Below are 111,305 nucleotides of genomic sequence, written 5' to 3' on the forward strand. Positions count from 1 at the left end.
CGAAGGCTCCATGGGCGGCACCGTCCGCACCCTGACCCGCAAGCCCGACCTGGATGCCTTCGGCGCCGCCTTCGAGGCCTCGGCCTCCACCACCCGCGACGGCGGCAACGGCTGGGGCGGCAAGGCCATGCTCAACGTCCCGCTGCTCAAGGACAAACTCGCCGCGCGCGTCGCCGTCACCGACGAATCGCTCTCCGGCTGGATCGACGAGATCCGCAAAGACGGCAGCAGAGGCCGCAGCGACATCAACGAGCAACGGGTCAAGACCGAGCGCATCAAGCTGCGCTTCACCCCCACCGAACGCTGGGACATGGACCTGGCCTACTGGAAATACGACTCCGACGCCCCCGGCGGCGGCAACGGCGCGCTCGACAACCGCACCACCAATTCCTTCTACGCCAACACCGACACCTGGGACGTGGTCAGCTTCGCCACCAGCTACGCCTTCGACGGCTCGCAGCTGTTCTACTCCTACGCCGACGCGGACCTGACCTATGCCAACGACGGCATGCTCAATCCGACGACGACCTACGTGAGCAACATCCAGATCGGCGTACGCACCCACGAACTGCGCTGGTCCTCGACCGGCGAGCACACGTTGGACTGGACCGTGGGCTACTACCTGCGCAAGGCCGACCGCCACGACCGCTCCAGCGTCGGCGGCGTGCCGCCCAGCCGCTCGGTGCAGTTCAACGACGCCTACGCGCTGTTCGGCGAGACCACGCTGAAGCTGCCCAACCCGGCCTGGTCGCTGACCGCGGGCCTGCGCTATTTCAAGGACGACGTGGATGCCGAATCGGTAGCCGACGGCCGCACCTCAACCCTGGATGCGAAGTTCGACAGCTGGAACCCGCGCCTGGCGCTGTCGTTCAAGCCCAATGCGGACAGCACCCTCTATGCCAGCGTCGCCCGCGGCTTCCGCTCCGGACAGCTGCAACCGATCACCTCCATCCTGCTGGCCGAGGCCAATGGCGTCGAGCTGCCGGCGACCATCGCCCCGGACAGCATCCTGACCTATGAGCTGGGCGCCAAGTCGCTGCTGGCCGACGGCAGGCTGATGCTGGAAGGCGCGCTGTTCTACAGCGACTGGAAGGACGTGGCGGTACGCGTGCCGATCACGAGCAGCATCAACGGCCTGACCAACTCCAAGGGCACCAAGAACAAGGGCGTGGAGGCGAACCTGATCTACACGCCCAACGCCTCGTGGATGCTGCAGGTGGGCGGCAGCCTGATCGATGCGACCTACGCCGAGGACGTCAAGGACACGCCGCTGCACAAGGGTACGCCGGTGTACAACGTGCCCAAGTCCAGTTTCAGTGCCTCGGCGGCCTACAACTGGCCGGTAGGCGACACGCTCAAGGGCATCGCCCGGGTGGGTGTGGTGCATGACGCGCGGCGCGAGACGGCATTGACGGCCGGAACGCCGGGCGACGCGGTCACCTCGGCCAATGCCCGCATCGGCCTGGAGTCGCCCAGCGGCTGGTCCGGCTACCTGTACGGCGAGAACCTGACCGACGACAACGGCGCGCTCAACGCACGCACCGCCCTGGGCGTCGCCAACCGCCTGCGTCCGCGCACCTTCGGCATCGTGCTGCGCTACGACTACTGATCCACACAGGCCGGGCATGCGTTACCGCTGCCCGGCCATCCCTGGAGAGACACGAATGATCAGGAACATGCTGAAACTGGCCATGCTCGCGACCGCGTCCATCGCGGTTCCGGCCATCGCCGCCGGAAGCGACGACCAGTGGCTGGAACAACCCCACGGCGAACAGGCCCTGGCCTGGGCACGCCAAGCGACGCAGTCGTCCACCACCGCGCTGCGCGGCCTGCCAGCCTATGCCAGCGTCAGGAAGGAGCTCGATGCGCTGCTGAAGGCACGCCCGGCCGAGCCGGACGTGGTGCTGCTGGGCGCGCGCGCCCTGCGCTTCCTCAAGGACGCAGCCCATCCCCACGGCCTGCTGCAGACCACCGGCCGCGACGCGGAAGGTGCGCCGTTGCCGGACTGGACGACCGTGCTGGACGTGGCGCGCCTGCGCGACGAAGAAGGCATCGCCTTCGAACTGCAGGCCTACGATCTGGGCAACAGTTGCCTGGCGGAAACCGCGCGTTGCCTGCTGCGCCTGTCGCCGGGCGGCGGCGACGAGGTCGAGATCCGCGAATTCGACCTCGGGCAGAAGCGCTTCGTCGCCGACGGCTTCCGCGTTCCGCGTTCGCGCGCCTTCGTCCAATGGATGGGACGCGACACGCTGCTGGTGGAAACCACGGCCGACGGACGTCCGCGTACCGCCGCCGGCTGGCCGGCGCAGGTCGCGCTGTGGAAGCGGGGACAAGCGCTGTCGCAGGCCCGGGCCGTATACGAAGGCGACGCCCGCGACGCCATCGTGCAGCTGTCGGCGAGCCACGGCGCAACCGCGCCGCGTGGCGTCATCACCCGCGCCATCGACTACTCCACGTTCGAGATCCACGTCGTCGAGGCCGACGGCCGACGGCACCAGTTGCCGCTGCCGCGCGACCTTGCGCCGATGGGCGCCATCGACGTCACCGATTCGCACGTCATCGTGCAGCTGGGCAGCGCGGCGGATATCGACGGCAAACGCTACGAAGCGGAAACCGTGCTGGCCTATCGCCTGGACGACAGCGCGCGCAACCGCGCCAGCGTGATCTTCGCCCCCGGCGCCGGCGAGTTCGTCAACGGCAAGGCGGATGTGGCATCGGTCGGCGGCAAGGTCGCCCTGGTCAGCAACCGCAACCTGCGCCAGCGCCTGCTGCTGGCCGCGCCGGAGGGTGATGGCTGGAAAACCCGCGAGGTATTCCAGGCCGAACCCGGCGACACCATCGGCGTCCGCGGTGGCGGCGAACTCATCGTCACCACCGATGGTTTCACCACGCCACGCCGCCAGGAACTGTATCGCGACGGGCGCCCCCCGCTCCTGCTGGCCCGCGACCCGGTGATGTACGACGGCGACGACTACGTGACCGAGATCGGCAGCGCCACCTCCAGGGACGGCACGCCGGTGGACTATTTCCTGCTGCGCCCAAAGCACCTGTCCGACGCCCCGCAACCGCTGCTGGTCACCGGTTATGCGGCCTTCGCCACCTCGTTCCGGCCAGGCCACTTCGGCTACATCGTCGGCGGCCCCGCCTTCAGGCTGTGGCTGGACCGCGGCGGTTCGCTGGTCATCCCCGCCGCGCGCGGCGGCAATGAGCGCGGCGAGGCCTGGCACCGTGCGGCCATGCGCGGGCAGCGCCAGAACTCCTACGACGACTTCATCGCCGTCATCGAGAAACTGCAGCACAGCGGCTACACCTCGCCCGGGCATACCGGGATCTTCGGTTCGTCCAACGGCGGCCTGCTCGCCGCCACCCTCGGGATCCAGCGTCCGGACCTGTTCAATGCGGTGATCAGCGACGTGCCGCTGACCGACCTGATCCGCATGCGCTACATGGGCATGGGCGCGGCGTGGATGAACGAGTATGGCAATCCGGATGACCCCGCCGAAGCCAAGGCCATGCTGGCCTATTCGCCCTACCAGAACGTGCGCGACGGAGTCTCCTATCCGCCGTTCCTGGTGACCATTTCCACCGAGGACAACCGGGTGGGCCCGGGGCATGCCCGCAAACTGGCCGCGCGGCTGCAGTCGGTCGGCGCCAGAGCCTACTTCCTGGAGGACGAGGAAGGCGGGCATGGCGTGAGCGATGCCCTGCGCAACCCCGACCTCATGGCGATGCGCATGGGGTTCCTGATCGACCGCCTGATGCTGCGGCACTAACAGGAATTCCAGGCGGCACGCGCATTGCGTGCCGCCTGGAACGGACCGGTTCCCGTATCGCCTACAACCGCACCAGCAGGTGCTTGGCCACGGCACCATGCAGCCTGCCGATGGCACGCGCCAGGTGCAACGTGCCGAACAGCAGCACCAGGCCCGCCACGACCGACACCGGCCACAGCCAGAAGCCGTCGGCCACGTTCACGCCATCGATCCAGACACCGACCGGCTGGTCGAACAGCACGTCGGCCACCGGTGCGAACACCAGCGCCAGCGATGTCGAGAGCAGGGTCGTGGCGATGCTGAAGTAGGCCACGCCCAGCGGCAGCATCAGTACGAAGTACAGCATCGTCAGCCAGGTGCGGCCGTCGGTGAACATCGTGCCGATCCGCGCCAGCCAGCCCTGGCTCCTGTCGGTATACGCCGGCCGGCGCGGCATGCGCACGCCCAGCAGCGCCTCGATGATGCGGCCCTCCACCAGCGACAGCACCCGCACCGAGCCCAGGAACAGCAGCAGCACGGGGATGCCGACGATCAGGATCAGCAGCGACACCGAGAGCGACAGCCCCGTCACCACCCAGGTGAAGAAGAAAACGCCGGTGACCAGCGACAGCAGCATGTAGAACAGCGCGCCATAGGTGTGCGGGTCCAGCACCACGCCGAAGAAACGCGCCACCGTCGAGCGCGGCTTCGCCGTTGCCGCCGCCGCGGCGGTCGCGGTGGCGACGCCTGCCGCCACCGGCGGCAACGGCGCCGGCCCGCGCCCGGGCAGCGGCGTGCGCAGCGCGCGGTTCACCGTCACCTCGGTCTCGCGGTAGATCTCGGCCACTTCCTCCGGTGCGCCGTAGCTGCCGGCGACGCCGGCGATCACTTCGGCCTCGCCCCTGCCCGGTTGTTCGGCCAGTTCCGAGCGCAGGTATTCCTCCGCGTCGTACAGCGCGTCCTGGATCATCGCCGGGTCCGCACCGGCCAAGGCCGCGCGCAACTGCTCCAGATACTCGGGAATCGTGGTCGGCAGCGGTCGTGCGTTGTTCTCGTTGTTCATCGTTCGACTCCCTCCAGTACGGACTCCAGCGAGTCACGGGTGGCGTTCCAGGCGGCGATCCACTGCGTCAGCACGGCGCGGCCCTCGTCATTGATGCGGTAGTAGCGCCGTGGCGGCCCGGCCACCGACGGCTCCACATGGCTTTCCAGCAGGCCGGCGCCTTCCAGGTTGCGCAGCACCGGATACAGGGCGCTCTGCTTGCCGCTGAGCACACCGTCGCCGGTGCGCTCCAGCTCCTTGGCGATCAGGTAGCCGTACAGCGGCTCCCGCGCCTTGGCCAACACCGCCAGCAACGCCAGCGAAACCGTGCCGGCGCTGAGCTCCTTCTGGAATTTGCGCAATTGGGCTTCGAAGTCGCCCATGCCCTTGCTCCTGCCAACTAGCCTGAAGCCAACACTATTACTCACTTCGCTATAGCGGATGTGCCGGTAGTCACCCCACTCCCGGCACGGTCTGGCGGTGGCACCGGGCGATCCCGCAGAATCGGCCCACACCCGACCACGGAACGCGCCCGATGACGCTACGCCCGACCCTGCTGGCCCTGGCCCTGATGCTGTCTCCGCTGCCGGCGCTGGCCGCCGATGCGCCGGCCAAGTACCGCAGCGTGCAGGAAATCCTCGCCGCCTCGCCGGACAGCGACTGGCACGTTCCAGCCGCCGACAACCTGCTGTACATGGACCTGGAAGCCGGTCGCGTCATCATCGAGCTGGCGCCGGAATTCGCGCCCGAGCACGCCGGCAACATCCGCACGCTGGCGCGCGAGGGCTTCTGGAACGGCACCAGCATCTACCGTTCGCAGGACAATTTCGTGGTCCAGTTCGGCGACGTCGATGGCGACGACCCGGCCAAGGCGCGGCCGCTGGGCAGCGCCAGGACCCATCTGCCGGCCGAATTCCAGCGCGCGTCGCGCGGGCTGTCCTTCACTCCGCTGCCCGACCGCGACGGCTGGGCCGCGCAGACCGGCTTCGTCGGTGATTTCGCCGTGGCCAGCGACGGCGAGCACACCTGGCTGGCGCACTGCTACGGCGCGGTCGGCGCCGGCCGCAACAACGACGAGGACAGCAGCATCGGCGCCGAGCTGTACGTGGTCACCGGCCAGTCGCCGCGCCAGCTCGACCGCAACATCACCCTGGTCGGCCGTGTGCTCAAGGGCATGGAGCTGCTCAGCGCGATCAGGCGCGGGCCTGAGCCGATGGGCTTCTACGAGGACGCCGCGCAGCGCACGCCGATCAGATCGATCCGCCTGGCCAGCGACGTGCCCGCCGACCAGCGCACGCCGCTGCGGGTGCTGCGCCCCGATTCCAGGACCTTCGCCGATGCGGTGGAAGCCCGCCGCAACCGCCGCGACGACTTCTACAAGCGTCCGGCAGGCCACATCGACCTGTGCAACATTCCGCTGCCGGTGCGCTGAGCAGGCCCGCGTGCGCTGACGGCAGGCCGCCGCCAGCGCATGCCTTCATGATGGCCGCCTAGCGCTGGCTCACCGCCACGCTGCCCAGGATCAGGCCGCCGGCGATCAGCATCTGCACGGTCACCGGCTCGCCGAGGAACAGCCACGCGAACAGCGCGCCGAACAGCGGGATCAGGTAGGTGACGGTGGCCGCGCGCGAAGGCCCGACGCGGCCGATCAAGCGGTAGAACACCAGGAACGCCAGGCCCGTGCAGAGGATGCCCAGGGCGACGGCGCTGGCCCAGGACGTCGCGGGCACCGGCTGCCGCGGCCAGTGGCTCAACGCCATCGGCAGCATCCACAACGAGGCGCAGCCCAGCGTGGCCGCTGCCGCCGCGGCCGGCGGCAGGCCGCTCATGTGCCGGCGGACCAGGTTGGCGCCCAGCCCGTAGAGCAGCGCCGCCACCGTACCGGCCACCACCGCCGCGCCGATCGCCAGCCCGGAGACCTTCGCCGTGGCCAGCACCACCACGCCGGAAAAGCCGACCAGCAGGGCGAACGCGCGGCGCGGGCCGATCTTCTCACCGAAGAACAGGAAGCCGATCAGCGCGGCGAACAGCACCGTCATCGCGTTGCAGATCGCACCGATCGCCGCCGGCGCGCGCTCCGCCGCCCAGGCGAACAGCACGAACGGCAGCGCCGAATTGATCAGGCCGATGGGCGCCAGCCACAGCCAGCGCCGCGCCGGAAACTGCGCACGCGCGCGCCACAGGAAGGGCATCAGTACCAGGGCGCCGAGCAGCAGGCGCACTTCCACCAGCGCGTACGGCCCGAAGTCCGGCACCGCGATGCGCATGAACAGGAAGGACGAGCCCCACACCATGCCCAGGCCCAGCAACTCCAGCGGTGTGGACCAGTCGCGCGAGGCCTGCGCCGGCGGCGCGCCGCTCATCGTGCGTCTCCTGTCGATACCACGCTCATTCCCGCACGCACCCCGCACGCCATGGACATCCCTCCGCAAATGGAACGCAAGCATCCGCCCAACCGGGCGCGCTGACAAACAGCGCGGCGGCATTCATCGCGTTTCACGCCCCCTTGCCCGCCGACTGCCCAGGCTGGACGCCCCTTCCCACGGAGATCGCCATGTCCCTGCTGCGCATCCGCATCACCGGCAGCGCCGACGACGCCCTGGCCGTGGGCGACCTGCTGCACGGCCTGGAGGGCATCGAGCACGTCGAGGAAACCGACGACCTGATGTCGCACATGGACGACGAGGATTCCAGTTCGGCCGGCCTGTCCGACGACATCGGCCCGGGCATCCACGAACTGGAGGTCGAAGTCGGCAACGACGCCACCGCACGGAAGGTGCGGCAGGCCGTGGAACTGTTGGCGCGCGAGCGCGGGCTGGTGATCGAGTACGAGCACGACGAAGGCTGAGCCGCACGGCGCTCGACGCGGCGGCCGGCAGCGGCGAAGCATCACGCGGGCGGCTTGATCCAGGTCAAGACGGTATGGCCGGTGGCGGCGCACATTCGCCTGTCCGCACACCGGTACAGGAGATCGCCGCGATGACCGACCACTGGCTCGACACCCTCATCACCGCCACGCCGCAGCAAGGCTTCGAACTCGCCGTCCTGCTGAGCCGCCGCGGCGTCAAGTACACGCAGCCGGACCTGTCCATCCTGCAGAAACTGCGCCCGGAATACGCCGATTCCGCCGACGGGCTCACCGCCGCCTCGCAGGTCGTGGCCATCAACTTCCAGACGGTGGCCGCGGCCAACAACTACTGGCGGCCTTATGCCCTGTAGGAGCGCACCTTGGTGCGCGATGGGCTTCACCGGGAAAGTCCCATCGCGCACCAAGGTGCGCTCCTACAGGCGATCAGTCGCGCCTGCGCCGCCGGCGCCACAGCTTCAGCCCGCCCCACAGCAGCACGCCACCGACCAGCAGCAGCGGCAGCAGCCCGGCGAAGATGCGGATCAGGTAGGCCAGGCTGGTGGTGAAGATGTCGCCGAACTCGCCCAGCGCGCGGCCGATCTCGCTGCGGTTGCGCTGGCTGCTGGTCGAATCCAGCTGGATCGTCACCTTCTGCGTATCGATGCGCCGGTGTTGCTGGGCGGCATCGCGGTCGGCCTGCTCCAGCCCGGCCTCGATCTCGGACAGGCGCTGGGAAATGGTCAGCAGGTCGGCCACCGCCAGATCCCTGCGCTGCTGGTAGTCGCCCAGCCGCGCATGTTCGTTCTTCAAACGCGCCTGGGTCAGGCGCGTGTCGGCCACCTGCTGCGCGAGGTCCTCGGCGCGGGTGTCGCGCCGGGTCACTTCGCCCTTCTCGCTGGCCAGGGCGATGATCGGCTCCACGCCCTTCGGCGCGATGCGCACCTCGATCGAGCCGGAGGCGGTATCGCCGCCGCTCTGCGACAGCTGCAGCACCGCGCAGTCGCCGAACCTGCCGTCCTGGCAGGCCTGCGCCACGGCCTTCAACCGCGGCGCGATCTGCTCGCCGGGCAGGCGCAGCTGCACTGTGTGCTCATAGGCCAGAAACGCGCCTTCCGGCGAAGCCATCGCAACGTCGGCTGCGACGCCCGCGATGCGCGCGTCGTGTTTGGCACAGCCCGCCGCCAGCATCAGCGCGAGCAACATGCCCAGCGTCGCACAGGACCGGTGCAGCGCAGCCATCATCGGCTGGCCCCGTCATAGCGCCTGACTTCCAGCGCATCCAGGTCGATGGCCGGCACGCAGCGCAGGTTGATCGCCACGGTCGGCTCGCCGCTGCGCGGGTCCACCGCTTCGCTGAACGGGGCCACGCCGCAGACGCGGCAATGGTGATGATCGATGTGACCGGAATTGAAGCGGTAGCTTTCCAGTCCAGCCGGATCGCTCTTCAGCTCGAAACCGCTGCGCGGGCCGAACCACAGCAGCGAACCGCGTCGCCGGCAGATCGAGCAGTTGCAGGACAACGCGCTGGCGACCGGTTCGGCCGATTCGAACGCGAACGCGATGCGCCCGCAGTGACAGCTGCCTTCGTAATGCATCGCACGACCTCCAGGGCACGGGCGGCCATGGTAAGCCAATGGCATGGGCGCCCGCCCGGCGGCTGCCCTATGCTCCTGCTTTCCCTCCGCAACAGGTATCCCAATGCGCAAGCACCTGCTCGCCGCCGCCCTGCTCGCCAGCCTGGCCGGCTGCCAGAACAGCGACGCCCCGACCGCCCCGTCCACCGCCGCCGGGCAGGCCGGCCAGAGCCAGGCCGACGCGCAGTTCGCCGAACTGTCGAAGAAGGCACTCGATACCTGGATGCAGCTGTCCCCGGTCGGCGCCACCCAGATCGGCGACCACCGTTACGACAGCGAACTCGACGACCTCAGCGCCGCCGGCCAGCACAAGAGCCTGGACGCCAGCAAGGCGCTGCTCGCCGAACTGGACAAGATCGATGTCAGCAAGCTCGGCCGCGAGAACCAGGTGGACGCCGCGATCCTGCGCAACCAGCTGCAGTCCGACATCTGGAGCAACGAAAGCCTGCAGTCGTGGCAATGGGATCCGCAGGTCTACAACGGCCTGGCCGGCAGCGCCATCTACGGCCTGATGGCGCGCGAATTCGCGCCGCTGCCCGAGCGCCTGAAATCGGCCACCGCGCGCATCGAGAAGATCCCGCAGCTCTTCGCCGCCGCCCGCGCCAACCTCGACCCGGCACGCGTGCCGAAGATCCACGCCGAGACCGTTGCCAAGCAGAACAAGGGCATCCTCAGCCTGGTCGAGACCTTCATCACGCCCAACATCGGCCAGCTCGAAGCCGCCGACCAGCAGCGCCTGAAGACCGCCATCGACAACCTCGGCAAGGCCGTCGCCGAACAGCAGGAATGGCTGGACAAGACCCTGGTGCCCAATGCCAAGGGCGATTTCCGCATCGGCGCGGAAAAGTACGACCAGAAGCTGAAGTTCTCGCTCAACTCCTCGCTGTCGCGCGCGGAGATCGGCGAGCGCGCCCGCGCCGAACTGGCGCGCGTGCGCAAGGACATGTACGGCATCGCCCAGGTGGTGCTGAAGGACAAGCCGGGCGCACCGGAGATGCCGGCCGAGCCGAGCGATGCGCAGCAGCAGAAGGCCATCGAGGCGGCGCTGGAACTGGCCTATGCCGACAAGCCGGCGCGCGACAAGGTGGTGGAAGACGCCAAGGCCTCGCTGGCGCAGTCCACCGAGTTCGTGCGCACGCACGACCTGGTGACCCTGCCCGACGCGCCGGTGGACATCATCCTGATGCCGGAGTTCCAGCGTGGCGTGGCCGTGGCCTACTGCGATTCGCCGGGCCCGCTGGACAAGAACCTGAAGACCTTCTACGCGGTCTCGCCGATTCCGGATGACTGGAACGACAAGCAGGTCGACTCGTTCCTGCGCGAGTACAACAGCCGCATGATCCACCTGCTCTCCATCCACGAGGGCACGCCGGGCCATTACCTGGAAGGCTGGCACTCGGGCAAGTTCCCCTCCACCCTGCGCGCCGTGCTGCGCTCGGGCCTGTTCGCCGAAGGCTGGGCGGTCTATACCGAGCGCATGATGCAGGAACAGGGCTACCTGGATAACGACCCGCTGTTCCACCTGGTGCAGCTGAAGTTCTACCTGCGCACGATCGCCAACGCCATCCTCGACCAGGGCGTGCACGTGGACAACTGGAGCCGCGAGCAGGCCATGCAGCTGATGACCCACGACGCCTTCCAGCAGGAGAGCGAAGCGGCCGGCAAGTGGGTGCGCGCGCAGCTCACCTCGGCGCAGCTGCCGACCTATTTCGTCGGCGCGCAGGAACACTTCGACACCCGCAAGGCGGTGCAGGAGAAGCAGGGCGCCAACTTCAACCTGAAGGCCTACCACGACCAGATCCTGTCCTACGGCGCGCCGCCGGTACGCTTCGCCCGCCAGCTGATGCTGGACCAGCCGATCGAGTAATCACGCGGTTCGATGGATGCGCAAAGGCCCGGGATTCCCGGGCCTTTGCCGTTGCGCCGCCGGGAACCGGGAGGCCAGCGAGCATCGACGCCTTCACATCCAGCCGCAGGGACCCGATACTCCGGGCACGCAAGGGGGAAGGAAATGGGCGGCTTCAGCATCTGGCATTGGATCATCCTGCTTCTGGCATTGGGCATACCCACCGCCCTCGTGGGCCTGGCCATCCGGCTGGCAGTCCGCGCCTCGGGGAAATCCGCCCACGCCACCACACCAGCGCCCTCGATGCCGCCGCCCCCGTTCTCATCGACCGGAGCGCGACTGCAGGAACTGGCCACGTTGAAATCGCAGGGGCTGATCAGCGAGGCGGAGTACGAGCAGAAGCGCACCGCGCTGCTCGACGAGCTCTAGTCCCGCCAACCTGGGCCCGCCAGCGACGCGATGCGACGCCCATGGCATCCCATCGCCGCCACAGGGGAAGAAATGGACGGCTTCGATTTTCTGTTTTCGCTCTATTCGCTGCTGCTCGGCCTCGCCGTAGCGCATGTGATCACCGGTTTTGCCGACAGCTGGGTCGACCGCGCCAGGACGGCTCTCGGCACATCGACGATCCTGCTCGGCCTCCTCATCCTGTTGCGCGCTGCCGGGCAATGGACATCCTTCTGGGAAGGGCGCGGCGGCCTCGCGATGGACCCGTGGATGGTTCTGGTCTGCCTGGGGATGGCGTTGCCCTACATCTTCATCGGCCGCGTCATGTTCCCGCGGGCGGACGCCGGCTACACCGCCATCGACGATTACTACCTGGGAAACAGGCGTGCGCTGATGACCGCGCTGCTGATCCCGACATGCGTCAGCTTCGCCAGCAACCTCGCCGTGTCGGGGCTCGCGTTCCTGCAGGAGCCACTGTTCATCGCCATGAAGTACGTCCTGCCGCTGGCCATTCCCCTTGCCTTGATCTTCGCGGAACGCCAGCGCTGGCACCGTGCAGGCGTGGGGGTGCTGACCGCCTGCACGCTCGCCCTCATGTTCTGGACGTGAAGCGCGGGCCCGCCGTTCACCCATGCCGATGCCGAACCGGGGCATGATCCGCTCCAGGCACCCGTGTTCCACCTACACCCCGATGGAGGTCGCATGAAAGTGATGCTCGCTGCGCTGCTGTCCGCCGCCGCCCTTGCCGGCACGCCCACCTCCGCCGCGTCGCCGGCCGACTCGCCGCTGGTCGGTCACTGGGTGCTGGAGGTGGACAGCCTGCCGATGCCGCCCGAAGCACGCCCGAAAAGCGTCAGCCTCGCCTTCGCCGCCACGCCCGACGGCCGGTGGAACGAACGCGTCGAAATCGTCGACCAGAGCGACAAGACCCTGCATTCGGAGTCCACGCTGTCGCTGGACGGCACGCCCGGCCGCGCATCCGGCACCTACTGGGTCGATGTCCTCGCGGCCAAGATGCCGGCACCCGGCGTCCTGGTCATGCAGTTCGTCTACGAGGGCATCCCGCGCTCCACGCGCGTCTATTCGGTGAGCGAAGACGGGAAGGTCATGACCGAGACGGAAGCCTATTTCAAGGATGGAACGCCGATGCTGCGGACCGCCTACTTCAGGCGCGCGCCCGGCGGATCCTGAGGCCGCCGTCACCCCGCCGCTCCCGCGCATCCTGTGAAAACGGAGACGGAAGCCGGCCGCAGCATCCGCGCCGTCCCCCCCCATTCGCGCGACAGGAACGCACATGCACAATGCCCTGATCGTCCCGATGGCGGCCCATGTCGCCCTGGCTGCGGTCCTGTATGCCCTGCTTACCATCGCCCGGGCACCGGCGGTCTGGGGCATCGGCCGGCGTGCCGACGGCGGCAATCCCTGGGCCGAAGTCGAGCCGCGCATCAGCGCCAATCTTTCCAACCAGTTCGAATGGCCGCTGTTCTTCCACATCGCCTGCCTGGTTCTGCTGCAGTTCCCGGCGGACCCGACGGCGCTCGCGCTTGCCTGGATCTTCGTCGCCGGCCGCATCCTGCACAGCGCCGTCCAGATACTCACCCGCAACGTCCGCCTCCGGGGAATCGTCTTCACCCTCAACTTCCTCGCCGTGCTGGGCCTGTGGATCGAAGCACTGGGAAGGTTGTCGCGCTGATGCTGCATCCAGTGGGCAAGGCGGTAGCGGCGCTGCCCTGGTTCCAGCTTCCAGCAATGGAGTGTCCATGAAACGCCTGTGGACGATCATCGCCGTCGCCGACGTGGCGCGGAGCTTCGCGTGGTACCAGTCGCTCCTCGGACTGCCTGCTTCGCAACCCGCGCACGAGCATTTCGGCCAGCTCGTCGACGCCGACGGCACGGTGCTCCTGTGCCTGCACCGATGGCAGGCGCATGACCACCCCACGCTCGCCAGCCCGGCGCATGCCGAGCCCGGCAACGGCCTGCTGCTGTTCTTCCGCGTGGACGACTTCGACCAGGCCCTGCAACGCGCCCGACAACAGGTCCCGGCGCTGGCGCTCGCGCCCGGCCTGAATCCCGGCACGGGAACCCTGGAATTCGCCGTCCGCGATCCGGACGGCTACTACGTCATGATCAGCGCGCAGGATGCGGCCTGACACGTACAGGCGCAGGGTCATCACGCCATGGCGGACGATGGCCGCCATGCACTTCACTTTCCCGCCGCCGCGCAGCGGAAGGCGGCTCCCTTTCCAGCGTCCACTCCAGCGGTGCACCGCGACAGGAAACAGACCATGACCGCCGCCGATCCCTATACCGTCATCCACCAGACCCCCTCGGCGGAAACCTACCGGTATCTGCGCCAGGCGGCCGGACTCAGCCCCAAGACGCTGGAAGCCGCAGAACGCGGGCTGCCCAACACCCTGTTCGGCGTGCAGGTGCTGTGCCATGGACAGACCGTGGCCATGGGCCGCGTGATCGGCGATGGCGGCGCGTTCTACCAGGTCGTGGACATCGCCGTGCTGCCGGCGCACCAGGGCCGGGGCCTCGGCAAGAAGGTCATGGCCGAGATCGCCGCCTATATCGAACGGGAAGTGCCGCCTTCCGGCTATGTCAGCCTGATCGTCGACGGGCAGGCATTCCGGCTCTACGAGCAGTTCGGCTTCGCCCTCACCGCGCCGGCCAGCGTCGGCATGGGCATGAGGAAGCCCACCGCATCGGCCGGCAACTGAAACCTCACCGGCATTTCACGTGGTCGCCGCGCACCTGCAATAGGCTGGACAGACGGGAGGGAATCGACCATGCGCGACGATGAACAGGAAATCCGGCAACTGGTCGCCACCTGGCTCGCCGCCAGCCGCGACGGCGACGTGGACGCCGTGCTCGCGCTGGTCGCCGACGACGCGGTCTTCCTCACGCCCGGCAACCCGCCCATGCGCAAGGCCGATTTCGCCGCCGCCATGCGGGCGCAGTCCGGCGCCGGTGCACCCAGGGTCGAGGGTCGCAATGCGATACAGGAAATCCACGTGTCCGGCGACTGGGCTTTCCTCTGGCAGCAGTTGACCGTCACCCTCACGCTGCCGGACAGTGCCGCGGTTTCCCGCGAGGGCCACACGCTGACGATCCTCAACCGCCGGAATGGGCGCTGGGTGCTGGCACGCGACGCCAACCTGCTCGGCCCGGCCGCATGACGCTCACGATCGCGCGTATTGACGGCCCGCGGCCATCGGCGCTATTGATCGACACCCCCGAACGAGGCATGCGCGTGGAAACGATCGACTGGAGCGACTTCACCAAAGTGGAACTGCGCGTGGGCCGCGTGGTGGCCGCCGAGCCGTTCCCGAAAGCGCGCCGGCCGGCCTACATCCTGCAGGTGGATTTCGGCCCGGAGATCGGCGTGCGCAAGTCCAGTGCGCAGATCACCGACCTGTACTCGCCGGAGACACTGGTCGGCAAACAGGTGGTGGCCGTGGTGAATTTCCCGCCCAAACAGATCGGGCCGATCATGTCCGGATGCCTGGTCACCGGTTTCCACAACGCCGGGGGGCAGGTATCGCTGTGCGTCCCCGAGCATGAAGTCCCGCTCGGCACCCGGCTGCTGTAGCGGGCCACCCTCCTTCCCTGCGGAGCCCTTCCATGGACAGCGATTTCCTCTGCCGTTTCCTGCTGTGGTCGCTCGCCTTCAACTACGCCGTGCTGTTGATCTGGTTCATCGTCTTCCTGTCCGCGCGCGGCGCGCTGCGGCGGCTGCACGGCCACTGGTTCGCACTGCCGGACGCCACCTTCGATGCGATCCACTACAGCGGCATGGCCGTGTACAAGATCGGCATCCTGCTCTTCAATCTCGCGCCGCTGGTCGCGCTCTGCCTGGCGCGCAACGGCGGTTGACCCGCGACCTTCGCCGGCATCCGCCGGTTCCCCGACGAGGATTCCCATGACCCGCTCCACCACCGCCAAGAGCAGCCCGCGCAAAAGCACGGCCACGAAGAAGGCCGCCAGCACCTTCACCGCCGAAGAACAGGCCGCGATGAAGGCGCGGGCACAGGAACTGAAGGCCGAGGCGCGCGCCAACCGCAGCAGCGTCGAAGGCGAGGCCGACCTGCTGGCCCGCGTCGATGAAATGCCAGCGGCCGAGCGCGAGGTGGCGCGCCGCATCCACGCGCTGGTGATGGCCACCGCGCCCGGCCTGCAGCCCCGCACCTGGTACGGCATGCCGGCCTGGGCGAAGGATGGCAAGGTGCTGTGCTTCTTCCAGAGCGCGGGCAAGTTCAAGACACGCTATGCCACCTTCGGTTTCAGCGACCAGGCCAGGCTGGACGATGGCGGCCTGTGGCCCACGTCGTTCGCCATCCACCGCCTCGGCGACACGGAGGCCGCCTCGCTGGCCTCGCTGGTGCGCAGGGCGGTCGGTTGAGCCGCTCGAGCCGGAATCGGCAGTCCATCTCTCCCGCGGCGGGAGAACAACGCGAAGACAGCGACCAACGGGGACATCACATGGGCAAGGGGCGTCTGGAAGCATTCAGCGACGGTGTATTGGCGATCATCATCACCATCATGGTGCTGGAGATCAAAGCCCCGGAGGGCGCCACGCTGGTCGCGCTGAAACCACTGGTCCCCACGTTGTTGGCCTATGTGCTCAGCTTCGTCTACGTGGGCATCTACTGGAACAATCACCACCACCTGCTGCAGGCCTCCACCCGCGTTTCCGGCAGCGTGCTGTGGGCCAACCTGCACCTGCTGTTCTGGCTGTCGCTGCTGCCGTTCAGCACCCGCTGGATGGACGATTACCACAGCCAGGCACTGCCGAACGCAGCCTATGGCGTCGTGCTGCTGGCCGCCGCGCTGGCGTACTGGTTGCTGCAGCAGCGCATCATCGCCGCCGAAGGCGACAGCTCGGCACTGAAACAGATGCTGGCCGGGGACTGGAAAGGCAAGCTGTCCCCGGTGCTGTATCTGCTCGGCATCGGCCTGAGCTTCGTGCAGGTGCACCTGGCGCAGGCGACCTATGCACTGGTGGCGCTGCTCTGGCTGATCCCGGACCGCCGCATCGAACGTCGCCTCGGCTGAGTCGCCACGGCGCGCCGGCAGCGCCCAGCCGCTGCCCCCCCTGGCCTCCGGCGCATATCGAGCGCGCACAGCCTATGCTGTCGGGGTTTCAGCACGCGTGCGGCCACCCCGCCGTGCCGGTTTTCCCTCTGACGGAGTTCCACCATGTCTCTTTCGATGTACAGCGCCTCGGTTCCCGTTCTCAAGCAGATGCTCGGCGCCTTGTCCGGGGTGTTGGCCAAGGCCGAAGCCCATGCCGCCGAGAAACAGATCGACCCGGCCGCGCTGCTCGGAGCGCGTCTGTTCCCGGACATGTTCCCGCTGGTGCGCCAGGTGCAGATCGCGGCCGATTTCGCCAAGGGCATCAGTTCGCGCCTGGGCAATACCGAGGTGCCGTCCTGGCCGGACGACGCCGAGGCCGGCTTCGCCGAGCTGCAGGCGCTGATCGCCAAGGCGCTGGCGCACCTGGATTCCTTCACTCCCGAACAGTTCGAAGGCGGCGAATCGCGCGAGATCGTGCTGCGCGCCGGCACGCCGAAGGAGAAGAAGCTGCAGGGCAATGTGTACCTTCTGCAGTACGGCCTGCCACAGTTCTTCTTCCACGTGACCACCAGCTACGCGATCCTGCGCCACAACGGCGTGGAGATCGGCAAGCGCGATTACATGGGCAGCTACTGAGTCCGCCGACCCGGCCAGGTCCTGCCTGAAAGCCTCCGTCGGCGCTGCCATGGCGGAGGCTTTCCCTGGCGCTGGTCAACGGCCGCCGGCGCCACCTCAGTCTTCGGCCGCGACAAAGCCACCGGTCTGCCGCGCCCACAGCCGCGCGTACAGGCCACCGGCGTCGAGCAGCTGCGCGTGGGTGCCGGTCTCGACGATGCGGCCACGGTCCATCACCACCAGCCGGTCCATGCGCGCGATGGTGGACAGGCGGTGGGCGATGGCGATCACCGTCTTGCCGCCCATCAGTTCGTCCAGGCTGTCCTGGATCACCGCCTCCACCTCCGAATCCAGCGCCGAGGTCGCCTCGTCCAGCACCAGGATCGGCGCGTCCTTGAGCAGCACGCGGGCAATGGCGATGCGCTGGCGCTGGCCGCCGGAGAGCTTCACGCCGCGCTCGCCGACATGGGCGTCGTAGCCACTGCGGCCCGCGCTGTCGCGCAGTTCGGCGATGAAGTCGTCGGCGCGCGCCTTGGCCACGGCCGCGCGCAGCTGCTCCTCGCTGGCATCGGGGCGGCCGTAGAGCAGGTTGTCGCGGATCGAGCGGTGCAGCAGCGAAGTGTCCTGGGTGACCACGCCCACCTGCGCGCGCAGCGAGTCCTGCTGCACGGAGGCGATATCGACGCCATCGACGAGGATGCGGCCACGCTCCACGTCATGGAAGCGCAGCAGCAGGTTGACGAGGGTGGACTTGCCCGCGCCGGAGCGCCCGACCAGGCCGATCTTCTCGCCGGAGCGCACGTGCAGGTCCAGCCCTTCGATCACCCCGTGGTTCTTGCCGTAGTGGAAGGACACATCCTCGAAGCGGATGTCACCCGCCGACCGCGCCAGCGCCGGGGCGCCGGGCATGTCGTCCACCGTGGGCGGCAGCGAGATCGAGTTGATACCGTCGTGCACGGTGCCGATGTTCTCGAACAATGCCGACAGTTCCCACATGATCCACTGCGACATGCCCAGCATGCGCAGCACCAGCGCCACGGCAACGGCGACCGCGCCGGCGCTTACCGAACCGCCGTGCCACAGCCACAGGCCCAGCACCACCGCCGAAAACAGCAGCAGCATGTTCAGCGCATACAGCAGCGTGTAGATCCGCGTCGCCAGGCGCATCTGCGGATGCACCTTGTCCAGGAAGCCGGCCATCGCCTCGCGCGCGTAGGCCTGCTCGCGCCGCGAATGCGAGAACAGTTTGACCGTGGCGATATTGGTGTAGCTGTCGACGATGCGTCCGGTCATCTCCGAGCGTGCGTCGGCCTGTTCACGCGAAATGCGCTCCATGCGCGGAACGAAATGCCACATCAGCAGCGCATAGCCGACCAGCCAGGCCACGAACGGCAGCATCATCCGCCAGTCCGAGGCGCCGGCCACCGCCAGCGTGCCGATGAAGAACACCAGCACGTAGTTGCCGATATCGAACAGCTTGACGACCGTCTCGCGCACCGCCAGCGAGGTCTGCATCAGCTTGGTGGCGATGCGCCCGGCGAATTCGTCCTGGAAATAGCCCATCGACTGCCGCAGCAGATAGCGATGCACGCTCCAGCGGATCCGCATCGGAAAGTTGCCGAGCAGGGTCTGGTGCTGCACCAGCGAATTGACCAGCACCAGCAGCGGCAGCGCGACCAGCACCAGCAGGCCCATCCACAGCAGGCGCGTGCCTTCGACATCGAGGAAGGCGGCCGGCGTGGTGGTGCCAAGCCGGTCCACCAGCGAGCCGACATAGGCATAGAGCGCCAGCTCGGCCACGGCGATGCCGGCGGTGGTCAGCGCCATCAGCAGCAGCCATTTTTCAGCGCCGCGCGTGTAGTGCCGGCAGAACGCATACAGCCCGCGCGGCGGCTGCGCGGGCGGGTCGGGCGGGAACGGGTCGAGGCGGGATTCGAACCAACGGAACATGGAGGAGGACCAGCGGACGGACAATGCCGGGCATTGTCGCGTATGTGCGCCGGTCAGGTGGTAGCCGGGAGAACGAACCGCCGCCGGCCAGCGGCCACCCGCCCTGCATCCATCAGTAGGAGCGCACCTCTGTGCGCGATGGGGCTTTAACGGAAAGTCCGCTTTCGCGCACAGATGTGCGCTCCTACGGGTACGCGGCGCCCGCTATCGGCCAGGCGCCGCGGAGACCATCATTCCTTCACCGGTACCAGCAGCAGATCCTGGAAATCGAAGCTGAAGTCGGTCAGCGACGAGATCGCCTGCATGCGTACCTCGCGCACCTTGCCATCAGGGTCGAGGCTGAAGTTGACGAAGGCGTCGGCGTTGAGCGAGCGGTTGTCCCAGCGCACGACGAAGGTGTCGTGCTGCCAGTGCTCCATCGTGCCCTGCAGATCGGCAGTAGCACCGAAGCGCAGGCGCAGCCTGCCGCCCTTCTGCTCCACGGACACGTCGCCGTACCACGCATCGCGGTAGGCGCCGGCATAGCCGGACAGCGCCAGCGACGGACGGCTCTTCGCATCGCGCGCGGCCAGGTGCTTCTGCCAGCCTTCGTCGGCGTTGTCCTGCGCCTTGGCGACGCTGGCGGCGTAGGCGCCCACCCAGTCATGCACGGGGGCACCCAGCATCGCGTCGAGCACGCTCAGGGTGATGGCGTTGAACGCCGCGCCGGATTCCTGGTTGGTCAGCACCACCACGCCGAGGTTCTGGCCGGGCACCAGGGTCAGCCGCGAGACCTGCCCCGGCCAGCCGCCGGTGTGCCACACCAGCTTCTGCCCGCGGTAGTCGCTCAGGCTCCAGCCCTCGCCGTAGCCTGCGAAATTGGGTGTGGCGTCGGCCAGCTCCGGCACCGATGGCTTGCCCACCACCTGCGGGATCTGCATCTGCCACATCTGCTGTCGGGTCTTTTCCGAGAACAGCGGCGTGCCGTCGGCGAGCCGGCCTTCGGCCAGTTGCACGTTCATCCATTTGGCCAGGTCGTGCACACTGGAATAGATGCCGCCGGCGCCGGCATTGTTGGACCAGGTCAGCGGCGCCACCGGGCGCAGATCCTTGAAGTCGAACTTGGCATGGCCGATGGCCGGTTTGTCGCCGGGCTTGAGGTGATCGGCGTTGTAGCGGGTGCCGGCCATGCCGACCTTGTCGAAGATGCGCTGCTGCAGGAAATCGGCGTACGACAGGCCGGACACCTTCTCGATCACCTGCTGCGCCACCGCGTAGAGGATGTTGTCGTAGGCATAACGGTCGCGGAAGCCGTTCTTCAGCGGCACCTGCGCCAGCCGTGCCACCACCTCGGCGTTGCTGTAGGTGGTGGTCGGCCAGAACAGCAGGTCGCCGGCGCCCAGGCTCAGGCCGCTGCGGTGCGAGAGCAGGTCGCGGATGCGCATTTCGCCGGTGACGTAGGGATCGGACATGCGGAATCCGGGCAGGTGATCGATCACCCGGTCGCTCATCTTCAGCTTGCCTTCCTCGGCCAGCAGGTTCAGCGAGGTGGCGGTGAACGCCTTGGTGTTGGAAGCGATGGCGAACAGCGTATCGGCCTGCACCGGCTCGGGCTTGCCGATCTCGCGCAGGCCCCAGCCGCGCTCCAGCACCACCTTGCCGTCCTTGACCACCGCCACCGCCACGCCGGGCACGTCGAACTGCTGCCGCACCCGCTCCACGGTGGCATCGAGTTGCTGCAGTTCCCCCGGCATCGCCCTCTCCTGTGCGTCCGCCACCTGCACCGCCACGCCCATCGCGAGCACCAGCCCGCTCCCCAGCCACTTGTTCAATGCGTTCTCCCTCGGGATCGATGCCGGCAGGCCGGCCTTCTCGCGATGGTAACGCGGCCACGGCCACCCTCGCCTTCCTCGCCATCGGAACGACGCCATGGATCTCGCCGCCCGCACCACCGCCACCATCATTCCGTGCCTGCGTTACCGCGACGCGCCGGCGGCCATCGACTGGCTGTGCCGCGCTTTCGGCTTCCGGCGCCACGCCGTCTACCAGGATGGAAACACCGTCCACCACGCGCAACTGGTGTTCGGCAACGGCATGGTGATGCTCGGTTCGGTGCAGCCCGGCGCCTGGGGCAGCAACATGATCCAGCCCGACGAGGTCGGCGGCATGGAGACGCAGAGCGCCTGCGTGATCGTGAGCGACGCCGACGCCCACCATGCGTGCGCCGTGGCGGCCGGCGCGGAGATCGTCATCGACATCGCCGACCAGGACTACGGCGGCCGCGGCTATGCCTGCCGCGACCCGGAAGGTCACCTGTGGTGGTTCGGCAGCTACGACCCGTGGGCGGCGGAAACGGCGTAGGCCGGCGATGGCATGGACATGCGTCGCCACGATGCATGTGCGGACCCTGCCGATAGAATCGGCGCAATGACGCCCCGCCCGGATCCGCATGCCCATGGATGACCTGTTCGCTTCCGCTCCCGCCACGACCGCCGCCGTGCGGGGCGTGCACGTAGGCATCGGTGGCTGGACCTACGCGCCCTGGCGTGGCGGCATGTTCTACCCGTCGGGGCTGGTGCAGCGGCGCGAGCTGGAATACGCCAGCCGCCAGCTCACCGCCATCGAGATCAACAGCACCTACTACGGCACGCAGAAGCCGGCCATCTACGCCGGCTGGCGCGATGCCACGCCGGAAGGCTTCGTGTTCTCGGCCAAGGCGCCCAAGCGCATCACCGGCGCGCGGCGGCTGGCCGGCACCGCAGCACAGGTGGAAGACTTCATCGCCGGCATCGCCGCGCTGGGCAACCGGCTGGGGCCGCTGGTCTGGCAGTTCGAGGCCGGGCGCACGCTGGACCGCGACGACTTCGCGGCCTTCCTCGACCTGCTGCCGCCGCAGGTGGACGGCCGTGCGCAGCGGCACGCGCTGGAAATCCGCGACCCGGCCTTCCTCGACGCCGGGCTGGTCGCGCTGGCGCGGCGGCGCGGGATGGCGCTGGTCCTCACCGATTCGCCGGACCATCCCAATGCCGCCGACCTGTGCGCCGACTTCGTCTACGCGCGGCTGATGCGCAGCCGCGACGACTGCGTGACCGGCTATCCGCCGCGGGAACTGGTGCGCTGGGCCGGACGCATCGGCGACTGGCGGCAGGGCCGCGATCCGCACGACCTGCCGCATGCCAGCCCGGTGGCAGCCACGCCGGCGCCGCGCGAGGTGTTCGTCTACTTCATCAGCGCGGCCAAACACCGCAACCCGGCGGCGACGCGCGAACTGCTGCATCTTCTGCACGAAAACTGAAGCCCCGGGTACGGCGCCGGCAACGCACATCGGCGACAATTTGCCGATGCCCAATCCCGATACCCGCAAGGCCCTGCTGCAGATCCATTTCTGCGTGTTGCTGTGGGGCGTGACCGCCATCCTCGGCAAGCTCATCACCCTGCCCGCGCTGCCGCTGGTGTGGTGGCGGATGCTGCTGGTGGTGGCGATGCTGGCGCTGCTGCCGCGGGTCTGGCGCGGGCTGTCGGCGCTCACGCCGCGGCTGGCGCTGGGCTACTGCGGCATCGGCGCGCTGGTGGCGCTGCACTGGCTCACGTTCTACGGCGCGGTGAAGCTGGCCAATGCCTCGGTGGCGGCCACCTGCATCGCGCTGGCGCCGGTGTTCACCGCCATCGTCGAACCGTGGATCGCCCGGCGGCCGTTCCAGCCGCGCGAGCTCGCCTTCGGCCTGGCGGTGCTGCCGGGCGTGGCGCTGGTAGTCGGCGGCGTGCCCGACGGCATGCGTCTGGGCGTGGCGGTGGGCGCGCTGTCGGCGCTGCTGGTGGCCTTGTTCGGGTCGTTCAACAAACGCCTGGTCAGCCACGCCGATCCACTGACCGTCACCGCGCTGGAACTCGGCGCCGGCACCCTCACCCTGACCCTGCTGGCGCCGGCCCTGCCGCTGCTGCTGCCGGCCCTGGCCAGCCCGCTGTGGGTGATTCCCGACCTGCACGACGGCGTCCTGCTGCTGGCGCTGTCGGGCCTGTGCACCCTGCTGCCGTTCGCGCTGGCGCTGGTGGCGCTGCGCCACCTCAGCGCCTACACCATGCAACTGGTCACCAACCTGGAACCGGTCTACGCGATCGTGCTGGCGATGCTGTTCCTGGGCGAGCAGCGCGAGCTGACGCCGCTGTTCTACCTGGGCGTGGCGATCATCATCGGCGCGGTGTTCCTGCACCCGCTGCTCAACCGCGCGCGGCCCCTGCCCGCCACGGGCGCGGGGCTGGAATAGGCGCGCTCAACCCGCGACCACCACCCGGTCGCGGCCCTGCGCCTTGGCCTGGTAGAGCGCTGCATCGGCGCGGCGCAGCGTTTCCTGCGCCGATTCGCCGGGGTGCTGCGCCGCCAGCCCGATACTGATCGTGACCGGCAGCCCCATCGGCAGGTGCGCCACCGCTTCGCGCAGGTACTGGCATTGCAGCTCGGCCTGCGCCAGCGGCGTGTCCGGCATCAGGATCACGAACTCCTCGCCGCCGTAGCGCGCGGCCATGCCGCGCCCGGCGAACTGGGCGCGCAGCACGCCAGCCAGTTCGACCAGCACCCGGTCGCCTTCGTCGTGGCCATGGATGTCGTTGACCTGCTTGAAATGGTCGATATCGACGAGGGCCACGGCCGGCGGCGCGCCGATGCCGCGCTCGATCGCCTCGGCCAGCGCCGAGGACAGCGCGCGCCGGTTCGGCAGCCCGGTCAGCGGATCGGTGCGGGTCTGCTCGGACAGCTCCAGGTTCTGCTGCTCCAACTGCACGTAGTACTCGGCCAGGCGTGCCTCGTACCACTCGTGCTCGCCCTGGTGATGGTCGATCCGGCGACGCAGGCTGCGCATCTCCAGCATCTGCCCCACCTGCCGCGACAGCGCCTGCAGCGCTTCGGCCTGGGTAAGCGCAAGCTGTCCCGGGCTCGAATCGAACACGCACAGCGTGCCCAGCGCATGGCCGTCGCTGCTCAGCAGCGGCGCGCCGGCGTAGAAGCGGATGAAGGGATCGGCGGTAACCGAGGGATTGCCGCGGAAGCGCTCGTCCTGGCGCGCGTCCTCGACCACGGTCAGGTGCGTCGGCTGCAGGATGGCGTGGGCACAGAACGCCTCGTCGCGCGGGGTCTGCTCGCCCTCCAGCCCCTGCAGCGACTTGAACCACTGCCGTTCGCTGTCGATCAGGGTCACTGCCCCCATCGATGTGCCGCAGATGGCGCGGGCGATGGTCACCAGGTCCTCGAACTCCTGTTCGCGCGGGGTATCGAGGATGCGATAGCGCTGCAACGCGGCCAGGCGGTCGGCCTCGTTGGCGGGAAGGGCGGGCTTGATCATCCGGGTCCGGGCCTGTGTCCTTGGGAGCGGCGGAAACAGGCCGAGTCTAGCCGCTGCACGCGCCGGTCAGCGCGGCGAGCCGGTCACACTTCACCACTCGCGGTGCTGCGGCAACAGGCCGCGCAGTTCCTGCTCGGTGAGGTTGCGCCACTGCCCGGGCTTGAGCGCGCCCAGCTTGATGTTGTCGATGCGCACGCGGCGCAGCTGGGTGACGCGGTAGCCGAAGGCGGCCGCCATCAGGCGGATCTGCCGGTTCAGGCCCTGCTCCAGGACGATGCGGAAGCCGAACTTGGCGATGCGCGAGGCGCGGCATGGCAGCGTCGTCTGGTCGTGGATGCGCACGCCGCGCGCCATGCCGCGCAGGAACTCGTCGGTGACCGGCTTGTTCACCGCCACCAGGTATTCCTTCTGGTGGCCGTTCTCGGCGCGCAGGATCTGGTTGACGATGTCGCCGTTGCTGGTCATCAGGATCAGGCCTTCCGAATCCTTGTCCAGGCGGCCGATCGGGAAGATGCGCTGCTCGTGGCCGACGAAATCGACGATGTTGCCCTTGACCGCGCTCTCGGTGGTGCAGGTGATGCCCACCGGCTTGTTCAGTGCGATGTAGACATGCCTGCGGCCGGTGCTCTTCTGCACGGCACGGACGCGCAGCGGCTGGCCGTCCACGCGCACCTCGTCGCCCTCGCCGACCACCGCGCCGGTGCCGGCGACGATGCCGTTGACGGTCACGCGGCGGGCGCCGATCAGGCGGTCGGCCTCGCGGCGGGAACAGAAGCCGGTTTCGGCGATGTGCTTGTTGAGTCGGTTCGTCATCGGCGGATTATCCGCCATCGCCCGGGTCGCCGGACAGCGCGGGCGCATCGTCGCCCGCGGCGACCACGCGGTCGCGGCCGCCACGCTTGGCCTGGTACATGGCGTTGTCGGCGCGGCGCAGCAGTGCGGTCAGGTCGTCGCCCTGTGCGAGCATTTCCGTCAGGCCGATGCTGACAGTGACCACCAGCCCGTCATGGCGCAGCCCGGCCGCCTGCCGCGCGATCTTCTCGCGCAGATGCTCCAGCCGCGGCTGGGCCGCATCGGCGTGCGTGCCCGGCAACAGCACCAGGAATTCCTCGCCGCCCATGCGGATCACATCGTCGCGGTCGCGCACCGCGGCAAGCAGCGTGTTGGCCACCGACACCAGCACCGCATCGCCCACCTCATGGCCGAAGCGATCGTTGATCTGCTTGAACAGGTCGATGTCGAGGAAACCGATCGACAGCGGCTGCCCGATCTTCCGCGCACGGAGCATGTGGCGTTCGAGCTGGCGCAGGCCGGCGCGGCGGTTGGGCAACCCGGTCAGCGCGTCGGTGTCGGCCAGCTGGCGCATCTCGTCGCGCTGCTGGCGCAGGTGGCCGAGCCGGCGGTTGAGGCCATAGGCATACATCATCAGGAACCAGGTCACCGACAACTGCACGGCCTCGACCCGGAACCGCACCAGTTCGCGGCTGCCGGCAATATCCGCCAGCGCCATCAGCAGCAGCGGCGCCACCGCGGCGATGCCATCCACCACCTGGTAGTCGCCACGCCGCAGCGAGACGATCCCGGTCACCAGCGCCAGCACGCAGACCAGGGTGAAAGCATGGTCCAGCGCGGCGGCCACCCAGGCCAGTCCGGCCCATGGCAACAGCGGCGTGGCCAGCGCCAGCACCAGCAGCAGCTGCGCGAAACGGCGCACCCAGGGGCGCGAACGCGGCCAGGCCTGCAGGCCGCCACACAGACGCCACAGCACCCAGCCCATCACCGCGATGCTCAGCGCCGAGGCCGACACCATCCACCAGGAGGCGAAGCTGCCCACCGGCAGCCAGGGTTCGGGGTAGCCGCTCAGGCCGCTGAGCACCGATTGCCAGACCACCAGCAGCGCGGTCGCCAGCGTGTAGATCAGGAAGTCGCGGTCGCGGGTGGTGAAAAAGCCCATCAGCGCCGACAGCGCCAGGGCGATGGCGATGGCGATACAGGCGGTGCGCACCAGCAGACGCATCGTATCCATCTGCTGCACCGGGCTGGGCGCGCCCAGCCGCAGCGTGGGGACCCAGCGCGCCTTGAGCGGCGTTTCCCAGGCGACGCGGATCGGCTCCATGTCGCCCGGCTTCGGCACCATCACCATGCCGATGCCGGCGCGGAACCGCGAATCGCGGGTGCGCGCATCCTGCATGTTGCCGCAGATCCGACGGTCGCCGTGGGAGATCATCACCTCGCCGGCGAACACGTTGAACACGTCCACGGCCTGCGGCGCGCCGGACCAGCCTGCGGCGGGCGCGGTGATCAGGATGCCTTCGCCCAGCCGTTCCAGCGCTTCGGGCGGACAGGCGCGGATCGGCGTCTGTTCGTCGGTCGGCTCGCCGATCAGCAGGTAATCGCGGCCGGACTGCATGGGCTGCGCGGCGGCGGCGAGCGGGAGCAACAGAAGCGCCAGCAGCAGGGACAGCAACATCCGTCCCGCCATCGCCTGCGCATTCACCCTATTGCCCGCGATCACCATCCCTTCCCCTGCGCACATCCCGATGCATCCGCAATTGTCGCATGCGGCTTTTCCACCCCTGCCGGGAAAAACCCGATACCGGCCTCATTGCCAGGCCGGATCGCACGGATCCACCGCGATGGCGGTGGAACACGTCATCCGGAAGGGCTCAGGCGCCGCGCGGACCGCGCGGCTTGAAACCGCCCGGACCCGAGCGCGGGCCACCGGGACGGCCGGCGGGCTTGGGCCCCTTGCCGAAACGCGGCTTGAACGAGGGCGCGGCGCCCTGCTCCTCGCCCGGCTCGACCCTGCGCATGCGCAGCTGCTGGCCGGACACCCACACCTTCTGCAGGTGCTGCAGCGTGTCCGACGGCATATCCGCCGGCAGGTCGAGCACCGAGTGGTCGTCGTGGATGTCGATGCGGCCGATGTAACGGCTTTCCAGCCCGGCCTCGTTGGCGATGGCGCCGACGATGTTGGCCGGCTTCACGCCGTGCGCGTGGCCGACCTCGATGCGGTAGGTCTCCATGCCGAACTCCGGCGCGCTGCGCGGCGGCATCTCGCGACGCGGACGTTCGCCGGACTCGCCTTCGCCACGCGGCGGACGCGGCGCGCGCTCGCTTTCGTCATGGCGCGGGCCACGCTCGAAACGCGGTTCGAACCGCGCCGGCCGCTCGCCGCGCTCCTCGCGCTGGCGCGGGAAGCCGCCGTCGCGCGCAGGGCGCTCGGTGCGGCCGGCCTGCGGTTCGCGGCGCTCGCGCACCGGCGGGGCCAGCAGGAACGGGGCATCGCCCTGCAGCAGCTTGGCCAGCGCGGCGGCGATCTCGATGGCCGGCACGTTGTGTTCGCCTTCGTAGCGCTGCAGCAGGTCGCGGTAGAAATCCATGTCGCCGCCGGCCAGGGCCTGGCTGATGCGGTCCATGAACTTGCTCACGCGGTGGTCGTTGACCGCATCCACGGTCGGCAGCTGCATTTCCTCGATCGGCTGGCGCGTGGCGCGCTCGATCTGACGCAGCATGCCCTTCTCGCGCGGGGTGACGAACAGGATCGCCTCGCCGCTGCGGCCGGCGCGGCCAGTACGGCCGATGCGGTGCACGTAGCTTTCGGTGTCGTACGGGATGTCGTAGTTCAGCACGTGGCTGATGCGCTCCACGTCCAGGCCGCGCGCGGCCACGTCGGTGGCGACCAGGATGTCGAGCTTGCCTTCCTTCAGCTGGCCGATGGTGCGCTCGCGCTGGGCCTGCTGCATGTCGCCGTTGATGGCGGCGGCGGCCAGGCCGCGCGCCTGCAGCTTGCCTGCCAGCTCCTCGGTACCGGCCTTGGTGCGCGCGAAGATGATCATCGCATCGAAGGTTTCCACCTCCAGGATGCGGGTCAGCGCGTCCAGCTTGTGCATGCCCGCCACCCACCAGTAGCGCTGGCGGATGTTGGCCGAGGTGGTGGTCTTGGAGGCGATGGTCACCTCCACCGGGTCGCGCAGGTAGGTCTGGGCGATGCGGCGGATCTGCTGCGGCATGGTGGCCGAGAACAGGGCGACCTGGCGGGTCTCCGGCAGCTTCTTGAGCACGGCCTCGACGTCGTCGATGAAGCCCATGCGCAGCATTTCGTCGGCTTCGTCCAGCACCAGCGTCTTCAGCTCGGACAGGTCCAGCGTGCCACGATCGAGGTGATCGATCACGCGGCCCGGGGTACCGACCACGACGTGCACGCCGCGGCGCAGGGCCGACAGCTGCTGGCCGTATGGCTGGCCGCCGTACACCGGCAGCACGCGGAAACCGGGCATCGAGGCCGAATAAGTCTGGAACGCCTCGGCGACCTGGATGGCCAGTTCGCGGGTCGGCGCCAGCACCAGCACCTGCGGCTTGGTGGCGTTGAGGTCGATGTTGGACAGCACCGGCAGCGCGAAGGCGCCGGTCTTGCCGGTACCGGTCTGCGCCTGGCCGAGCACGTCGCGGCCTTCCAGCATCGCCGGGATGGTGGCGGCCTGGATGGGCGACGGGGTCTCGTAACCGACATCGGCGACCGCTTTCATCACAGGCTCTGAGAGGCCGAGATCTGCGAACAGCAGCGGCGCGGGGAATTCTTGGGACATGGGGGCTCCGGGGGCACCGCGGCGAACGCAGCGGGCAGGAAAATGGGGCGTATTGTGCGCCTTGCGCCGGCTGCTGTCGAAATCCCCGATGGCATCCGTTCAGCTGTGATATCCGGCGGCGGCCGGCGAATCACCCGGCATCGTCCCCCTTGCGACCGTCATGGCCCCGTCCCAGCTGCTTCCCGCGCCCCCGGCCCGCTTCACCGAACTGCTGCAGCGCCATCGCGGCATCCTGGTCAAGGTGGCCGGCAGCTATGCGCGCCAGCTGGAGGACCGCGAGGACCTGGCCCAGGAGATCGCCGCCCAGCTGTGGCGGGCCTGGCCGGGCTACGACCCGGCGCGGCCGTTCTCGACCTGGATGTACCGGATCGCGCTGAACGTGGCGATCTCGCAGCTGCGCGGGCGGACCCGGACGCCGCCGCTGCAGGGCGCGGGCGACGACCTGCTCGACACCCTGGCCGACCCGGCGCCGCACGATCCCGACCGGGCGCAGCAGGTGGAGCGCCTGTACCGCTTCATCCATGCCCTGCCGCCGCTGGACCGCGCCCTGATGCTGCTCCACCTGGACGAATGCCCGCAGCGGGAGATCGCCGAGGTGCTGGGCCTGAGCGTCACCAACGTCGCCACCAAGATCGGCCGCCTGAAGGCGCGCCTGCGCAACGAACTCTGACCGCCCCGAGGAGATCATCATGGAACCGGACGAACTGAAGACCACCTGGCAGACGCTGGCCCACCACCTTGAACGGCAGCAGGCGCTGGACCTGCGGCTGCTGCGCGGACAGGCCGGCCAGCGCCTGCACGACCGCCTCACTCCCCTGCGGCGCGGCCAGTGGCTGCAGCTGGCGTTCGGCATCGGCCTGGTCGTGCTCGGCATCGCCTGCTGGCGGCGCAACCTCGATATGCCGGCCTACCTGGCCGCCGGTCTGGCCGTGCATGCCTTCGGCGTGCTGACCGCGGCCCTGGCCGGCGTCGTGTTGGGTCGGCTGCGCCACCTGGACCCCACCGCCCCGGTACTGGAACTCGAGCGCGGCCTGGGCCGGCTGCGCCGCCTGCAGACGCTCAACGGCATGCTCGCCGGCTGGCCGTGGTGGGTGATGTGGGTCGTGGTGCTGGTTGCGCTGGCCGGCATCGCCGGCGTGCCCGCCTGGCCGGGCATGGCGCCGTGGTTCTGGGCCAGCATGGGAACCGGTCTGCTCGGCTGGCTGGGTACCGCGGCGCTGTACCGCTGGGCGCTGACATCGCCGCGGCCGGGGCTGGCCCGCCGCGTCGAGGATGCGGTCAGCGGCTACAGCCTGCGCCAGGCACAGGCTGTGATCGAGGAGCTGCGCCGGTTCGAGCAAGAGTGACGGGCAGGAGGGATCCACGGCAGGCGATAATCCCTCCCTTTCCCCACCGGCATGGCCATGCAGACCATCGATTTCGAACTGGACCGCGAATACGTGGAACTGAAGCAACTGCTCAAGCTGACCGACCTGGTGTCCAGCGGCGGCGAGGCCAAGATGACCATCGGCGAAGGCCAGGTCCGCGTCGACGGCGAGGTCGAACTGCGCAAGGCCTGCAAGATCCGCGCGGGCCAGCAGGTGGAGCTGGGCGAGGTGCGCATCCGCGTGCGGGCCGCCGCGTAGGAGCGGCTTCAGCCGCGACGGGGCTTTCCCGCCGCTCTATTTACCTGCTGCAACCGGCGCAGCTCAATGGGAAAAGCCCCGTCGCAGCTGAAACCGCCCCTGCATGCAGGCCAGCTCAGGAGCTGGCACGCTGGGTCAGGTGCGAGGCGATCATCTTCCGGAAGGGTGCCACGCCGTGCGCGGCGCGCAGCGCGGCGCCACGCAGCAGGCGTGCCGGCAGGCGGCTATCGTTGTACAGCGCGGCGATGGCATTGGTCGCCTCGTAGAGCGGCCGCGTCGCCAGCCGGTGCCCGCGCTCATAGCGGGCCAGCACCGCAGCAGCACCGAGATCGCCGCCGCGTGCGGCCGCGGCGGCGATCTCCTTCACCAGCCGTTGCTGGCTCTGCAGGCCGAAGTTGAAGCCATGCGCGGTGACCGGATGCATGCCCACGGCGGCATCCCCGGCCAGCGCGTAGCGATGCGCGGCGAAGCGGTGGGCGTACACGCCGACCAGCGGATAGACATGGCGCGCGCCCAGCGGCCGCATCCGACCCAGGCGCTGCTCGAAGAAGCCGGTGACGGCGTCGCCGAACGCCGTATCGTCCATCGCCATCAGTTCCTGGATGCCCTGCGGCGGCAGGGTGATCACCGCCGAACACTGGTCACCCGGCAGGGGCAGCATCGCCAGCGTGCGGCCGTAGCCGAACCACTCCCAGGCGGCGTGGTGGTGCGGCTGTTCATGCTCGAGCCGGCACACCAGCATCGACTTGCCGAAGTCGCGCATCCGCGCGCCGATGCCCATCATCCGCCGGGTCGCCGAGAAGCGGCTGTCGGCGGCCACCACCAGCCGCGCCGACAGGCGGCGGCCATCGTCGAGCACCACCGTGTTGGCCGCATCGCCGGTCTCGATCGCCGTCACCTTCGCGCCATCGACCAGTTCCAGCCCCGCCTGTCCCTGCACCGCCTCCCAGGCGGCACGGCGGATCAGGTGGTTCGGGACCAGCCAGCCCAGTTCGTCCACGTTCTCGTTGCCGGCGGCAAAGCCGAGCGCGAACGGGGAGGCGCCGTTCATGACCCTGGCGCTGCGCAGCGGCGAAACCTGCGCCGGGTCCAGGCGCTCCCACAGGCCCAGCGCGCGCATGATCTGCCGCGACGCGTGGGTCAGCGCGATCTCGCGGCCATCGAAGGCCGGTTCGGCCAACGCCGCGGCCGGCTGCAGCTCGACCAGCGTCACCGACAGCCCCGTATCGGCCAGTCCACGCGCCAGGCACAGCCCGGCCGGACCCGCGCCCACCACCAGTACATCGACAGCACGCATTTTCCGCCTCCGCATTCCATGTCCGGCACAGCCTACGGCCCGCGCACGGCGCCGACCTTGATCCGGATCAGGCGCGGCGGAGATCGCCCACCCCGGGCCGACAGGTCCCGATCGCAGGACACCGGCCCGCAGGCGCGGACCGGAAGGTCACGGCCCGCTGCGGCGCGGCTCCACGGTCGCCGCCGCTGGCGCCACCACCGGCAAGGGCGCGGCTTCGACCGGCATTTCCAGCAGCGCCGTGTCGATCTCCGACAGCGGGCTCTCGTCCGGGCAGACCTCGTCCGGGAAACCGAAATGTTCCTTCAGCGCCTGCCCGCAGGTGGTCACCGCCTCCAGATCGGCGCCCTCGACCTTGCACTGGCGGTCGAAGGCGATCAGGAACGCGTCCTTGCGGCGCACGAAGTCGTCCCCGCATTTGCGCATCTGCTTGATCCGCTCCAGGTCGTCCTGTACCGCATTGGTGCCGTCCAACCCGTACTGCTTGAGTTCCTCGCGGGTAAGCAGGCGCAGGCTGCGGTTGGGCACGGTCATCATCAGGTCGGCCACGCCCACCGCCACGCCGTTGCGCTGCAGGTAGTCCTTCACGTTGTCGTAGACCTCGTGCAGTTCCTTGTTCAGTTCGGCGCGCGAGGTGGCGGTGGAGCTGATGCGCATCATCCGGTGGATGCCCACCTTGCCGGAGATCAGGCGGTTGTCGCCGGCGGCCAGCACGAATACGCAGGCGCTGTGGCAGATGGAGCCTTCGCGCACCCATATGGTCCAGCCGGCCTCGCCAATGCTGTCGCCGGCGACGATCGCCGCTTCCACCTGGCCGCCGCTGGAATCCAGGTCGAGCACGCGCTTGCCGATCTTCATCGCATCGGCCACCACCGCCAGGCGCGAGACCAGCGCAGCGAAGGACGGGTTGATCTTGCCGGCGTAGCGCACCCGCACCAGGCCGCGCTCGCGGCACGGCTCCAGCGCGGCGTCGAGGGTCTTGCGGTCCAGCGCCTCCAGCGCTGCGCCATCGCCGGCCTCGCCGGTGTAGTCGGTGTCGCAGCTGACCCAGGCCTTGCCGTTCTCCAGTGTCACCTCCGGCCAGGCCTTGTCGCGCGCCGGTTTCACCGGCGGCGGTGGTGGCGGCGCATCGGCCGCGTTGATCGACACCATGTGGTCGCCATCGGCGGCCAGCGCCGCGGCCGGGTCGGCGGCCGCGAGCGGCTTGCCCTTGTCACCGGGATTGCAGGCCAGCAGCCCGACACACAGCAGCGGCGACCACCAGAATCTGCGCAACATGGAGAACGATCGGATCCGTACGATGGCGCCGCGCGCCGGGGAACGGACAGTCTAGTGCGCATTGCCGCTCCCGCCGCAATGCCTCCTGAACTGTCGATCCTCCATAAGCATTGATGTCCGGAAATGGCCAGTACATGCCCGCCGGCGGGCCTAGACTGGGCGCCATGAACGGTCCCGCCCTGCCCAGCCACGAACAATGCGAACAGGCCCGCCTGGCCCGCGATGCGCGCTTCGACGGGCTGTTCTTCACCGCCGTGCGCAGCACCGGCATCTACTGCCGGCCGGTATGCCCGGCGCCACCGCCGCGCCGCGACAACGTCAGCTATTACCCCACCGCCGCCGCCGCGGCCGCCGCCGGTTACCGCCCCTGCCTGCGCTGCCGGCCCGAACTGTCGCCGGACGACGCCAACTTCATGCAGGACCACACCCTGCACCGTGCCCTGGCGTTGCTGGACGAGGGCATCCTGCAGGACCAGCCGGCCGCCGCGCTGGCCGAAGCGATGGAACTGAGCACGCGCCAGCTGCAGCGGCTGTTCGTGGCGCGGCTGGGCGCGACGCCCGCGCAGTTGCACGCCACCCGCCGCCTGCTGCTGGCCAAGCAGTTGCTGACCGAAACCCACCTGCCGGTCACCGAAGTGGCACTGGCGGCCGGCTTCAACAGCCTGCGCCGCTTCAACGATGCCTTCCTCGCCGGTTGCGGCATGCCGCCGAGCGCGCTGCGCAAGCGCCACGGCGCGGTGGCCGGCGGCGAGCCGGTGTTGCGGCTGGCCTACCGGCCGCCGCTGGATTTCCCGGCGATGCTCGGTTTCCTGCGCAGGCGCGCGATCCCTGGCATCGAACGGATCGACGCCGACAGCTACCAGCGCGTGATCGTTGCCGACGGTCGCGCCAGCCTGATCCGCGTCAGCGCCGACCCGAAACGCCCGGAGCTGCGCCTGCAACTGGGCACCACCGATGCGCGCGCGATTCCTGCGATCGTGGCGAAGGTGCGGCGCGTATTCGATCTTGATGCCGACCTGGCTACCGTCCATGCCTGCCTGATGCACGAACCACTGCTGGCGCGCGGTATCGCCCAGCGCCCGGGCCTGCGCATTCCCGGCGGCTGGGACGGCTTCGAAGTCGCCGCGCGCGCCGTGCTGGGCCAGCAGGTCAGCGTCGCCGCGGCCACCACGCTGGCGCGGCGGCTGGTCGACCGGTTCGGACACGTCCTGACGGACATGCCCGAAGGCCTGGACCGGCAATTCCCCACGCCCGGCGTATTGGCCGAAGCACCGCTGGAAAGCATCGGCCTGCCGCGCACCCGCGCGGCTACCCTGCGCGCGGTGGCGCGGGCCTGCGCCGAAGGCCGGCTGGAATTCAGCCGCGCACAGACGCTGGAACAGTTCGTCCACCAGGCTACCGCCCTGCCCGGCATCGGCCCATGGACCGCGCACTACATGGCGCTGCGCGCACTGGGCATGCCCGATGCCTTCCCCGCCGGCGACCTCGTGCTGCAGCAGGTGCTGGGCGAAAGCCAGCGCCTGAGCGAACGCGCCACCGAAGCCCGCTCGCAGGCATGGCGCCCCTGGCGCGCCTATGCCGTGCTCCACCTTTGGCACCTGGCTGCAGAATCGAACAAGGAACCCGAGCAATGACCCTCTATTACGACCGTTTCGATACTCCCATCGGCCCGCTCACCGTCGCCGTCGATGCCACCGGCGGCCTGCGCCACATCCTGTTCGCCGAGAACCGCCACGACGCCAGGGGCCGCGAGCAGTGGCAGCACGACCCGGACGCCATCGCCGAACCGCGCCGACAGCTGCTGGACTACCTGCATGGCCGGCGCCGCGGCTTCGACCTGGTGCTGGCCCCGGTCGGCACCGAGTTCCAGCTGCAGGTCTGGCATGCGCTGGCCGAAATTCCGTTCGGCGGCACCTGGAGCTATCGCCAGCTGGCGCAACGCATCGGCCGCCCCACCGCGACCCGCGCCGTGGGCGCCGCCAACGGCCGCAACCCGCTGCCGATCGTGCTGCCGTGCCATCGGGTGATCGGCAACGACGGCTCGCTGACCGGCTTCGGCGGCGGCCTGCCGACCAAGGCCGCGCTGCTGCGTCTGGAAGGCGCCCTGCCCGAAGAGCCGGCGGTACCTTTGCTGTTCGACTGAGCATGGCGGCAACGGCTTTCCGCGCCGTAGCTGCCCACCGGACACCGGCATCGCACGCCGCATCCCGCCGCAGCGGGACATGGTCGCGTCGCAGCGCTGCTCCTTCGCAGACATTACAGCTACTCCCGTCACAGACAGCGCCGCAGGACGTGCAGGACCTCACCGCCACGCTCCTGCCGCCCGCCGATGTATGCCTGCTGTCATCGGGCCGGGACTATCATTGGCGCATGATTCAGTTCCGCACTTCCCTCGCGCTGCTCGGCGCCAGCCTGCTCGCCGCCTGCGCCTCGACCGGCCCCGCCCCGTCCTCCACCTCCGCAGCCTCGGCACCGCCCACAGTCCTGCTGTTGTCCATCGACGGCCTGCGCGCGGACATGGTCGAACGCGGCCACAGCCCCAACCTTGCCCGACTCGCGCGCGAGGGCGTGCGCTCGGTCGGCATGTCGCCGTCCTACCCCTCGCTCACCTTTCCCAATCACTACACCCTGGTCACCGGCCTGCGCCCGGACCACCACGGCATCATCCACAACAGCATGAGCGCCGAGGACCTGGGCGACTTCCGCCTCGACGACCGCGACGCGGTGACCAACCCCGCCTGGTGGGGCGGCGAGCCGATCTGGGTCGGCGTGGAAAAGGCCGGCTACAAGAGCGCGACCTGGTCCTGGCCGGGCAGCGAGGCCGCCATCCAGGGCGTGCACGCCAGCCAATGGCATTCATACGACGAAAGCGTGCCCCTGCCCGAGCGCATGAAGCTGGTGCTGTCGTGGCTGGAAGGCGCGCCCGATGGCCACAAACCGCGCCTGGTTGCCGCCTACATGGAGCAGGTCGACAAGGCCGGGCACAGCCATGGCCCGGATTCGCCCGAATACGCCGCCGCGCTGCATGAAGTGGATGCTGCCATCGGCCAGTTGCTGGACGGCATGCGCCGCGACGGCCTGCTCGACAGGACCAACGTGATCGTCGTGTCCGACCATGGCATGGCCGGCGTCCCGGACGGGCAGGTGATCGCCACCGAGGACATGGTCGCGCCGGAGATCGCGCGCGAGGTGTCGGTCGGCCAGTCGGTGGGCTTCGCCCCGCAGCCCGGCCGCGAACAGGAGGCGGAGAAGGCGCTGCTGGGCGCGCACCCGCACTACGACTGCTGGAAGAAGGAACAGCTGCCGGCGCGCTGGCACTACGGCACCCATCCGCGCATTCCGCCCATCGTCTGCCAGATGCACGAGGGCTGGGACGCGCTGACCCGCAAGAGCATCGCCAGGCGCTCGCCCGGCGACCGCGGTTCGCATGGCTACGACCCGGCGCTGCCATCGATGCAGGCGGTCTTCGTCGCCCACGGTCCCTCGTTCCGGCAGGGCGTGGTGCTGCCGCGCTTCGACAACGTCGACGTCTACCCGCTGCTGGCGCGGCTGACCGGCATCACCGCCACTCCCAACGACGGCAACCCGCAGACCCTGCTGCAGGTGCTGCGCAAACCGGACTGAACGGCGTCGGCCTGTACGGCGAGCCGGCAGCGGCCCGGCAGAACTGAATCCTTCCGGAGACAGGGCACAAAAACCGCCAGTAGCGGTTTTTGACATCGCCTGTCGAGGGCCCGGAGGGTTGCCGCCACGGATGGCGGCATCAAAAAAAGCGGCGCAAGCGCCGCTTTTTCGCTGATGCCAGACCGGGATCAGCCGGCCTTGGCCACCGCCTTCTTGGCAACGGCCTTCTTGGCCGGCGCCTTGGCGACAGTCTTCTTGGCGACCGGCGCAGCTGCGCCCACGGCCACCTTGCTCACCGAATGCGAACGCGCATTGCCGTAGCTGGCGTTGTAGCGCTTGCCCTTGGCGGTCTTGCGGTCACCCTTACCCATGTCGTCAACTCCTTGGTTTGAAATCAGATTGCCCCGTACTGACACGGGTTCGGCGAGGCCGCTGTAGCAGCGCCCCCGCGCGTGAAGTGGAAGCCTACCATGCGCCCCTCAATGTGCGCAGCTGGCGTCGTGTACGTGCCGGTGGTTGAGCCTCAGGTTCATCAGGTGGGCCAACCCCACCAGCACGCCGCCGAGGGTCATCACCACCGCATGCGGCACCTGCGAATGGTGCAGTCCGGCATGCAGCAGCCCCGCCCAGAGCAGCGCCAGCCCCGGGACCAGCAGCGCCAATGCGCGCAGCGCGCGATGGCGACGGTAGCCCCAGAGCAGGCTGAACAGGCCAAGGAAGGTCACGAAGACCACCACCGCCTGCTCGATGCCGTCGCTCAACCAGAACGACAGCCCCAGCGAGGGGGCCAGCGCCAGCAACGCCGGCAACGCCGCGCAATGCACCGCGCACAGCAACGAGCCGGCGGCGCCGAAGCGGTCGAGGAACTGGCGGGACGATTTCGGCGGCATGACTTCCAGCAGGGGCGGTGGCGCGTTATGGAATAATATAACATTATCGTCCTGCCCGCCTCTCCCCCTTCTCCTACCGCAGTCCGTTCAAGCCGCCCCGCACCCCTCCATTGATACAAAGTAACAACACCATGACCCGACCGATCCCCTCCCGCGCCATGCCGCATCTCGCCCGCCACGCCCTGTTCCTGGCGCTCGTCGCGGCCTTTCCCGCCGCCCAGGCCGCCGATGACACCGACGGGCAGAGCCATCACCTGACCGAACTGTCTACGGTCAAGGTCACCGCCTCCCCATTGCAGAGCGATGCCGAATCGCTGGCCCGCCCCGTCGCCGTGTTGACCGGCGAAGAGCTGGATGCGCGCAAGGGCGCGACGCTCGGCGACACCCTCTCGCGCATGCCCGGCGTGCAGACCACCTATTTCGGCCCCGGCGTGGGTCGACCGGTCATCCGCGGACAGGAAGGCCCGCGCGTGGCGGTGGTCGCCAACGGCGTTGGCAACATGGACGCCTCCACCGTCAGCGCCGACCACGCCACCAGCATCGAGCCGTTCCTGGCCGACCAGATCGAGGTATTGAAGGGGCCGGCAACCCTGCTGTTCGGCAGCGGCGCCATTGGCGGCGCGGTCAACGTGGTCGACGGGCGTATCGCCAGCGACCTGCCCGACCATCCGCTCAACGGCCGCGCCGAACTGCGCGGCAACAGCGTCAACAACGAACGCAGCGGCATGTTCCGGCTCGATGGCGTCAACGGCGACAACCTCGTGCTGCATGTCGATGGCCTGGTGCGCAATGGCGACGACTACCGCATCCCCGGCTATGCAATCGACCCGGCGGCATTGGATCTGGACCATGACCACGACCATGACGACCACGCTGACGAGCTCGGCCCGCGCGGGCGCCTGGAGAACAGTTCGATGCGCACCCGCGCCGGCGGCGTCGGCGCCACCTGGCTGGGCGAGTCGGGCTTCCTCGGCGCCTCGCTGGGCACCTACCGCAGCAATTACGGCATCCCCAACGGCGCCCATGTGCATGCCGACGACGACCATGACGATCACGACCACGCCGCGGACGACGCCAGCGCCGAAGGCGAGCACGACGTGCGCATCGACATGGTGCAGAACCGCTTCGACGTGAAGGGCGGCCTCTACGACCCGCTGCCGTTCCTGCAGAGCCTCACCGCCCGCGCCGCCTGGACCGACTACGAGCACACCGAACTGGAAGCCGGCACGCCGTCCACCCGCTTCACCAACAAGGGCGTGGAAGGCCGCGTGGAAGCGGTGCAGCGCCCGCTCGCCGGCTGGAGCGGTGCGTTCGGCCTGCAGTTCGGCAGCAGCGACTTCGGCGCGCTGGGCGAGGAGGCCTTCGTGCCGAGCACCAGCACCGACACGCTGGGCCTGTTCGTGCTGCAGGAAAAGCGCTTCGGCCCGCTCAAGCTGGAACTGGGCGGCCGCCACGACCGGATCAAGCTCAGCCCCGACGATGGCCAGCGCGGGCGCGATTTCGGCGCCACCAACCTGTCCGCCGCCGGCATCTGGACGATCAGCGATGGTGTCGACCTGCGCTTCGGCGTGGATCGTTCCGAGCGCGCGCCCACCAACGAAGAGCTGTACGCGGCCGGCGCCCACATCGCCACGCGCTCGCTGGAGATCGGCGACGCCAACCTGGATACCGAGCGCGGCCAGCGCATGGAGCTGGGCCTGCACGCGCACAGCGACCGCGTCGATGTCTCGGCGTCGATCTACCAGACGAAGTTCAAGGACTTCATCTACCTGGCCGACACCGGCGTGGTCGAACAGGGGCTGCCGGTACGGGTCTGGACCCAGCACGACGCCACCTTCAAGGGCGCCGAGGCCGAAGCCATGTTCCACCTGGTCCAGGGCGACAGCGGCGACTGGGACCTGCGCGTGTTCGGCGATTACGTGAAAGCCGAACTGGACGGCAGCGGCAGCCGCCGCGCGGACATCGCCGTACCGCACGGCGACCACAGCCACGACTACAGCGTGGACCTGGCCAATGGCGGCTACCTGCCGCGGATCTCGCCGGCGCGCGTCGGCGCCGACCTGCGCTGGGCCCGCGATGGCTGGCGCGCCTCGCTGGGTGCGATCCGCTACGGCAGCCAGAAGGATGTTGCACTGAACGAAGCGCCGAGCGCCGGCTACACCCTGGTCGATGCGCACCTGGCGTACCGTTGGGGCCGCAGCGGCAGCAGCAGCTACGAGGTGTTCCTGGATGGCAGCAACCTGACCAACCGCGAGGCCCGTCCGCACACCTCGCTGCTGCGCGACTATTCGCCGCTGCCCGGCCGCGGCGTCGCCTTCGGCATCCGCGCCTGGTTCTGACCGTCACACTGACGAAGAAGCAGTGAAGGAAGGGGCCGCAAGGCCCCTTCCTTGCTTTGCGGCATCGGATGCCCTTCCTGCCGCAAGGCTGAATGGCCGCTTTGCCGGACACGGCGTTTCACACCGCCCTCATTGTAAGCGGACATTTTTGTCCGGATCATGTGCGCATGACCTCGATCCGTTCCGATGCCGCCGCGCGTCGCGCCCAGCTGTTGGACGCGGCCGACGCCGTGTTCGGCGAACACGGCATCACCGCCCCGCTGGACCTGGTGGTGGAACGCGCCGGCGTCGGCCGCGCCACGCTGTACCGCAACTTCCCCGACCGCGCGGCGCTGATCGAAGCGCTGCTGCAGCGCACGGTCGAGAAATTCAAGGCGCATGTGGCCGAACTGGGCGAACGCGACGATGCCCTGTTCGAACTGGTCGACGGCATGGCCAGGCGCATCGTGCACTCGCCGGCGCTGGCCGATTACTGGCGCGCCGTGGACCAGAACGACCCGCCGATCCGCGCCGCCCGCCAGCGGGTGCTGAAGCTGATGGAACCGGCCCTGCAGCGCGCGCGCGCCGCCGGGCTGTGCCGGGCCGACCTGGAACTGGCCGACCTGTCGTTGATATCGAGCATGCTCGGCGCCGCGCTGCGTGGACGCACCCGCGCCGACCGCGCCCGCCTCGCCACGCGCGCGCTGCAGTTGCTGCGTCCCGGGCTGGCGGCATCCACCGGAGCGGGCACATGAAACCGCTCAAGCCGATCCCGGACTGGGAGGAGCACGAAAAGCCCACCCTGCCCGGCTCCGCCTCGATGCCGTGGCATCCGCCGCACCGGCGCGCGGCCTATGCGGCGGTGGCGGTGCTGGTGGCGATCACCGGCGGCCTCGGCAATGCGCTGCTCAGCGCCAACCTGCCGTGGATCCAGGGGCAGATGGGCCTGCAGCCGACCGAGGCCAACTGGCTGGTGGCGGCCTACCTGATGGTCAACGTCACCGCCAACCTGCTGGTGTTCAAGTTCCGCCAGGAATACGGCATCCGCCTGTTCGCCGAACTGGGCCTGGGCGTCTACGCCGCGCTGGCGGTGCTGCACCTGGCCGTGGGCGGGCTGACGACCACCATGCTGGTGCGCGCGGCCAGCGGCTTCGCCGGCGCGGCCTGCACCACGCTGGGCACGCTGTACATGCTGCAGGCGCTGCCGAAGAAGTACGTAGGCAACCTGCTGGTGGTCGGCATGGGCCTGTCGCAGCTGGCGGTGCCGCTGGCATGGCTGGTCTCGCCCGGCCTGCTCGACCACGGCGAGTGGCACAACCTCTATCTGTTCGAGGCCGGGCTGGCGCTGTGCGCGTTCGCCGCGGTGGTGATCCTCAAGCTGCCGCCGGGCATCCAGATCAAGGTGTTCGAGCCGCTGGACTTCGTCACCTTCGCCCTGCTCGCGCCGGCGCTGGCAATGTTGGTCATCGTGCTCAGCCAGGGCTACCTGCACTGGTGGTTCGACACGCCGTGGCTGGGCTGGCTGCTGGCCGCGGCGACGGTATTGATCCTGGCGGCGTTCCTGATCGAGCACTACCGCCGCAACCCGCTGCTGCAGATCCGCTGGCTGATGGGCCCGACGATGCTGCGCTTCATCGCCGGTGCGTTCCTGATCCGCTTCCTGACCAACGAGCAGTCCTACGGCATGGTCACGATGATGCGCACGCTGGGCATGGGACCGGACCAGATGGCGCCGCTGTTCGCGGTGATCCTGCTTGGCGTGCTGGCCGGCATCGCCGCCGGCGCGTTGACCTTCGGGCCGAAGGCGCTGATCCCGCAGTTGCTGGCCTCGATCATCCTGCTCGGCAGCGCCGCCTTCCTCGACCAGCACCGCACCAGTCTGGACCGGCCGATGGATTTCGCACTGAGCCAGTTCCTGGCCGCAGTGGGCAGCGGCATGTTCATGGGCCCGCTGATGCTGATGGGCATCCGCCAGGCGATGGCGCGCGGGCTGGATCACATCGTGTCCTTCATCGTCGTGCTGTCGCTCACCCAGACCTTCGGCGGCCTGGCCGGCTCGGCGCTGCTGGGCAGCTACCAGCTGCACCGCGAGCATGTGTATTCCAGTCAACTGGTCAGCCAGCTGGATCCGGCCGACCCGGTCGTCGCCCAGCGCCTGCGCACGCAGCAGCAGGGCTACGCCCGCCTGGTCACCGACCCGGTACAACGCCAGGCGCAGGCCGCTGCGTCGCTGGCGCAGGCCGCCAGACGCGAGGCCAACGTGCGCGCGTTCAACGACGTGTTCGCACTGAGCGGCTGGCTGGCCATCGGCTTCCTCAGCTGGCTGCTGCTGGAAGTGTTGTTCCGCAATCCCACCGTGAAGAAAGCGATACGGCCGACCGCGGCCGCCACGCCCTCCAGATGAAGCAACCGACATGAGCCACAAGCAGGAAAACCCCGACGAGCCGATCACCGACGCCAGCGATGGCGAGGCGGCGGCAACGGCACCGGTCTCCAAATACAACACGCCCAGTCGCACCAGCGTGGTGGTGATGGTGGTCATCGCCCTGGTCGGGCTGACCCTGATCCTGCGTGCCTGGCAGCTGTGGCCGTTCAACAGCAGCCACGTGCATACCGACGACGCCTATGTGCGCGGACAGGTCACGGTGCTGGCGCCGCAGGTCAGCGGCTACGTCACCGACGTGCTGGTGAAGGACTTCGACCATGTGAAGCAGGGCCAGCCGCTGCTGCGCATCGACGACCGCACCTACCGGCAGAAGATCGACCAGGCCGAGGCGGCGCTGGCCGATGCGCGCGCGCAGCTGGACAATTCCGACCAGAGCCAGGCGCAGAACCGTGCGCAGATCGCCTCCGCGCGCGCCAACCTGTCGGCCGGCCAGGCCGAGCAGCAGCGCAGCCGCACCGAGCTGCAGCGTTATGAAACGCTGGCCGCGCAACAGCTGGTATCCAGCAGCGACCGCGACAGGCTCCGCGCCGGTGCGCAGTCGGCGACCGCCGGCGTGGCGCAGTCGCAGGCGGCCATCCGCATCGCCGAGGAGAACCTCACCGCCACCCGCGTCGCGCGCCAGGGGCTGGAAGCCAAGGTCGCCAGCGCCGAGGCGGCACTGGAACTGGCGCGGATCGACCTGGACAACACCGTCATCCGCGCGCCGCGCGACGGCCAGTTGTCCGAGGCCTCGGTGCGGCTGGGCCAGTACGTCACCGCCGGCACGCAGTTGCTGTTCCTGGTGCCGGACAGCCTGTGGGTCGTGGCCAACTTCAAGGAAGGCCAGACCTGGAAGATGGCCATCGGCCAGCCGGCGACCTTCAGCGTCGACGCCTTCCAGGACCAGCGCCTGCAGGGCCGTGTCGAGCAGATCGCCCCGGCCACCGGCTCGGAGTTCGCCGTGCTCAAGCCGGACAACGCCAGCGGCAACTTCACCAAGGTCGTGCAGCGCCTGCCGATCCGCATCGCCATCGACCCCGGCCAGCCACTGGCCGCGCGCCTGCGCCCCGGCATGTCGGTGGTGGTGGAAGTGGACACGGCCGGCGGGCCACGGCGCTGAGACGGGCGGGCGCGCATCCCGGCCTCTCCAGCAGCGCGCTCACCTCCCGCATGCCCGCGACCCGCTAGGCTGCGACCTTGTCATTCGTCATGGAGAACGCCCATGAAACTGCTGTTGGCCCTGCCGATGCTGGCGGCACTCCAGGGCACCGCCGATGCGGCGGACACGCTGTACACGGGCGGCCCGATCATCACCATGGACGACCGGCAACCGCAGGCCGAAGCCGTGGTCGTGCGCGGCGGCGACATCGCCTTCGTCGGCACGCGCCGGGCCGCGCTCGCCTTCAGCCCGCACGCGCGGCGGGTGGACCTGCAGGGCCGTACCCTGGTGCCGGGCTTCATTGACAGCCACGGGCATGTCTCCGGTGTCGGCCTGCAGGCGCTGTCGGCCAACCTGCTGCCCGCGCCCGATGGCGAGGGCAATTCGATTCCCGCGCTGCAGGAGATCATGCGCCGCTTCCGCGCCGCGGCCACGGTACCCGGCGGCTACAAGGTGCTGATCGGCTTCGGCTACGACGACTCGCAGCTGGCGGAAAAACGCCACCCCACGCGCACCGAGCTGGACGCCATCGCCACCGACATCCCGGTGATCCTGATGCACCAGTCCGGGCACCTCGGCGCCTACAACAGCAGGGCGCTGGAACAGGCCGGCATCACCGCCGACACGCCCGACCCCGAAGGCGGGGTGATCCGCCGCGAACCCGGCAGCCGCGTTCCCGATGGCGTGCTGGAGGAAAGCGCGCACAACCTTGCCCTGGCCCGGCTGATGCCGGCATTGAGCCTGGAACAGGCCATGACCATGCTCGAAGCGGGCCAGGCGCTCTACATGAAGTACGGCTACACCACCGCGCAGGACGGCAAGACCGATGCCGGCACGCTGGCGATGCTGCCGATGGCCGGCAAGGCGGGCAGACTGAAGATCGACGTCGTTGCGTACCCCGACATCCAGGTGGCGCTGGACAGCCCGGCGATGCGCGGCCCCTACTACGGCCCGGACTACATCGACCACTTCCGCATCGGCGGGGTGAAGATCAGCCTGGACGGTTCGCCGCAGGGCAAGACCGCGTGGCTGAGCCAGCCCTACTACAAGGTGCCCGCGGGCGAGAAGGCGGATTACGCCGGCTATCCCGCCTACAGCGACGCGCAGGCCGACGCCCTGATCGGCAAGGCCTGGGACAACGGCTGGCAGGTGCTGGCGCATGCCAATGGCGACGCCGCCATCGACCAGTTCATCCATGCCGTGGCTGCCGCCGAAGCCGCCTATCCGGACCGCCACCTGCTGCCGGTGCTGATCCACGGCCAGACCCTGCGCAAGGATCAGGTGGGCCAGATCAAGCGGCTGGGCATCTTCCCGTCCCTGTTCCCCATGCACACCTACTACTGGGGCGACTGGCACCGCGATTCGGTGCTCGGTCCGGAGCGTGCGGAGAACATCTCGCCCACGCGCTGGGTGCTGGACGCGGGCATGGTGTTCACCTCGCACCACGATGCGCCGGTGGTGTTTCCCGATGCGATGCGCGTGCTCGACGCCACCGTCAACCGCACCACGCGCAGCGGCCGCGTGCTCGGCCCGGCGCAACGGGTGACGCCGGAGCAGGCGCTGAAATCCATCACCCTGTGGGCCGCGCGGCAGTATTCGGAAGAAGCCCGCAAGGGCTCGATCGAAACCGGCAAGCGCGCCGACCTGGTGGTGCTCTCGGACAATCCGTTGACCATCGCGCCTGCCGGGCTGCATGCCATCAAGGTGCTGCGGACCATCAAGGATGGCGAGGTCGTCTACAGCGCGGACGAATCGACAAAGTAAAGCCCCAGGTCGGCGGGCGGTACCTGGCGACAAGCAGGAACGTCAGGTCCGTGGCTTCCGCCTCGCCAGGAAGGTGGTTGCCAGCGCCGCCAGTCCCAGGATGGCGATCACCGGGATCAGCAGCGCCGCGCCGGTGATCGCCGCGATCGGCAGGGACTCGGGGTAGTCGGACATGCTCCGGCAGACGGAACCGGCGCCGCCCAGGCTGAGGCACGAGTCGGAAAATACGACGAAGCAGGCGATCCACAGCACCACGGCGGCGGCCGTCGAACCCCACAGCATGCGCAGGCTTCGCGGGGAAACCCTCATCGCAGTCAACTGATGCCGACGGTGCGCCATGCCCCCACCGTCCGGCCTTCGCTCACCCGGCGCAGTCCGCGCACAGGCCATGCACCTCAAGCGTCTGCGCCTGCGGCTTGAAACCCAGCTCGCGGGCGCGCGTTTCGAGCTGGCGGACGATGTCGCGGTCCTCCAGCTCCACCGCGCTGTGGCAGCGGTCGCAGATCAGGAACGGCACCGAATGCTGGTTGCTGCTGGGGTGGTGGCAGGCGACGAAGGAATTGACCGAGGACAGCTTGTGCACGAAGCCATTGGCCATCAGGAAATCCAGCGCGCGGTACACCGTGGGCGGGGCGTCGGCGCCCACGCCCTTGCCTTCGCGCACCAGCTCCAGCAGTTCGTAGGCCTTGACCGGCTTGCCGGCCTCGGCGATCAAGCGCAGCACGTTGGCGCGGATCGGCGTGAGCCGCAGTCCGCGCTCGCGGCACACCCGTTCGACCACCGCGATGAAGCCCGCCGCGTCGTCGACGTGGTGGTGGGGGGCGGTACAGCTGTGCTCGTGCTCGGTCATGTCGGCCTCGGCGGAATCAGTCCTTCGCAACCTTGATGAGTGCGGCGTCGATGCGTTTCAAGGCTTCGTCGCGGCCGGCCAGGTACACCGTATGCGAGATGTCCGGGCTGACCTGGGTGCCGGTGATGGCCACGCGCAGCGGCTGGGCGACCTTGCCCATGCCGATCTCCAGCGCGGCGGCGGTATCGTGCAGGGCGACGCCGACGCTCTCCGCGCTCCACTGCGGCAATGCCGCCAGCAGCTCGCGGGCCTTGCCCAGTGCCACTTCGGCGCCGGCCTTGAAGTGCTTGGCCACCGCGGCTTCGTCGTATTCGGTCAGCGGCTGGTACCAGACCACCGCCTTCTCGGCCATTTCCTTCAGGGTCTGCACGCGCTCGCGCAGGGCGATGACCACATCCACCGGCGCCGGGCCGGCGGCCACGTCCAGGCCCAGCTTTTCCAGCTGGTAGACCAGGTGCGGCACGATGCTGGCCGGCTCCTCGGCCTTCAGGAAGTGCTGGTTGACCCAACCCAGCTTGGCCATGTCCAGGCGCGAAGCCTTGGAATTGCAGTTCTTCACGTCGAACAGGTCGATCAGCTCCTGGCGGCCGAACAGTTCCTGGTCGCCATGCGACCAGCCCAGGCGCGCCAGGTAACTCAGCAGTGCGTCGGGCAGGTAACCGGCGTCCTTGTACTGCATCACGTCGGCCGCGCCGGTGCGCTTGGACAGCTTGGCGCCCTGCTCGTCGAGGATCATCGGCATGTGGCCGAACTTCGGCACCGGCGCGCCGATGCCTTCGTACAGGTTGATCTGGCGCGGGGTGTTGTTGATGTGGTCGTCGCCGCGGATGACCTCGGTGATGCCCATGTCCCAGTCGTCCACCACCACCGCGAAGTTATAGGTGGGGTAGCCGTCCGGGCGGAAGATGACCATGTCGTCGAGCTCGCTGTTGGCGATCTCGATGCGGCCCTTGATCAGGTCATCGAACACCACCGTGCCTTCCAGCGGGTTCCTGAAGCGGATGACGCGGTTCGGGTCGTCCCTGTACGGCAGGGCCAGGTCGCGCGCGGCGCCGTTGTAGCGCGGCTTCTCCTGCTTCGCCATCGCGGCCTCGCGCATGGCGTCCAGTTCTTCCTTCGTCTCGTAAGCGTAGTACGCCTTGCCCGATGCGATCAGCTGCTCGGCCACTTCCCTGTAGCGGGTGACACGGTCGGTCTGGTAGATCGGGCCCTCGTCGTAGTCCAGGCCCAGCCATTCCATCGCCTCCAGGATGGCGTCGATCGCCGCCTGGGTACTGCGCTCGCGGTCGGTGTCCTCGATGCGCAGCACGAATTCGCCGCCACGGTGGCGGGCTTCCAGCCAGCAGTACAGCGCGGTGCGGGCGCCACCGATGTGCAGGTAGCCGGTGGGACTGGGGGCGAAGCGGGTGCGGACGGTCATGACGGGCGCGGAAGTGGGAATCGGCGCATTTTACCGCGAAGGCGCGACCAGCCTCTCTTCCTGGGCAGGAGGCGTTGGCGCAGGGGACGGAATGCTGCCCCGGGCCGGTTCAACGCCGCCCTGTCCCGGCCCGGTGCGCCGTGCGTTCACGTACGCCGGAGCCAGCGGCCCGCACAGGCACCCTGCCTTCGCCCCGGAGGGAAGGAAAGAAATCAGGGCTTGCGCACCACCAGTTCGCCCCGCACCTCGGTGCCGTCGGACAGGCCCAGCGACAGCGGCACGCGCTGCCCTTCCTGCAGCGGCGCAGTTCCGTCCATCAACATCAGGTGCAGGCCGCCGGGCTTGAGCTCGGCGCTCTTCCCCGCCGCCACCGGCAAGCGCTCGACCTCGCGCATGCGGCTGACGCCATCGACCAGGGTGGTCTCGTGCAGGGACACGTCCTTGAACGCCGCGCTGCGCACCGAGGTTACTGCCACGTCCGCCTTGCAGGCATTGTCGATGCGGCCGAAACCGCCGGCCATGTGCGCCATCGCCGGGAAGCGGATCCAGCCCTCGGTCAGGCGCACGCAGGTGGATTCGGCCGCCTGCGCGGTGACAGTCGCCGCGAAGCTCGCCGCCGCCAACAGTACGCACGCGAATGGTTTGGTTATCATCGGACCATCGACTCCCTGCCGTATTCGAGGCCGCAGCATGACAACGCTCATCGACACGATCAACCACGGCTCCATCCGCGAACTGCGGCTGGCGCGCCCGCCGGTCAACGCGCTGGATACCGAACTGTGCCGCGCGCTCATCGCTGCGATGAACCAGGCCATGGCCGATGACGTGCAGGGTGTGGTGCTGTCCGGCAGCGAGCGCGTATTCACCGGCGGCATGGACGTGCCCTACCTGCTGCGCCACGGCGAAGACCGGCAACGGCTGATGGACAGCTGGCAGGCCTTCTTCGGCGCGGCGCGCACGCTGGCCGAAAGCCGCATTCCCGTCGTGGCCGCGCTGACCGGGCATTCGCCGGCCGGCGGCTGCGTGCTGGCGCTGTGCTGCGACTACCGGGTGATGGCGCGCAGCGTCGATCCGGCCAGGCCCTATGTGATCGGCCTGAACGAAGTGCAGGTGGGGCTGGTCGCGCCGGAAGGCATCCAGCGGCTGATGCGGCGCGTGGTCGGCATGCACCGCGCCGGCGTGCTGCTGGCCGGCGGCCAACTGGTCAGCGCCGAGCGCGCGCTGGAGATCGGGCTGGTGGACGAACTGGCCGACGGCGCCGCCGGCGTGGCCGCGCAGGCCATCGCCTGGCTGCAGGCGCAGCTGAAACTGCCGCGCCAGCCGATGCTGCAGACCCGCGCCATCGCCCGCGCCGACCTGCACGAAGCCATGCAGCCGCAGCACATCCAGCTGGAGCGTTTCGTCGAAGCCTGGTATTCGGCCGATGCGCAGGCCGCGCTGCAGGCGCTGGCCGCAAAGCTGGGCAAGGCCTGATCCTCGGGTAGGAGCGCACTTCAGTGCGCGAGGGGGCTTTCCCGGTGAAGCTCCTCGCGCACTGAAGTGCGCTCCTGCCGGTTCACGCTTGGCGGCATGGCCGCCTGGCCCTGCCCGCTATAATCGCCGCCTGTCGAAACCCAGGCCCGCCGTCTTGTCCTCCAACGCCGACCCCGTGGTACCCGAACTGATCGACCTGCTGTCGCTGGAGCGGCTGGAGGACAACCTGTTCCGGGGCCAGAGCCGCGACATCGGCACCAAGTACGTGTTCGGCGGGCAGGTACTGGGCCAGGCGCTGGCCGCTGCCCAGGCCACCATCGACAACGGCCGCCACGTGCATTCACTGCACGCCTATTTCCTGCGCGCCGGCAATATCGACCACCCGATCATCTACGACGTGGACCGCACCCGCGACGGTGGCAGCTTCTCGGTACGCCGGGTCACCGCGATCCAGCACGGCAAGGTGATCTTCTTCTGCGCGGCCTCGTTTCAGCAGGCCGAACACGGCGCCGAGCACCAGCACAAGATGCCCGAAGTGCCGCAACCGGAAGACATCGAGCCCAACCGCCCGCTGCCGCCGGAGGTGCTGGAGCGCCTGCCGGTGAAGGTACAGCGCTGGCTCTCGCGCGGCGGCCCGTTCGAGTTCCGCCATGTGTACCCCCGCGACGAACTCAACCCGCCCAAGCGCCCGCCTTACCACCAGGTGTGGATGCGCCTGAACGAGCGCGTCGGCGACGCGCCGGAACTGCACCAGGCGTTGCTTGCCTACGCCTCGGATTTCCACCTGCTGGGCACCGCCACCTTCCCGCACGGCATCAGCTACTACCAGCCGCACGTGCAGATGGCCTCGCTCGACCACGCCATCTGGTTCCACCGCCCGTTCCGCGTGGACGACTGGCTGCTGTACTCGCTCGACAGCCCCAGCGCGCAGGATGCGCGCGGCCTGGCACGCGGCCAGTTCTTCACCCGCGAAGGGGTGCTGGTGGCCAGCACCGCGCAGGAAGGGCTGATCCGCGTCGCGCCGCCGGCCGCCGGCGAAGGCAGCAAGGAATAAGCATGCGCAAGATCTTCACCAGCCAGCGCGTGGAGAACGCCGAAGGCGTGGCCAACATGCTGCGTGCGGCCGGCATCGAAGTGCGGCTGACCAACGGCCGTTCGTACCACAGCAAGCGCCGCGGCCAGTTCAGTTACCTGGACCGGAAGAAGGACGAGCAGCTGCCGACGGTCTGGGTGGTGCGCGCCGACGACCAGCCGCGGGCGCGCGAGATCCTGCGCGACGCGCGCCTGCTCGATACCACCCGCCGCGACCATCCGGTCGCCGAGTACGCCTTCCGCGATGTGCCGGCGCCGTCCGGCAGCCGCGGCTGGGCGTGGCGCATCCGCATCGCCCTGCTGGTGGTGATCGCCGGCGTGGCGCTGGTGATCATGCTGCGCCATCGCGGCACACAGGCGCCGCCGTCCACGCCGGCCCCGCAGGTACAGCCCGGACCGGGCCAGGACAGCGAGGACGGCTTCCGCGTGCGCATCCAGCCCCGCGATCCAGCGCCCGCCCCGGCTCCGCCGCCGAAACCCTGATCCGCGACGTGGCGGTCACATCGGCCGGCGGCCTCCGTCCTGTCCTGCAGACCACCGGGAGCCGCCCATGACCGCCACCACGCTCGAATCCCTGCTGCACCACGAACTGCCCGCCGCCCGCGGCGGCTGCGCGCAGTCCTACGGTCGCATCGTGGTGGCCTGCCAGAACACGGTGACCGCCATCGCGCTGGCCATCACCCGCGACGTGCAGGCCAGCGAGGACATCGCCCAGGAAGCCTTCATCAAGGCCTGGCAGCAGCTCAACCAGCTCAACAACACCGCCAGCTTCCTGCCCTGGCTGCGGCAGATCACCCGCAACCTGGCCCGCGACTGGCTGCGCGCCAACCGCAACCGCCCGCTCAGCGGCGAGGCCGCCGAGATCGCCATCGGCATGGCCGCCGACCCCACGCCCGGCGCCGCCGAGGCGATGGCACGCGTGGAGGAAGAACTGGCCGCCGAGGAAATCATCTCCGCCCTGCCCGAGGACAGCCGCGAAGCGCTGCTGCTGTTCTACCGCGAAGGCCAGAGCTCGCAGCAGGTCGCCGCGCTGCTGGGATTGAGCGACGCAGCGGTGCGCAAGCGCCTGTCGCGCGCGCGCGCCACGGTGCGCGAGGAAATGCTGAGCCGCTTCGGCGAATTCGCGCGCTGCAGTGCGCCGGGTACCGCGTTCGCCGCGGCGATCGGCTCGCTGCTGATGGTGGCCGCGCCGGGTACCGCCAGCGCCGTGGTCATCGGCAGCACCGCCGGCCTTGCCGGCGCCGGCAAGCTCGGTGCCGGCGGCATGGGCGCCACCGCCGTGGGCGGCGGGGCGGCAGGCGGCTCATTGGGCATGCTCGTCAATACGCTGATGGCCGACGGCTTCCACTTCGGCCTGGCGCTCGGCGCCACGATCGGCGGCACCGCGGCCGCCTGGCTGGGCGGGCTGTACCTGCTGCGCTACGCCGAGTCATCGGCCGAGCGCGCCCAGGTCCAGCATTTCATGCGTCTGCACACCACCACCGCCGCCGTGTTCTGCGGCAGCACGCTGCTGGTCGTGGTGCTGCAACTGGGCCTGGTCACGTCGCTGGCGACGCTGGCGCTGGGCATGTGCGCGATCAACTACCAGTACCTGGTGACGCTGCCGCGGATCATGGGACCGATGCTCGCCCGCGACGCCGCCCGCCACGGCCGCAGCGGTCCCAGTCGTGTGTACAACAGCCTGTTCGGCCGCAGCGCGGTGATCGTTTCCAGTGCGCTGGTCATCGCCGCGGTGCTGTTCGTGCTGCTCAAGCGCTGACGGCGGACCCAACGACCATAAAGAAGAACGCCCCGCCTGCTGGCGGGGCGTTCTTCGATCGGCCACTGCGTGTGGGTTACTTCGCCGCCGGCGCCTGCATCGGGCGCGGCCCGTGCGATCCCATCCTGGCGCGCGCGGCCTCCAGTTCGGCCGGGCTCAGCTTGCCGTCCTTGTCGGTGTCGGCATTGCGGAACCATTCCTCGCGGCGCTGCTTGGCGCGCGCTTCGCGGTCTGCCTGGTCGATGAAGCCGTCCTTGTTGACGTCCATGCGCTCGAAGAAGGCCTGGTACTCGGCGGCGCTGACGCGGCCGTCGTGGTTGCTGTCCATCATCCGCAGGAAGCCCTGGCCACCGTGCCCGCGATGGTGGCGCCCCATGCCGCGGTGGCCGTCGCCGCCACGGGCATGCCAGCGCGGCATCTCATCGCGCGACAGCTTGCCGTCCTTGTTCTTGTCCAGTTCGTCGAAACGCTGCGCCAGGCGCGGGTTGGCGGCAGCCTCCTGGCGGTCGATCACGCCATCGCCATTGGCGTCCAGCCGCGCCGGGGCCGCTTTCTGCGCGGATGCGGGTGCAGCCAAGGCGACGCCGGTGGCGGAGGCGGCCATCAGCACGGCCAGCAGGATCAGGGGTTTGCGGTGGGTCATGGGTCTGGCTCCGGTGGTGGAAGATCGGACGCATCATCTGCGGCCTCGGGGTAATCAACGCCCGCCGGCCGCATGCGTTGACGCCGATGCGGATGTGTTCATGGCGCAGACAGGCCGCCCACGCGCAATCCGCCGGGTCCGCCACAGGAATTGAGACTACCGGCCGTTATGCTGTCGCCATGGCCCTGCACGGCGACTCCAACGAAGAACTGCGCCTGTTCCAGACCGGCGAACACCCCTGCGGCTATTTCCCCGAGCGGCGCGCGCGCGATCTCGTGCTCGATCCGCAGGACAGCCGGCTCGGTGAGTTGTACCCGATGGCGCTGGGCTGGGGCTTCCGCCGCTCCGGCGACCTGGTCTACCGGCCGCACTGCCAGCAGTGCCGCGCCTGCATGCCGGTGCGGGTGCCGGTGGAGCGCTTCACGCCCGACCGCAGCCAACGCCGCTGCCTGGCACGCAACGACGATCTCGAATGCCGCGTGCTGCCGGCCGAGCGCACCGACGAGCAGTTCGCGCTGTACCGGCGCTACCTCGCCGCGCGCCACGCCAAGGGCGGCATGGACGACCACGGTCCGCACGAGTTCGACCAGTTCCTGATCGGCGGCTGGTCGCATGGGCGCTTCCTCGAAATCCGCACCGCGGGCAGCGATGGCCGGCGCGGCCGGCTGCTGGCGGTCGCCGTCACCGATGTCACCCCGCTGGGCTTGTCGGCGGTCTATACGTTCTTCGATCCGGACGAACGCGCGCGCGGCCTGGGCACCTACGCGATCCTGCAGCAGATCGACTGGGCGCGGCGCAACCGCCTTCCCCATCTGTACCTGGGCTACTGGATCGACGGCCACCGCAAGATGGACTACAAGCGCCGCTACCGGCCGCTGGAATGTTTCGATGGCAGGCGCTGGCTCGACGCGGACATGAGTGACGACGCGCCCCCATAGGCGGCGCCGCTGCCATCCCGTCTTCATCATCCGGATGCGAGAATGCCGCCATGAACAGACACTCCCTGCTCCTGGCCCTGACGATGCTCTGCGCCGCCTGCACCAGCACCGTCCCCACCGCTACGGACACGCCCACCGCCACCGCGCAGCTGCGGCTGGCGACCTACAACACCTCGCTGTACTCGGACGACGCCGGTGGCCTGATCCACGAACTCGAAGGTGACAGCGCGCACGCGCGCAAGATCGCGGCGGTGCTGCAGCGGGTCCGCCCGGACCTGGTGCTGCTCAACGAATTCGATTTTGACGACGCCCATCGCGCCGCCGACCTGTTCCAGCAACGCTATCTGGAAACGCCGCAGGCCGGCGGCGGCCAGGCGCTGCGCTATCCCTATCGTTACCTGGCCCCGGTCAACACCGGCGTACCCAGCGGACTGGACCTGGACAACAACGGCACGGTCGGCGGCAAGGGGCGCGAACGCGGCAACGACGCATGGGGCTACGGCCTGCACCCGGGCCAGTACGGCATGCTGGTGCTGTCGAAGTACCCGATCGACACCGCGGCCGTGCGCAGCTTCCAGTTGCTGAAGTGGAGCGCCATGCCCGGCGCGATCCGCCCGCTCGACCCGCAGACCGGCAAGCCGTTCTGGAACGACGCGGTCTGGTCGCAGCTGCGGCTTTCGTCCAAATCGCATTGGGACGTGCCGGTGCGCACGCCGCTGGGCACGGTGCACGTGCTCGCCTCGCACCCGACGCCGCCAGTGTTCGATGGCAGGGAAAAGCGCAACGCCGCGCGCAACCATGACGAGCTGCGGCTGTGGAAGGAATATCTCGACGGCGGCGACACGCCGTGGCTGTGCGACGACCAGGGCCGCTGCGGCGGGCTGGCGGCGGATGCGCGTTTCGTCATCGTCGGCGACCTCAACAACGACCCGGTGGACGGCGATGGCCGCCACGATGCCATCCTCGAACTGCTCGAACACCCGCGCGTGCTGCGCTACCCGACCCCGACCAGCATCGGCGGCGAGCAGACCAGCCTGGCCTATGCGGCAAAGGGCATCGTACGGCGCGGCGCACCGCAGCACGCCACCGGCGACTTCGGCCCGCGCTCGGGCACGATGCGGCTGGACTACGTGCTGCCCTCGACCGGTTTCAGCTACGTCGAAGGCGGGGTGTTCTGGCCGGCCGACGGCAGCCCGGAAGCGGCGATCGCCGACGGCAGCGACCATCATCTGGTGTGGGTGGACGTGCGCTGAGGCTGCACGCAACGCAACGAAGGTCATAACGAAGAACGCCGGCGATCGCCGGCGTTTTTCATTACACCTGCAGGAGCCGGTCAGCGCAGTTCGATGCCGATGGCCGCAGCCGCCTCGCGGGCGATGGCGCGGGCCTGGTCCACGTCCGCGGCGCGCGCCAGGGTGACGCCGACGCGGCGCTGGCCCTGCACCACCGGCTTGCCGAACAGGCGCAGCGCGGTATCCGGCGCGCGCAGCGCGGCATCGACGCCGCTGAAGAACGGCACGCCACTGCCCTGCGCCAGCATCGCGCACGAAGCCGCCGGGCCATGGTGGCGGATGGTCGGAACCGGCAGGCCGAGGATGGCGCGCGCGTGCAGCGCGAATTCGCTCAGTTCCTGCGAGGCCAGTGTCACCAGCCCGGTGTCGTGCGGGCGCGGGCTGACTTCGCTGAACCACACGTCGTCGCCCTTCACGAAGAACTCCATGCCGAACACGCCCCAGCCGCCGAGATCGTCGGCGATGGCGCGCGCCACGTCCTGCGCGCGTTCCAGCGCCTTGGCCGACATCGGCTGCGGCTGCCAGCTTTCGCGGTAGTCCCCGTCCTTCTGCAGGTGGCCGATCGGATCGCAGAACGAAGTACCGCCGGCGTGACGCACGGTCAGCAGGGTGATCTCGTAGTCGAAATCGATGAAGCCTTCGACGATGCAGCGCCCGGCACCGGTGCGGCCGCCGGTCTGCGCGTAGTCCCAGGCCGGCCCGATGTCGGCGACGCCGCGCACGGTGCTCTGGCCCTTGCCCGAGGACGACATCACCGGTTTGACCACGCACGGCAGGCCGATGGCGGCCACCGCGTCGCGGTATTCGGCCTCGGTATCGACGAAGCGGTAGGGCGATGTCGGCACGCCCAGCGTCTCGGCGGCGAGCCGGCGGATGCCTTCGCGGTCCATGGTCAGGCGCGCGGCGCGCGCGGTGGGGATCACCCGCAGGCCCTGCGCGGCTTCCAGTTCCACCAGGGTCTGGGTATGGATGGCCTCGATCTCGGGCACCACCAGATGCGGCTGTTCCTGCGCGATCACCGCGCGCAGCGCCGCCGGGTCGAGCATGTCGATGACGTGGCTGCGGTGCGCGACCTGCATCGCCGGCGCGTCCGCATAGCGGTCCACGGCGATGACTTCCACCCCGAAGCGCTGCAGTTCGATCGCCACTTCCTTGCCCAGTTCGCCCGAACCGAGCAGCAGCACGCGGGTGGCGGAAGGAGACAGCGGGGTACCGAGCGTCGTCATCGGGCAGGTCCAGGCAGGGAGGAAGGGCCGCACATTCTAGCCATCCCCCCTCGGTCAGCCGGCACTTGCAACCTGATATCAATTTGATATCTTTCCATCCAACCACCACGGAAGACGTGCCATGAAAGAGAAGTCCATCGGTTCCCTGCCCGGTATCCCTACCCTGCTCGGCTCGCTCGTCCTGATGCTGGCCGGCGTCGCCGCCCTGGTCTACGCGGTGGTACTCGCCAAATCCGGCAGCGGCGGCGGTGGCGTGATGGCCGGGAGCGGCATCGTGCTGCTGCTCGCCGGCCTGCTCCTCAGCAGCGGCCTGTACATGATCCAGCCCAACCAGGCCGCGGTGCTGAGCCTGTTCGGCAAGTACGTGGGCACGGTCAAGGACAACGGCCTGCGCTGGAACAACCCCTTCTTCACCAAGAAGAAGGTCAGCCAGCGCGTGCGCAACTTCGAGAGCGGCAAGCTCAAGGTCAACGAACTGGACGGCTCGCCCATCGAGATCGCCGCGGTGATCGTGTGGCAGGTGGTGGATGCCTCCGAGGCCGTCTACAACGTCGACGACTACGAGAGCTTCGTGCACATCCAGTCCGAGTCGGCGCTGCGCGCGATGGCCACCAGCTACCCCTACGACCAGCATGAGGAAGGGCAGCTCTCGCTGCGCAGCCATGCCAGCGAGATCTCCCAGCACCTGAAGGACGAACTGGCCGAGCGCCTGGCCGATGCCGGCGTGCAGGTGCTCGACGCGCGCATCAGCCACCTCGCCTACGCCCCGGAAATCGCCCAGGCGATGCTGCAGCGGCAGCAGGCCAACGCGGTGATCGCCGCGCGCCAGCGCATCGTCGCCGGCGCGGTGGGCATGGTCGAGATGGCGCTGGCCGAACTGCAGAAGAGCGGCGTGGTGCAGCTGGACGAAGAACGCAAGGCGCAGATGGTCGGCAACCTGCTCACCGTGCTGTGCTCGGACCGCGGTACCCAGCCGGTGGTCAATACCGGTTCGCTGTACTGAGGCACTCCGGATGAATGATGTACTCGCCCCGCTGATCATCGCCCTCACCGGTCTGCCGGCCCTGGGCATCGCCGCCTGGAGCAGCCGTGACGGCAGCCCGCACGCGCGCGGCCTGGGGCTGCGCTGGGCGCTGATCGGGTTGAGCCTGTTCGTCGGCGCCATCGCCCTGTACCTGGCCGCCGGCAACCGCATGGCCACCCATGCCGTGGTGATCGCGCTGGTGGTGGCCGTCAACGCGCTGGGCGTCGCGCTGGTCCTGCACCTGCGCCGCGCACCGGCGGGGACGAAACGGCAGTGAGCGAGAAGAAGGCCTACCCGCTGCGCATCAACGCCGACGTGCTGGCGGCGGCACAGCGCTGGGCCGACGACGAGCTGCGCAGCCTCAACGCGCAGATCGAGTACGTGATACGCGACGCCCTGCGCAAGGCCGGGCGGCTGCCCGCACCGAAGAACCAATCCAGCGAGGAAGAACCATGAATAAGCAGTGGAAGTATCTCGTCGTCAAAGTGGACACCAGCGTATTCGGTGGTTTCAAGATGGAAACCCTGCAGGAGGAACTGGACAAGCAGGGCCGGCTCGGCTGGGAACTGGTCAACGTGGTGCACTCCATGCCCGGCTACTCCTCGCCGACCCTGCTGTTCAAGAGGGAAGCCTGAGATGAAACGCCTGCAGGCATGGATCGCCAGCGCGGCGATCGCGGTCGCGGCCACCGCATCGGCCGCCGATTCTCCCGTCGCCCTGGCCACGCGCCTGCTCGACCAGTTGGACGCCGGCCAGTACGCCGCCGCCGAAGCCATGTTCGCACCACAGATGAAGGCCGCCGTACCCGCCGAAAAACTCAAGGCCGTGTGGGGGTCGCTGCCCGCGCAGATGGGTGCGGCCGGCAAGCGTGGCGCGGCGGAAACCAGCCAGGCCGATGGCTTCCGCATCGTCGTCGTTCCACTGGAGTACGCGCACGGCGGCCTGCAGGCGCGGGTGGTGCTGGACCAGGACGACCGCGTCGCCGGCTTCCTGGTGCAGCCGGCGCCACCGCCGCCGCCCCCGCCGGTCACCGATGCCGCCGTCACCGAGCAGACCATCACCCTGCCCGCGCCGGTCTCGGGCAAGCCGGGGCTGCCGGGCACGCTGACCCTGCCCAAGGGCAAGGGACCGTTCCCGGCGGTGGTGCTGGTGCATGGATCGGGGCCACAGGACCGCGATGAGACCATCGGCGCCAACCGTCCGTTCCTCGACATCGCGCGCGGCCTCGCCACGCAGGGCATCGCCTCGCTGCGCTACGACAAGCGCACGCAGGCGCGGCCGCAGGATTTCCGCGACGGCATCGACGTCGACGGCGAGACCACCGACGATGCCGTCGCGGCTGTTGCGGCGCTGGCCGGCAATGCCGGCATCGACCACCGGCACATCTACGTTCTTGGCCACAGCCAGGGCGGACTGCTCGCCGGCCGCATCGCCAGGAACAGCCAGGGCAAAGTGGCGGGCCTGATCCTGCTGGCCGCGCCCGCGCGCCCGATCCTCGATCTGCTGGGCGAACAGAACCGCTACATGGCCAACCTCGACGGCAGCATCAGCACCGAGGAGCAGGCGCACCTGGATGCGCTGGACGCGGCCATCGCCAAGGTCCGCCAGGACCCCGAGGCCAGGCTGCTGGAACTGCCCGGCCGCTATTGGCAGCAGCTGGAACAGGTCGATCCCGTCGCCGACGCGCGCGACAGCACGCTGCCGGTGCTGCTGTTGCAGGGCGGCCGCGACTTCCAGGTGATCGATACCGACTGGCAACGCTGGAAACAAGGGCTGCAGGGACCGCGCTACAGCTTCCATCTCCATCCCTCGCTCAACCACCTCGGTATCGCCGGCGAGGGCAAGGGGACGCCGGACGAATACAGGAAGCCTGGCCATGTCGATACCACGCTGATCGACGACATCGCGCACTGGGTGAAGGCACAGCCGTGAATCCGCACGCGGCCACGCCGTCGTGGAAGATCGACCTGAAGATGGCCAGCGTGCTCGCGCTGGCCGCGGCGCTCGCCACGGCCGGACTGTTCCCCTACCTGCTGCAGCTCATGCCGGAAAAGCTGGCGCGCATTCCGCTGCCCCTGCCGGTACTGGTGATCGCACAATCGCTGCAGGCCTTCGTGCTGCTTGGCGTGCTGTCGCTGCTGGGCCTGCGCATGGGCCACCGGCTCGGCCTGGGCGCACCACTGCTACAGCGCTGGTGCGGCGGCGAAAACAGCAGCGCGCAGCGCCCCGTGCCGCTGCAGGCCATCCTGCTCGGCGGCGTGTCGGGCATGGTCGTGCTGCTGTGCGCGCAATGGATCGATCCGTGGCTGCCGGCGATGCTCAATCCGCCGCAGCCCACGCCTGCCGGCTCGTCGGCACTCAATGGCCTGCTGGCCTCGTTCTACGGCGGCATCGCCGAAGAACTGCAGCTGCGGCTGTTCCTGATGACACTGATGCTGTGGGTCGTGGCCCGCCTTCGCCGACGCATGCCGGGCGATACGGGCTTCCACATCGCCATCGTGCTGGCTGCCGTGCTGTTCGGCGTCGGCCACCTGCCTGCCGCCGCGCACATCTGGGGGCTGGATGCCGTGGTCGTGCTGCGCACCCTCACCCTGAACGCCCTGGTCGGCATCGTCTGCGGCTGGTTGTACTGGCGGCGCGGGCTGGAGATGGCGATGCTCGCCCATTTCAGCGCCGACATCGTGCTGCACGTGCTGGCGCCCCTGCTGGGGACCGGTGCGCCATGACGTTTCCCGGAGGAACCCGAGCCATGCCAACCGCAACGCAAGCCCCGAAGAACTACCCGGTCGCCCCGCCAACCGGCGTGCCGATGGTGATCCTGTGGGCAATCCTGCTGGCGGCGATCGGGCTGCCGCTGGCCTTGATGCTCGGCAACAAGGGAGTGACGTATCTGGCGAGCGCCCGCGCCTGGCTGGGCCCGGCACTGGTGTCGCTGACCGGCGTGATAGTGAGTCTGGCCTACCTGCGCCGGCGCATCACGCTCGATGGCGGCGGTCTGGTCATCCGCTCCACGTTCTATACCAGGACCGTGGCCGTCAGCGCGATGCGGCTGGAGCGCGCGCGCATCGTCGACCTGGCCGAACACGGGGAGCTGAAGCCGGCGATCAAGACCAATGGCTACAGCCTGCCGGGCTTCCGCTCCGGCCACTTCCGCATGCGCGATGGCGGCAAGGCGTTCTGCCTGATCACCGACAGCAGCCGCGTGCTGGCGCTGCCGCTGCGCGACGGCAGCCTGGTACTGCTCAGCCCCGAACAACCGCGGCAGCTGCTGCAGCAACTGGAACAACTGGCCGGTATCGGCCACCGCGATTAAGCTGGCCGCATGCGCCCTGCTCCACGCCTGCTGCTCAATACCCCCGACGTCGAACTGTGGCCCGGCGGCCTGCTGCGCGCACGCAGCAGCCACGACGCGCGCCTGCTCGCGCGCGCGCGCGCGGTAGTGCGCCGCAAGCGTGACGGCCGCTATCTGGCGGCGCTGCTGCCGGAAGGGCTGATGCCGATGGTCGAGCGCCTGGCCCGCGAACCCGGCGTCGAAGCGGCGCTGCAGCGCCTGGACGACCCGCGGCTCCGGCGCGGCCCGCCCACGGAAACGCCGCTGCCGCTGGATCGCCTCAACGAACGTCTGCACTACCTCGGCCTGGACGAAAGCTATGCCGACAGCAGTGGCCTGGCCCTGATCGCCGAGCCTTCGTGCCTGTCCTTCGCCGGCCTGGACCGCTATCGCCGCGCCCTGTGGCTGACCCGCGCCGCCGCGCACGCCTGGCAACGCCTGCGCGATGCCGCCGCGACCGACGGCATCGCGCTGGATGCGATCTCCGGCTACCGCAGCCACGACTATCAACTGGGCATCTTCGAGCGCAAACGCGCGCGCGGCCTCAGCGTGGCGGAGATCCTCACCGTCAATGCGGCACCCGGCTACAGCGAACATCATGGCGGCAACGCGCTGGACATCGGCACACCCGGCGAACCGCCTGCGGAAGAATCGTTCGAACGCACCCCTGCCTTCGCCTGGCTGCAGGCAAAAGCCGGCGACTTCGGCTTCCGCATGAGCTACCCGCGCGACAACCCGCACGGCATCGTCTACGAGCCGTGGCACTGGTGCTTCGTCGGCGCCCCCCGGTGAACGGACCACCGGTGCCGTCGCCCGGGAATCCGCGCCGGCTCGCCGCGCGGATCCTGGCGATCATCACGACGGGGATCGCCGCCCTGCTGGCGGGCATCAGCTTCTACTCGCTTTCCGGCCTCATGGGCTGTGGCGGCGGCTACCTGTTCGTATCCGCGCTGATCGCACTGGGCGGCCTGCTGCTGGTCACGCTCGCCATCACCCTCGCCGTGGACTGGCGGGTGATCCGATGGCTGCTGCCGACACTGTTGCTGATGGGGCTGGCGGCTCGCATCGCCCTGTTGCTCATGCCCGTGGTCCATTGCCCCTATCCGGGCTGACGCTCAATCCTGCGAGCGGTTGGTCTTCGCGCCGCCGGCCTCGGCGAAATCGGCGATCCGCCACAGGTAGAGGCTGGCCCAGGTACGGTACGGCCCCCAGCACTCGCCGCGGGCCTGCAACTCGCGCGGCGTGGGCATCGTCTCGCCACCATCGATCCGCTGCGCGCCCTTGCGGATGCCCAGGTCGTCGATCGGCAGGATGTCGGGCCGGCCGAGCCGGAACATGAGCATCATCTCCACCGTCCAGCGGCCGATGCCGCGGATCGGCACCAACGCCTCGACGATGGCGTCGTGGTGCATCCAGGCCATCTGCCGGGTCGAGGGAATTTCCCCGGCCTGCTCGCGCCGCGCCAGATCGCGCAGCGCCAGCGCCTTGTTGCCGGACACGCCGCAGGCGCGCAGGTCGGTGTCGTCGATGCGGGCCAACGTATCGGCATGCAGGCGCGGGCTGCCGATCGCTGCCTCCACCCGCCCGACGATGGTCGAAGCCGCCTTGCCGCTGAGCTGCTGGAACAGGATGGCGCGCGCCAGCGCATCGACCGGATCGAATGGACGCCGCCATCCCGTTGGCGCCTCCAGCGGGCCGACGCGCCGGATCCAGCCGGCCAGGCGCCGGTCGCGGCGCTGCAGGTGCGCCAGCGCCTGCTCCACGTCGAAACCACGCGGATGTCGGGGCATCGGGCTTACCGCCTCAGCGCGCTGAGCGCCAACAGCACCCAGCCGGCCATCAGCGCGGTCCCGCCGGCCGGTGCCAGGCGTGTCGGCCACAGCCCCAGCGCGCCGCCAGCCACGCTACCTGAGAACAGTAGAACACCCAGCAGCAGCACATAGAGCGCCGTGCGCCCGGCCGCGTTCAACGACGCCGGGCCGAGCACCGCCAGCACGGCGCCATGGCCGAAGGCATACAACGCGGCGGTATCGAGATGGGATTGCGCCAGCGGATCGCTCACCGCATGCGAAGCATAGGCCGACAATCCCACCGCCGATGCCGCCAGCAGCGCCCCGCAGAACGCCAGCAGCGAGGGTTTGCGCACCCTCCGTTCCAGTCCCAGCATCATCATCCCCCCCCGGTTGGTCGGCCACCGCAGCGTGGCCCATGATCGCCCGGACGCTGATCGCATCGCCTGCCTGGACGCGCGTCCGCTTGTCGCCAGGCAGGGAAGAGGCAACAAAAAACGCGCCGCTGAAGGCGGCGCGTTTTCTGTGCATCACTTCATTCTTTCCGCGACGGGCCGGTTACTTGACCGACCAGTACACGTCGTAGGTGCCGTCGGTGGTGAAGGCCTTGTCCACGCCACCCTTCCACGATTCGTACGGACGGTCGATCACTTCGTAACCGGCGGTGGTCGCCCAGGCGCGCAGCGCGTTGCGTGCGACATCCAGGCCCGCCATGTGGCCGGTGTAGGACGCGAACGCCGAGCGATGCGCATCGGCATGCACGTAGGTGACCGGGTTGCCGGACGGGATCTTCACCTCGAGCTTGGCGTCGGCCGCGGCACCGGCCTTGCGGACCGGCTGGGCCACGTCGAACGCGTACTTCTCGGCGCCGAAGTCGGTGGTCACGATGCGCACCGGGCCGGCAGCCTCAAGGCCGTTGGCTTCCATCGCACGCTTGATCCACTCCTGGTTGTCCTGGATCGACTTGCGGATGCTCTCGTTGCTGCGGTCGATGTTGCCGGCGTTGACCACCAGCAGCTCTTCGGCCGGCACGTCCACGACCTTCAGGTCGGTCAGCGGGGCTTCGGCGGCGCGGTAGTCGACGTTCGGCACCGAGGCGAGCATGTTGGCCAGGCGCGACAGGCCCAGCTTCAGGTCGTCGCCGATGTGGCGGCTGACGTACAGGCCGGCGTAGCGGCCGAACAGGTCGAAGCCATAGTCGACGGTGTAGTCCTGGGTGATCTTGACGTTGCGGTCGTTCTTGCCCGTCGGCTCCAGGGTGAAGGTGGTGACCTTGTCCTTGCCCTTGGTGGCGTCCTGGATGGCGATCGCGACGCGCTTGTTCTGCTCGCTGTCGGTGATCTCCCAGCTGCCCGAGCCCAGCTCCTTGGAGCTGAAGTCCATGCGGGCGCCCTTGCCGGCGTCCGGGCCGCTGTACTTCAGCTCGATGCCCTTGTCACGCAGCACCAGCGGGTTCCAGTCCTTGAAGCGGCGCAGGCTGTTGACCGTGTCGTACACGATCGTCATCTTGCGGTTGGTTTCGATGCTTTCGGAAATATGGCGCTCGCCCGGCAGGCACACGCCAATGAGGACGAACAGGCCAGCCACGATCCCCAAGGCGATCAGGAACTCGATAATACGGGTCATTCAGGAGTCTCCGGGGCCGATCCCACGGCCGGGTTGATGAAGCGAAGCCCCCATCCTATCAGGCTTTGCGCAGGTTGTTGACGGATTTGGCGCACCGGTTTCCATGTCCGGTGCAGGCATGCGGGCCGAAGGCCGTAAAGGGCACCCCCTCGGCCTCCGCGGCCATCCACGATGTCACGCGATGGCCTGGATGGCGAGGGGTCCGGCTCGGAGCATTTTCCCTCCACTGGCGGCCTTCGCACCAGTCATTCCATGAGATTCATTCGAAAGCAGGTTCCGCCATGTCGGCTGCCCGGCCGGTGCCTGCCACCGGACATGACCGTATGGCCCGCCGCTCACACCAGCTGCAGCTCGAACGCCTTGAGCACCGCCCGGGTGCGGTCGCGCACGCCCAGTTTGCTCAGGATGTTGGAGACGTGGTTCTTGATGGTGCCCTCGGCCACGCCCAGCGAATTGGCGATCTCCTTGTTGGAGAAGCCGCTGGCCATCAGCCGCAGGATCTCGGTCTCGCGGTCGGTCAGCGGGTCCGGCCGGTCAAGGCTGACGAACTCGTTGCGCATGTGCTCCAGCCCCGACAGCAGGCGCTGGGTCACCGCCGGCTGCACCAGCGAGCCGCCATCGGCCACGGTGCGAATCGCCCCGACCAGCTGCTCCAGGGTCACGTCCTTGAGCAGATAGCCCTTGGCGCCGGCCTTGAGCCCGGCCAGCACCAGCTGGTCGTCGTCGAAGGTGGTCAGGATGATCGCCGGCGGCAGTTGCCCCAGCCGCGACAGGGTCTGCAGCGCCTCCAGGCCGGACATCACCGGCATGCGCATGTCCATCAGCACCACATCCGGCGCCACCTGCGGGATCATCTCCACGGCCTGTCGGCCGTCGGTGGCCTCGGCCACCACCTCGATGCCGTCATCCAGCGCCAGCAGCGAACGGATGCCCTGCCGTACCAGGGTTTGGTCATCGACCAGACAGACGCGGATCATCAGTTCACTCCTTGCGGCCCGGAGGCCAGCATCATATTGGTTGCCACCGGCAGCGAGGCGCGAAGGTGGAAGCCTTCGCCACGCCGTGCCGACACGTCCAGTTCGCCGCCATATTGCGCCAGGCGCTCGCGCATGCCGCGCAGCCCGTTGCCGGGCAGGATGTCCTCCACCTCGCCACCGACGCCGTCGTCGCGGGCGTCGATCACGATCCGCTCGCGGCTGCGCTCGACCCGGATCCACAGGTTGCGGGCGCCGGCATGGCGCACCGCGTTGGTGATGACTTCCTGGGTGCAGCGCAGCAGCACATGGGCGCGCTCGGGGTCTTCCACGCTCAGCGGGTCGTCCATGTCCAGGTGGATTTCGAGCGAAGGCACCCGCTCGGCCAGCGGCCGCAACGCCGCGGCCAGGTCGATCGCGCCGCTCTCGCGCAGCTGGCTGACCGCCTCGCGCACGTCGGTGAGCAGCAGCTTGGCCAGGGTATGCGCCTGGCGCACGTGCTCCTGCGCCTGGCCCTCGGTGATATGGCCGGCCACTTCCAGGTTCAGGCTCAGCGCGGTCAGGTGGTGGCCGAGCAGGTCGTGCAGTTCGCGCGAGATGCGGGTGCGCTCGTTGACGCGGGCGCTCTCGGCCAGCAGCAGGCGGGTGGCACGCAGCTCGGCGTTGAGCCGGCGTTGCTCTTCGCGGGCCTGGGTCTGTTGCCGCGCCACCAGGCTGGTCACGAAGATGAACATCGAGAACCCGGCGTACAGCAGCGACTGCAGGAGCGCCTCGAACAGCGGCAGCCCCAGGATCAGGTTGTAGACCGGCAGCACCGCCAACTGGCTGAGCACCAGCCAGACGATGCCGACCCGCCGGCTCAGCAACCAGGGAATCACCCCAGCCGCGACCATCAGCAGGATGCTGCCCAGCCCGGTGACGCTCAGGTAGCTCACCGCCAGCCCCGACAGGGTCAGCACCAGCAGCGCCAGCCGGTCGTACCAGCTGGTGTGACCGCCGGCGCTCAGCCCACGGGTCAGCCAGAAGTAGCAGCCGCCGAACGACAGGTAGGCGGCCAGCAGCCAGGTCGCCTCGCCCAGGCTCGGCGGCAGCTCGCCTTCGGCCGGCGCGTACTGGGTATAGAGCAGCGGCAGGCTGACCAGGCCCCAGGTGAACAGGCCGGCCAGGCGCAGGACGCGGGTATGGCTTAGATATCCCAACATGCGTGCATGGTAAGGAGCGCGGAGCGTTTGCGCCCTCCCACGGAAGTCATGCCCGGCCAGTGCTCGCCCGGTCCGGCCGGCCATGCGATAATCGCCGGCCAGCCCCACTCCTCACTCGGGGCCGACCGTTTCACCCACGGAGTCACAATGTCGATCGTCATCCGCGACGTGCGCGAGCACGAGCTCGATTCCGTCCTGGCACTGAACAACAACGCCGGCCTGGCCATCCTGCCGCTGGATGCCGCCAAGATCCGCCGCTTCTACGAAACCGCCGAATATTTCCGCGTCGCCGAGCGTGACGGCAACATGGCCGGTTTCCTGGTCGGCTACGGCAGCGACAGCGAGCACGACAGCTGCAATTTCGCCTGGTTCCAGCAGCGCTACCCCAGCTTCTTCTATATCGACCGCATCGTGGTCGCCAGCCGCCGCCGCGGCGGTGGCGTCGGCCGCGCGTTCTATGCCGACGCCCAGAGCTACGCCGAGCTCCGCTACCCGCAGATGGCCTGCGAGGTGTTCCTGGACCACGGCGCCGACGCCGCGCTGCTGTTCCATGGCAGCTTCGGCTTCCGCGAGGTCGGGCAGAACACCATGCCCGAAGTGGACGTGCGCGCCAGCATGCTGCTCAAGGACCTGTGCAGCTACGAATGGGTGAAGGAAACCTATGGCGACAACCTGCCCGACGTTCCATGGGTGGGCCACACACGCCGGCCCATGCAGCAACGGCCGACGGGAACCTGAGATGGCAGTGAATCCGGATTACGAACAGGCAGGCGAACTGAAGATCGGGCAGGTAGGCATCGCCAACCTGCGCATCCGCACCCTCGATGTGGAACGGCTGGTACAGGAAATGCGCGAGCGCGTGGCGCGCGCGCCCAAGTTGTTCGGGCGCGCCGCGGTCATCCTCGACTTCGGCGGCCTGAGCCGCGTTCCCGACCACGCCACCGCCCAGGCGCTGCTGGACGGGCTGCGCGATGCCGGCGTGCTGCCGGTGGCGCTGGCCTATGGCACCACGGAAGTCGAACAGCTTTCCGTCCAGCTCGGGCTGCCGCTGCTGGCCAAGTTCCGCGCCCAGTACGAGCGTGCCGAGGCCGCGCCCGCCGCCACGCCGACGCCGCCCCCCGCACCGGCACGCCGCGCGCCCGAACCGGCGCCAGCGCCCGCGGCTCCCTCCGCTCAGCCCGGCCGCATGCAACTGGGTGCCGTGCGCTCGGGCCAGCAGCTGTATGCCGAGAACGGCGACCTGACCGTACTCTCAACGGTGGGTGCAGGCGCCGAGGTGATCGCCGACGGCAGCATCCACATCTACGGTACCCTGCGTGGCCGCGCCCTCGCCGGCGCGCAGGGCAATACCGGCGCCCGTATCTTCTGCCGCGACTTCCACGCTGAACTGGTCGCGATTGCGGGACGATACAAGGTGCTGGACGATATTCCCGACAACCTGCGCGGCAAGGCCGTGCAGGTCTGGCTGGAACAGGACCAGATCATGATCGCTGCGCTGGATTGACGCGCAGCCCACCACGGAACATTCAGGAGAAATCCTTTGGCTGAAATCATCGTAGTCACCTCCGGCAAGGGCGGCGTCGGCAAGACCACCTCCAGCGCCAGCCTCGCGTGCGGCCTGGCCCGCCGCGGCAAGAAGGTCGCCGTCATCGACTTCGACGTCGGCCTGCGCAACCTGGACCTGATCATGGGTTGCGAGCGCCGGGTGGTGTACGACTTCGTCAACGTCGTCCATGGCGAGGCCACGCTGAAGCAGGCCCTGATCAAGGACAAGCGCTTCGACAACCTGTACGTGCTGGCCGCCTCGCAGACGCGCGACAAGGATGCGCTGAACAAGGAAGGCGTGGAGAAGGTGCTCAAGGACCTGGCCGCCGACGGTTTCGACTTCATCATCTGCGACTCGCCAGCCGGCATCGAGAAGGGCGCCTTCCTGGCGATGTACTTCGCCGACCGCGCCGTGGTCGTGGTGAACCCGGAAGTGTCCTCGGTGCGCGACTCGGACCGCATCATCGGCCTGCTCGACTCCAAGACCGCCAACGCCGAGGCCGGCAAGAACGTGCCCGCCTTCCTGCTGCTGACCCGCTACAGCCCCTCGCGCGTGGAAAGCGGCGAGATGCTCAGCATCAGCGACGTTGAGGAAGTGCTGGGGCTGAAGGCCATCGGCGTGATCCCCGAGTCCGGCGACGTGCTCAACGCCTCCAACAAGGGCGAGCCGGTGATCCTGGACACCGAATCCATGGCCGGCCAGGCCTATGAGGACGCGGTCGGCCGCATCCTTGGCGAGGAGCGCCCGATGCGCTTCATTTCCGTGGAGAAGAAGGGCTTCTTCAGCAAGCTGTTCGGAGGGTGACGATGGGACTTTTCGACATCTTCAAGGCCAAGAAGAGCACGGCCGAGACCGCCAAGAACCGCCTGCAGATCATCATCGCCCAGGAACGCAGCACCCGCGGCGGCCCGGACTACTTGCCGCTGCTGCAGCGCGAGCTGCTGGAAGTGATCAAGAAGTACGTCAACATCGACGCCGAGGCGGTCAAGGTCGATCTTGTCAAGGATGGCGAGCACGACGTGCTCGACATTTCCGTGGCCCTGCCCGAAGGCCCGCAGAACTGATTCCCGTGCCCGGGGCCGCATGCCGGCCCCGGCTGCCCATGCCGATGTCCATATCGCACGCCACCGAGCCCGCCGCCATCCTGTGCGTGGGCGATATCGCCTGGGACGACGCGGCCGCCCTGCTCGCCCGCCACGGCCTGCGCCTGAACCGGGTCGAGGACGGGCAGAAGATTCCCGGCAGCTACTGGGGCGAACCCGAGGCCGGCATCATCGCCACCGACGTCCATGTGCGCGCCGACACGCCGGTGCACTCGATGCTGCACGAAGCCTGCCACCTGATCGTGCTGCCGCCCGAGCGGCGCGCGCTCGTGCATACCGACGCCACCGATTCGGTGCCCGAAGAAGACGCCACCTGCTACCTGCAGATCGTGCTGGCCGGGCAACTGCCCGGCGTCGGCAGCGCGCGCCTGATGGCCGACATGGATGCATGGGGCTATACGTATCGGCTCGGCTCGACGCAGGCATGGTTCGAGCAGGATGCCGACGACGCGAAACAGTGGCTGATCGAACGCGGGCTGCTGCCGGCGTAAAGAGAAAGCCCCCTCCCCTGGGGAGAAGGGACGCCACTGCAATGTAGAGGCGGGGGTTGCCCCGTGGGACTTCACTCGCAAGGCATCACACTGCAGGAGCGCATTTCAGTGCGCGATCGGGCAATCCCGGGAAAACCTCATCGCGCACTGAAGTGGGCTCCTGCACGGTCGCGGTGTCACGGCAACGACGCGCCCATGTCCAGCGTGACACGGGTGCCGCGCTCCGGGCCGGAGTGGATGTCCAGCTTCCAGCCCAGGTGCTCGCACAGGCGGCCGATCAGGTCCAGGCCGATGCCGGTACGCATGTTGCGTTCGCCGCGTGCGATCTTGGCGTAGGCCGCGGCCACTTCCTCGGGGCTCATGCCATGCCCCGGGTCCTCGATGGTCACCACCGCCCGCGGCGTCAGCGACATGCGGATCACGCCGCGGTCGCTGTTCTCCAGCGCGTTGCGCAGCAGGTTGCCGACCGCCGCCTGCACCACACCGACCGGCGCCACGATCATGCAGGGCGCCGATTCCGTCACCTGGACCGACAACTCCTTGCCGCCAGCGAGATACGCATGGTCGGCGACGATCTCCGGCAGCAGCTGGTCCAGCGCCAGCGGCTCGCTCAACGCCGCCAACCGCGCCGGTTCGCGGGCCAGCAGCAACATCAGCTGGATCAGCTGCTCCATGCTGGACGCGGTGCTGCGCACCCGCTGCAACTGCTGGCGCGCGCGCGGCGGCAGCTCGGGCTGCTCCAGCGCCAGTTCGGCCGCGCCGGTGATCACCGCGATGGGCGTTCGCAGTTCGTGGCTGGCCGTGCTGATGAAGGCGCGCTCGCGCTCGACGAAGCGTTCGTTGCGCTCCAGGTAGTCGTTCACCGAGTCGGCGATCACCTCCATCTCGGCGCTGCCGCGCGCGGTGACCTGCACCCGCTGGCCGCTGCGCTCGGGCTGCAGTCCGCCGATGTCGCCGGCCAGTTCGACCAGCGGCCGTACCAGCCGGTTCATGCCGACCCAGGCCATCACCAGGGTGACGATCGCCATCGCGATACCGGCCAGTACCGCCCAGCGGGTGATGAAGTGCTCCAGTTCGGCGAAATCGGTGATGTCCAGCACCAGCATCGTGCGGCCGAAATCGCTGGTCTCGCGCACCATGACCGCGCTGCGGTGCCCTTCCAGCCACACGCCGTCATGCAGCCCCGGCATCAGGTGCGCCAGCACGTCCGGAATCCCGTGTGCGTCGTGGTCGCTGAAGAAATGCAGGGTGTCCGAGTTCTGCCAGCGGTAATCCGGATCGATGCGCTTGTTGGCGATCACGCTGTCCAGTTCGGAATTGAGCAGCGCCCGCCATACCGAATGCTCGGCGCGTTCGTGCACGTAGTTGGCGGCGCTGAACACCACCAGGGTCAGCAGCGCCAGATAGCTGGCCAGCCAGCCCAGCAGCTTGCGCCGCAGCGTCCGCCGCTTCATTGCCCGTCCGTCCCGGCCATCGCCGACGCGCTGGGCGCGCACAGGCGATAGCCCACGCGCGGCAGGGTGTGCAGCAGCTTCTCCTCGAACGGACCATCGACGCTGCGGCGCAGTTCGTAGATGTGCGAGCGGAGCATGTCGCCGTCGGGCGGCTCCTCGCCCCACAGCGCGTACTCGAGCTGGTCGCGCGGCACCGCGGCCGGGCTGGCACGCATCAGCACTTCCAGCAGCTTTCTGCAGGCTGGATACAGGTGCAGCGGCTGGCCGGCACGCTGTACTTCCAGCGTGGCCAGGTCCAGGCGCAGATCGTGCACTTCCAGCACCTTGCGCGGGTTGCGCCCGTACGTGCGCGCCAGCACCGCATCCAGCCGCACTTCCAGCTCTGGCAGGGCGAAAGGCTTGGTCAGGTAGTCGTCGGCACCGGCGCGGAAGCCGGCGATCTTGTCGGGCAGTTCGTCGCGGGCGGTGAGCATGATCACCGGCACCTCGGAGCGGTGCTCCTCGCGCAGGCGCCGCAGCACCTCCGGCCCTTCCATGCGCGGCAGCATCCAGTCCAGCAGGATCGCGTCGTAGGCCTGGGTCGCGGCCAGATGCAGCCCGGTCACACCATCGGGCGCGACATCGAGCACATGGCCGCGCGCCTCGAAATAGTCGAAAAGATTGGCGATCAGGTTGCGATTGTCTTCGATGACCAGCAGCCGCATGTGCAGAACCCTTGGAAGAACGATGCCCCGCCCCGCCGGTTGGGCACGCTCCAGCGCCATTGAGAGGCATCCGGGCAGCAGCGGGACGGGAAAGCGCGCCCATCGTAGCCGCAGCGGTGGTCGGAGCGACGTCGAAACAGGTGACAATGCGTCCTACGACGCGCTTCCCACGCCGGCCGCGCGATGATCCCCGACCACCCTGCAGACGAGCCCCGCGTGCGCCCGACCCGCCTCCGATCCTCCGCCCCCTGGTTGCTGTTGCTGGCCCTGATCGTGGCCAGCCTGCTGGCCGGGCTCGGCATGCGCGAACCTTCCCCGCCGGACGAGCCGCGCTTCGTGCTGGCCGCGCGGCAGATGGTGGAGACCGGCCAATGGCTGCTGCCGCACCGCGGCAGCGAGCTGTACGCGGAGAAGCCGCCGACCTTCATGTGGATACAGGCTGCCACCTACAAGGTGCTGGGCAACTGGAACATCGCCTTCCTGCTGCCGTCGCTGCTGTCCGCGCTGCTGACCCTGTGGCTGACCTGGGATCTGTCGCGACGGTTGTGGAACCGGCGCGTGGCGCGCTACGCGGTGCTGGGCTTGTTCGTGTGCATCCAGTTCGGGTTGATGGCCAAGCGCGCGCAGATCGACATGGTGCTGGTGGGCATGACCACGCTGTCGTTGTGGGCGCTGCTGCGGCACCTGCTGCTGGGGCCGGACTGGAAGCTGCTGGCACTGGGCGCCTTCGCCGCCGGCGTCGGCACGGTGACCAAGGGCGTGGGCTTCCTGCCGCTGCTGGCGCTGCTGCCCTGGGCCATCTGGCGCTGGCGGCACCCGGGGGCGGCCGGCGCCGGGCGCGGCTGGGGCTGGTGGCTGATCCTGCCGCTGTTCATCGCCGGCACCTGCGTGTGGCTGGCGCCGCTGGGCATCGCCCTGCTGCACAACCCCGACCCGCATCTGCAGTCCTACGCGCAGGAACTGCTGTTCAAGCAGACCGGCACCCGCTATGCCAACGCCTGGCACCACAAGCAGCCTGCCTGGTACTACCTGCAGGTGATCGCCACGCTGTGGCTGCCCGGCAGCCTGCTGTTGCCGTGGCTGGTACCGGCCTGGTGGCGCCGCCTGCGCCGCGCCGATCCACGCTACATCGTGCTGCTGGGCTGGGCGCTGCTGGTGCTGCTGTTCTTCAGCGCCAGCCCGGGCAAGCGCGAGGTCTACATCCTGCCGATGCTGCCGGCGTTGGCGGTAGCGGCCGCGCCGCTGCTGGCCGGGCTGCTGCGGCGCACCGGCGTGCGCTGGGCGCTGCTGCTGTACGTGCTGCTGCTGGCGGTGGCGACACTGGCCATCGGCTATGGCGCGCTGCACGGCGACGGCTGGGCGCAGCGCAACGCGGCCAAGCGTGCGATCGACCCGTGGGTGCTGCCGCAGGTCGGCGCCTGGCTGCTGGGCTTCGGCATCGCGGCGCTGGCGCTGGTGGCATCGCTGCGCCTGCGCCGCGCCGGGCTGGCGGCGGTGCTGGCCACGGTGCTGCTGTGGGCGATGTACGGGCTGGGCCTGATGCCGGCGCTGGATCCCTACAGCTCGGCCGCGGCGGTCATGGACAAGGCGCGCCAGCGCATCGGCGACGGTGAACTGGGCATGGTCGCCTGGCGCGAGCAGAACCTGCTGCAGACCCACCCGCAGGCGGCGGACTTCGGTTTCAAGCGCCCATGGTCCGAACAGTGGGAACTGGCCGGGCAGTGGGTGGCAGCCGCCCCGGAGCGACGCTGGCTGTTCGTCCTCAAGCAGGCGATGACGCCCTGCGCCGACCCGGCCCGGGTGATCGATATCGGCAGCGCCAACCGCAACGAGTGGCAGCTGCTGCCGGGCACCGCGCTGGACACCGCCTGCGTGGCCGCCAGCCACGGCCAGGTGCCCGAAACCCCGGACGAAACCAACGACGACTGAACCCGGCGGGGCATCAACGCCCCGCCAACGCGCTTCCGACCAGTCTCCGACATGCCGGGAACGACCATGCCGCCATTCACCGTCGATGGCGTACCGCTCCTGTGCCTGCCGTTCCTTCCTCGCCTACCCCCTATGCATTGCCGGCCGGTGGGCTTGCCGCCACCCGGCGCGGTTTTCTTGCCCGCCACCTGCTGGTTCCGCTCCTGCTCGCGCTGGCCGCGAGCGCGGTGCTGATGGCCGGCAATGGCGACCAGTGGCTGGCCGACCTGCTCTATCGCTGGGAAGGCAGCCAATGGGCACTCAAGGAATCCTGGTGGACCAGCCATGTGATCCATCGCGGCGGCAAGAACCTGAGCACCCTCGCCGCCCTGCTGGTGATCCTGGCCCTGCTGCGCGCCTGCTTCGACGCCCGCTGGAAGCCGCTGCGCAAACCACTGCTGTACCTGCTGCTGGCGGTGGGCCTGTCCACCGGCATGGTCGCCCTGCTCAAGTCCATGACCCAGATGGATTGCCCCTGGGACCTGCAGCGCTACGGCGGCCTGCGCCCCTTCATCGGCCTGTTCCAGCCGCGCCCGGTCATGCTGGGCCATGCCGCCTGCTTCCCCGCAGGCCATGCCAGTGCTGGTTATGGCTGGGTCGGGCTGTACTTTTTCGTCCTGCTGGTGCGCCCAGGCTGGCGCTGGGGAGCGCTGGCGGTGGCCGTGGCCACCGGTCTGGTGTTCGGCATCTCCCAGCAGCTGCGCGGCGCGCACTTTCTCTCGCATGATGTGTGGTCGCTGGCGGTCAGCTGGACCGTGGCGGTACTGCTCTACCTGCTGATGTTCCCACCGGCCAAGGCCACCATGTCCAAGGAAGAAGCACGCGCATGAGCACGGCCTCCCCGCACCTGCCCGCATCGACCACCGCGTTCGCGCGGCTGCGCCAATGGCGCCCGGAAATCACCACCGAAACGCTGATCCTGCTGGCCAGCGCGTTCTTCGCCCTGGTCTGCAATGGCCTGTTCTGGCGCGACGCCATGGCCACCAACCCCGGCAGCGTGCTGTTCGCGCTGTCGCTGTTCGCCCTGCTGATGGGCGTGCACGCGCTGCTGTTCGGCCTGCTGGTGTGGCGCTGGAACGCCAAGGTGCTGCTGACGATCCTGTTCGTCACCACCGCCTTCGCCACGCATTACATGAACAGCTTCAACGTCTACCTGGACGCGGACATGCTGCGCAACGTGCTGGCCACCGACCACAAGGAATCGCGCGAGCTGATGACGCCCGCGCTGCTCCTGCCGCTGATCGGCTACGCGCTGCTGCCGTGCGTGCTGCTGTGGCGCGTGCGCCTGCGCCGCCGCAGCTGGGGCCGGGCCCTGCTGTGGCGCCTGCTGTTCCTGGTGGGCGTGGTGGTGGTGACCGGCGCCGGCACGCTGGCCTCGTTCCAGAACGTGTCGGCGCTGATGCGCAACCACCGCGAGGTGCGTTACCTCGCCACCCCGGTGAACTACCTGATTGCGCTGAAGCAGAACCTGGTCACCTCCAACCCGATCAAGAACCAGCCCAAGCTGCCGCTCGGTACCGACGCCAAAGCCACGCCGCGCGCGGCCGGCAGCAAGCCGCGCCTGCTGGTGCTGGTGGTCGGCGAAACCGTGCGCGCGCAGAACTGGGGCCTCAACGGCTACGACCGCCAGACCACGCCCGAACTGGCGCAGGCCGGCGTGATCAACTTCCCCGACATGCATTCCTGCGGCACCAGCACCGAGGTCTCGCTGCCGTGCATGTTCTCGCCGTTCGGCCGCCACGACTACGACGAGAAGAAGATCCGCTCCCACCAGTCGCTGCTGCACGTGCTCGAACACGCCGGCATCGCCACGCTGTGGCGCGACAACCAGTCCGGCTGCAAGGGCGTGTGCGAGGGACTGGCCATCCAGCGCCTGGACGATGCGACCAAGCACGGCCTGTGCGCCGACGGCCGCTGCATGGACGAGATCCTGCTCGACGACCTCGCCGCGCAGGTGCGCGCCAAGCCGGGCGACCGCGTCGTCGTCCTGCATCAGCTGGGCAACCACGGCCCGAGCTACTTCCAGCGCTACCCGGCGCAGTTCCGCCAGTTCGCGCCGACCTGCGACACCGCGGACCTGGGCAAATGCAGCCGCGAGCAGATCGTCAACGCCTACGACAACGCAGTGCGCTACACCGACCACTTCCTGGCCCAGACCATCGCCACCCTGCGCGGCCTGGACGACTACGACACGGCCATGATCTACCTCTCCGACCACGGCGAATCGCTGGGCGAGAAGGGCCTGTACCTGCATGGCGTGCCGTATGCGATCGCGCCCGACGAACAGACCCGCGTACCGATGGTGATGTGGTTCTCGCCGCAGTTCGCCGCCGACCGCGGCCTGGACCTGCAGTGCCTGCGCGACCGTGCGCACCGCCGCACCGACCAAGACAACCTGTTCCCGTCGGTGCTGGGGCTGATGCAGGTCACCACCTCGGTCTACGCACGCGACCGCGACCTGTTCGCCGGTTGCGGAGGGTAAGCCCTCGTCTCCCGCAGGAGCGTCGTCGGTCACGACCGATGTCGCTCCTGCAAGGAAAGCGAGGGAAGATGGATCCGCCTGCACCCGGAGAACCACCATGGCCACCTTCCCGCAATGGCTGCCCTGGGCCCTGCTGTCGGCCGCCTTCGCCGCGCTGACCGCGATCTTCGCCAAGCTCGGCCTGCAGCAGGTCGATGCCGACCTGGCGATGCTGCTGCGCACCGTCGCCATCGTCGCGGTGCTGGGCCTGTTCGTGGCGGCGACCGGCAAATGGAGCAATCCGCTGATGCTGCCGGGCAAAACCCTGCTCTGGCTGCTGCTCTCGGCGCTGGCTACCGGTGCCTCGTGGCTTTGCTATTTCCGCGCACTGCAACGCGGCCCCGCTTCGCAGGTGGCGCCGGTGGACAAGCTCAGCGTGGTGCTGGTGGCGGTGTTCGCCTTCGCCTTCCTGCACGAACGCCTGGCCTGGCGCGAATGGCTGGGCGTGGCGATGATCGGCGGCGGCGTGCTGCTGATGGCGCTCAAGCGCTGACCGCCCCCGCTCCCCGCGGGAGCGCCTTCAGCTCACCCGGCGCAGCTCCTCGCCCCGCTCCACTTGCCGCCGTCGCCGCGGCCCTCTAGCCTTCGCCGGTCCAACACCACCGGGGAATCGCGTGAAACAACGTCATCTGCTGCTGGCCCTCGCCGTGAGCGCCGGCGTGCTGTCGCTGGCCGCCTGCAACAAGGAAGCCGCCACCGGCACCACCGCGCCGGCGGCGCAGACCGCGCCGGCCGAGAGCGCCGACCAGTTCATCGCCCGGGTCAACGCCGAGTACAAGGCCATGTACCCGGAAATGACCTCGGCGCAGTGGCTGTCGTCCACCTACATCAACGACGATTCCGCGCGCGTGGCGGCCAAGGCCAACGAGCGCTGGCTGACCACGCTCAACGGCTGGATCGAACAGGCCGGCAAGTACGAAGGCCAGCCGATGAGCGAGGACACCAGTCGTGCCCTGCACCTGCTCAAGCTGATGACCGCCATGCCCGCCCCGCGCGACCCGGCCAAGCTGGCCGAACTGGCCGGCATCGCCACCAAGCTGGAGGGCGACTACGGCGCCGGTACCTACTGCACCGGCGAAGGCGACCAGCAGAACTGCCGCCAGCTCGGCGAACTGGAACAGGTGCTGGCGCGCTCGCACGACTACGACAAGCAGCTCGATGCCTGGCAGGGCTGGCACTCCACCGCCGTGGCCTCGCGCAAGCCGTACCAGCGCTTCGCCGAACTGGTCAACGAAGGCGCGCGCGAACTCGGCTACACCGATGCCGGGCAGATGTGGCGCGCCGGCTACGACATGCCGGCCGAACAGGTCGGCCCGGAAACCGACCGCCTATGGGAGCAGGTCAAGCCGCTGTACGAACAGCTGCACTGCTACACCCGCGCCAAACTGGACAAGGAATACGGCAAGGACAAGGCCGAAGTCGGCGGCGGCCTGATCGCCGCGCACCTGACCGGCAACATGTGGCAGCAGGACTGGAGCAACCTGTGGGACCAGCTGCAGCCTTACCCCGGCGCCGGCAGCCTGGACATCACCGCCGCGCTGGAGAAGCAACACCAGGGCAACCTGAGCGCCGCGCTGGCCAAGGCCGGCACCAATGCCGACGTCGCCGCCCGCTTCAAGGCCCAGCGCGAGGCCGAACTTGCCACCGCCAAACAGATGACCGAGCGCGCGCAGGACTTCTACGTGTCCCTGGGCATGCCCAAGCTGCCGCCGGGCTACTGGCAGAACACCCAGTTCATCAAGCCGCTGGACCGCAACGTGGTCTGCCACGCCAGCGCCTGGGACATGAACATGGGCGGCGACGGCAAGGACGTGGGCGCGGACGTGCGCACCAAGATGTGCATCACCCCCACCGAAGAACACTTCACCACCATCTACCACGAGCTGGGCCACATCTATTACGACCTGGCCTACAACCCGCTGCCGCCGCTGTTCCAGGGCGGCGCCAACGACGGCTTCCACGAAGCCATCGGCGACACCATCGTGCTGGCGATGACCCCGCAGTACCTGAACTCCATCGGCCTGGTCGACAAGCCGCAGGAAAGCCGCGAGGCCACCATCAACGCGCAGATGCGCATGGCGCTGAGCGGCGTGTCGTTCCTGCCGTTCGGCCTGATGATCGACCGCTGGCGCTGGGGCGTGTTCGACGGCTCGATCAAGCCCGAGCAGTACAACCAGAAGTGGTGGGAACTGAAGGCCCAGTACCAGGGCGTGGCGCCGGCCAGCGCGCGCGGCGAGGAATACTTCGACGCCGGCGCCAAGTACCACGTGCCGGGCAACACCCCGTACCTGCGCTACTTCCTGGCGCGCATCCTGCAGTACCAGTTCTACAAGGGCCTGTGCGACGCGGCCGGTTACACCGGCCCGCTCAACCAGTGCACCTTCTACGGCAACAAGGAGGCCGGCCAGAAATACTGGGCCATGCTCAGCAAGGGCGCCAGCCAGCCGTGGCAGGCCACCCTCAAGGAACTGACCGGCACCGAGAAACTGGACGCCGCGCCGATGCTGGAATACTTCGCCCCGCTGCAGGAATGGCTCAAGCAGCAGAACGAAGGGCAGATGTGCGGTTGGCAGGCGGGCACCCCGCAGCCGGTGAAGCCGGCGGCGCCGTAAGGCTGGATTGAAGCGTGGAGACGAAGGGCGCCTCAAGGCGCCCTTCGTTCAAGTGAAACCCGCGCGTGCCCCGCATCTCGACATCACCTTCAAGCACCGCCCATGACCGACATTTCCGCAAGCAGCCTTCCTGAACTTCCTCCTGCCCCGGTAACACCACCGTCCTCACGGGGAATCATCTGGCTGCTCACCGGCCTGATCTCCAGCATCGTCGCTGCCATCGCCATCACCCTGATCGGCGTGTGGGTTTTCCCGCAGTTCTCCGACACTTTCACCGCCTTCAGCCTGTCCGGCAACAACCTGCCGCTGCTCACGCGGCTGACCACCCGCTTCTACCCCACCATCTGGCTCGCCCCGGTTCTCGTGGTCCTGATCCGCCTGCTTTGGCCCAGCAAGGCCCACTGCGTGATCGCCGCCGGCGTATTTGGGCTGCTTACGTTGTTCGGCGGAGTACCGCTGGTCTTTCTGTCGGCCTACCTGCCGATTTTCCAGTTGTCCTCGACGTTGTAGCCTCCATGGCCCCGGACCGACGCGAGCGGCCAAGAGCCGATGCAACCAACAGGTTGATATCGAAACACCGGCAGCACCGTGAAGCCGGGGCAAAACCAGAGCACGAAGGGCTCCCTATGGAGCCCTTCGCTTTTCTGCATCGAACCACGCCACCATCCTGGCTAAGCCACATCCCGTTACACCCGCAGACCGGCGGGTGTATTCGTTACAACGTCATTCCCGCGGCATAACGCCTATGCAAAGCCATCCTGCCAAAACGCTCAATATCCCCCCAAGCAACTGACGTATAAGGGGAAAGCCATGCGTTGCCAGCCCAATGGAAGTGGGCCATGATCCGCACTACACCGCACTTAGGCGGTCCAATAGGCGTTAGGCCTCATGGAAAGTTTCGCTCTAGCCACACTGCTCATGTTTGCTCTCGTCGCACCTGCTGGCTCTAGTGAGCCTCCGGAGTTGCTTTCAGTGTATGACGGGTGGGGTACTCATTACATCCCCGGCTTTGGCAAAGTATCGGGCACTTGGTCAGTTCAGTGCGGTAAGGTCCAGGTCCCTGTGCGAGCCATCGAGAACTCTGAGGAGGGGCCACAGCCGTCTGCTGAGCGCATCCATGAACTTCGAGCTACCAATACGGCAACTTTGGCTTCCTTGGCCGCTGCAGGAAATGCGTGCCCCAAGCCCGCGTTCTCTGCTGAGGCCTAACAATTCATTCAAGCCGAACCCGCCTCGCGGGTCGGCTTAATTCAGGCGTTAGGCAACTTATGGAGCATCAATGAGCGCAATCCGAAACCAGTCGTTTGCTATCGCCAGTGAAGAAGCATGTCGTTTGTGGGCATACTGCGGCGCTCAATATGTGGAAGATGACGCATTGCTCAAAGAGATCGCACACCAAATCCTGAGGTCGATTAGCGTATTTTCGCTTAACGCGCGCCGTGTGCTTGAGACTTTCCCTAAAGAAACTAAGTTTGCTGCTACAAGCTCACCCTGGTCAGGCAAGACGACCATCGAAGGCTTGGAGACAGATCTTTGGGAAAGTTTGGCACTAGCAATCCATGCAACTGACCTGAAAGTTCAGTTCTCGGAGCTGACAGAAGGAACGTATATTGCCGGGGCAAAGGTGGTTAGCCATGCATCCGTCTCTACCGATCGAAAATTTGGGAGAGCTATTTCACCCTTCGCAATGGCATACAGCTTTCTCGCCAATGTCGCACCACACTTCAAAGCGCAGGCGGCGTCGCAAGTTGCCTAACAATTCATTCAAGCCGACGCCGCTTCGCGGCGCGGCTTAATTCAGGCGTTAGGCCGCAGGAGTTGCAAACATGGATTCACCCGAGCAGCCAAAGGAATCCAATCTCGAACATGTAGTGTCACTTAGTGGCAGCGATGTTCAGGCTATTGATTCGGCTCTACTCAGCAAGTTGCGTTCAAGTTGGAGCGAGGCAAGAACCGTTGTAGATGGCGCATACTCTGTGCTGGCTTCCCTGTATCCGGCGGTGCCGGACGTATTCCTCTCATACAGGCTTCGCAAGCTCGTGGCGACGGGAGCTGTGGAGGCAATTGGTCAAGTAGATCGACAGCTCAACTATCAAGTCCGGATCAGCCTCCTTGCACCGGCGGCCTAACAGTTCATTCAAGCCAAACCCGCTTCGCGGGTCGGCCTAGTTCCAGAGCTAGGCTGCATGGACACATCTCAGTCAACAACACAGATAGTGGGACGTGGTTTCAGCCGCGTTTCCGCCGACTTCACCAAGCAAATCAAGCAGCACGGGTTTTCCAAGCACCGGACCAGGTTCTGGATCCGCGCGACTGACGGCAGGGTTGATGTCATCCATTTTCATCGCTACGGGATCAGCTATGGAACCCCTCTCAACAACTCCGTAAGCATCCGCGTCCACTTTGCCAGCCATCCCAATGAGCTTTCCGACCCCATTTATCTCAACGGCCCGTCAAGCGATGCGCTTAGAGATTCAAGTGGAGCCGCATATCACCTTGCATTCGACGCGCTGAGCTGGGACACATATGACCGCTGCCTTGAGGACCTGGTTCGCGTCACGCTTGAGCATGGCTTTCCCTGGTTTGCCAGTCAGCATGCACAGGCCTAACAGTTCATCCAAGCCGAAGCCGCTCGCAGCCCAGCTTTATTCTGGTGTCAGGCTGCCGGGCAAAGCGATGAACACCATATTTTTCATGGCCACATTGCTGCTGCCGCTCTCGACTCTTGCGGGCGACAACGCGACCACTGCGCCGGAACGCCTTGTCGGACAGTGGGCCGGGAGCCCCGACTCCTGCGGATCGGACACCGATGACCTGACTCTTCGCATTGCCCGCAACCATATTACGTACTGGGAAAGTAATGGCCCGATCAAGGCGGTCGTGGTTCGCGGAGACACCGAGATCGCCCTGATGGGTGAAGGCGAAACGTAGCTTTCCGCCACGCATTTCATGCTCTCCCGAGATGGAAGTCGACTGGTCGACAATACGACTTTGCCGGGTACGGAATTGGTACGTTACAGGTGCCCAGGCGCTGCCGACATGCAACCTGAAACCTCATCCAAGCCTGCATTGCCTCGCGGCGCTGCTTAGTCCAGACCTCGAATATCGGTCCAGCCCATGCAGATCCGACAAGCGCAAGACTCCGACCTCGACGCGATGTGGCACATATGCCAGGCGGTCATTGCCGCGGGTGATGCGCTGCCATTCTCGGACGACTTCGACCGGGACACCTTCCGGTCGCACTGGTTCGGGTCGCAGGTGTCGTTCGTTGCCACGACGAAAGCGGGCATCGTGGGCATGTACAAGTTCGGGGCGAACTACCCCGGACGTGGCGCGCATGTGGCGAGTGCCACCTATCTGGTCAGCCCGGAGGCGCAGGGCCGGGGGATCGGGCGGGCGCTTGTCGAGCACAGCCTTGCCCAGGCGCAGGACGCCGGCTACAGGGCCATGCAGTTCAACTATGTGGTGAGCACCAATGCGCCAGCGGTCGAACTGTACAAGCGGCTGGGGTTCGACATCGCTGGCACTCTGCCCAAGTCTTTTCGTCACAAGCAATTGGGTCTGGTGGACGCTTATGTCATGTACAAGCACTTGTCACAAGGCACTTGAACAACTGCTCCAGCCTGCGCCGCCCGGCGGCTTGAATTACGGAACGGAACTGAAAGAGGGGCACCGTGATCCCGTTGATCATGTTCATGTGCGCTCCAGCCCTCGCTTCTTCGTATCCGCTACTTGCACCCTGGCGAAGATCCAGTCTCTGCATAGGGCTGATCACCTGGTTTGCAGGCCGGCTTTTCGATTCAAACCAGTACGGTCGGCCGCAGAATTCCGTGCTTATCAGCGTCGTGCTGGCCGTCTTTGCCATCGGCACCCTCATCCCGATCATCCATCATGATCTTTCTTCCCGTGTCCGCCACCGTCAACGCCCACGATCAGGATTGCGAGAAGAGAGATCCTGGGAACTGGCCATGCCGACACGGCTTCGCAGGACGGTATACATGCGAAATGCTTGATGTATCGATCAGGTACACAGCCGGCTTCGCGAAAATGACCGGAACCTCGCCACGGCGATCCGTTCGTCCCTGCGTGCCATTGCGGCATGATGGACTCATCCGGTAAAACGCCGAAGCGCCCTGCAGGAAACCCGCATCATGTTCCTTTACTACGGCATCAGCTTCGTCATCAGCCTGCTGGCATTGGCGGCCTGGACGATCGTCGCCGTGACGCATGTGCCTGCGTATCACGGCGACGGCACCGGCTCCGACGGCGTCGTGATTCTGCTTTACCTGTCGCTCTGGCCTGTCGGCCTGCTGCTGGCGCACTCCGCCGGGCTGGCATGGATCGTACGCGCGAGACATCCCGCATCAATCCTGCAAGGCCGCAAGGGTCTGGCTCTGCACGGTGTGCTGGGCACCGGCTTTTCCCTGTATGCGCTGTACCTGTTCCATCTTCCATCCAGGCTGAAGCCACACGCCTCCTCATACGACAAGGGCGCCTTTCGGCGCCCTTGTCCGTTCACGCCCGGCCACAATTCAATGCGTAGCCACAGCGTCCTTCCCGCCGATGCCAAGCTCCACAGCCAGATTGCGCTTCCAGGTGTCGAAGTCGATGCCCTGCTCCGCCGCTTCAGCATGGGCGGCATCCTTCAATGCGTCGGAGTACATCAGCCGCACGGGGGTACCACTGCGTTCATGCAGTTCGGCGGCCTGCATGATCAGCGCCAGCACGCGGGCGGCGCTGGGGGTTTCGCCGGCGATCTTGCCGTCCATGCCCAGCACCCATTCGCCGTCGCGGCGGACGATGCCGGCCAGCAGGGTGCGCTGCTGATCGCGCAGTTCGGCATGCGGTTCCACCGCGGCCTTCGGCGCCGGGTTGGCGGCGGCCTGGTTGCGCTCGCGCTCGGCCAGCTTCTTCTTCGCCTCGCGGCGACCCTTGGAATGGATGGACATGGTGGCAGCTTCCGGTGACGGCCGCGGTGGCCGGTAGTGGGGAGAGTGACGCAGGCGAGGTGATGCGGAAATGGACGCCGGGCCTAGATGTGCATGTGCGGGCCAGCCAGGTGGCGCTCGCGGCGGTGTTCCCAGTACCAGAACGCGAAACCCAGCAGCATGAAGCCGGCCATGCCCAGCGCCAGGTGCAGCGGCCGGCCGCTCAGCAGCGGCGAAACCACGCCAGCCACCAGGGTGCTGATCATCAGCTGCACGAAGGCCTGCAGCGACGAGGCCAGACCGCGCTGCTGCGGGTACATGTCCAGCACCGCCAGCGCCAGCACCGGGAAGATCAGCGCGGTGCCCAGGCCACCGAGAAAGATGGGCAATACCGCCCACGGCAGCTGCAACTGCTCCACCGATGCGGCGTAGGCGATGTTCAGCACCGCCGAAAACGCGCAGCAGGCGAAGCCGATGCTTATCTGCCGCACCGGCAACGTGCGCCCGGCCATGCGCCCGGACAGGAACGCGCCGGTGGTCATGCCGCCGATGGTGGGGATGAACAGCCAGGCGAAGCCACCTTCGCCCAGGCGTAGATGCTGCATCACGAACACCGGCGCCGAGGCGATGTACAGGAAGATGCCGCCGAAGTTGACGCTGCCGGCCAGCGCCAGGCGCAGGAAGCGCGGATTGAAGCCGATGCGCACGTAGTCGCGCAGCAGGCCGCGCGGCGACAGCCCGGTACGCGCCTCGGCGGGGTGCGTTTCCGGCAGCCAGCGCGCGGTGGCGGCGAGCAGCAGCAGCGAGAACACCACCAGGAACCAGAAGATCAGCGGCCAGTCGCCGCCGCCGAGCAGTATCCAGCCGCCGATGATGGGCGCGATGGCCGGGGCGATGCCGAAGATCATCGACACCTGGCTCATCAGCCGCTGCGCGTCGGCGCCGTGGTACAGGTCACGGATCACCGCGCGGCCGACGATCATGCCCACGCCGGCGGAAACGCCCTGCAGCGCGCGGAACACCAGCAGCGTGCCCAGGTGGGTGGACAGCGCGCAGCCAACCGACGCCACGACGAACAGCACCAGCCCGCCGAGGATCACCCGCTTGCGCCCCCAGGCATCGGACAGCGGGCCGTGCGCCAGGCTCATCAGGCCGTAGAACAGCAGGTAGACGCTGATGGTCTGCTGCACCGCCACCTCGTCCACCGCCAGCTCCCGCGCCAGCAGCGGGAACGCGGGGAAGATGGTGTCGATGGAGAACGGCCCGAACATGGACAGCCCGGCGAGCAGCAGGGCCAGGCGGCGGGTGGAGGGCGAAGCGGCAGTCATGGGGTATCCGGCGGGGCGTGCGCGGGACGCACGACAGGCGCCGGCCCTGTTCGGGCGGCGCCTGGGGAAAACGGGAAGCTGCGCATGATAGGCGCCCGGCGGCGGCGGCGCCATGCGGGCCGGCCGGATGCGCCCACCGAAACCCCGCACGTTCAGCCTGGCGGCCGCGCAAGCGACCGGGGCCAGCGGCTATAATCGGCGCGCAACACGGTGGGAGAAGCGGTTCATCGCTGCCGAAGGCGCAAACGCCCGTAATCGCTCAGGCCCGATACCACCTGCGTCAAAACTCTGGAGAGACCGGTTCAATCCGGCGCCGAAGGTGCACGAGGCGCGCGACCCGCAGGTCGCGCCTTCCAAACTCTCAGGCAAAAGGACAGAGGGGCACGAGGCGAGCCGCCGGCTTGCCGGCCGTGGTGCCGCGTGCGCGGAACCCCCGCCGGACCGGAGGGGCTCGCCGACCCAGCCCCGCACGCCACCCTCCGGACGTCCGTCATGCCCCAGAACACGCCTTCGCTGCGCGAACTCGAACACGCCTCCGCCTTCGTCGACCGCCACATCGGTCCCAACGATGCCGAAATCGCGCAGATGCTGCGCGTGGTCGGCCATGACTCGCTCGATGCGCTGACCGATGCCATCGTCCCCGGCGCGATCAAGTCGCCCGCCCCGCTGGCCCTGCCCGAGTCGCTGACCGAAGTGCAGGCGCTGGCGAAGATCCGCGCCATCGCCGGCAAGAACAAGGTGCTGCGCAGCTTCATCGGCCAAGGCTATTACGGCACCCACACGCCGAACGTGATCCTGCGCAACATCCTCGAAAACCCGGCCTGGTACACCGCCTACACCCCGTACCAGGCGGAAATCTCGCAGGGCCGCATGGAAGCGCTGATCAACTTCCAGCAGATGGTCGCCGACCTGACCGGCATGGAGATCGCCAACGCCTCGCTGCTGGACGAAGCCACCGCCGCCGCCGAAGCCATGACCCTGGCCAAGCGCTCGGCCAAGTCGAAGTCGGACGTGTTCTTCGTGCACGACGCGGTGCACCCGCAGACGCTGGAACTGCTGCGCACCCGCGCCGAGCCGATGGGCATCGTGCTGCGCGTGGGCACCCCGGCAGAAGCGCTGGAAGCCGATTCCTTCGGCGTGCTGCTGCAGTACCCGGACAGCTTCGGCCACATCGGCGACCACAAGGCGCTGGTCGAGGCCGTGCACGCCCGCCAGGGCCTGGTGGCGGTGGCCACCGACCTGCTGGCGCTGACCCTGATCGCCGCGCCCGGCGAATGGGGCGCGGACATCGTGGTCGGCAACAGCCAGCGCTTTGGCGTGCCGTTCGGCTTCGGTGGCCCGCACGCTGCGTTCATGGCCTGCCGCGACGCCTACAAGCGCTCGATGCCGGGCCGCCTGATCGGCGTGTCGGTCGATGCCGAAGGCAAGCCGGCCTACCGCCTCACCCTGCAGACCCGCGAGCAGCACATCCGCCGCGAGAAGGCCACGTCCAACATCTGCACCGCGCAGGTGCTGCTGGCGGTGATGGCCTCGATGTACGCCGTCTACCACGGCCCGGAAGGCCTGACCCGCATCGCCCGCCGTACCCACCGCCTGGCCGCCCTCCTGGCCGCGGCGCTGCGCACCGCCGGCGTGGACGTGGGCGAGCACTTCTTCGACACCCTGCACGTGCGCAACGTCGACGCCGCCGCGCTGCAGGCCAAGGCCGTGGCCGCGGGCATCAACCTGCGCGTGATCGACAGCGAAGCGGTGGGCATCAGCCTTGACGAAACCGCCACCCGCGATGACATCGTCGCGCTGGGCGCGGTGTTTGGCGCAACCGTCGACGTGGACGCGCTGGACGCGACCACCGCCGACGCGCTGCCGGCCGCGCTGGTACGCCAGTCCGCGTTCCTGACCCACCCGGTGTTCAACACCCACCACAGCGAGCACGAACTGCTGCGCTACCTGCGTTCGCTGGCCGACAAGGACCTGGCGATGGACCGCACGATGATCCCGCTGGGCTCGTGCACCATGAAGCTCAACGCCACCGCCGAGATGATCCCGGTGACCTGGCCGGAGTTCGCCAACATCCACCCGCTGGCCCCGGCCGACCAGGCGCAGGGCTACAAGGAACTGATCGACGGGCTGGAAGCGATGCTGGTGGAATGCACCGGCTACGACGCGGTGAGCCTGCAGCCCAACTCCGGCGCGCAGGGCGAATACGCCGGCCTGCTGGCGATCCGCGCCTACCACCAGTCGCGCGGCGAAGGCCACCGCGACATCTGCCTGATCCCGGATTCGGCGCACGGCACCAACCCGGCCTCGGCGCAGATGTGCGGCATGAAGGTGGTGGTCACCAAGACCGACGCCAACGGCAATGTCGACGTCGAGGACATCCGCGTCAACGCCGAGAAGTACAGCGACCGCCTGGCCGCGATCATGATGACCTACCCCTCCACGCACGGCGTGTTCGAGGAAGAGGTGGTGGAGATCTGCCAGATCATCCACCAGCATGGCGGCCAGGTGTACACCGACGGCGCCAACATGAACGCCCTGGTCGGCGTGGCCAAGCCCGGCAAGTGGGGCTCGGACGTGTCGCACCTGAACCTGCACAAGACCTTCTGCATCCCGCACGGCGGCGGCGGTCCGGGCGTGGGCCCGTGCGCGGTCAAGTCGCACCTGGCGCCGTTCCTGCCGGGCGCGCTGGTCGCCGACGGCCTGCGCACCCAGGGCGTGGGCAACGGCGCCATGGTTTCGGCCGCCACCTTCGGCAGCGCCTCGATCCTGCCGATCAGCTGGATGTACATCGCGCTGATGGGCGCAGCCGGCCTGCGCAAGGCCACCCAGGTCGCCCTGCTCAACGCCAACTACATCGCAAAGCGCCTGGCCCCGCACTACAAGACCCTGTACACCGGCCGCAACGGCCTGGTGGCGCACGAGTGCATCCTCGACGTGCGCCCGCTGGAAAAGACCTCCGGCATTGGCGCCGAGGACGTGGCCAAGCGCCTGATCGACTTCGGCTTCCACGCCCCGACCCTGAGCTTCCCGGTCGCCGGCACGCTGATGGTCGAGCCGACCGAGAGCGAATCGCAGTGCGAGCTGGACCGCTTCATCGACGCGATGATCCAGATCCGCGCCGAAATCCAGGCGATCGAGGACGGCCGCCTGGACCGCGAGGACAACCCGCTCAAGCACGCCCCGCACACCGCCACCGCGGTATCGGCCAGCGAGTGGACCCACGCCTACCCGCGCGAGCTGGCGGCGTTCCCGCTGCCGTCGCTGAAGCAGTCCAAGTACTGGCCGCCGGTGGCGCGCGTGGACAACGTGTACGGCGACAAGAACATCATGTGCGCCTGCATCCCGGTGGATGCCTACAAGGAAGACGTCGAGGCCTGATGGGGCCGAGATAGATGGAAAAGAAACGGCCCGCGCAAGCGGGCCGTTTCCTTATGTAGCTCACCACCGGAACGCCTGCCCCGGATCAAGGTGAAGGCCAGTCGAACGCCTGTGCAGTGCCGCCATCAGCCTTGTCCATGCCCTGCGAGCGCGCCTGAATCTGCTCGCGCGAGGCGTTGCAGAACAGCACGGCGTTCTGCAAGCCGCCGAAACGGCTGTTGCTGACGGCGATGCACATGGTTTCGCTGGGAAACATGTTGGACGTGGTCTCGCATTTGACCTCTTGGTCGCGCCAGTCGCCCGGATAGACCTGCCTGGCTGCGGCATACAGGGACGCCAGTGTTTCTCTCAGAACCATCGGATCTGCGTCGGCCGTCGCCTGCTGGCGGATCGGCGTGCGCAACAGCAACGGCGGCTTGGAGCGCTGCACCGAGCCCAGGCAGTACAACGTCGCGGGCTCCACCACGGCCGCCTGCCGGCGGACGGCCTCCGGCGAAGGCGAAGCCACCGCATCCGCCACGACCGGAGCCGCCGGTGCCTGCGGCAAAGGCACGATGAACTTCAGTTCGCGTAACGCTCCCGCACGCCATACATGTACCTGCGCCTCGAAACCGGGCCGCAGGCGTTCGATGATGGCCGCCACATCGCCGGGCACGGCAACTGCCTGCCCGGCGATCTCGAGCACGATATCCATCGTCTCGAAACCACCCTGTCGTGCCGGGCTGCCATCGGCAACCCCGATGACCCAGGCGCCCCTCGGCGCCCCCAATCCCGACGCCTGCGCCAGTTCCGCGCCGACCACCCCGATCCTCATGCCCAGTCCCGCAGGCTTGGCATTGACGTCCACTGTTTGCGCCGTTGCCGATGGCATCACCGGTGGTGGTATCGCCTTGCCGCTCGGTACCCAGGCGATCACGTTGTACTTCGTGTTGAAGCCGCCGATCAGGCGGCGGTAGTCGCGCTCGGCCTTGTCCGCCTCACCGCGGGTGTCGTAGGGAAAGCACGACGAAAGTTCGGCTGGAATACCCGCGGCCTGCGCGACCTTCTTGAACTCCTCCCGATAGGAATGCGCCTGCTCCAGCGCCGCTGCCAAGGCGCGATCTCCCGGTACCGGCTTCTCGAATACGCCGCTGCTCACGGTCCATGCGATGTCGATGCGCCCTGGCACATCGGTCATGGTTGCATGGCAACGGAAATAGCGCGTCTGTGCCTGCTCCGGATTCCTGGCGACGAGTACGTCCGCTGGCGGCGTCCACGGCACGTCATGCCAGCTGCCGGCCTTCACGAAGAACGTGCGCCTGTCCCACAGCGCACGCTGCTCCTGGCGCAGTGCTTCGGCTTCGGCCCGTGTGCTCGTCGCAACACAGCTCTTCTCGCCCGCACCGCCCAGTCCCGCCGCATGGCGATGGAAGGCACCCGCCAGGCGGTTGAGGGCCTCCATGTCGTACGCCGCCACATCGGACTCGAATACCGGCGACGCCCATATCCGCGCGGGCGTATGCCCGATATCGGTCAACGTGCACAGGACGTAGCCCGTCGTCGGCGACTGCGCGGCGGCAACCCACGGCGACAGGCTCAGCGCAACAAGCGCCAGCACGACAAGACGATGCATGTTCGTTTCCCCTGTGATGCGGAGCCCCCTCCGCACCGGCCCGGTGGGCCGGCGAAGCAGTGTGCCATGAACCCTGTACCAGCCATGCGCTTGCCCCGCGCATTACCGAGTGATAACGTTCGTTATAACAATCACGAAATCCCGCCATGAAGCTCAAGATCACCAGCATCGGCAATTCGTCCGGCATCATCCTGCCCAAGGAGCTGCTCGCGCGCCTGCGCCTGGAAAAAGGCGACGAGCTCTATGCGCTGGAAACCCCCGACGGCATCCGCCTGACCGCCTTCGACCCGGAGCTTGCCGCGCAGATGGAAGTGGCCGAGTCCGTGATGCGCAAGCGCCGTACCCTGCTGCACAAGCTCGCGCAGTAAGGAGCCGCCATGATCGTCTGGATCAACCGCGCGCTCGCCCTCGCCGTCCACGACCGGCAACTGGCCGAGCATGGCGGCGCCAGCGGCGTGCGCGACGACACCCTGCTCGACTCCGCGCTCGCCCGCCCGCAGCAACTGCATGCCTATGGCGACCCGCCGCCGGATCTTGCCGATCTGGCGGCCAGCCTGGCCTATGGCCTGGCGCGCAACCATCCCTTCGTCGATGGCAACAAGCGCATGGCGGCCGTCGCCTGCGAAGTGTTCATCATGCTCAATGGCGGCGAGCTCGAAGCCGAAGACCTCGAGCTCTACCCGCTGTACCTCGGCCTGGCCGAAGGCTCCACCAGCGAAGCCGAATTCGCCGCCTGGCTGCGCCCGCGCATCCGCATCGATGCCGGTGGCCGCGTGCAGGAACCGCGTGCGAACTACGCCGGCTGAGGCGCGACGGTCGCGTCGCGCCCCAGCCCACCACGAACCTCAGTAACCGTTCTTCTTCAGCCAGGCGTCGATCTGCGGCTTGCGCTCGGCGCGCAGCTTCAGCTTGGTCTGGATGCCGGTGATCGCGGTTTCCGCATCGCGGCGCGAGGTCGGGGCGATGTGCTTGTCGGCGAACGCGCGGATCTTGTCCACCATCTGCGGGTTGTCCGAACTCCTGGCCAGCCCCGGGTAGTAGCGCGCGCGCGAGGTGCTGTCGACCAGGGTGTCCACCTTCTCGCGGTGGGCCACGGCGAAGTCGAACGCCATGTCCGCATGCTCGTGCGCCACCAGGCCGATCATCTCGGCGGCGTTGGTCGCGCCCGGCTCGCCGGTCAGCGCCATGTCCAGCGCACGTTGCGCCAGCGCCTTGTCCTTCGCCTGGGCCAGCAGGCCGTAGTACTGGTCGCGCACCATTGCCGAGGTTTCCTTCTTCGCCAGGGCATGCAGTTTGTCCCAGGTGGCGGCGTCGGCATTGCGCGCGACCACGCCCAGCACCGTGCGGCGCAGGTCGGCCGGCAGCGACTCCGGGTTGGCCAGGAACGCGTCGAAGCGACGGCGCGCCTCGGCAACCACCTGCTCGTCGCCCATGGTGCTGAGCATGCGGATCAGGCCGCCGCGCAGTTGGCGGGTCTGCGCCGAATCGTCCTCGCGCGCGTCCCAGCCCAGCGACTGCAATACCGGCGACATCCGCGAACGCGCGTACTTGCGGAACGCCGCCTGGCGCGGCGCATCGCCCTTGAACAGCGCGTCGATGCCGCCCAGCGTGCCGGACACCATTTCCCACAGGTCCGACGGCGCATCGGCCGGAACCTGCGCGGTCAGGTCCAGCACGTCCGATTCCGGCTGCAGGCCCACCGCCGCCAGCGCACTGGCGTCCATCATCACGCCCAGCTGGTCCACCACCGGCAGGCGCGCGAAGCCCTGGCCCAGCGCCTTGAACTGCTCCGGCGCGTACAGCGTGCGGTAGTAGCCCTTCTGCCCGGCATTGACCAGCACCGGCCCGGCGCAGCCGGGCAGTTCCAGCGCGCCGTTGCCGTCCACCAGCGTGCGCGCGACGCTGCCGTCGGCGCCGCGCACGGTCACCGGCACGCGCCAGCGCAGCGGCACCTTGTCCTTGCGGTCGATGGTGTACTCGCCCTGCGACAGCGCCACCTGCGTCCTGCCGTCCACGCACTGGCTGGCGACGCGGATCAGCGGCACGCCCGGCTGCAGGGTGAAATCGTGCGCGACCTCAACGAAACGCTTGCCCGGCGCGGCCCTGTCCATCTCGCGCCACAGGTCGTCGGTAACCGCGTTGCCATAAGCATGCGCGCGCACGTAGCTGCGCACGCCTTCGCGCCAGGCATCGGCGCCCACGTAGTCCTCGAACATGGCGATCACCGCCGCGCCCTTGCCGTAGGTGATGCCATCGAAGGCCTGGCTGGCCTGCTCCACCGTTGCCACGTGCTGCACGATCGGGTGGGTGGTGGCGTAGGCATCGCGCCCCATCGCGCCGCGGCTGGTCATCGCCGCGCCGACATCATTGACGTCCCATTCCGGGTGCAGCTTGCGGGTGGTGCGCTCTTCCATCCAACTGGCGAAACCTTCGTTCAGCCACAGGTCGTCCCACCACGCCATCGTCACCAGGTTGCCGAACCACTGGTGCGCGATCTCATGCGCGGCCACCGAGAACACGCGCTGCTTGTCCGACACGCCGGACACCGCCGGGTCGAGCAGCAGGGTGTGCTCGAAGGTGAAGATCGCGCCCCAGTTCTCCATCGCGCTGAAGAACTGGCTGCTGCCCGGCGCGGCCACGTTGTCCAGCTTGGGCAACGGATACGACACGCCGAAGTAGTCGTTGTACTCGCGCAGCACATCGCGGCTGCCTTCCATCGCGAAGCGTGCCTGCTCCACCTTGCCCTTCTGCGTGATCACGCCGATCTCGGTGCCGTTGTCATCCTTCATCGCGGCACGCTCGAAATCGCCGGCAGCCACGAACAGCAGGTAGGTGGACATCTTCGGCGTGGTCTGGAACACCACCTGCTTCAGCCCGTTGCCCAGCGCCTTGCTGCTGGCCACCGGCATGTTGCTCACCGCCATGTCGGCCTCGGGCACGTTGATGGCCAGGTCGAAGGTAGCCTTGAAGCCCGGCTCATCCCACGAGGGGATGAAGCGCCGCGCATCGGAATTCTCGAACTGGGTGAACAGCGCGCGGCGGCTGCCGGCCTGCGTCGGGTAATCCAGCGCGAACAGGCCGTTGGCCTGGGTGTTGATGACGCCGCTGTAGTCGGTGGCCAGCGTGTAGCGCCCGGGCGAGAGCGGTTTGTCGAAACTGAAGGTCGCGGTCTGGTTCCCGGCGTCGATGCTCACCTTGGCCGGCATCGGCTTGCCGCCGGTGGCGGTGAGGGTGCTGTTGGCAAAGCGCAGGTCCGCCGCCTGCAGCACGATGCTCGACGTCCCCTCCAACACCTCCAGGTCGATGCTGACCTTGCCGTCGAACGCCATCTGCTGCGCATGCGGCGTGACTTCAACGCGGTAGTGCGTGGGCCGCGCGGTGCGCGGCAACTGGGTCGTCACCGCCTGCGACTGCGCGGCCGGCGCGGCAGGCGCCTGTCCTTGTGCGAATGCCGGAACGCCCGTGCCGGCCAATGCCAGCGTGACCGCGGTTGCCAGAATACGACGCATGCCTGTTCTCCCTGTTGTCGATGGAATCCCCAGCCATCCATCGTCATCGTCAGGAAGCCGGCCCGACAGCGCCGGAAGTCATGGTCCGTTCACATTTCCAGCACTCTGCCTTCCTGCCGCGCCGCGATCATCGCCCGGTACTGGCGTGGCGCCATGCCCACCTCGGCCTTGAACTTGCGGGTGAACGCGCTCTGGTCGGTGAAGCCGCAGGCCTGGCCGATGCTGGCCACGCTGTCCTGCCCGTGCAGCAGGTGCAGCGCGATCTGGATGCGCAGGCGCGTGAGCACCTGCTGCGGCGTCATCTGGAACACCTTGCGGAAGCTGCGCTCCAGCTTGGACAGCGAGAACCCGGTGATGTCCAGCAGGGTCTGCATGCGCACGTTTTCGGCGTAGTGCGTGTTGAGGTAGTCCAGCGCCAGCCGCAGCGGCTCGTACTGCGATTCCAGCCCGCCGCGCTGGCCCAGGTCGCGCGAGATGCCGATCAGCCCCACCACCCTGCCGTTCTCCACGATGGGCCGCTTGCAGGTCAAGCACCAGCCCGGCTGGCGGTTGGCGAACAGCTGCAGCTCCATCACGTTCTCGATCACCTCGCCGGCCAGCACGCGCGCGTCCTGGGCCACATAGGCCTCGCTCATGCCGGCCGGGTACAGCTCGTCGGCGCGCCGGCCGATCACCTCGCCGCGCGAGCGCACGCCCAACCGCTGCATCATCGTCATGTTGACGTGGGTGTAGCGGCCATCCACGTCCTTGGCGAAGAACAGCACGCTGGGAATGGCGTCGAACAGGGCTTCGATCTCGGCGGGGTCTATGCGCATCAAGCAAGGTCCAGCAGCGGTGCAATCGCCGCATTCTAGCCAACCCCTTCTCCACCGCCGGACGGTGGGCAGCCATAACGCGCCGCCAACGGCTGCTTCACCCTCTCCACCTACCGCCCGGCCTATATCTGCAAGCCCCACACACCAAGGGAGCACGGCCATGACCCAGGGCGACAAATCCAGCTACACCGACAAGCAGAAGCGCCAGGCCGAACACATCGAAAAGAGCGAAAAGGCGCGCGGCGCCAGCACCAAGACCGCCGAGCGCATCGCCTGGGCCACGGTCAACAAGCAGGACGGCGGCGGCAAGAAGTCCGGCAGCGGGCGTAGGCACGACACCCGGCACTGAGCGCATCCGGCCCGATTGCGCAACGTCAGGCCGGCGGCCGCAAGGCATCATCGGCGGTCCACCCACCGGACCATCACCATGAGCCAGCCGCCCGTTCCCACCGACTACGCCGCCGGCCAGCTGTGGCGCTGCAACGGCCGCGGGCCCGACGAGCAGCCCACGCTGCTGATCAATCGGGTGGAAACGCACCCGCTGGGCGGGCGCATCTTCCACGTCACGCTCGATGGCCTGCGCGTGCGCCACCCCGGCCTGCCCGGCGGCGTGATGACGCGGCTTGCACACGCGCCGGTCATCGAACAGACCTTCGAGCGCAGCGGCATGGCGTACGTGGGCCCGCAGGCGCCGGCCGCCGATTACCGCAAGGGCTACGACGAAAGGCGGCAGGCCTTCGACGCCGGCCGCGCCGGTTCCTTCGGTGTCAGCGTGCCGACGATTCTGGAAATCGTGGAGCGCCAGCTCAACGGCATTCCGCTGGACCAGGCGTAAGCAGATCAGCGCGTAGCGGGCGAAGCGGCGGGCGCCGGTTGCGGCGCCCTGGTATTCCGGGATGATTTCGGCCTGCCCTGCACCTGCCGCACCGAGGTGATCGGCAACGCCTCGGCACGCTGCTGCGCGGGCCACCACAGGTAGACGAAGGCACTGCTGGTGCCCAGCAGCCGCGCCTCGCCGGGCAGCGGCGCGGCATCGCCCAGCATGTGCACCCGCACCGGCGTGCCACGGCCCTTCTCGCGCACCAGTTCGCCCTTGGTCTGCACATAGACCGCCGACCCCATCAGCATGAAGGTCGCCACCACCATGCTCACGCCGGTGATCGGGTGGATGCCCACGCCATCCCAGGTCATGATCCGCGCCTGCGGGAACGCCATGCGCGCCCACCAGCGGCGGCGGCGCAGGTCGGCCACATACCCGGGGTAACGGCGGCGCAGCGCCTCCGGCCAGCTCACCAATGCCGCCAGCAGCACGCCGATGGCGAAGATCAGCACATAGGCCGGGTCGCGCAGGCCCGCCACCAGGAAGTCGCTGGCCTGCAGGTAATCGAGGATGCTGATGCCGAAGCCGTAGTAGAACCACGCGCTCGACCACAGCCCCAGAAACCCCACCAGCACATACGCGGCGGAAAACATCAGCGCCGGCTCGCGGCAACCGCGCCGCCACAGGTCCAGCACCCAGGATTCATCGCCCGCACCGACATCGGGAATCGGCGACCAGTTGATCGGTCCGGCGGGCAGCGCACCGCCCTCGGCAGCCCCGTTGTCGTCCAGCTTCCCGTGCGTCATCCCTTCCCCCTTTTCGCTGCGGCAGCATCGCCGATTTGCCGTACCCGTGGGAAGCGACGTGGGCGGCGCCCGCCATGTGACACAGACTGCCCACAGCGGCGTGCCAACAGCCCGGCCGCCCGCAGCGGCACGGCCATGGGCCGTGCGGCCGCGGCGCCTCCGCCCTCAGTGCAGGTAGTCGCCGTACGACAGCTCCGCCTCCACCCGCGCCTGATCCCTGGACACCCTTGCCGGCAACGCACGCGGCACTGCATACACCGCCGGCGCCTCTTCCACCCGCAAGCGTGCATCCGCGCCCGCCGCCAGCCGCTGCGTTTCCACCGCATCCAACACCCCGCGCACGGCCGCCGCCGCGTCGAACACCGCGCGCCCCATCGACGGCAACGTACCACCCGCCAACCCGGCCGCATCGGTACCCGCCAGCACATCGCCATGCGCGGCAAGCGTGCGCACCAGCCCATCCAGCGTATCGACCTGCGCCAGCGTGACGCCGAAGGCGTAGCCCTGCGCCTCACCTGCAGCACCACGCGCGGGCGCGTCCACCTGCGCCGCCGGCCACGACACCTCGTCCAGCACCAGGTCCACTTGGTCGCCCAGCAGTTCCAGGCAGAACGCCACCTCGGCCATGCGCACCTCGCGCGCCGGCTCGCCTGCCGCATCCGCCAGCGGCTGCATCAACCGCAGCAGGAACTTGATGTGGTCGCTCAGCCGCACCAGCCGCAGCTGGCTGTCCTCGGGCAGGTAATAGCCCGGCCGCTCATCATCCAACGCGTGCTTCGCCATCGTCGCCGCCTCCTTCCATGAAGTGGCCGCCCGCCGGGAACGGCGGACGGGAAGTCGGGAGGCTAGAAACCGCGTACAGACGGCGGGCTTATTCCCCTTGCGGGTGTTGTATTCACCGCCCTCCCGACGCAGACATCGCGTCGGCTGTGCCTGCTAGACAGGCACAAAAAACCCACCGGTTTGTCGGAGGTGGGTACCGCTGTACGGGGAGTTTCTAGGCTCCGTGAGCCAAGACTGCTACTGAAGAATACGAGTGTCAAGCAGAAGAGATCTCTGTAATTACTTCGACCAAACATTCGACAGCGACTCCGCCTGCTTTAGCACCAACTCGATAGCCGCATCTTCCCCTACCGGTGGGTACTTCCACTTCTTCAGCGTGCGTCGCACCAGAATCCGCAGTTTTGCGCGTACGCTCTCGCGTACCTGCCAATCCACCGTGGTGCTGTTGCGCAGTTTCTCGGTGATCTCGACGGCGATCTTCTTCAAGGTATCGTCGCCCAACTCCCGCACGGCGCTTTCGTTGTTGGCCAGCGCATCGTAGAAGGCGATCTCGTCCGGATTCAGCCCCAGCGCTGCTTCACGCTCCAGCGCTGCCTGGAAGTCCTTGGCCATCTGGATCAACGCCTCGATGACCTGTGCCGTCTCCACCGCTCGGTTGTGGTACTTGCGCAAGGTTTCCAGCAAGCGATCGCCGTACTTCTTCTCCTGCACTACGTTGTTACGCGCCCGTGCCTTGATCTCGTCACGCAACAGTTTTTCGAGCAGTTCCACCGCCAGGTTGCGGCTCTTCATCTGTCGCACGTCTTCCAGGAATTCTTCCGACAACAGGCCGATGTTGGGCTTGTCCAGGCCCGCCAGGGCGAAGATGTCCGCCACCCCGTCCGCCACGATAGCGTTGTCCAGGATCTGCTTGAGCGCACTGTTCTTGTCCGCGTCGGAACGCTTGCGATCTACCGTGGTGAACTTGACGATGGCAGCCTTGACAGCGGCGAAGAAGGCAATTTCCGTGCGCAGCGCCGCGGCTTCATCCAGCGTGCTGCACAGGGAAAACGCCTTGCTCACAGCCAGCATGGCATCGAGGAAACGCTGCTTGCCGTCCTTCAGCCCCAGGATATGGTTGGCCACCGGCACCAGCAGCTTCATCGCATCGGTCTCGAACCCGCTGTAGTCGAAGCCGTGCATCAGCCCGCGCACGATGTCTAGCTTCTCCAGCAGCACCGCCAGGGCTTCGGCCGCGTTGTGCGCCGGGTCGCCCTTGCCCTTGGATTCGGTATAGGTCTTGAGCGCCGCTTTCAGTTCGTTGGCGATGCCAATGTAATCCACCACCAGCCCGCCGGGCTTGTTGCGGAACACTCGGTTGACGCGGGCAATGGCCTGCATCAGGTTGTGGCCCTTCATGGGCTTGTCCACGTACATAGTGTGGCAGCAGGGCGCGTCGAAGCCGGTTAGCCACATATCGCGCACGATCACCAGCTTCAATGGGTCGGCCGGGTCCTTGAAGCGCTTTTCAAGGCGTTTCTTCACCTGCTGGCTGTACAGGTGTGGTTGCAGCAAGGGTTTGTCCGCTGCCGAGCCGGTCATCACTACCTTGATTGCGCCCTTCTCCGGGTCGGCATCGTGCCAGTCCGGGCGCAGGGCGACGATAGCGTTGTACAGCTCGGCGCAGATGTCGCGGCTCATACACACGATCATCGCCTTGCCTTCCAGCGTGGCGTTGCGTGTCTCGAAATGCTGCACGAGATCGGCAGCCACCTGTTCCAGACGCGGCTGCGCGCCGACCAGCTTGGTCAGCGCAGCCCAATCGCTCTTGGTCTTCTCGCGGGCGGTGAGGTCTTCCTCGTCCTCGATGACCTCATCTACCTGGACATTGAGTGCATCGATCTCGGCCTGGTTCACGTCCAGTTTGGCCAGGCGGCTTTCGTAGAAGATCGGTACCGTGGCACCATCGTCCACCGCATCCTGAATGTCGTAGATGCTGACGTAATCGCCGAACACCGCCCTCGTGTCTTTGTCTTCCAGGGCGATGGGGGTGCCGGTGAAGCCGATGAAGGTGGCGTTGGCCAGCGCGTCGCGCATGTGCTTGGCGTAGCCAAATACGTACTTGCCGGTCTTGGTATCCAGTCGCCCTTTCATGCCGTACTGGCTGCGGTGCGCCTCGTCGGAAATCACCACGATATTGCTGCGATTCGACAGCAGCGGGTGCTGTTCCTCATTGTCCAGCAGAGCGAACTTCTGCACCGTGGTGAAGATGATGCCACCTGCCTCGCGCGAAGCCAGCATCTCGCGCAGTTCCTCGCGGCTACCAGCCTGAACCGGCATCTGCCGAAGCAGATCTTCGGCGGCGCAGAAAGTACCGAAAAGCTGCCCGTCCAGATCGTTGCGGTCGGTCACTAGCACCAGTGTGGGGTTCTTCATCTCCGGCTGCTGCAACAGCTTGCCCGCGTAGCAGGCCATGGTGATGCTCTTGCCCGAGCCTTGCGTATGCCACACCACGCCGGCCTTGCGGCTGCCGGGCTGCACTTCCTTGCCGTAGGTGGCACGCGGCTCCTGCACTTCCAACAAGCCCTTGCTCGGGTTGCTGGCGGCAATCACCGTGGCATTCACCGCCTCGCGCACCGCATGGAACTGGTGGTAGCCCGCGATCTTCTTGATGATCTGGTCGGCGTCCTGTTCGAACAGCACGAAGTGGCGCACGTAGTCGAGAAACAGCGCAGGCTCGAAAAAGCCGCGCACCAGCGTTTCCAGCTCGAACTCCAGCAGCGGCCGGTCGTCCTCATTGGCAATCGCCCGCCAGGGCTGCATGCGCTCCTGATTCGCCGTCAATGAGCCCAGACGCGCCGTAAAGCCGTCGCTGACCACCACCGCCACATTGGCATTGAACAGGTCGCCGATCTCGTCCTTGTAGGTCTGGATCTGGTTGAAGGCATCCCAGATGTCGGTCTGCTCGGCGGCTGGGTTCTTCAGTTCGATCACCGCCAACGGCAAGCCGTTGACAAAGGCCACCAGGTCGGGGCGGCGCGGCTGTTTGGTACCGGTCACGGTGAACTGGCTGACCAGCAGGAAGTCGTTGTTGCGCGGGTTGGCAAAGTCGATCAGGTTGACCAGGTCGGTGCGCTTTTCGTCGCCTATGGAGAACTCGACCGGAATGCCAGCCAGCAGCAGTCGATGTACATGACGGTTGCGTGCAATCAGCAGCGGCTCGCTGACCGTCAGAAGCTCGTGTGCCGCCTGCTCTAGCGCCGCAGCGGGGATGTGCGGGGTGATGCGGGTGAGCGCGACTAACAAGCGTTCCCGCAGTACGGTCTGGCGATAATCAGTACGCGCAGGGCTTTCTCCATCAGGTGCAATGCTTGAACCCTGAACGTACTGCCAACCAAGCTCCTGAAACCAAGCGATGCTGTGGTCTTCGAGTTGCTGCTCCGTGATCATGCCCCATCCTCCATCAGCGCCAACAATAGGGCTTCGATAGATTCATCATGCTCTCCCTCCGGATACCAGATGGGAAATATGTTGGCTCTTGCCAAATCCTTTTTCCGCTCTACACGATCGGCCCCATCTTTTAACTCAAGGAAAGCGTAGTGCTGTGGAAGCGTGTGGGAACCTTCGGCTGAGACTACTTCTTCCATTGCCCGTAGCGTGCGGTCCGTCAAAAGGCTGCAGCCGATAAATAACAATGACTTCCCGAACAAGAAGCGTGAAAAGAATCTCTTAACAACTCCTGAGTCGCTATAGGCGTGCTCGTACTCGCCATGAAGTAGCACGCGATTTGCAATCGATTCGCATGAACCATGCAGCTTTAGAAGATATCTTCCACCAGCACTCAAAATACGCAGTGCCTCTTCCAAGTTAGTGCCAAGCACCACTTGGTCAAAGCCTTGTGATTGCCCAGAAAAGACAGACTCAAGCAATTTGTCGAAATTGGTGGTAATGATATTTGAGTCTGAAAACACAAGCGGGAGCAAATTTATTGCGCCAGCAGTCGTGCAATTTCTATCAAAGCACTCCTGTAGCTGCTTGTTGAATAACGCAGACCCAAGATCATCGTAAATTAGCTGAACTGCGCCTTCATAGTCTCCAGAATTTAACAACAACTCCAGATCATTCTCTTTGACGTGCGACTCAGACTGTAGGTCCCATAGAAATTTCGTCCACCCCGGATAACCACTAGGTATTGATATACCCGCACCAAGAAATGGAACAACATTCCGAGACTCACATGCTCTCTTGAGAGCCTTGAAACGGTTTTCGTTGTCGTGTGTGGTCAGCACTTGACCAGCCAACTCACGTAAGCCAGCCTTTCTCTCTTCAACCCAATCTTCAAAAGATAGTTGATAAGTTTCAGGCTCTAAATCTTTGAGTATTCGACTCCGCTGAAAGGTAGAACCAATGATGGTCACATCCCCTTCGGAGTTGAGATATTCATGGTACTTGGGGCGCCAGAATTCCATGGTCATCCCTCAAGTGTTTCAGAAAGCTCAACTTCACCCGACAGCAATTTAGGCAGTAAATTGTCTCGAGTATCTGCGAGAGTTGAACTTTGTTCCGCCAGTGCCTGCATCATCGAAAAAATCGAAGATGCTTTCCGCTCAAAAGCACAACCGACGTCGTGCGGCGGACGAACAATAGGGATCTTCTTAAGGTCAGAAACGTTGAGATACGGCAAAGCAGTGCCTGAAACCAATGTGTTGAAATCAATCGCGCTAAGCATCGAGTACAAAAAATATACTCCCGACTTACCTTCAACAGGACTGGCTGACATCAAATTGTTGTCAATGATCGTTGGGGTAGTCAGTAATCTGCGACGATTCGAGATCAGCGCCACGCCAATCTTGGCAAAAACTGTCGCCCCTAATGAGTGCAGTTTGGCTTTCATTTCAGACTGCTGTGCTTTGCTCACATAGTTGTTAGCTGATTGAATGAATACCTCGTTGCCAGCAAGGTTCATATCGCTAACCTTGATGAACGGATAGTCTCCCTCTGTGCTTCCCTGATGTTCTGGCTTAAATGCGCTACCAGCCGTAAAGCTGCAAACGTCACCCAGAACACCGTGCGTCCATCCCTTCGGAATATCTCCTAACTCCGACTCTTCCATGGCATCGGGAAACAGCGCGGCGGTGGTGGCGAGTTGGTCGTGGTGCTCACGGGGCATCTGGTCGAGTTCGGCATCGGTCTTGTCGCTGATGGCGCGCATGGCGGCACGCAACGGGTCTTGGCCTTGTTCAATGGCGGCTATCTTGGCCTTGACCGGGTCGAAATCGACAAACCAGGATTTGAAGATGGCCTGCGCCATGGCTTCGAGGGTTTGGTTGATGCGGCGGTTGAGACTTATCTTGTTAGTAAGTGAAAACCTAACGTTTGCTATCTCCTCCTGTTCTTCTTTGGAAGGCAGATCAACTTCTATTTTTAAAAGTTCAGATTGACGAATTCCTTGAACTGTTGACCCAGAAGCTCGTGTTGCCATCTGCCGCTGGCCCTCTGAAGAGGTTAGCCAAGCTGCTAGGTACTTTGGATTGATCAGCTTGGGATTAGGTCGCAGCCCAAACACTCGCTGCCCTAGCACGTATTTTTTATCATCTTGAAGGTAGAAGACCTCCCCCATTGGCGCTTCAGAAGTCAAGATAATGTCGCCTCCTTGCACCTCCACTGTCATCCATTTTTTATACATCTCAGGAGATGCGTACCGCATTGATTCGAAGTCAATTAAGCCGTCCGTTTTGACATGCTTTGCCGACAGAACAGGGACGCCACTTTGGGAAAAATCATCAAACCCCATCTTATTTGGAGTCTTACCGCGATGATCAATGATTAGCTCCAAGAGCTCAGAAAGCGGGAGCTTTGCTGGATTAGATGGCATAACCCAACCCCGCCAAATTTTTCCTGATTTCTGCTTCCAGCTTGGCACTCTCCGCAAACTGCTCCGCCAGTTGCGCAGTCAGCCGCTGCATCTTCTCCGCAAAGGGTTCGCCGTCGTCTTCCTGTTCAGCTGCGCCCACATAGCGCCCCGGCGTGAGCACATGCTCATGCTTGCGCACATCGTCCAGCTTGGCGGAATAGCAGAAGCCAGCCACATCCTCATACCCCTCGCCTTGCTGCCAGGCATGGAAGGTATCGGCGATTTTCTCGATGTCGTCGGCGGTGAAGTCTCGCAGCACGCGGTCTTTCATGTAGCCCAACTGGCGGGCGTCGATGAACAGAAATTCGCCGCGCCGGTCGCGCTTCTTCTTGTCCAGCGCAAAGCCGTTCTGTTTGTCGCGGGTCAGGAACCAGATGCAGGCGGGGATCTGGGTGTTGGTGAACAACTGGCCGGGCAGCGCGACCATGCACTCGACGTAGTCGTCCTCGACCAGCCGCTTGCGGATTTCGCCCTCAAAGTTGGTGTTGGAACTCATCGAACCGTTGGCCAGCAGCAGCGCCATGCTGCCGGTGGGCGCCAGGTGCCAGAGCATGTGTTGCAGCCAGGCGAAGTTGGCGTTGCCCTGGGGCGGCGTGCCGGCAATCCAGCGCGGGTCGGCGGCCAGCTTTTCGCTCCACCATTCCTTCATGTTGAAGGGTGGGTTGGCCATGACGAAATCGGCGCGCAGGTCCGGGTGCAGGTCGTTCAGCAGAGTGTCGGCCGGGCCGCTGCCGAAGTTGAAGTCGATGCCGCGAATGGCCATGTTCATCGCGGCCAGGCGCCAGGTGGTGGGGTTGCTTTCCTGCCCATAAACGCTGATCTGCCCACTCTTGCCGTTGGCGGCTTTGCCGCCGTGCTGTTCGATGAACTCCTCGCTCTGCACGAAGAAGCCGCCGGAACCCATCGCCGGGTCATACACGCGGCCCTTGAACGGCTGGAGCATTTCCACGATCAGGGTGACGATGCTCTTGGGCGTGTAGTACTGGCCGCCCTTTTTGCCTTCGGCCAGGGCGAACTGGCCGAGGAAGTATTCGTAGACGTGGCCGAGAATGTCTTTGGATTTCAGGTCCAGCGGTTGGCCCTTGCATTCCTTTGCGCTGAAGTCGGTATCCGAGAAGTGGCTGATCAGCCCGGCCAGCTTGCTGGAGTCGAGCTGCACGCGAGCGAAGTCCTTGTTGAGCACGTTCTTCAGGCGGGCGTTCTCGCGCTCGACAGCCTCCATGGCGTTGTCGATCAGCCAGCCGACCGAGCGCATTTCCTCCGGCTCGTCCTTGCCCGGCTTGTTCCACGGCAGCGCCGCCTTGGGTGGCAGTTGCGCGCAGTCGCGCAGGGTTTGCCAGCGCGCTTCCACCGGTACCCAGAACACGTTCTTCTCGGTGTAGTAGTCACGCACTTCCAGCTCGGCGGCGATGTTTTCTTCGTACTCCTGGGTGCCTGCGCCGCCGTATTCGGCCGGATCCATGTAGTAGTCATGATCCGGGTTGGTGAGCTGCTCGCGTAGTTCGCGCTGCCGTTCTTCGAAGGCATCGGAAACGTACTTGAGGAAGATCAGCCCGAGTACGACGTGCTTGTACACAGCGGCGTCGAGGTTGGAGCGCAGCTTGTCTGCGGCAGTCCAGAGCTTCTTTTCCAGGTCGTTGAAGAACTGTTGTTCTATGGGCTTCATGCACAAATGCCTTGTTCTATATATTTCATGCCGTTATGCGATCACCGGCCTACGCCCGGTGCAATACGCACCGGCTGCTTGATACGGGCACGGACTTGCTGGTAGATCGGAATGTCTTCCTTCGCTTCCAAAGTCACAGCGAGCCCGTAGGGAATGACAGCATCAAGGCGTGCGGTCGCGTCGTTTTTGCAGGTGACGCGAATGCGCAAGGTCTCACCATCCTCGAAGGCCTGGATCTGCTTCTTGCCTTCCAGCACTTCATGCTGCACCGTGCCACGCTCCACCTGATTGTGGTCACCGTCTTGACGATCCAGTTTAAGGATCTGACTGGACCATTTCCCTCCTCCGGGCTCTAGCGTCAGCTTGGCTTCTCGAAGATTGCGGTGGTCCGGATTGATTGGTGTCAGCCAAGCCAAGGTCACTGCCAGCCGCCGCCAAATCTTTTGTGAAGATAATCCGGGAGGGATCGGAAATGCATATTCATGCACCTCGTTCTCCCGTATCTCTCCGCAGCCTAGGACGGTTGCTCGCTGCGCAGTGCAGGTCAGTACACGCTCGATATCCACGACTCCATAGCCAAGGTAGCGCGTGATTACCTGCTTGAACTGACGAGAGTTGCGCGCGTCTTTCAACGCTTGTTCGATGTGTTGCTTGCCAGCGTCGTCCTGTTTGGCGCCATGTACCAGTAGCGCCTTCATCAGCACCGACATCAACGTCTCGGGAATATCCTCCCCCTCCTCGTTGCGTAGTCTGTCCAGCATGTCGTACAGCCGCACCGCACCTCGTGTGGCCAGCGCCGCCGCATTGCTGGTGCCACGCCAGAAGGCTTCGTTGTTCAAAACGCCTTGCTGTCTGCTGTCCAACGCAACTTTTTGGCCTGGTCCGACGATGGAGTTGTCGACGCTGTACAGGGTAGATCTAGCTAGCACAGGGGCGTTGTAGAGTTGCCGCCCTCCGGGCATGAGGATGTCAGGCTTTATGGAGCGTTTAAAACCAAAGCCCAGACGGGTGGCAGGACTGAACAGTGTTTGCGAAGGCAGCACATCGACACGCTGGCCAAATTGCGGATATGCATCTCCAGAATCATCGGCGTGAGCGGCGCCTACCGTAATGGCATTCATCGCTTCTGCCGGCGAAAGCAGACGCCGGGAAGCCAAGCTATTTGATATCGCTTTAACGGTGGCGCCTATCTTCTCTCCATCAGAAAGAGCGGCGAACTGCTGCTGATTGAGTCCGATATCGATCTCGCCGCAGTAGTTACCTGCGCTGACGCAGAACAGCACGCGGTGGCGGTAGGCCAGCCAGTCGAGTAACCGTGCCCAAGGACTTGGCGTATGGATAAATTCCCGCGCTGCATCACCAATGGAAAGATTGATGACTTTGACTGTAGGCGCTTGCGCGGGCACATCGCCAGAGCCTTCGAACATGCGCCGAACGGCAACATGAATACGGTCTTCAAAGAAAACATCATCCGGCATATGTTCATCGTGTTCGCGCGCATGATGATCAGGCTGCATCACCGGAATACAATACAGTTTGTGCGGTAGCGGTTCGGAATCGGGATTGCTGCGCCCCCCATGGAGAATCAAGGAAGCCATGGCAGTGCCATGCTTGCGCTCGCCAGGTTGATAAGTGGCCTCCAAACCAAAGATGTCATCAACCAGCAGTCGGTCTTTCAGCGCTTCATGCAATTGCAATGGAGCACCATCAAGGAGCGCTGCGACAGGAGGAAGGTCACTGACACTTTCGGGGAACGCAGCCGGCTCTCCCTCGCCCTCCTCAGAAACCGCCAGGCTTTGCCCGGTAGGGCGGAAATACATGATGCCGGCGAATCTGAACAGTTCTATGTCGATATCAGCTCCATCTGCAGCTACTTGACGGAGCAGCGACTGAATGGCGTGAGCAGGCAATTCGGCCTTGACCGCATGGAATGCGATCTGAGGCATATCCAGGAACGCCGAAAGCGTTTGGCCTCCGAGGCGATCCAGCAATGAACGAATTACTGCTTCATTATTTCGACGCGTCTCAATCCTCTTGCGGTAGAAAAGCTCAATCTGAAATCTGACCTTCTCTTCGGGATCAAAGGGTTCAAGCAGGTCCTGCCAGCGGTCGATCATTCCGGTTTCGACCAATGTCTCCTCGATGCCCCAGCGCCTCAGCACGTTCAATTGTTCGAAAACAGCTTTCCACTTTGTCTTTCCGTGGGGCAGGTTCCTATTGGCTTTCCATTGATCCCAAAGCGAGAGAATCTCTTGCAAGCCCGCCATGTTGCTCATGGCCAGAAACATGCGACCGCTCAGCGGCTTAACCGCAGGTTGACCGGCAGCATCTCGCTCATGGAAGCCATCATCCTCAGCCTCCAGGTCATCGATTTCCGTCTCCCCTAGCCACTCCAAGCCAGCCGCTTCAACGGCTTGTCGGAAGTCGTCCAGACGTCCAACGATCTCGATGACCAGAACCATTTCAGGTTCGAGCCCAGCCAAAGCACCAGTCAGGCTGGCCTGATAGCGTGCGAAGTCTTCTTCCAGATGTTCGATCTGTCTTCCAATACGGGCTACCTGGGTACCATGGCCGGGCAAATTCTGTTTTCCCGGAGGAAAACCGTTGCCCTTTTCTGGCTGAAGAATTCGCTTTTCAGGAAAAACCAGTAATGGCAAGTACTCATCAGGCATATCCCCCTCCTTGTGCCTTATTCGTCTGATACTTCTTTATTGGCAGGTTTCAACCGCTTCTTCCATTGTTCCAACCTGGAAGAGACGATGGTTCTGGCGTCATCCACCTTCTGATCTAGTACCGCCTTCCGGACTACTCCCAAGCAGAATTCTTCCACCTCTGAAAAACTGAGGCCTAAAAGTCTTTTTGCGACAGTCTCATTGGCCAAGCCAAAATTGACCTTGCTGCGTTCACTGATAGAGGCGACGAATGCGGTCAACTGTGCACGTGTAGGAAGAGGGAGTTCCAGTCGAACCTGAAAGCGCCGCCAAACGGCCCTATCCAAAAGTTCTGGGTGATTGCTAGCAGCAACGACAACGACATAATCTGGAAGATCGTCTAGTTGAAGCAGCAAAGAGCTAACGACACGCTTTATCTCCCCCGTTTCATGAGTATCACCTCGCTCTTTGCCCAATGTTTCGAACTCGTCAAAGAACAACACGCAGCGCCGTGTTCGAGCGTAGTCAAGCAAGGCTTTCAAGCGGATAGAAGTTTCGCCCAGGTAGCTGCCAATCAACGACTCATAGCGCACAACGATCAGCGGCACCATCAACTCGAATGCCAACGCTTCAGCAACCGATGTTTTACCGTTCCCTGGCGCCCCAGCCAGTAGGATTCGATGCCTTGGACTTAAGCCGTGAGCATGCAGCAACTCAGCACGATGCTGTTCCTCAACAATTTCTCGTAACTGCCCGCGAATACTATCGTTAAGCACCAAACTTTCCAGCGAACGCTCTGGTGTCAACTCGGCAATCAGATCTTTCTGCGCGATGCCCCCAGTTTGGGCTGGTCGCGTCGCTGTTGCAGAAGGCTGGAACAAGGTCGACTGATGGGCAGACGCTCGCAATGCCTTTTCCAGGCGATCGGCCAAGATTCGGTGCCCCTTGCCACGCTCTTCTTGAATCAAGGCTTCGGTCGACTTCCGAAAAGAAGGTTGGTCGCCACTGCTGGCTGCCTTTACCAGGGCGACCAAGGTATCAGCTTGTGCCATATGTGTTCACCTTGACGACGTATTTAGGTGGCATTGTCGTACTCCGAATGGGCGTTTGTTCAGGGGTTGTCAAACACACGTCTTGCATTGATAACTCAAGCAGGCCAGTACAACCGCTTCAAAGGCACGATCCGTTTGGTTTCAGCGTCGGTCTCGTCGTAGTGCTCGATCAGCGCGCGCACCACGTGATCCAGAGTCCACATTGCCAGCGGAATAGGCGCCCGGTCCGCTTCGTACTGCGCATCCTTGGAGAAACCACCGGTGCTGACGTATAGCCCACGATCATCCTTGTGGCGGCCGCCGAGGAAACTGCGGATCTCCGGGCTGCCCATCTGCTCCTTGCGGTGCTTGACTTCTACGACGATGCGCGGGTGCTCAAAGCCAAAACCATCCGGCGAGGCAACGATGTCCTTGCCCCGATCAGAGCCAGGCGACGAGACCTGGGTTTTGTAGCCCATAGCACGCAAAATGCCGGCGACCAGTTGCTGCATGTCGTCCCAGCCAAGTTCGTTGACCCGATCCTTGATGCGCTCAAGCGCCTGCGACTCGATGTCCGCAAGCGGGTCAGCCATGACCTCCTCAGTTTCATCTTCCACAACAGGCACCGATTTTCCCTTCAGGGCCGCCAGCACTTCTGCTGCTGCCTTGGTTGGAACCTCGAAGAGGGTCAGGGTGGAACCCAGGCTGTTCTTTGTGCTGCTGCCCAGGCTGTCGCGCAGTAGTTCCTGCGTTTGCCACTGGACTTTACGCGCCAGCGACATGCCTTGCTCGGCCCACTCCGAGTGGTGCTCAGCCGGACCGATGATCTTGCCGATCGAGTACAGGCGGTTGGCTGGCGAATAGGTGATAACCCAGTCGCCCTCCTGGACGTCATTGACGAAGCGCCAGACCTGGGATGCGCCCGACACCATTGTGCCTTGTTTGGCCTGAGGTTCGGCGGACTGATACAGGGCAACCAGCTGCTTACGCTCGACGCCTGGTTTGGCATAGGGAGCCAGTTGGCTCCAGCCCACGGCCGCGACGCCGCGCTCCCGAAAAGCCTCGTATAGGCTGCCACCTTCGCCGCGCACCATCCACATGCGTGCCATGTATATCCCCCAGGACTCTGTCCACCACATCATAAGTAAAGAAGCCCCGCTTTCGCGGGGCTTCCGGGCACAACTTCATTCCGCCAGTTCTATCCGCTCTCTTCACACATACAGGTGCGGGGATCTGCTCAACCCCACGGATCCTGCAACACCATCGTGTGATCCCGGTCCGGGCCGGTGGAGACGATGCTGATCGGGCAACCGGCCAGTTCTTCCAGCGAGCGCAGGTAAGCGCGCGCGGCCGGGGGCAGGTCGTCCCAGTTGGTGATGCCGTGGGTGTTCTCGCTCCAGCCCGGGAATTCCAGGTACACCGGGGTGCACTCTTCCCAGCCCTGTGCGTCCAGCGGGGCGTATTCGGTGCGCTTGCCGCGGTATTCGTAGGCAATGCAGACCTTGAGCTTTTCCATGCCGTCGAGCACGTCCAGCTTGGTGATGCACAGGCCGGAGATGCCGTTGATGGCCACGGCGCGCTTGAGCGCGACGATGTCCATCCAGCCGCAGCGGCGCGGGCGGCCGGTGGAGGCGCCGTATTCGGCGCCGCGGTCGCGGATGCCCTGGCCGATTTCATCGTCCAGTTCGGTGGGGAACGGGCCGCCGCCGACGCGGGTGGCGTAGGCCTTGGCGATGCCCAGTACGTAGTCGATGGCGTCGGCGCCCACGCCGGCACCGGCCAGTGCGCCGCCCACGGTGGTGTTGGAGCTGGTGACGTACGGGTAGGTGCCGTGGTCGATGTCCAGCAGCGCGCCCTGCGCGCCTTCGAACAGCACGCGCTTGCCCTGCTTGCGCAGGTCATGGCATATGCCGGCCACATCACTCTTCATCGGCTCCACGTACTCACCGAAGGCCAGCGCCTCGGCGTAGACGCTGTCGAAGTCCACCGGTTCCACGCCCAGGTACTTGGTCAGCACGAAGTTGTGGTAGTCCAGCGCGGCGCGCAGCTTTTCGGCCAGCTGTTCCGGGTAATGCAGGTCGGCGATGCGGATGCCGCGGCGCGCCACCTTGTCTTCATACGCCGGGCCGATGCCGCGGCCGGTGGTGCCGATGGCCTTGCCGCCGGCGGCCTTCTCGCGCGCCTGGTCCAGGGCGATGTGGTACGGCATGATCAGCGGCGCGGCCGGGGAGATCTTCAGGCGCGAGCGCACTTCCACGCCGGCCGTTTCCAGCTCCTCGATCTCTTTCTTCAGCGCGGCCGGGGAAATCACCACGCCATTGCCGATGAGGCACAGCGCGTCGTCGCGCAGGATGCCGGACGGAATCAGGTGCAGGACGGTCTTCTTGCCGTTGATGACCAAGGTGTGGCCGGCGTTGTGACCGCCCTGGAAACGCACGACGGCACCGATTTCCTCGGTCAGCAGATCGACGATCTTGCCCTTGCCTTCATCGCCCCACTGGGCGCCGAGAACAACAACTGATTGACCCATGACGGGTGAACTCCTGAGTTGGCTGCGGCCATCGGGGCCGCGGACGGGACCGTGCGGGGCTAGTGGGCCAGCCTGTGTGGCAGCCCCATCGGGGGGCGGCCGGCAAACGCCAGGGCCATACACGGAAAAAGCCGAACGGGAGTGCCCCGGCCGGCTTTTCTGGATTATCCGGGTTTTGCCTGACGGCTACCACCCCCGCGGATTCAGGCCGGGGCGGCTGGCCGGCAGCGGTTCAGTGGCGCAGCCACCACAGCACAGCCAGGCCGATGGCCAGCATCAGCGCGCCGGACTGGCGCAGAGCCGCGGCGGGCAGTTCCAGCAGGCGCGCGGCCATGCGCTTCCACGCCAGCGGGGCGGCGAACAGGAACAGGCCTTCGAGGATGGCGACCAGGCAGAGGGCGGAGAGGAGGTCTTGCATGGGGGTGCTGTTTCTCCCCTTCTCCCATCGGGAGAAGGTGCCCGTAGGGCGGATGAGGGGCTGCGTGGGCTGGAGCGCTGGGGGCGAAACAATTCGAGGGCTTCGCCCGCTGCCCCTCACCCCAACCCCTCTCCCGAGGGGAGAGGGGCTTTTATGCGGCTCAGCGGTCGTTCTTGAGGTACTGGAGGAACGGGTCGTTCTTGTCCAGCACGATCACGCCGTTGCCGTCGGCCATGGAGCCGCGGTAGGCCTCCAGGCTGCGGTAGAAGGCGTAGAACGCCGGGTCGGCCGAGCCGGCCTTGCCGTAGATGGCCGCGGCCTGGGCGTCGCCTTCGCCGCGCAGCTGCTGGGCGTCGCGCTCGGCTTCGGCCACCAGCACGGTGCTTTCGCGGTCGGCCTGGGCGCGGATGGTCAGCGACTGTTCCTCGCCTTCGGCGCGCAACTTGGCCGCTTCCTGCTTGCGCTGGGCGCGCATGCGCTCGTAGACGTCGGTGATCACCTGGCTGTCGGTGGGCAGGTCGATCTGCTTGATGCGCAGGTCGATGATCTGCATGCCCAAGGTCTGCACCGCCTCGTTGATGCCCTTCAGCTGCCCGGCGATCAG

113 protein-coding genes and 1 riboswitch (1 of these 114 running past the window's edge) are annotated in these 111,305 nt (G+C 67.0%); of the genes, 68 read left to right on the plus strand and 45 right to left on the minus strand.

The genetic code is table 11. The features are described 5' to 3' along the window. Both AC1DGW_RS14290 and AC1DGW_RS14295 read left to right on the plus strand, forming a co-directional pair. Window positions 1-1,609 (plus strand): TonB-dependent receptor (locus AC1DGW_RS14290; RefSeq protein ID WP_478024160.1); only part of this gene is annotated, 1,609 nt, incomplete at its 5' end. Between the two features lie 55 nt (window positions 1,610-1,664). After that, window positions 1,665-3,773, plus strand: a complete 2,109-nt coding sequence (locus AC1DGW_RS14295) for a prolyl oligopeptidase family serine peptidase (protein WP_478024163.1) — start codon at window positions 1,665-1,667, stop codon at window positions 3,771-3,773. Window positions 3,774-3,834: 61 nt separating this feature from the next. Here the strand turns inward: AC1DGW_RS14295 and AC1DGW_RS14300 are convergent, their stop codons facing one another. Together AC1DGW_RS14300 and AC1DGW_RS14305 are read right to left on the minus strand one after the other, a co-directional pair. Next, window positions 3,835-4,815 carry a sensor domain-containing protein gene (locus AC1DGW_RS14300; protein WP_478024165.1) on the minus strand — a complete coding sequence of 327 codons (981 nt, stop codon included), beginning with the start codon at window positions 4,813-4,815 and terminating at the stop codon, window positions 3,835-3,837. Next, window positions 4,812-5,177 carry a PadR family transcriptional regulator gene (locus AC1DGW_RS14305; RefSeq protein WP_478024168.1) on the minus strand — a complete coding sequence of 122 codons (366 nt, stop codon included), beginning with the start codon at window positions 5,175-5,177 and terminating at the stop codon, window positions 4,812-4,814. Before AC1DGW_RS14305 ends, AC1DGW_RS14300 begins: the two co-directional genes overlap by 4 nt. Window positions 5,178-5,329: 152 nt before the next feature. Between AC1DGW_RS14305 and AC1DGW_RS14310 the strand changes: the two genes are divergently transcribed. Next, a complete protein-coding gene (locus AC1DGW_RS14310; RefSeq protein ID WP_478024170.1) occupies window positions 5,330-6,226 on the plus strand; it encodes a peptidylprolyl isomerase in 897 nt (298 codons plus the stop codon). Between the two features lie 58 nt (window positions 6,227-6,284). On the opposite strand, the gene AC1DGW_RS14315 is transcribed toward AC1DGW_RS14310, so the two are convergent. After that, window positions 6,285-7,157 (minus strand): DMT family transporter, encoded by an 873-nt coding sequence (locus AC1DGW_RS14315; RefSeq protein WP_478024172.1) that lies wholly within the window; start codon window positions 7,155-7,157, stop codon window positions 6,285-6,287. Window positions 7,158-7,348: 191 nt separating this feature from the next. Here AC1DGW_RS14315 and AC1DGW_RS14320 point away from each other — a divergent pair, with 191 nt between their 5' ends. Continuing rightward, a complete protein-coding gene (locus AC1DGW_RS14320) occupies window positions 7,349-7,642 on the plus strand; it encodes a hypothetical protein (protein WP_478024174.1) in 294 nt (97 codons plus the stop codon). Window positions 7,643-7,773: 131 nt separating this feature from the next. Beyond that, window positions 7,774-8,013, plus strand: coding sequence for a hexameric tyrosine-coordinated heme protein (locus AC1DGW_RS14325; RefSeq protein ID WP_478024176.1), 240 nt, complete (start codon window positions 7,774-7,776; stop codon window positions 8,011-8,013). A gap of 73 nt (window positions 8,014-8,086) precedes the next feature. On the opposite strand, the gene AC1DGW_RS14330 is transcribed toward AC1DGW_RS14325, so the two are convergent. Then, entirely contained in the window at window positions 8,087-8,881 is a 795-nt protein-coding gene (locus tag AC1DGW_RS14330) for a DUF4349 domain-containing protein (RefSeq protein WP_478024499.1), read from the minus strand. Then, window positions 8,881-9,237, minus strand: coding sequence for a GFA family protein (locus AC1DGW_RS14335; RefSeq protein ID WP_478024178.1), 357 nt, complete (start codon window positions 9,235-9,237; stop codon window positions 8,881-8,883). The genes AC1DGW_RS14330 and AC1DGW_RS14335 overlap by 1 nt, the downstream gene beginning before the upstream one ends. Window positions 9,238-9,340: 103 nt before the next feature. Here AC1DGW_RS14335 and AC1DGW_RS14340 point away from each other — a divergent pair, with 103 nt between their 5' ends. The 13 genes from AC1DGW_RS14340 to AC1DGW_RS14400 all read left to right on the plus strand — a co-directional run bounded on the left by AC1DGW_RS14340 (window position 9,341) and on the right by AC1DGW_RS14400 (window position 17,284). Beyond that, a complete protein-coding gene (locus AC1DGW_RS14340; RefSeq protein WP_478024180.1) occupies window positions 9,341-11,143 on the plus strand; it encodes a DUF885 domain-containing protein in 1,803 nt (600 codons plus the stop codon). Window positions 11,144-11,287: 144 nt separating this feature from the next. Next, window positions 11,288-11,551, plus strand: a complete 264-nt coding sequence (locus tag AC1DGW_RS14345) for an SHOCT domain-containing protein (protein WP_478024182.1) — start codon at window positions 11,288-11,290, stop codon at window positions 11,549-11,551. Between the two features lie 72 nt (window positions 11,552-11,623). After that, complete coding sequence (locus AC1DGW_RS14350; protein ID WP_478024184.1) at window positions 11,624-12,178, plus strand: hypothetical protein; 555 nt, start codon at window positions 11,624-11,626, stop codon at window positions 12,176-12,178. Between the two features lie 117 nt (window positions 12,179-12,295). After that, window positions 12,296-12,760 (plus strand): LuxR family transcriptional regulator, encoded by a 465-nt coding sequence (locus AC1DGW_RS14355; RefSeq protein ID WP_478024502.1) that lies wholly within the window; start codon window positions 12,296-12,298, stop codon window positions 12,758-12,760. A gap of 103 nt (window positions 12,761-12,863) precedes the next feature. Further along, complete coding sequence (locus AC1DGW_RS14360; protein ID WP_478024187.1) at window positions 12,864-13,262, plus strand: MAPEG family protein; 399 nt, start codon at window positions 12,864-12,866, stop codon at window positions 13,260-13,262. A gap of 67 nt (window positions 13,263-13,329) precedes the next feature. Continuing rightward, window positions 13,330-13,719, plus strand: coding sequence for a VOC family protein (locus AC1DGW_RS14365; protein WP_478024189.1), 390 nt, complete (start codon window positions 13,330-13,332; stop codon window positions 13,717-13,719). A gap of 135 nt (window positions 13,720-13,854) precedes the next feature. Then, window positions 13,855-14,292 carry a GNAT family N-acetyltransferase gene (locus AC1DGW_RS14370; RefSeq protein WP_478024191.1) on the plus strand — a complete coding sequence of 146 codons (438 nt, stop codon included), beginning with the start codon at window positions 13,855-13,857 and terminating at the stop codon, window positions 14,290-14,292. Window positions 14,293-14,361: 69 nt separating this feature from the next. After that, the gene (locus AC1DGW_RS14375) at window positions 14,362-14,751 is read left to right on the plus strand and encodes a YybH family protein (RefSeq protein ID WP_478024194.1); all 390 of its coding nucleotides are present in this window, start codon (window positions 14,362-14,364) and stop codon (window positions 14,749-14,751) included. Window positions 14,752-14,819: 68 nt separating this feature from the next. After that, a complete protein-coding gene (locus tag AC1DGW_RS14380; protein WP_478024196.1) occupies window positions 14,820-15,164 on the plus strand; it encodes a tRNA-binding protein in 345 nt (114 codons plus the stop codon). Window positions 15,165-15,196: 32 nt separating this feature from the next. Further along, on the plus strand, window positions 15,197-15,448 hold the full coding sequence (locus AC1DGW_RS14385) for a DUF6868 family protein (protein WP_478024198.1): 252 nt from the start codon (window positions 15,197-15,199) through the stop codon (window positions 15,446-15,448). 46 nt (window positions 15,449-15,494) lie between these two features. Continuing rightward, window positions 15,495-15,974 (plus strand): iron chaperone, encoded by a 480-nt coding sequence (locus tag AC1DGW_RS14390; RefSeq protein WP_478024200.1) that lies wholly within the window; start codon window positions 15,495-15,497, stop codon window positions 15,972-15,974. Between the two features lie 80 nt (window positions 15,975-16,054). Further along, window positions 16,055-16,627, plus strand: coding sequence for a TMEM175 family protein (locus AC1DGW_RS14395; RefSeq protein WP_478024202.1), 573 nt, complete (start codon window positions 16,055-16,057; stop codon window positions 16,625-16,627). Between the two features lie 144 nt (window positions 16,628-16,771). After that, a complete protein-coding gene (locus tag AC1DGW_RS14400; RefSeq protein WP_478024205.1) occupies window positions 16,772-17,284 on the plus strand; it encodes a DUF1993 domain-containing protein in 513 nt (170 codons plus the stop codon). 96 nt (window positions 17,285-17,380) lie between these two features. On the opposite strand, the gene AC1DGW_RS14405 is transcribed toward AC1DGW_RS14400, so the two are convergent. Then, window positions 17,381-19,213, minus strand: a complete 1,833-nt coding sequence (locus AC1DGW_RS14405; RefSeq protein ID WP_478024208.1) for an ABC transporter ATP-binding protein — start codon at window positions 19,211-19,213, stop codon at window positions 17,381-17,383. Between the two features lie 230 nt (window positions 19,214-19,443). Further along, a complete protein-coding gene (locus tag AC1DGW_RS14410; protein WP_478024211.1) occupies window positions 19,444-21,024 on the minus strand; it encodes a serine hydrolase in 1,581 nt (526 codons plus the stop codon). 97 nt (window positions 21,025-21,121) lie between these two features. Between AC1DGW_RS14410 and AC1DGW_RS14415 the strand changes: the two genes are divergently transcribed. The 3 genes from AC1DGW_RS14415 (at window position 21,122) to AC1DGW_RS14425 (ending at window position 23,457) form a co-directional block, all read left to right on the plus strand. Further along, on the plus strand, window positions 21,122-21,553 hold the full coding sequence (locus tag AC1DGW_RS14415; RefSeq protein ID WP_478024213.1) for a VOC family protein: 432 nt from the start codon (window positions 21,122-21,124) through the stop codon (window positions 21,551-21,553). Window positions 21,554-21,647: 94 nt separating this feature from the next. Next, window positions 21,648-22,487: a DUF72 domain-containing protein gene (locus AC1DGW_RS14420; protein ID WP_478024215.1), complete on the plus strand. Its 840-nt coding sequence runs from the start codon at window positions 21,648-21,650 to the stop codon at window positions 22,485-22,487. A 46-nt stretch (window positions 22,488-22,533) separates the two neighbouring features. Next, window positions 22,534-23,457 carry a DMT family transporter gene (locus tag AC1DGW_RS14425; protein ID WP_478024217.1) on the plus strand — a complete coding sequence of 308 codons (924 nt, stop codon included), beginning with the start codon at window positions 22,534-22,536 and terminating at the stop codon, window positions 23,455-23,457. 6 nt (window positions 23,458-23,463) lie between these two features. Here AC1DGW_RS14425 and AC1DGW_RS14430 read toward each other — a convergent pair whose 3' ends face one another. The 4 genes from AC1DGW_RS14430 to AC1DGW_RS14445 all read right to left on the minus strand — a co-directional run bounded on the left by AC1DGW_RS14430 (window position 23,464) and on the right by AC1DGW_RS14445 (window position 29,117). Next, window positions 23,464-24,528: a GGDEF domain-containing protein gene (locus AC1DGW_RS14430; RefSeq protein ID WP_478024220.1), complete on the minus strand. Its 1,065-nt coding sequence runs from the start codon at window positions 24,526-24,528 to the stop codon at window positions 23,464-23,466. Between the two features lie 90 nt (window positions 24,529-24,618). Beyond that, window positions 24,619-25,341 carry a pseudouridine synthase gene (locus AC1DGW_RS14435; RefSeq protein ID WP_478024223.1) on the minus strand — a complete coding sequence of 241 codons (723 nt, stop codon included), beginning with the start codon at window positions 25,339-25,341 and terminating at the stop codon, window positions 24,619-24,621. A gap of 7 nt (window positions 25,342-25,348) precedes the next feature. Continuing rightward, window positions 25,349-26,998, minus strand: coding sequence for a sensor domain-containing diguanylate cyclase (locus tag AC1DGW_RS14440; RefSeq protein WP_478024225.1), 1,650 nt, complete (start codon window positions 26,996-26,998; stop codon window positions 25,349-25,351). Between the two features lie 196 nt (window positions 26,999-27,194). Next, window positions 27,195-29,117: a DEAD/DEAH box helicase gene (locus AC1DGW_RS14445; RefSeq protein ID WP_478024228.1), complete on the minus strand. Its 1,923-nt coding sequence runs from the start codon at window positions 29,115-29,117 to the stop codon at window positions 27,195-27,197. 160 nt (window positions 29,118-29,277) lie between these two features. Here AC1DGW_RS14445 and AC1DGW_RS14450 point away from each other — a divergent pair, with 160 nt between their 5' ends. The 3 genes from AC1DGW_RS14450 to AC1DGW_RS14460 are packed head-to-tail and all read left to right on the plus strand — an operon-like array spanning window position 29,278 to window position 30,742. Beyond that, complete coding sequence (locus AC1DGW_RS14450) at window positions 29,278-29,787, plus strand: RNA polymerase sigma factor (protein ID WP_478024230.1); 510 nt, start codon at window positions 29,278-29,280, stop codon at window positions 29,785-29,787. Window positions 29,788-29,806: 19 nt separating this feature from the next. Further along, window positions 29,807-30,463 carry a serine/threonine protein kinase gene (locus AC1DGW_RS14455; protein ID WP_478024233.1) on the plus strand — a complete coding sequence of 219 codons (657 nt, stop codon included), beginning with the start codon at window positions 29,807-29,809 and terminating at the stop codon, window positions 30,461-30,463. 57 nt (window positions 30,464-30,520) lie between these two features. Continuing rightward, window positions 30,521-30,742: an RNA-binding S4 domain-containing protein gene (locus tag AC1DGW_RS14460; RefSeq protein WP_478024235.1), complete on the plus strand. Its 222-nt coding sequence runs from the start codon at window positions 30,521-30,523 to the stop codon at window positions 30,740-30,742. Window positions 30,743-30,857: 115 nt separating this feature from the next. Here the strand turns inward: AC1DGW_RS14460 and ubiM are convergent, their stop codons facing one another. Continuing rightward, window positions 30,858-32,039 carry a 5-demethoxyubiquinol-8 5-hydroxylase UbiM gene (ubiM, locus tag AC1DGW_RS14465; RefSeq protein WP_478024237.1) on the minus strand — a complete coding sequence of 394 codons (1,182 nt, stop codon included), beginning with the start codon at window positions 32,037-32,039 and terminating at the stop codon, window positions 30,858-30,860. 147 nt (window positions 32,040-32,186) lie between these two features. Then, the gene (locus AC1DGW_RS14470) at window positions 32,187-33,314 is read right to left on the minus strand and encodes a COG3904 family protein (RefSeq protein ID WP_478024239.1); all 1,128 of its coding nucleotides are present in this window, start codon (window positions 33,312-33,314) and stop codon (window positions 32,187-32,189) included. A gap of 164 nt (window positions 33,315-33,478) precedes the next feature. Here AC1DGW_RS14470 and AC1DGW_RS14475 point away from each other — a divergent pair, with 164 nt between their 5' ends. The 3 genes from AC1DGW_RS14475 (at window position 33,479) to AC1DGW_RS14485 (ending at window position 36,938) form a co-directional block, all read left to right on the plus strand. Continuing rightward, entirely contained in the window at window positions 33,479-34,948 is a 1,470-nt protein-coding gene (locus AC1DGW_RS14475; RefSeq protein WP_478024241.1) for an AlkA N-terminal domain-containing protein, read from the plus strand. Then, complete coding sequence (locus AC1DGW_RS14480) at window positions 34,945-35,457, plus strand: methylated-DNA--[protein]-cysteine S-methyltransferase (RefSeq protein WP_478024243.1); 513 nt, start codon at window positions 34,945-34,947, stop codon at window positions 35,455-35,457. The genes AC1DGW_RS14475 and AC1DGW_RS14480 overlap by 4 nt, the downstream gene beginning before the upstream one ends. Before the next feature lie 227 nt (window positions 35,458-35,684). Beyond that, on the plus strand, window positions 35,685-36,938 hold the full coding sequence (locus AC1DGW_RS14485) for an alkaline phosphatase family protein (protein WP_478024246.1): 1,254 nt from the start codon (window positions 35,685-35,687) through the stop codon (window positions 36,936-36,938). 188 nt (window positions 36,939-37,126) lie between these two features. On the opposite strand, the gene AC1DGW_RS14490 is transcribed toward AC1DGW_RS14485, so the two are convergent. Next, the gene (locus tag AC1DGW_RS14490) at window positions 37,127-37,309 is read right to left on the minus strand and encodes a 30S ribosomal protein THX (protein ID WP_153192307.1); all 183 of its coding nucleotides are present in this window, start codon (window positions 37,307-37,309) and stop codon (window positions 37,127-37,129) included. A 108-nt stretch (window positions 37,310-37,417) separates the two neighbouring features. Further along, window positions 37,418-37,828 (minus strand): MerC domain-containing protein, encoded by a 411-nt coding sequence (locus tag AC1DGW_RS14495; RefSeq protein WP_478024250.1) that lies wholly within the window; start codon window positions 37,826-37,828, stop codon window positions 37,418-37,420. Window positions 37,829-37,959: 131 nt separating this feature from the next. Here AC1DGW_RS14495 and AC1DGW_RS14500 point away from each other — a divergent pair, with 131 nt between their 5' ends. The 5 genes from AC1DGW_RS14500 (at window position 37,960) to AC1DGW_RS14520 (ending at window position 45,494) form a co-directional block, all read left to right on the plus strand. Then, window positions 37,960-40,167 (plus strand): TonB-dependent receptor, encoded by a 2,208-nt coding sequence (locus tag AC1DGW_RS14500; protein ID WP_478024252.1) that lies wholly within the window; start codon window positions 37,960-37,962, stop codon window positions 40,165-40,167. A gap of 167 nt (window positions 40,168-40,334) precedes the next feature. Beyond that, entirely contained in the window at window positions 40,335-40,901 is a 567-nt protein-coding gene (locus AC1DGW_RS14505; RefSeq protein ID WP_478024256.1) for a TetR/AcrR family transcriptional regulator, read from the plus strand. Then, window positions 40,898-42,550, plus strand: a complete 1,653-nt coding sequence (locus AC1DGW_RS14510; RefSeq protein WP_478024259.1) for an MFS transporter — start codon at window positions 40,898-40,900, stop codon at window positions 42,548-42,550. Before AC1DGW_RS14505 ends, AC1DGW_RS14510 begins: the two co-directional genes overlap by 4 nt. Before the next feature lie 127 nt (window positions 42,551-42,677). After that, on the plus strand, window positions 42,678-43,691 hold the full coding sequence (locus AC1DGW_RS14515) for an HlyD family secretion protein (RefSeq protein WP_478024504.1): 1,014 nt from the start codon (window positions 42,678-42,680) through the stop codon (window positions 43,689-43,691). 102 nt (window positions 43,692-43,793) lie between these two features. Continuing rightward, a complete protein-coding gene (locus AC1DGW_RS14520) occupies window positions 43,794-45,494 on the plus strand; it encodes an amidohydrolase (protein ID WP_478024261.1) in 1,701 nt (566 codons plus the stop codon). A 42-nt stretch (window positions 45,495-45,536) separates the two neighbouring features. Here AC1DGW_RS14520 and AC1DGW_RS14525 read toward each other — a convergent pair whose 3' ends face one another. The 4 genes from AC1DGW_RS14525 to AC1DGW_RS14540 form a co-directional block, all read right to left on the minus strand. After that, window positions 45,537-45,776, minus strand: a complete 240-nt coding sequence (locus tag AC1DGW_RS14525; protein WP_478024263.1) for a hypothetical protein — start codon at window positions 45,774-45,776, stop codon at window positions 45,537-45,539. A gap of 79 nt (window positions 45,777-45,855) precedes the next feature. Continuing rightward, window positions 45,856-46,344, minus strand: coding sequence for a transcriptional repressor (locus AC1DGW_RS14530; protein WP_478024267.1), 489 nt, complete (start codon window positions 46,342-46,344; stop codon window positions 45,856-45,858). A gap of 16 nt (window positions 46,345-46,360) precedes the next feature. Next, window positions 46,361-47,764: a glutamate--tRNA ligase gene (gltX, locus tag AC1DGW_RS14535; RefSeq protein WP_478024269.1), complete on the minus strand. Its 1,404-nt coding sequence runs from the start codon at window positions 47,762-47,764 to the stop codon at window positions 46,361-46,363. A gap of 212 nt (window positions 47,765-47,976) precedes the next feature. Then, on the minus strand, window positions 47,977-48,417 hold the full coding sequence (locus AC1DGW_RS14540; RefSeq protein ID WP_478024272.1) for a copper chaperone PCu(A)C: 441 nt from the start codon (window positions 48,415-48,417) through the stop codon (window positions 47,977-47,979). Window positions 48,418-48,454: 37 nt separating this feature from the next. Between AC1DGW_RS14540 and AC1DGW_RS14545 the strand changes: the two genes are divergently transcribed. The 4 genes from AC1DGW_RS14545 (at window position 48,455) to AC1DGW_RS14560 (ending at window position 52,088) form a co-directional block, all read left to right on the plus strand. Continuing rightward, window positions 48,455-49,237, plus strand: a complete 783-nt coding sequence (locus AC1DGW_RS14545) for an enoyl-CoA hydratase/isomerase family protein (RefSeq protein WP_478024275.1) — start codon at window positions 48,455-48,457, stop codon at window positions 49,235-49,237. Between the two features lie 154 nt (window positions 49,238-49,391). Continuing rightward, a complete protein-coding gene (gene tesB, locus AC1DGW_RS14550) occupies window positions 49,392-50,291 on the plus strand; it encodes an acyl-CoA thioesterase II (RefSeq protein WP_478024278.1) in 900 nt (299 codons plus the stop codon). A gap of 2 nt (window positions 50,292-50,293) precedes the next feature. Next, window positions 50,294-50,812 (plus strand): putative signal transducing protein, encoded by a 519-nt coding sequence (locus AC1DGW_RS14555; protein WP_478024280.1) that lies wholly within the window; start codon window positions 50,294-50,296, stop codon window positions 50,810-50,812. A gap of 67 nt (window positions 50,813-50,879) precedes the next feature. Continuing rightward, on the plus strand, window positions 50,880-52,088 hold the full coding sequence (locus AC1DGW_RS14560; RefSeq protein WP_478024282.1) for an RNA polymerase sigma factor: 1,209 nt from the start codon (window positions 50,880-50,882) through the stop codon (window positions 52,086-52,088). Between the two features lie 76 nt (window positions 52,089-52,164). Here AC1DGW_RS14560 and AC1DGW_RS14565 read toward each other — a convergent pair whose 3' ends face one another. After that, a complete protein-coding gene (locus AC1DGW_RS14565) occupies window positions 52,165-52,731 on the minus strand; it encodes an EF-hand domain-containing protein (RefSeq protein ID WP_478024285.1) in 567 nt (188 codons plus the stop codon). Window positions 52,732-52,910: 179 nt separating this feature from the next. On the opposite strand from AC1DGW_RS14565, the gene AC1DGW_RS14570 reads away from it, so the two are divergent. Both AC1DGW_RS14570 and AC1DGW_RS14575 read left to right on the plus strand, forming a co-directional pair. Then, window positions 52,911-53,669: an arginyltransferase gene (locus tag AC1DGW_RS14570; protein WP_478024287.1), complete on the plus strand. Its 759-nt coding sequence runs from the start codon at window positions 52,911-52,913 to the stop codon at window positions 53,667-53,669. Between the two features lie 50 nt (window positions 53,670-53,719). Continuing rightward, the gene (locus AC1DGW_RS14575; protein WP_478024289.1) at window positions 53,720-54,922 is read left to right on the plus strand and encodes an endonuclease/exonuclease/phosphatase family protein; all 1,203 of its coding nucleotides are present in this window, start codon (window positions 53,720-53,722) and stop codon (window positions 54,920-54,922) included. Between the two features lie 80 nt (window positions 54,923-55,002). On the opposite strand, the gene purT is transcribed toward AC1DGW_RS14575, so the two are convergent. Then, entirely contained in the window at window positions 55,003-56,187 is a 1,185-nt protein-coding gene (gene purT, locus AC1DGW_RS14580; protein WP_478024291.1) for a formate-dependent phosphoribosylglycinamide formyltransferase, read from the minus strand. A gap of 121 nt (window positions 56,188-56,308) precedes the next feature. On the opposite strand from purT, the gene AC1DGW_RS14585 reads away from it, so the two are divergent. From AC1DGW_RS14585 to AC1DGW_RS14625, 9 genes are read left to right on the plus strand one after another with little or no spacing between them, the layout of a single operon-like run. Next, on the plus strand, window positions 56,309-57,190 hold the full coding sequence (locus AC1DGW_RS14585; protein WP_478024294.1) for an SPFH domain-containing protein: 882 nt from the start codon (window positions 56,309-56,311) through the stop codon (window positions 57,188-57,190). Between the two features lie 10 nt (window positions 57,191-57,200). Continuing rightward, window positions 57,201-57,488, plus strand: coding sequence for a hypothetical protein (locus AC1DGW_RS14590; RefSeq protein ID WP_478024298.1), 288 nt, complete (start codon window positions 57,201-57,203; stop codon window positions 57,486-57,488). Continuing rightward, window positions 57,485-57,667: a type II toxin-antitoxin system antitoxin gene (locus tag AC1DGW_RS14595; protein ID WP_478024301.1), complete on the plus strand. Its 183-nt coding sequence runs from the start codon at window positions 57,485-57,487 to the stop codon at window positions 57,665-57,667. Before AC1DGW_RS14590 ends, AC1DGW_RS14595 begins: the two co-directional genes overlap by 4 nt. Continuing rightward, complete coding sequence (locus AC1DGW_RS14600; protein WP_433852060.1) at window positions 57,664-57,846, plus strand: DUF4177 domain-containing protein; 183 nt, start codon at window positions 57,664-57,666, stop codon at window positions 57,844-57,846. Before AC1DGW_RS14595 ends, AC1DGW_RS14600 begins: the two co-directional genes overlap by 4 nt. Window position 57,847: 1 nt before the next feature. Then, the gene (locus tag AC1DGW_RS14605; protein ID WP_478024307.1) at window positions 57,848-59,143 is read left to right on the plus strand and encodes an alpha/beta hydrolase; all 1,296 of its coding nucleotides are present in this window, start codon (window positions 57,848-57,850) and stop codon (window positions 59,141-59,143) included. Beyond that, on the plus strand, window positions 59,140-59,937 hold the full coding sequence (locus AC1DGW_RS14610) for a CPBP family intramembrane glutamic endopeptidase (RefSeq protein WP_478024311.1): 798 nt from the start codon (window positions 59,140-59,142) through the stop codon (window positions 59,935-59,937). The genes AC1DGW_RS14605 and AC1DGW_RS14610 overlap by 4 nt, the downstream gene beginning before the upstream one ends. A 23-nt stretch (window positions 59,938-59,960) precedes the next feature. Then, entirely contained in the window at window positions 59,961-60,524 is a 564-nt protein-coding gene (locus tag AC1DGW_RS14615) for a PH domain-containing protein (RefSeq protein WP_478024314.1), read from the plus strand. A 9-nt stretch (window positions 60,525-60,533) separates the two neighbouring features. After that, entirely contained in the window at window positions 60,534-61,334 is an 801-nt protein-coding gene (locus tag AC1DGW_RS14620; RefSeq protein WP_478024317.1) for a M15 family metallopeptidase, read from the plus strand. Then, a complete protein-coding gene (locus AC1DGW_RS14625; RefSeq protein WP_478024319.1) occupies window positions 61,331-61,654 on the plus strand; it encodes a hypothetical protein in 324 nt (107 codons plus the stop codon). The genes AC1DGW_RS14620 and AC1DGW_RS14625 overlap by 4 nt, the downstream gene beginning before the upstream one ends. 3 nt (window positions 61,655-61,657) lie before the next feature. Here AC1DGW_RS14625 and AC1DGW_RS14630 read toward each other — a convergent pair whose 3' ends face one another. The 5 genes from AC1DGW_RS14630 to AC1DGW_RS14650 all read right to left on the minus strand — a co-directional run bounded on the left by AC1DGW_RS14630 (window position 61,658) and on the right by AC1DGW_RS14650 (window position 66,134). Beyond that, window positions 61,658-62,332: a DNA-3-methyladenine glycosylase family protein gene (locus tag AC1DGW_RS14630; protein WP_478024321.1), complete on the minus strand. Its 675-nt coding sequence runs from the start codon at window positions 62,330-62,332 to the stop codon at window positions 61,658-61,660. Between the two features lie 5 nt (window positions 62,333-62,337). Further along, window positions 62,338-62,709, minus strand: a complete 372-nt coding sequence (locus tag AC1DGW_RS14635; protein ID WP_478024506.1) for a DUF423 domain-containing protein — start codon at window positions 62,707-62,709, stop codon at window positions 62,338-62,340. 181 nt (window positions 62,710-62,890) lie between these two features. Further along, entirely contained in the window at window positions 62,891-63,958 is a 1,068-nt protein-coding gene (locus tag AC1DGW_RS14640; protein ID WP_478024324.1) for a polyketide cyclase, read from the minus strand. A gap of 335 nt (window positions 63,959-64,293) precedes the next feature. Then, entirely contained in the window at window positions 64,294-64,935 is a 642-nt protein-coding gene (locus AC1DGW_RS14645) for a response regulator (protein WP_055764345.1), read from the minus strand. Further along, window positions 64,935-66,134 (minus strand): sensor histidine kinase, encoded by a 1,200-nt coding sequence (locus tag AC1DGW_RS14650; RefSeq protein WP_478024327.1) that lies wholly within the window; start codon window positions 66,132-66,134, stop codon window positions 64,935-64,937. Before AC1DGW_RS14650 ends, AC1DGW_RS14645 begins: the two co-directional genes overlap by 1 nt. 147 nt (window positions 66,135-66,281) lie before the next feature. On the opposite strand from AC1DGW_RS14650, the gene AC1DGW_RS14655 reads away from it, so the two are divergent. From AC1DGW_RS14655 to AC1DGW_RS14675, 5 genes are read left to right on the plus strand one after another with little or no spacing between them, the layout of a single operon-like run. Continuing rightward, the gene (locus AC1DGW_RS14655; protein WP_478024330.1) at window positions 66,282-66,872 is read left to right on the plus strand and encodes a GNAT family N-acetyltransferase; all 591 of its coding nucleotides are present in this window, start codon (window positions 66,282-66,284) and stop codon (window positions 66,870-66,872) included. A gap of 1 nt (window position 66,873) precedes the next feature. Further along, window positions 66,874-67,638, plus strand: coding sequence for a septum site-determining protein MinC (gene minC, locus AC1DGW_RS14660; RefSeq protein ID WP_478024333.1), 765 nt, complete (start codon window positions 66,874-66,876; stop codon window positions 67,636-67,638). 36 nt (window positions 67,639-67,674) lie between these two features. Continuing rightward, on the plus strand, window positions 67,675-68,484 hold the full coding sequence (gene minD, locus AC1DGW_RS14665) for a septum site-determining protein MinD (RefSeq protein WP_478024335.1): 810 nt from the start codon (window positions 67,675-67,677) through the stop codon (window positions 68,482-68,484). A 2-nt stretch (window positions 68,485-68,486) separates the two neighbouring features. Beyond that, window positions 68,487-68,744, plus strand: coding sequence for a cell division topological specificity factor MinE (gene minE, locus AC1DGW_RS14670; protein ID WP_478024338.1), 258 nt, complete (start codon window positions 68,487-68,489; stop codon window positions 68,742-68,744). A 44-nt stretch (window positions 68,745-68,788) separates the two neighbouring features. Next, window positions 68,789-69,274 carry a hypothetical protein gene (locus AC1DGW_RS14675; protein WP_478024340.1) on the plus strand — a complete coding sequence of 162 codons (486 nt, stop codon included), beginning with the start codon at window positions 68,789-68,791 and terminating at the stop codon, window positions 69,272-69,274. 176 nt (window positions 69,275-69,450) lie between these two features. Here AC1DGW_RS14675 and AC1DGW_RS14680 read toward each other — a convergent pair whose 3' ends face one another. Continuing rightward, complete coding sequence (locus AC1DGW_RS14680) at window positions 69,451-70,728, minus strand: sensor histidine kinase (RefSeq protein ID WP_478024343.1); 1,278 nt, start codon at window positions 70,726-70,728, stop codon at window positions 69,451-69,453. Continuing rightward, window positions 70,725-71,432, minus strand: a complete 708-nt coding sequence (locus AC1DGW_RS14685; protein WP_478024348.1) for a response regulator transcription factor — start codon at window positions 71,430-71,432, stop codon at window positions 70,725-70,727. Before AC1DGW_RS14685 ends, AC1DGW_RS14680 begins: the two co-directional genes overlap by 4 nt. Before the next feature lie 183 nt (window positions 71,433-71,615). Here AC1DGW_RS14685 and AC1DGW_RS14690 point away from each other — a divergent pair, with 183 nt between their 5' ends. From AC1DGW_RS14690 to AC1DGW_RS14740, 11 genes are all read left to right on the plus strand, one after another. Further along, on the plus strand, window positions 71,616-73,361 hold the full coding sequence (locus tag AC1DGW_RS14690; RefSeq protein WP_478024351.1) for an ArnT family glycosyltransferase: 1,746 nt from the start codon (window positions 71,616-71,618) through the stop codon (window positions 73,359-73,361). A 101-nt stretch (window positions 73,362-73,462) separates the two neighbouring features. Further along, the gene (locus AC1DGW_RS14695; RefSeq protein WP_478024353.1) at window positions 73,463-74,230 is read left to right on the plus strand and encodes a phosphatase PAP2 family protein; all 768 of its coding nucleotides are present in this window, start codon (window positions 73,463-73,465) and stop codon (window positions 74,228-74,230) included. Further along, a complete protein-coding gene (locus AC1DGW_RS14700) occupies window positions 74,227-75,882 on the plus strand; it encodes a phosphoethanolamine transferase (protein ID WP_478024356.1) in 1,656 nt (551 codons plus the stop codon). Before AC1DGW_RS14695 ends, AC1DGW_RS14700 begins: the two co-directional genes overlap by 4 nt. 97 nt (window positions 75,883-75,979) lie before the next feature. Further along, on the plus strand, window positions 75,980-76,414 hold the full coding sequence (locus AC1DGW_RS14705) for an EamA family transporter (RefSeq protein WP_478024358.1): 435 nt from the start codon (window positions 75,980-75,982) through the stop codon (window positions 76,412-76,414). 121 nt (window positions 76,415-76,535) lie between these two features. After that, window positions 76,536-78,533: a M2 family metallopeptidase gene (locus AC1DGW_RS14710; protein ID WP_478024362.1), complete on the plus strand. Its 1,998-nt coding sequence runs from the start codon at window positions 76,536-76,538 to the stop codon at window positions 78,531-78,533. 102 nt (window positions 78,534-78,635) lie between these two features. Then, window positions 78,636-79,043, plus strand: coding sequence for a hypothetical protein (locus tag AC1DGW_RS14715; protein ID WP_478024365.1), 408 nt, complete (start codon window positions 78,636-78,638; stop codon window positions 79,041-79,043). A 769-nt stretch (window positions 79,044-79,812) separates the two neighbouring features. Beyond that, window positions 79,813-80,289 (plus strand): hypothetical protein, encoded by a 477-nt coding sequence (locus AC1DGW_RS14720; RefSeq protein ID WP_478024367.1) that lies wholly within the window; start codon window positions 79,813-79,815, stop codon window positions 80,287-80,289. A gap of 70 nt (window positions 80,290-80,359) precedes the next feature. Beyond that, window positions 80,360-80,662, plus strand: coding sequence for a DUF3658 domain-containing protein (locus AC1DGW_RS14725; RefSeq protein ID WP_478024369.1), 303 nt, complete (start codon window positions 80,360-80,362; stop codon window positions 80,660-80,662). Window positions 80,663-80,719: 57 nt separating this feature from the next. Next, window positions 80,720-81,142, plus strand: a complete 423-nt coding sequence (locus AC1DGW_RS14730) for a DUF4304 domain-containing protein (RefSeq protein ID WP_478024371.1) — start codon at window positions 80,720-80,722, stop codon at window positions 81,140-81,142. Between the two features lie 67 nt (window positions 81,143-81,209). After that, window positions 81,210-81,464, plus strand: a complete 255-nt coding sequence (locus tag AC1DGW_RS14735) for a hypothetical protein (RefSeq protein ID WP_478024374.1) — start codon at window positions 81,210-81,212, stop codon at window positions 81,462-81,464. Between the two features lie 186 nt (window positions 81,465-81,650). Beyond that, the gene (locus AC1DGW_RS14740) at window positions 81,651-82,142 is read left to right on the plus strand and encodes an N-acetyltransferase family protein (protein WP_478024376.1); all 492 of its coding nucleotides are present in this window, start codon (window positions 81,651-81,653) and stop codon (window positions 82,140-82,142) included. Between the two features lie 923 nt (window positions 82,143-83,065). Here AC1DGW_RS14740 and AC1DGW_RS14745 read toward each other — a convergent pair. Both AC1DGW_RS14745 and AC1DGW_RS14750 read right to left on the minus strand, forming a co-directional pair. Further along, on the minus strand, window positions 83,066-83,482 hold the full coding sequence (locus AC1DGW_RS14745) for a hypothetical protein (RefSeq protein WP_478024378.1): 417 nt from the start codon (window positions 83,480-83,482) through the stop codon (window positions 83,066-83,068). Between the two features lie 83 nt (window positions 83,483-83,565). Further along, a complete protein-coding gene (locus AC1DGW_RS14750) occupies window positions 83,566-84,789 on the minus strand; it encodes a multidrug effflux MFS transporter (RefSeq protein ID WP_478024380.1) in 1,224 nt (407 codons plus the stop codon). 278 nt (window positions 84,790-85,067) lie between these two features. Next, a riboswitch (glycine riboswitch) is annotated at window positions 85,068-85,176 on the plus strand. A gap of 105 nt (window positions 85,177-85,281) precedes the next feature. On the opposite strand from AC1DGW_RS14750, the gene gcvP reads away from it, so the two are divergent. Beyond that, entirely contained in the window at window positions 85,282-88,167 is a 2,886-nt protein-coding gene (gcvP, locus tag AC1DGW_RS14755) for an aminomethyl-transferring glycine dehydrogenase (RefSeq protein WP_478024382.1), read from the plus strand. An 85-nt stretch (window positions 88,168-88,252) separates the two neighbouring features. Here the strand turns inward: gcvP and AC1DGW_RS14760 are convergent, their stop codons facing one another. Then, window positions 88,253-89,779 (minus strand): PDZ domain-containing protein, encoded by a 1,527-nt coding sequence (locus AC1DGW_RS14760; RefSeq protein ID WP_478024384.1) that lies wholly within the window; start codon window positions 89,777-89,779, stop codon window positions 88,253-88,255. A gap of 146 nt (window positions 89,780-89,925) precedes the next feature. On the opposite strand from AC1DGW_RS14760, the gene AC1DGW_RS14765 reads away from it, so the two are divergent. Continuing rightward, window positions 89,926-90,147 (plus strand): AbrB/MazE/SpoVT family DNA-binding domain-containing protein, encoded by a 222-nt coding sequence (locus tag AC1DGW_RS14765; protein ID WP_478024387.1) that lies wholly within the window; start codon window positions 89,926-89,928, stop codon window positions 90,145-90,147. A gap of 9 nt (window positions 90,148-90,156) precedes the next feature. Continuing rightward, window positions 90,157-90,585, plus strand: a complete 429-nt coding sequence (locus tag AC1DGW_RS14770) for a type II toxin-antitoxin system death-on-curing family toxin (RefSeq protein WP_478024389.1) — start codon at window positions 90,157-90,159, stop codon at window positions 90,583-90,585. 39 nt (window positions 90,586-90,624) lie between these two features. Here AC1DGW_RS14770 and AC1DGW_RS14775 read toward each other — a convergent pair whose 3' ends face one another. Further along, complete coding sequence (locus AC1DGW_RS14775) at window positions 90,625-93,288, minus strand: M1 family metallopeptidase (RefSeq protein WP_478024392.1); 2,664 nt, start codon at window positions 93,286-93,288, stop codon at window positions 90,625-90,627. 89 nt (window positions 93,289-93,377) lie between these two features. Continuing rightward, window positions 93,378-94,106 carry an AraC family transcriptional regulator gene (locus tag AC1DGW_RS14780; RefSeq protein ID WP_478024395.1) on the minus strand — a complete coding sequence of 243 codons (729 nt, stop codon included), beginning with the start codon at window positions 94,104-94,106 and terminating at the stop codon, window positions 93,378-93,380. Between the two features lie 157 nt (window positions 94,107-94,263). Between AC1DGW_RS14780 and AC1DGW_RS14785 the strand changes: the two genes are divergently transcribed. Both AC1DGW_RS14785 and AC1DGW_RS14790 read left to right on the plus strand, forming a co-directional pair. Then, window positions 94,264-94,452, plus strand: coding sequence for a hypothetical protein (locus AC1DGW_RS14785; RefSeq protein ID WP_478024513.1), 189 nt, complete (start codon window positions 94,264-94,266; stop codon window positions 94,450-94,452). Between the two features lie 78 nt (window positions 94,453-94,530). Continuing rightward, window positions 94,531-94,938 (plus strand): hypothetical protein, encoded by a 408-nt coding sequence (locus tag AC1DGW_RS14790; RefSeq protein WP_478024397.1) that lies wholly within the window; start codon window positions 94,531-94,533, stop codon window positions 94,936-94,938. A gap of 5 nt (window positions 94,939-94,943) precedes the next feature. Here the strand turns inward: AC1DGW_RS14790 and AC1DGW_RS14795 are convergent, their stop codons facing one another. The 12 genes from AC1DGW_RS14795 to hflC all read right to left on the minus strand — a co-directional run. Beyond that, entirely contained in the window at window positions 94,944-95,729 is a 786-nt protein-coding gene (locus AC1DGW_RS14795) for a hypothetical protein (RefSeq protein ID WP_478024399.1), read from the minus strand. A gap of 165 nt (window positions 95,730-95,894) precedes the next feature. Further along, window positions 95,895-96,512 (minus strand): XAC0095 family protein, encoded by a 618-nt coding sequence (locus AC1DGW_RS14800; RefSeq protein WP_478024401.1) that lies wholly within the window; start codon window positions 96,510-96,512, stop codon window positions 95,895-95,897. A 279-nt stretch (window positions 96,513-96,791) separates the two neighbouring features. Beyond that, window positions 96,792-99,941: a type I restriction endonuclease subunit R gene (locus AC1DGW_RS14805; RefSeq protein ID WP_478024404.1), complete on the minus strand. Its 3,150-nt coding sequence runs from the start codon at window positions 99,939-99,941 to the stop codon at window positions 96,792-96,794. Further along, the gene (locus tag AC1DGW_RS14810) at window positions 99,938-100,960 is read right to left on the minus strand and encodes an SIR2 family protein (protein ID WP_478024406.1); all 1,023 of its coding nucleotides are present in this window, start codon (window positions 100,958-100,960) and stop codon (window positions 99,938-99,940) included. Before AC1DGW_RS14810 ends, AC1DGW_RS14805 begins: the two co-directional genes overlap by 4 nt. 2 nt (window positions 100,961-100,962) lie before the next feature. After that, entirely contained in the window at window positions 100,963-102,414 is a 1,452-nt protein-coding gene (locus AC1DGW_RS14815) for a restriction endonuclease subunit S (protein WP_478024408.1), read from the minus strand. Then, on the minus strand, window positions 102,356-104,071 hold the full coding sequence (locus AC1DGW_RS14820) for a class I SAM-dependent DNA methyltransferase (protein WP_478024410.1): 1,716 nt from the start codon (window positions 104,069-104,071) through the stop codon (window positions 102,356-102,358). The genes AC1DGW_RS14815 and AC1DGW_RS14820 overlap by 59 nt, the downstream gene beginning before the upstream one ends. Window positions 104,072-104,112: 41 nt before the next feature. Further along, complete coding sequence (locus tag AC1DGW_RS14825; RefSeq protein ID WP_478024414.1) at window positions 104,113-106,743, minus strand: S8 family peptidase; 2,631 nt, start codon at window positions 106,741-106,743, stop codon at window positions 104,113-104,115. A gap of 17 nt (window positions 106,744-106,760) precedes the next feature. Then, the gene (locus AC1DGW_RS14830) at window positions 106,761-107,774 is read right to left on the minus strand and encodes an AAA family ATPase (protein WP_478024418.1); all 1,014 of its coding nucleotides are present in this window, start codon (window positions 107,772-107,774) and stop codon (window positions 106,761-106,763) included. A gap of 95 nt (window positions 107,775-107,869) precedes the next feature. Further along, window positions 107,870-108,862, minus strand: a complete 993-nt coding sequence (locus AC1DGW_RS14835; RefSeq protein WP_478024421.1) for a restriction endonuclease — start codon at window positions 108,860-108,862, stop codon at window positions 107,870-107,872. 128 nt (window positions 108,863-108,990) lie between these two features. Continuing rightward, complete coding sequence (locus AC1DGW_RS14840) at window positions 108,991-110,283, minus strand: adenylosuccinate synthase (protein WP_478024425.1); 1,293 nt, start codon at window positions 110,281-110,283, stop codon at window positions 108,991-108,993. 232 nt (window positions 110,284-110,515) lie between these two features. Continuing rightward, on the minus strand, window positions 110,516-110,701 hold the full coding sequence (locus AC1DGW_RS14845; protein WP_478024429.1) for a DUF2065 domain-containing protein: 186 nt from the start codon (window positions 110,699-110,701) through the stop codon (window positions 110,516-110,518). A gap of 160 nt (window positions 110,702-110,861) precedes the next feature. Continuing rightward, window positions 110,862-111,305, minus strand: partial view of a protease modulator HflC gene (gene hflC, locus AC1DGW_RS14850; RefSeq protein ID WP_153191658.1) — the 3' portion only. Its footprint extends 420 nt past the window's final position; the window shows 444 of its 864 coding nt (coding positions 421-864); the start codon falls outside the window, past its right edge; its stop codon occupies window positions 110,862-110,864.

The organism is Stenotrophomonas sp. 05N423, assembly GCF_056397145.1.

Coding starts and splice junctions, on each gene's coding strand:
- AC1DGW_RS14295 (WP_478024163.1), top strand. CDS start 1,665: ATGATCAGGAACATGCTGAAACTGGCCATGCTCGCGACCGCGTCCATC.
- AC1DGW_RS14300 (WP_478024165.1), bottom strand. CDS start 4,815: ATGAACAACGAGAACAACGCACGACCGCTGCCGACCACGATTCCCGAG.
- AC1DGW_RS14305 (WP_478024168.1), bottom strand. CDS start 5,177: ATGGGCGACTTCGAAGCCCAATTGCGCAAATTCCAGAAGGAGCTCAGC.
- AC1DGW_RS14310 (WP_478024170.1), top strand. CDS start 5,330: ATGACGCTACGCCCGACCCTGCTGGCCCTGGCCCTGATGCTGTCTCCG.
- AC1DGW_RS14315 (WP_478024172.1), bottom strand. CDS start 7,157: ATGAGCGGCGCGCCGCCGGCGCAGGCCTCGCGCGACTGGTCCACACCG.
- AC1DGW_RS14320 (WP_478024174.1), top strand. CDS start 7,349: ATGTCCCTGCTGCGCATCCGCATCACCGGCAGCGCCGACGACGCCCTG.
- AC1DGW_RS14325 (WP_478024176.1), top strand. CDS start 7,774: ATGACCGACCACTGGCTCGACACCCTCATCACCGCCACGCCGCAGCAA.
- AC1DGW_RS14330 (WP_478024499.1), bottom strand. CDS start 8,881: ATGGCTGCGCTGCACCGGTCCTGTGCGACGCTGGGCATGTTGCTCGCG.
- AC1DGW_RS14335 (WP_478024178.1), bottom strand. CDS start 9,237: ATGCATTACGAAGGCAGCTGTCACTGCGGGCGCATCGCGTTCGCGTTC.
- AC1DGW_RS14340 (WP_478024180.1), top strand. CDS start 9,341: ATGCGCAAGCACCTGCTCGCCGCCGCCCTGCTCGCCAGCCTGGCCGGC.
- AC1DGW_RS14345 (WP_478024182.1), top strand. CDS start 11,288: ATGGGCGGCTTCAGCATCTGGCATTGGATCATCCTGCTTCTGGCATTG.
- AC1DGW_RS14350 (WP_478024184.1), top strand. CDS start 11,624: ATGGACGGCTTCGATTTTCTGTTTTCGCTCTATTCGCTGCTGCTCGGC.
- AC1DGW_RS14360 (WP_478024187.1), top strand. CDS start 12,864: ATGCACAATGCCCTGATCGTCCCGATGGCGGCCCATGTCGCCCTGGCT.
- AC1DGW_RS14365 (WP_478024189.1), top strand. CDS start 13,330: ATGAAACGCCTGTGGACGATCATCGCCGTCGCCGACGTGGCGCGGAGC.
- AC1DGW_RS14370 (WP_478024191.1), top strand. CDS start 13,855: ATGACCGCCGCCGATCCCTATACCGTCATCCACCAGACCCCCTCGGCG.
- AC1DGW_RS14375 (WP_478024194.1), top strand. CDS start 14,362: ATGCGCGACGATGAACAGGAAATCCGGCAACTGGTCGCCACCTGGCTC.
- AC1DGW_RS14380 (WP_478024196.1), top strand. CDS start 14,820: ATGCGCGTGGAAACGATCGACTGGAGCGACTTCACCAAAGTGGAACTG.
- AC1DGW_RS14385 (WP_478024198.1), top strand. CDS start 15,197: ATGGACAGCGATTTCCTCTGCCGTTTCCTGCTGTGGTCGCTCGCCTTC.
- AC1DGW_RS14390 (WP_478024200.1), top strand. CDS start 15,495: ATGACCCGCTCCACCACCGCCAAGAGCAGCCCGCGCAAAAGCACGGCC.
- AC1DGW_RS14395 (WP_478024202.1), top strand. CDS start 16,055: ATGGGCAAGGGGCGTCTGGAAGCATTCAGCGACGGTGTATTGGCGATC.
- AC1DGW_RS14400 (WP_478024205.1), top strand. CDS start 16,772: ATGTCTCTTTCGATGTACAGCGCCTCGGTTCCCGTTCTCAAGCAGATG.
- AC1DGW_RS14405 (WP_478024208.1), bottom strand. CDS start 19,213: ATGTTCCGTTGGTTCGAATCCCGCCTCGACCCGTTCCCGCCCGACCCG.
- AC1DGW_RS14415 (WP_478024213.1), top strand. CDS start 21,122: ATGGATCTCGCCGCCCGCACCACCGCCACCATCATTCCGTGCCTGCGT.
- AC1DGW_RS14420 (WP_478024215.1), top strand. CDS start 21,648: ATGGATGACCTGTTCGCTTCCGCTCCCGCCACGACCGCCGCCGTGCGG.
- AC1DGW_RS14425 (WP_478024217.1), top strand. CDS start 22,534: ATGCCCAATCCCGATACCCGCAAGGCCCTGCTGCAGATCCATTTCTGC.
- AC1DGW_RS14430 (WP_478024220.1), bottom strand. CDS start 24,528: ATGATCAAGCCCGCCCTTCCCGCCAACGAGGCCGACCGCCTGGCCGCG.
- AC1DGW_RS14435 (WP_478024223.1), bottom strand. CDS start 25,341: ATGACGAACCGACTCAACAAGCACATCGCCGAAACCGGCTTCTGTTCC.
- AC1DGW_RS14440 (WP_478024225.1), bottom strand. CDS start 26,998: ATGTTGCTGTCCCTGCTGCTGGCGCTTCTGTTGCTCCCGCTCGCCGCC.
- AC1DGW_RS14445 (WP_478024228.1), bottom strand. CDS start 29,117: ATGTCCCAAGAATTCCCCGCGCCGCTGCTGTTCGCAGATCTCGGCCTC.
- AC1DGW_RS14450 (WP_478024230.1), top strand. CDS start 29,278: ATGGCCCCGTCCCAGCTGCTTCCCGCGCCCCCGGCCCGCTTCACCGAA.
- AC1DGW_RS14455 (WP_478024233.1), top strand. CDS start 29,807: ATGGAACCGGACGAACTGAAGACCACCTGGCAGACGCTGGCCCACCAC.
- AC1DGW_RS14460 (WP_478024235.1), top strand. CDS start 30,521: ATGCAGACCATCGATTTCGAACTGGACCGCGAATACGTGGAACTGAAG.
- ubiM (WP_478024237.1), bottom strand. CDS start 32,039: ATGCGTGCTGTCGATGTACTGGTGGTGGGCGCGGGTCCGGCCGGGCTG.
- AC1DGW_RS14470 (WP_478024239.1), bottom strand. CDS start 33,314: ATGTTGCGCAGATTCTGGTGGTCGCCGCTGCTGTGTGTCGGGCTGCTG.
- AC1DGW_RS14475 (WP_478024241.1), top strand. CDS start 33,479: ATGAACGGTCCCGCCCTGCCCAGCCACGAACAATGCGAACAGGCCCGC.
- AC1DGW_RS14480 (WP_478024243.1), top strand. CDS start 34,945: ATGACCCTCTATTACGACCGTTTCGATACTCCCATCGGCCCGCTCACC.
- AC1DGW_RS14485 (WP_478024246.1), top strand. CDS start 35,685: ATGATTCAGTTCCGCACTTCCCTCGCGCTGCTCGGCGCCAGCCTGCTC.
- AC1DGW_RS14490 (WP_153192307.1), bottom strand. CDS start 37,309: ATGGGTAAGGGTGACCGCAAGACCGCCAAGGGCAAGCGCTACAACGCC.
- AC1DGW_RS14495 (WP_478024250.1), bottom strand. CDS start 37,828: ATGCCGCCGAAATCGTCCCGCCAGTTCCTCGACCGCTTCGGCGCCGCC.
- AC1DGW_RS14500 (WP_478024252.1), top strand. CDS start 37,960: ATGACCCGACCGATCCCCTCCCGCGCCATGCCGCATCTCGCCCGCCAC.
- AC1DGW_RS14505 (WP_478024256.1), top strand. CDS start 40,335: ATGACCTCGATCCGTTCCGATGCCGCCGCGCGTCGCGCCCAGCTGTTG.
- AC1DGW_RS14510 (WP_478024259.1), top strand. CDS start 40,898: ATGAAACCGCTCAAGCCGATCCCGGACTGGGAGGAGCACGAAAAGCCC.
- AC1DGW_RS14515 (WP_478024504.1), top strand. CDS start 42,678: ATGGTGGTCATCGCCCTGGTCGGGCTGACCCTGATCCTGCGTGCCTGG.
- AC1DGW_RS14520 (WP_478024261.1), top strand. CDS start 43,794: ATGAAACTGCTGTTGGCCCTGCCGATGCTGGCGGCACTCCAGGGCACC.
- AC1DGW_RS14525 (WP_478024263.1), bottom strand. CDS start 45,776: ATGCTGTGGGGTTCGACGGCCGCCGCCGTGGTGCTGTGGATCGCCTGC.
- AC1DGW_RS14530 (WP_478024267.1), bottom strand. CDS start 46,344: ATGACCGAGCACGAGCACAGCTGTACCGCCCCCCACCACCACGTCGAC.
- gltX (WP_478024269.1), bottom strand. CDS start 47,764: ATGACCGTCCGCACCCGCTTCGCCCCCAGTCCCACCGGCTACCTGCAC.
- AC1DGW_RS14540 (WP_478024272.1), bottom strand. CDS start 48,417: ATGATAACCAAACCATTCGCGTGCGTACTGTTGGCGGCGGCGAGCTTC.
- AC1DGW_RS14545 (WP_478024275.1), top strand. CDS start 48,455: ATGACAACGCTCATCGACACGATCAACCACGGCTCCATCCGCGAACTG.
- AC1DGW_RS14555 (WP_478024280.1), top strand. CDS start 50,294: ATGCGCAAGATCTTCACCAGCCAGCGCGTGGAGAACGCCGAAGGCGTG.
- AC1DGW_RS14560 (WP_478024282.1), top strand. CDS start 50,880: ATGACCGCCACCACGCTCGAATCCCTGCTGCACCACGAACTGCCCGCC.
- AC1DGW_RS14565 (WP_478024285.1), bottom strand. CDS start 52,731: ATGACCCACCGCAAACCCCTGATCCTGCTGGCCGTGCTGATGGCCGCC.
- AC1DGW_RS14570 (WP_478024287.1), top strand. CDS start 52,911: ATGGCCCTGCACGGCGACTCCAACGAAGAACTGCGCCTGTTCCAGACC.
- AC1DGW_RS14575 (WP_478024289.1), top strand. CDS start 53,720: ATGAACAGACACTCCCTGCTCCTGGCCCTGACGATGCTCTGCGCCGCC.
- purT (WP_478024291.1), bottom strand. CDS start 56,187: ATGACGACGCTCGGTACCCCGCTGTCTCCTTCCGCCACCCGCGTGCTG.
- AC1DGW_RS14585 (WP_478024294.1), top strand. CDS start 56,309: ATGAAAGAGAAGTCCATCGGTTCCCTGCCCGGTATCCCTACCCTGCTC.
- AC1DGW_RS14590 (WP_478024298.1), top strand. CDS start 57,201: ATGAATGATGTACTCGCCCCGCTGATCATCGCCCTCACCGGTCTGCCG.
- AC1DGW_RS14600 (WP_433852060.1), top strand. CDS start 57,664: ATGAATAAGCAGTGGAAGTATCTCGTCGTCAAAGTGGACACCAGCGTA.
- AC1DGW_RS14605 (WP_478024307.1), top strand. CDS start 57,848: ATGAAACGCCTGCAGGCATGGATCGCCAGCGCGGCGATCGCGGTCGCG.
- AC1DGW_RS14615 (WP_478024314.1), top strand. CDS start 59,961: ATGCCAACCGCAACGCAAGCCCCGAAGAACTACCCGGTCGCCCCGCCA.
- AC1DGW_RS14620 (WP_478024317.1), top strand. CDS start 60,534: ATGCGCCCTGCTCCACGCCTGCTGCTCAATACCCCCGACGTCGAACTG.
- AC1DGW_RS14630 (WP_478024321.1), bottom strand. CDS start 62,332: ATGCCCCGACATCCGCGTGGTTTCGACGTGGAGCAGGCGCTGGCGCAC.
- AC1DGW_RS14635 (WP_478024506.1), bottom strand. CDS start 62,709: ATGCTGGGACTGGAACGGAGGGTGCGCAAACCCTCGCTGCTGGCGTTC.
- AC1DGW_RS14640 (WP_478024324.1), bottom strand. CDS start 63,958: ATGACCCGTATTATCGAGTTCCTGATCGCCTTGGGGATCGTGGCTGGC.
- AC1DGW_RS14645 (WP_055764345.1), bottom strand. CDS start 64,935: ATGATCCGCGTCTGTCTGGTCGATGACCAAACCCTGGTACGGCAGGGC.
- AC1DGW_RS14650 (WP_478024327.1), bottom strand. CDS start 66,134: ATGTTGGGATATCTAAGCCATACCCGCGTCCTGCGCCTGGCCGGCCTG.
- AC1DGW_RS14655 (WP_478024330.1), top strand. CDS start 66,282: ATGTCGATCGTCATCCGCGACGTGCGCGAGCACGAGCTCGATTCCGTC.
- minC (WP_478024333.1), top strand. CDS start 66,874: ATGGCAGTGAATCCGGATTACGAACAGGCAGGCGAACTGAAGATCGGG.
- minE (WP_478024338.1), top strand. CDS start 68,487: ATGGGACTTTTCGACATCTTCAAGGCCAAGAAGAGCACGGCCGAGACC.
- AC1DGW_RS14675 (WP_478024340.1), top strand. CDS start 68,789: ATGTCCATATCGCACGCCACCGAGCCCGCCGCCATCCTGTGCGTGGGC.
- AC1DGW_RS14680 (WP_478024343.1), bottom strand. CDS start 70,728: ATGAAGCGGCGGACGCTGCGGCGCAAGCTGCTGGGCTGGCTGGCCAGC.
- AC1DGW_RS14685 (WP_478024348.1), bottom strand. CDS start 71,432: ATGCGGCTGCTGGTCATCGAAGACAATCGCAACCTGATCGCCAATCTT.
- AC1DGW_RS14690 (WP_478024351.1), top strand. CDS start 71,616: ATGATCCCCGACCACCCTGCAGACGAGCCCCGCGTGCGCCCGACCCGC.
- AC1DGW_RS14700 (WP_478024356.1), top strand. CDS start 74,227: ATGAGCACGGCCTCCCCGCACCTGCCCGCATCGACCACCGCGTTCGCG.
- AC1DGW_RS14705 (WP_478024358.1), top strand. CDS start 75,980: ATGGCCACCTTCCCGCAATGGCTGCCCTGGGCCCTGCTGTCGGCCGCC.
- AC1DGW_RS14715 (WP_478024365.1), top strand. CDS start 78,636: ATGACCGACATTTCCGCAAGCAGCCTTCCTGAACTTCCTCCTGCCCCG.
- AC1DGW_RS14720 (WP_478024367.1), top strand. CDS start 79,813: ATGAGCGCAATCCGAAACCAGTCGTTTGCTATCGCCAGTGAAGAAGCA.
- AC1DGW_RS14725 (WP_478024369.1), top strand. CDS start 80,360: ATGGATTCACCCGAGCAGCCAAAGGAATCCAATCTCGAACATGTAGTG.
- AC1DGW_RS14730 (WP_478024371.1), top strand. CDS start 80,720: ATGGACACATCTCAGTCAACAACACAGATAGTGGGACGTGGTTTCAGC.
- AC1DGW_RS14735 (WP_478024374.1), top strand. CDS start 81,210: ATGAACACCATATTTTTCATGGCCACATTGCTGCTGCCGCTCTCGACT.
- AC1DGW_RS14740 (WP_478024376.1), top strand. CDS start 81,651: ATGCAGATCCGACAAGCGCAAGACTCCGACCTCGACGCGATGTGGCAC.
- AC1DGW_RS14745 (WP_478024378.1), bottom strand. CDS start 83,482: ATGTCCATCCATTCCAAGGGTCGCCGCGAGGCGAAGAAGAAGCTGGCC.
- AC1DGW_RS14750 (WP_478024380.1), bottom strand. CDS start 84,789: ATGACTGCCGCTTCGCCCTCCACCCGCCGCCTGGCCCTGCTGCTCGCC.
- gcvP (WP_478024382.1), top strand. CDS start 85,282: ATGCCCCAGAACACGCCTTCGCTGCGCGAACTCGAACACGCCTCCGCC.
- AC1DGW_RS14760 (WP_478024384.1), bottom strand. CDS start 89,779: ATGCATCGTCTTGTCGTGCTGGCGCTTGTTGCGCTGAGCCTGTCGCCG.
- AC1DGW_RS14765 (WP_478024387.1), top strand. CDS start 89,926: ATGAAGCTCAAGATCACCAGCATCGGCAATTCGTCCGGCATCATCCTG.
- AC1DGW_RS14770 (WP_478024389.1), top strand. CDS start 90,157: ATGATCGTCTGGATCAACCGCGCGCTCGCCCTCGCCGTCCACGACCGG.
- AC1DGW_RS14775 (WP_478024392.1), bottom strand. CDS start 93,288: ATGCGTCGTATTCTGGCAACCGCGGTCACGCTGGCATTGGCCGGCACG.
- AC1DGW_RS14785 (WP_478024513.1), top strand. CDS start 94,264: ATGACCCAGGGCGACAAATCCAGCTACACCGACAAGCAGAAGCGCCAG.
- AC1DGW_RS14790 (WP_478024397.1), top strand. CDS start 94,531: ATGAGCCAGCCGCCCGTTCCCACCGACTACGCCGCCGGCCAGCTGTGG.
- AC1DGW_RS14795 (WP_478024399.1), bottom strand. CDS start 95,729: ATGACGCACGGGAAGCTGGACGACAACGGGGCTGCCGAGGGCGGTGCG.
- AC1DGW_RS14800 (WP_478024401.1), bottom strand. CDS start 96,512: ATGGCGAAGCACGCGTTGGATGATGAGCGGCCGGGCTATTACCTGCCC.
- AC1DGW_RS14805 (WP_478024404.1), bottom strand. CDS start 99,941: ATGATCACGGAGCAGCAACTCGAAGACCACAGCATCGCTTGGTTTCAG.
- AC1DGW_RS14810 (WP_478024406.1), bottom strand. CDS start 100,960: ATGGAATTCTGGCGCCCCAAGTACCATGAATATCTCAACTCCGAAGGG.
- AC1DGW_RS14820 (WP_478024410.1), bottom strand. CDS start 104,071: ATGAAGCCCATAGAACAACAGTTCTTCAACGACCTGGAAAAGAAGCTC.
- AC1DGW_RS14825 (WP_478024414.1), bottom strand. CDS start 106,743: ATGCCTGATGAGTACTTGCCATTACTGGTTTTTCCTGAAAAGCGAATT.
- AC1DGW_RS14830 (WP_478024418.1), bottom strand. CDS start 107,774: ATGGCACAAGCTGATACCTTGGTCGCCCTGGTAAAGGCAGCCAGCAGT.
- AC1DGW_RS14835 (WP_478024421.1), bottom strand. CDS start 108,862: ATGGCACGCATGTGGATGGTGCGCGGCGAAGGTGGCAGCCTATACGAG.
- AC1DGW_RS14840 (WP_478024425.1), bottom strand. CDS start 110,283: ATGGGTCAATCAGTTGTTGTTCTCGGCGCCCAGTGGGGCGATGAAGGC.
- AC1DGW_RS14845 (WP_478024429.1), bottom strand. CDS start 110,701: ATGCAAGACCTCCTCTCCGCCCTCTGCCTGGTCGCCATCCTCGAAGGC.